Annotated in this window: 99 protein-coding genes, 3 tRNA genes and 1 riboswitch (2 of these 103 cut by a window edge); of the genes, 58 read left to right on the top strand and 44 right to left on the bottom strand. The window is 64.7% G+C overall.

All coding sequences use genetic code 11. The features are described from left to right. The 9 genes from thrS to AB3X95_RS05335 form a co-directional block, all read left to right on the top strand. Positions 1-1259: the 3' portion of a threonine--tRNA ligase gene (gene thrS, locus AB3X95_RS05375; RefSeq protein WP_176368087.1), read on the top strand. 649 nt of this gene lie to the left of the window's left edge; only the last 1259 of its 1908 coding nucleotides appear in the window; the start codon falls outside the window, past its left edge; its stop codon occupies positions 1257-1259. Between the two features lie 48 nt (positions 1260-1307). Continuing rightward, entirely contained in the window at positions 1308-1832 is a 525-nt protein-coding gene (gene infC, locus AB3X95_RS05370) for a translation initiation factor IF-3 (RefSeq protein WP_075643713.1), read from the top strand. Between the two features lie 258 nt (positions 1833-2090). Beyond that, entirely contained in the window at positions 2091-2288 is a 198-nt protein-coding gene (rpmI, locus tag AB3X95_RS05365) for a 50S ribosomal protein L35 (protein ID WP_006052501.1), read from the top strand. 29 nt (positions 2289-2317) lie between these two features. Continuing rightward, positions 2318-2677, top strand: coding sequence for a 50S ribosomal protein L20 (gene rplT, locus AB3X95_RS05360; RefSeq protein WP_006052502.1), 360 nt, complete (start codon positions 2318-2320; stop codon positions 2675-2677). 158 nt (positions 2678-2835) lie between these two features. Further along, positions 2836-3849 (top strand): phenylalanine--tRNA ligase subunit alpha, encoded by a 1014-nt coding sequence (gene pheS / locus AB3X95_RS05355; protein WP_176368086.1) that lies wholly within the window; start codon positions 2836-2838, stop codon positions 3847-3849. A 159-nt stretch (positions 3850-4008) separates the two neighbouring features. Next, the gene (gene pheT, locus AB3X95_RS05350; protein WP_368620850.1) at positions 4009-6444 is read left to right on the top strand and encodes a phenylalanine--tRNA ligase subunit beta; all 2436 of its coding nucleotides are present in this window, start codon (positions 4009-4011) and stop codon (positions 6442-6444) included. A gap of 69 nt (positions 6445-6513) precedes the next feature. Continuing rightward, positions 6514-6924, top strand: coding sequence for an integration host factor subunit alpha (locus AB3X95_RS05345; protein WP_176108086.1), 411 nt, complete (start codon positions 6514-6516; stop codon positions 6922-6924). A gap of 43 nt (positions 6925-6967) precedes the next feature. Continuing rightward, a complete protein-coding gene (locus tag AB3X95_RS05340) occupies positions 6968-7384 on the top strand; it encodes a MerR family transcriptional regulator (protein WP_368620849.1) in 417 nt (138 codons plus the stop codon). Between the two features lie 76 nt (positions 7385-7460). After that, positions 7461-7537, top strand: a tRNA-Pro gene (locus AB3X95_RS05335). A 100-nt stretch (positions 7538-7637) separates the two neighbouring features. Here AB3X95_RS05335 and AB3X95_RS05330 read toward each other — a convergent pair. The 3 genes from AB3X95_RS05330 to AB3X95_RS05320 are packed head-to-tail and all read right to left on the bottom strand — an operon-like array spanning position 7638 to position 12173. Further along, on the bottom strand, positions 7638-8801 hold the full coding sequence (locus AB3X95_RS05330; protein ID WP_368620848.1) for an acyl-CoA dehydrogenase family protein: 1164 nt from the start codon (positions 8799-8801) through the stop codon (positions 7638-7640). A 12-nt stretch (positions 8802-8813) separates the two neighbouring features. Next, a complete protein-coding gene (locus AB3X95_RS05325) occupies positions 8814-10022 on the bottom strand; it encodes an acyl-CoA dehydrogenase family protein (RefSeq protein WP_184226605.1) in 1209 nt (402 codons plus the stop codon). Between the two features lie 30 nt (positions 10023-10052). After that, entirely contained in the window at positions 10053-12173 is a 2121-nt protein-coding gene (locus AB3X95_RS05320; RefSeq protein ID WP_368620847.1) for a 3-hydroxyacyl-CoA dehydrogenase NAD-binding domain-containing protein, read from the bottom strand. Between the two features lie 126 nt (positions 12174-12299). Here AB3X95_RS05320 and AB3X95_RS05315 point away from each other — a divergent pair, with 126 nt between their 5' ends. Then, on the top strand, positions 12300-13208 hold the full coding sequence (locus tag AB3X95_RS05315; protein ID WP_368620846.1) for a LysR family transcriptional regulator: 909 nt from the start codon (positions 12300-12302) through the stop codon (positions 13206-13208). A gap of 10 nt (positions 13209-13218) precedes the next feature. On the opposite strand, the gene AB3X95_RS05310 is transcribed toward AB3X95_RS05315, so the two are convergent. Continuing rightward, positions 13219-14085, bottom strand: coding sequence for a hypothetical protein (locus tag AB3X95_RS05310; RefSeq protein WP_368620845.1), 867 nt, complete (start codon positions 14083-14085; stop codon positions 13219-13221). Positions 14086-14410: 325 nt separating this feature from the next. Here AB3X95_RS05310 and AB3X95_RS05305 point away from each other — a divergent pair, with 325 nt between their 5' ends. Further along, positions 14411-16087 (top strand): acyl-CoA synthetase, encoded by a 1677-nt coding sequence (locus AB3X95_RS05305; RefSeq protein ID WP_368620844.1) that lies wholly within the window; start codon positions 14411-14413, stop codon positions 16085-16087. Between the two features lie 49 nt (positions 16088-16136). Then, the gene (locus tag AB3X95_RS05300; RefSeq protein WP_176124039.1) at positions 16137-16517 is read left to right on the top strand and encodes a DUF5594 family protein; all 381 of its coding nucleotides are present in this window, start codon (positions 16137-16139) and stop codon (positions 16515-16517) included. A 110-nt stretch (positions 16518-16627) separates the two neighbouring features. Here the strand turns inward: AB3X95_RS05300 and AB3X95_RS05295 are convergent, their stop codons facing one another. From AB3X95_RS05295 to AB3X95_RS05275, 5 genes are all read right to left on the bottom strand, one after another. After that, a complete protein-coding gene (locus AB3X95_RS05295) occupies positions 16628-18745 on the bottom strand; it encodes a phosphocholine-specific phospholipase C (protein ID WP_368620843.1) in 2118 nt (705 codons plus the stop codon). A 119-nt stretch (positions 18746-18864) separates the two neighbouring features. Continuing rightward, on the bottom strand, positions 18865-19176 hold the full coding sequence (locus tag AB3X95_RS05290) for a hypothetical protein (protein WP_184226611.1): 312 nt from the start codon (positions 19174-19176) through the stop codon (positions 18865-18867). Between the two features lie 121 nt (positions 19177-19297). After that, positions 19298-20161, bottom strand: coding sequence for an alpha/beta fold hydrolase (locus AB3X95_RS05285; protein WP_184226612.1), 864 nt, complete (start codon positions 20159-20161; stop codon positions 19298-19300). An 8-nt stretch (positions 20162-20169) separates the two neighbouring features. After that, a complete protein-coding gene (locus AB3X95_RS05280; protein WP_368620842.1) occupies positions 20170-21759 on the bottom strand; it encodes a benzoate-CoA ligase family protein in 1590 nt (529 codons plus the stop codon). 73 nt (positions 21760-21832) lie between these two features. Continuing rightward, positions 21833-22300, bottom strand: a complete 468-nt coding sequence (locus AB3X95_RS05275) for a DUF4863 family protein (RefSeq protein WP_176368073.1) — start codon at positions 22298-22300, stop codon at positions 21833-21835. 231 nt (positions 22301-22531) lie between these two features. On the opposite strand from AB3X95_RS05275, the gene AB3X95_RS05270 reads away from it, so the two are divergent. The 5 genes from AB3X95_RS05270 to AB3X95_RS05250 all read left to right on the top strand — a co-directional run bounded on the left by AB3X95_RS05270 (position 22532) and on the right by AB3X95_RS05250 (position 29078). Further along, on the top strand, positions 22532-23533 hold the full coding sequence (locus tag AB3X95_RS05270; RefSeq protein WP_368620841.1) for a helix-turn-helix transcriptional regulator: 1002 nt from the start codon (positions 22532-22534) through the stop codon (positions 23531-23533). A 114-nt stretch (positions 23534-23647) separates the two neighbouring features. Next, the gene (gene boxC / locus AB3X95_RS05265; RefSeq protein WP_368620840.1) at positions 23648-25327 is read left to right on the top strand and encodes a 2,3-epoxybenzoyl-CoA dihydrolase; all 1680 of its coding nucleotides are present in this window, start codon (positions 23648-23650) and stop codon (positions 25325-25327) included. A gap of 98 nt (positions 25328-25425) precedes the next feature. Further along, the gene (gene boxB / locus AB3X95_RS05260) at positions 25426-26853 is read left to right on the top strand and encodes a benzoyl-CoA 2,3-epoxidase subunit BoxB (RefSeq protein WP_368620839.1); all 1428 of its coding nucleotides are present in this window, start codon (positions 25426-25428) and stop codon (positions 26851-26853) included. A gap of 59 nt (positions 26854-26912) precedes the next feature. Next, positions 26913-28151, top strand: coding sequence for a benzoyl-CoA 2,3-epoxidase subunit BoxA (gene boxA, locus AB3X95_RS05255; RefSeq protein ID WP_368620838.1), 1239 nt, complete (start codon positions 26913-26915; stop codon positions 28149-28151). 147 nt (positions 28152-28298) lie between these two features. Next, positions 28299-29078, top strand: a complete 780-nt coding sequence (locus AB3X95_RS05250; RefSeq protein ID WP_176124049.1) for an amino acid ABC transporter substrate-binding protein — start codon at positions 28299-28301, stop codon at positions 29076-29078. Positions 29079-29209: 131 nt separating this feature from the next. Here the strand turns inward: AB3X95_RS05250 and leuA are convergent, their stop codons facing one another. After that, on the bottom strand, positions 29210-30916 hold the full coding sequence (gene leuA, locus AB3X95_RS05245) for a 2-isopropylmalate synthase (protein ID WP_368620836.1): 1707 nt from the start codon (positions 30914-30916) through the stop codon (positions 29210-29212). 330 nt (positions 30917-31246) lie between these two features. Here leuA and AB3X95_RS05240 point away from each other — a divergent pair, with 330 nt between their 5' ends. Beyond that, a complete protein-coding gene (locus AB3X95_RS05240) occupies positions 31247-31579 on the top strand; it encodes a hypothetical protein (RefSeq protein WP_176368067.1) in 333 nt (110 codons plus the stop codon). Between the two features lie 44 nt (positions 31580-31623). On the opposite strand, the gene AB3X95_RS05235 is transcribed toward AB3X95_RS05240, so the two are convergent. Next, positions 31624-32241 (bottom strand): cadmium resistance transporter, encoded by a 618-nt coding sequence (locus AB3X95_RS05235; protein WP_368620835.1) that lies wholly within the window; start codon positions 32239-32241, stop codon positions 31624-31626. Between the two features lie 145 nt (positions 32242-32386). Between AB3X95_RS05235 and AB3X95_RS05230 the strand changes: the two genes are divergently transcribed. Then, positions 32387-32830 carry a hypothetical protein gene (locus tag AB3X95_RS05230; protein ID WP_368621096.1) on the top strand — a complete coding sequence of 148 codons (444 nt, stop codon included), beginning with the start codon at positions 32387-32389 and terminating at the stop codon, positions 32828-32830. 72 nt (positions 32831-32902) lie between these two features. Here the strand turns inward: AB3X95_RS05230 and AB3X95_RS05225 are convergent, their stop codons facing one another. Continuing rightward, positions 32903-34159 carry a DUF3443 domain-containing protein gene (locus AB3X95_RS05225; RefSeq protein ID WP_368620834.1) on the bottom strand — a complete coding sequence of 419 codons (1257 nt, stop codon included), beginning with the start codon at positions 34157-34159 and terminating at the stop codon, positions 32903-32905. Positions 34160-34229: 70 nt separating this feature from the next. Then, a complete protein-coding gene (locus AB3X95_RS05220; RefSeq protein WP_176124055.1) occupies positions 34230-34691 on the bottom strand; it encodes a DUF2844 domain-containing protein in 462 nt (153 codons plus the stop codon). A 400-nt stretch (positions 34692-35091) separates the two neighbouring features. Between AB3X95_RS05220 and bamC the strand changes: the two genes are divergently transcribed. Next, entirely contained in the window at positions 35092-36321 is a 1230-nt protein-coding gene (bamC, locus tag AB3X95_RS05215; RefSeq protein ID WP_184226621.1) for an outer membrane protein assembly factor BamC, read from the top strand. Positions 36322-36403: 82 nt separating this feature from the next. On the opposite strand, the gene AB3X95_RS05210 is transcribed toward bamC, so the two are convergent. From AB3X95_RS05210 to AB3X95_RS05185, 6 genes are all read right to left on the bottom strand, one after another. Beyond that, complete coding sequence (locus tag AB3X95_RS05210; protein WP_368620833.1) at positions 36404-37333, bottom strand: DMT family transporter; 930 nt, start codon at positions 37331-37333, stop codon at positions 36404-36406. Between the two features lie 290 nt (positions 37334-37623). Next, the gene (locus AB3X95_RS05205) at positions 37624-39222 is read right to left on the bottom strand and encodes an L-lactate permease (protein ID WP_368621095.1); all 1599 of its coding nucleotides are present in this window, start codon (positions 39220-39222) and stop codon (positions 37624-37626) included. Positions 39223-39440: 218 nt separating this feature from the next. Continuing rightward, positions 39441-39908: a hypothetical protein gene (locus tag AB3X95_RS05200; RefSeq protein ID WP_368620832.1), complete on the bottom strand. Its 468-nt coding sequence runs from the start codon at positions 39906-39908 to the stop codon at positions 39441-39443. Positions 39909-40152: 244 nt separating this feature from the next. Next, the gene (locus AB3X95_RS05195; RefSeq protein WP_176368061.1) at positions 40153-40377 is read right to left on the bottom strand and encodes a glycine zipper 2TM domain-containing protein; all 225 of its coding nucleotides are present in this window, start codon (positions 40375-40377) and stop codon (positions 40153-40155) included. 150 nt (positions 40378-40527) lie between these two features. After that, the gene (gene thiC, locus AB3X95_RS05190) at positions 40528-42459 is read right to left on the bottom strand and encodes a phosphomethylpyrimidine synthase ThiC (RefSeq protein ID WP_368620831.1); all 1932 of its coding nucleotides are present in this window, start codon (positions 42457-42459) and stop codon (positions 40528-40530) included. Positions 42460-42547: 88 nt separating this feature from the next. After that, positions 42548-42665: riboswitch (TPP riboswitch) on the bottom strand. A gap of 141 nt (positions 42666-42806) precedes the next feature. Beyond that, the gene (locus AB3X95_RS05185) at positions 42807-43211 is read right to left on the bottom strand and encodes a GreA/GreB family elongation factor (protein WP_176124061.1); all 405 of its coding nucleotides are present in this window, start codon (positions 43209-43211) and stop codon (positions 42807-42809) included. Between the two features lie 589 nt (positions 43212-43800). On the opposite strand from AB3X95_RS05185, the gene AB3X95_RS05180 reads away from it, so the two are divergent. The 6 genes from AB3X95_RS05180 to AB3X95_RS05155 all read left to right on the top strand — a co-directional run bounded on the left by AB3X95_RS05180 (position 43801) and on the right by AB3X95_RS05155 (position 48523). Next, a complete protein-coding gene (locus AB3X95_RS05180; RefSeq protein ID WP_176124062.1) occupies positions 43801-44259 on the top strand; it encodes a hypothetical protein in 459 nt (152 codons plus the stop codon). A gap of 108 nt (positions 44260-44367) precedes the next feature. After that, positions 44368-45237, top strand: a complete 870-nt coding sequence (locus AB3X95_RS05175; RefSeq protein ID WP_368620830.1) for a DUF1223 domain-containing protein — start codon at positions 44368-44370, stop codon at positions 45235-45237. Between the two features lie 49 nt (positions 45238-45286). Continuing rightward, positions 45287-45937, top strand: a complete 651-nt coding sequence (locus tag AB3X95_RS05170) for a cytochrome b/b6 domain-containing protein (RefSeq protein ID WP_368620829.1) — start codon at positions 45287-45289, stop codon at positions 45935-45937. Between the two features lie 75 nt (positions 45938-46012). Further along, positions 46013-46816, top strand: a complete 804-nt coding sequence (locus AB3X95_RS05165) for a molybdopterin-dependent oxidoreductase (protein WP_368620828.1) — start codon at positions 46013-46015, stop codon at positions 46814-46816. A gap of 93 nt (positions 46817-46909) precedes the next feature. Then, the gene (locus AB3X95_RS05160) at positions 46910-47158 is read left to right on the top strand and encodes a pentapeptide MXKDX repeat protein (RefSeq protein WP_176368057.1); all 249 of its coding nucleotides are present in this window, start codon (positions 46910-46912) and stop codon (positions 47156-47158) included. Between the two features lie 435 nt (positions 47159-47593). Continuing rightward, on the top strand, positions 47594-48523 hold the full coding sequence (locus tag AB3X95_RS05155) for an EamA family transporter (RefSeq protein ID WP_176368056.1): 930 nt from the start codon (positions 47594-47596) through the stop codon (positions 48521-48523). Positions 48524-48558: 35 nt separating this feature from the next. On the opposite strand, the gene AB3X95_RS05150 is transcribed toward AB3X95_RS05155, so the two are convergent. After that, the gene (locus tag AB3X95_RS05150; RefSeq protein ID WP_368620827.1) at positions 48559-50601 is read right to left on the bottom strand and encodes an FAD-dependent oxidoreductase; all 2043 of its coding nucleotides are present in this window, start codon (positions 50599-50601) and stop codon (positions 48559-48561) included. Positions 50602-50910: 309 nt separating this feature from the next. Between AB3X95_RS05150 and AB3X95_RS05145 the strand changes: the two genes are divergently transcribed. Further along, on the top strand, positions 50911-51711 hold the full coding sequence (locus tag AB3X95_RS05145) for a DUF4397 domain-containing protein (protein ID WP_176108125.1): 801 nt from the start codon (positions 50911-50913) through the stop codon (positions 51709-51711). Positions 51712-51964: 253 nt separating this feature from the next. Here AB3X95_RS05145 and AB3X95_RS05140 read toward each other — a convergent pair whose 3' ends face one another. Together AB3X95_RS05140 and AB3X95_RS05135 are read right to left on the bottom strand one after the other, a co-directional pair. After that, positions 51965-52102 (bottom strand): entericidin A/B family lipoprotein, encoded by a 138-nt coding sequence (locus AB3X95_RS05140; protein ID WP_013089876.1) that lies wholly within the window; start codon positions 52100-52102, stop codon positions 51965-51967. Positions 52103-52320: 218 nt separating this feature from the next. Beyond that, complete coding sequence (locus AB3X95_RS05135; protein ID WP_368620826.1) at positions 52321-53958, bottom strand: sensor histidine kinase; 1638 nt, start codon at positions 53956-53958, stop codon at positions 52321-52323. Between the two features lie 40 nt (positions 53959-53998). On the opposite strand from AB3X95_RS05135, the gene AB3X95_RS05130 reads away from it, so the two are divergent. The 5 genes from AB3X95_RS05130 (at position 53999) to AB3X95_RS05110 (ending at position 56461) form a co-directional block, all read left to right on the top strand. Next, entirely contained in the window at positions 53999-54175 is a 177-nt protein-coding gene (locus AB3X95_RS05130; protein ID WP_026225929.1) for a DUF1328 family protein, read from the top strand. A 93-nt stretch (positions 54176-54268) separates the two neighbouring features. Further along, complete coding sequence (locus tag AB3X95_RS05125) at positions 54269-54430, top strand: DUF1328 domain-containing protein (protein ID WP_006052455.1); 162 nt, start codon at positions 54269-54271, stop codon at positions 54428-54430. A 219-nt stretch (positions 54431-54649) separates the two neighbouring features. After that, a complete protein-coding gene (locus AB3X95_RS05120) occupies positions 54650-55195 on the top strand; it encodes a bacterioferritin (protein WP_176382084.1) in 546 nt (181 codons plus the stop codon). 181 nt (positions 55196-55376) lie between these two features. Next, complete coding sequence (locus AB3X95_RS05115) at positions 55377-56009, top strand: response regulator transcription factor (protein ID WP_013089872.1); 633 nt, start codon at positions 55377-55379, stop codon at positions 56007-56009. Positions 56010-56029: 20 nt separating this feature from the next. Beyond that, positions 56030-56461, top strand: coding sequence for a response regulator (locus AB3X95_RS05110; protein ID WP_176124071.1), 432 nt, complete (start codon positions 56030-56032; stop codon positions 56459-56461). Between the two features lie 22 nt (positions 56462-56483). Here AB3X95_RS05110 and AB3X95_RS05105 read toward each other — a convergent pair whose 3' ends face one another. From AB3X95_RS05105 to AB3X95_RS05065, 9 genes are all read right to left on the bottom strand, one after another. Further along, positions 56484-56837 carry a DUF1493 family protein gene (locus AB3X95_RS05105; protein WP_176124072.1) on the bottom strand — a complete coding sequence of 118 codons (354 nt, stop codon included), beginning with the start codon at positions 56835-56837 and terminating at the stop codon, positions 56484-56486. Beyond that, the gene (locus tag AB3X95_RS05100; RefSeq protein WP_176108130.1) at positions 56837-57268 is read right to left on the bottom strand and encodes an STM2901 family protein; all 432 of its coding nucleotides are present in this window, start codon (positions 57266-57268) and stop codon (positions 56837-56839) included. Before AB3X95_RS05100 ends, AB3X95_RS05105 begins: the two co-directional genes overlap by 1 nt. Positions 57269-57497: 229 nt before the next feature. Continuing rightward, positions 57498-58697 carry an MFS transporter gene (locus AB3X95_RS05095; RefSeq protein WP_368620825.1) on the bottom strand — a complete coding sequence of 400 codons (1200 nt, stop codon included), beginning with the start codon at positions 58695-58697 and terminating at the stop codon, positions 57498-57500. Between the two features lie 142 nt (positions 58698-58839). Continuing rightward, positions 58840-59664 (bottom strand): phosphodiesterase, encoded by an 825-nt coding sequence (locus AB3X95_RS05090; RefSeq protein ID WP_368620824.1) that lies wholly within the window; start codon positions 59662-59664, stop codon positions 58840-58842. Between the two features lie 55 nt (positions 59665-59719). Continuing rightward, positions 59720-60766 carry an ABC transporter ATP-binding protein gene (locus tag AB3X95_RS05085; RefSeq protein WP_368620823.1) on the bottom strand — a complete coding sequence of 349 codons (1047 nt, stop codon included), beginning with the start codon at positions 60764-60766 and terminating at the stop codon, positions 59720-59722. Then, a complete protein-coding gene (locus AB3X95_RS05080; protein WP_176368092.1) occupies positions 60763-61674 on the bottom strand; it encodes an ABC transporter permease in 912 nt (303 codons plus the stop codon). The genes AB3X95_RS05085 and AB3X95_RS05080 overlap by 4 nt, the downstream gene beginning before the upstream one ends. Before the next feature lie 14 nt (positions 61675-61688). After that, positions 61689-62513 (bottom strand): ABC transporter permease, encoded by an 825-nt coding sequence (locus AB3X95_RS05075; protein WP_013089865.1) that lies wholly within the window; start codon positions 62511-62513, stop codon positions 61689-61691. Beyond that, positions 62510-63592 (bottom strand): ABC transporter substrate-binding protein, encoded by a 1083-nt coding sequence (locus tag AB3X95_RS05070; RefSeq protein WP_368620822.1) that lies wholly within the window; start codon positions 63590-63592, stop codon positions 62510-62512. The genes AB3X95_RS05075 and AB3X95_RS05070 overlap by 4 nt, the downstream gene beginning before the upstream one ends. Before the next feature lie 97 nt (positions 63593-63689). Further along, positions 63690-64757, bottom strand: coding sequence for a LacI family DNA-binding transcriptional regulator (locus AB3X95_RS05065; protein WP_368620821.1), 1068 nt, complete (start codon positions 64755-64757; stop codon positions 63690-63692). A 141-nt stretch (positions 64758-64898) separates the two neighbouring features. Here AB3X95_RS05065 and AB3X95_RS05060 point away from each other — a divergent pair. The 3 genes from AB3X95_RS05060 to AB3X95_RS05050 all read left to right on the top strand — a co-directional run bounded on the left by AB3X95_RS05060 (position 64899) and on the right by AB3X95_RS05050 (position 65835). Then, positions 64899-64983, top strand: a tRNA-Leu gene (locus tag AB3X95_RS05060). A gap of 35 nt (positions 64984-65018) precedes the next feature. Then, entirely contained in the window at positions 65019-65228 is a 210-nt protein-coding gene (locus AB3X95_RS05055) for a hypothetical protein (protein ID WP_368620820.1), read from the top strand. A 103-nt stretch (positions 65229-65331) separates the two neighbouring features. Further along, positions 65332-65835, top strand: a complete 504-nt coding sequence (locus AB3X95_RS05050) for a M48 family metallopeptidase (RefSeq protein WP_013089862.1) — start codon at positions 65332-65334, stop codon at positions 65833-65835. A 38-nt stretch (positions 65836-65873) separates the two neighbouring features. Here the strand turns inward: AB3X95_RS05050 and AB3X95_RS05045 are convergent, their stop codons facing one another. Continuing rightward, on the bottom strand, positions 65874-68210 hold the full coding sequence (locus AB3X95_RS05045; protein WP_368620819.1) for an FdhF/YdeP family oxidoreductase: 2337 nt from the start codon (positions 68208-68210) through the stop codon (positions 65874-65876). Between the two features lie 140 nt (positions 68211-68350). Here AB3X95_RS05045 and AB3X95_RS05040 point away from each other — a divergent pair, with 140 nt between their 5' ends. Both AB3X95_RS05040 and AB3X95_RS05035 read left to right on the top strand, forming a co-directional pair. Further along, positions 68351-69784: a PLP-dependent aminotransferase family protein gene (locus AB3X95_RS05040; protein WP_368620818.1), complete on the top strand. Its 1434-nt coding sequence runs from the start codon at positions 68351-68353 to the stop codon at positions 69782-69784. A gap of 47 nt (positions 69785-69831) precedes the next feature. Next, positions 69832-70122 carry a helix-turn-helix domain-containing protein gene (locus AB3X95_RS05035; protein ID WP_176108142.1) on the top strand — a complete coding sequence of 97 codons (291 nt, stop codon included), beginning with the start codon at positions 69832-69834 and terminating at the stop codon, positions 70120-70122. 66 nt (positions 70123-70188) lie between these two features. Here AB3X95_RS05035 and AB3X95_RS05030 read toward each other — a convergent pair whose 3' ends face one another. Next, on the bottom strand, positions 70189-70782 hold the full coding sequence (locus tag AB3X95_RS05030; protein ID WP_368620817.1) for a lysozyme inhibitor LprI family protein: 594 nt from the start codon (positions 70780-70782) through the stop codon (positions 70189-70191). Between the two features lie 260 nt (positions 70783-71042). Here AB3X95_RS05030 and AB3X95_RS05025 point away from each other — a divergent pair, with 260 nt between their 5' ends. From AB3X95_RS05025 to AB3X95_RS04990, 8 genes are all read left to right on the top strand, one after another. Continuing rightward, positions 71043-71924 carry an SH3 domain-containing protein gene (locus AB3X95_RS05025; protein WP_176124083.1) on the top strand — a complete coding sequence of 294 codons (882 nt, stop codon included), beginning with the start codon at positions 71043-71045 and terminating at the stop codon, positions 71922-71924. 284 nt (positions 71925-72208) lie between these two features. Further along, complete coding sequence (locus tag AB3X95_RS05020) at positions 72209-74524, top strand: bifunctional diguanylate cyclase/phosphodiesterase (RefSeq protein ID WP_176368043.1); 2316 nt, start codon at positions 72209-72211, stop codon at positions 74522-74524. Positions 74525-74659: 135 nt separating this feature from the next. Continuing rightward, positions 74660-74848 carry a hypothetical protein gene (locus AB3X95_RS05015; RefSeq protein ID WP_008922008.1) on the top strand — a complete coding sequence of 63 codons (189 nt, stop codon included), beginning with the start codon at positions 74660-74662 and terminating at the stop codon, positions 74846-74848. Between the two features lie 168 nt (positions 74849-75016). Further along, positions 75017-76414 carry an FAD-containing oxidoreductase gene (locus AB3X95_RS05010; protein ID WP_368620816.1) on the top strand — a complete coding sequence of 466 codons (1398 nt, stop codon included), beginning with the start codon at positions 75017-75019 and terminating at the stop codon, positions 76412-76414. Between the two features lie 28 nt (positions 76415-76442). Further along, entirely contained in the window at positions 76443-76796 is a 354-nt protein-coding gene (locus tag AB3X95_RS05005) for a cupin domain-containing protein (RefSeq protein WP_368620815.1), read from the top strand. Between the two features lie 147 nt (positions 76797-76943). Continuing rightward, entirely contained in the window at positions 76944-77519 is a 576-nt protein-coding gene (locus tag AB3X95_RS05000) for a TMEM175 family protein (RefSeq protein WP_176124087.1), read from the top strand. A gap of 2 nt (positions 77520-77521) precedes the next feature. Next, positions 77522-78340 (top strand): hypothetical protein, encoded by an 819-nt coding sequence (locus AB3X95_RS04995; protein ID WP_176368040.1) that lies wholly within the window; start codon positions 77522-77524, stop codon positions 78338-78340. Further along, entirely contained in the window at positions 78337-78825 is a 489-nt protein-coding gene (locus AB3X95_RS04990; RefSeq protein ID WP_184226637.1) for a metallophosphoesterase family protein, read from the top strand. The genes AB3X95_RS04995 and AB3X95_RS04990 overlap by 4 nt, the downstream gene beginning before the upstream one ends. 67 nt (positions 78826-78892) lie before the next feature. Here AB3X95_RS04990 and proP read toward each other — a convergent pair whose 3' ends face one another. The 3 genes from proP to argA form a co-directional block, all read right to left on the bottom strand. Then, complete coding sequence (proP, locus tag AB3X95_RS04985; protein WP_368620814.1) at positions 78893-80362, bottom strand: glycine betaine/L-proline transporter ProP; 1470 nt, start codon at positions 80360-80362, stop codon at positions 78893-78895. 736 nt (positions 80363-81098) lie between these two features. Next, positions 81099-81371, bottom strand: a complete 273-nt coding sequence (locus AB3X95_RS04980) for an oxidative damage protection protein (RefSeq protein WP_026228676.1) — start codon at positions 81369-81371, stop codon at positions 81099-81101. Positions 81372-81502: 131 nt separating this feature from the next. Further along, positions 81503-82891, bottom strand: a complete 1389-nt coding sequence (argA, locus tag AB3X95_RS04975; protein WP_176108152.1) for an amino-acid N-acetyltransferase — start codon at positions 82889-82891, stop codon at positions 81503-81505. Positions 82892-83101: 210 nt separating this feature from the next. Between argA and AB3X95_RS04970 the strand changes: the two genes are divergently transcribed. Then, the gene (locus tag AB3X95_RS04970; protein ID WP_176124091.1) at positions 83102-83242 is read left to right on the top strand and encodes a hypothetical protein; all 141 of its coding nucleotides are present in this window, start codon (positions 83102-83104) and stop codon (positions 83240-83242) included. Further along, positions 83239-87576: an ATP-dependent RNA helicase HrpA gene (gene hrpA / locus AB3X95_RS04965; protein WP_368620813.1), complete on the top strand. Its 4338-nt coding sequence runs from the start codon at positions 83239-83241 to the stop codon at positions 87574-87576. Before AB3X95_RS04970 ends, hrpA begins: the two co-directional genes overlap by 4 nt. Before the next feature lie 83 nt (positions 87577-87659). Here hrpA and AB3X95_RS04960 read toward each other — a convergent pair whose 3' ends face one another. Further along, the gene (locus tag AB3X95_RS04960) at positions 87660-90083 is read right to left on the bottom strand and encodes a YadA family autotransporter adhesin (protein WP_368620812.1); all 2424 of its coding nucleotides are present in this window, start codon (positions 90081-90083) and stop codon (positions 87660-87662) included. A 577-nt stretch (positions 90084-90660) separates the two neighbouring features. On the opposite strand from AB3X95_RS04960, the gene AB3X95_RS04955 reads away from it, so the two are divergent. The 4 genes from AB3X95_RS04955 (at position 90661) to AB3X95_RS04940 (ending at position 94662) form a co-directional block, all read left to right on the top strand. Then, positions 90661-91680 (top strand): beta-propeller fold lactonase family protein, encoded by a 1020-nt coding sequence (locus AB3X95_RS04955; protein ID WP_368620811.1) that lies wholly within the window; start codon positions 90661-90663, stop codon positions 91678-91680. An 82-nt stretch (positions 91681-91762) separates the two neighbouring features. Beyond that, positions 91763-92761, top strand: coding sequence for a sterol desaturase family protein (locus AB3X95_RS04950; RefSeq protein WP_368620810.1), 999 nt, complete (start codon positions 91763-91765; stop codon positions 92759-92761). 199 nt (positions 92762-92960) lie between these two features. Continuing rightward, positions 92961-93794: an EI24 domain-containing protein gene (locus AB3X95_RS04945; RefSeq protein ID WP_368620809.1), complete on the top strand. Its 834-nt coding sequence runs from the start codon at positions 92961-92963 to the stop codon at positions 93792-93794. 19 nt (positions 93795-93813) lie between these two features. Then, positions 93814-94662: a competence/damage-inducible protein A gene (locus tag AB3X95_RS04940; RefSeq protein WP_368620808.1), complete on the top strand. Its 849-nt coding sequence runs from the start codon at positions 93814-93816 to the stop codon at positions 94660-94662. 175 nt (positions 94663-94837) lie between these two features. Here AB3X95_RS04940 and AB3X95_RS04935 read toward each other — a convergent pair whose 3' ends face one another. Then, a complete protein-coding gene (locus AB3X95_RS04935; RefSeq protein WP_013089841.1) occupies positions 94838-95302 on the bottom strand; it encodes a rhodanese-like domain-containing protein in 465 nt (154 codons plus the stop codon). A gap of 455 nt (positions 95303-95757) precedes the next feature. On the opposite strand from AB3X95_RS04935, the gene glnA reads away from it, so the two are divergent. The 4 genes from glnA to AB3X95_RS04915 all read left to right on the top strand — a co-directional run bounded on the left by glnA (position 95758) and on the right by AB3X95_RS04915 (position 102348). Continuing rightward, on the top strand, positions 95758-97173 hold the full coding sequence (glnA, locus tag AB3X95_RS04930; protein ID WP_176124097.1) for a type I glutamate--ammonia ligase: 1416 nt from the start codon (positions 95758-95760) through the stop codon (positions 97171-97173). A 199-nt stretch (positions 97174-97372) separates the two neighbouring features. Then, entirely contained in the window at positions 97373-98515 is a 1143-nt protein-coding gene (gene glnL / locus AB3X95_RS04925) for a nitrogen regulation protein NR(II) (protein WP_176124098.1), read from the top strand. 36 nt (positions 98516-98551) lie between these two features. Continuing rightward, on the top strand, positions 98552-100090 hold the full coding sequence (gene ntrC, locus AB3X95_RS04920; protein ID WP_368620807.1) for a nitrogen regulation protein NR(I): 1539 nt from the start codon (positions 98552-98554) through the stop codon (positions 100088-100090). A gap of 140 nt (positions 100091-100230) precedes the next feature. Beyond that, positions 100231-102348: a prolyl oligopeptidase family protein gene (locus tag AB3X95_RS04915; protein ID WP_368621094.1), complete on the top strand. Its 2118-nt coding sequence runs from the start codon at positions 100231-100233 to the stop codon at positions 102346-102348. A 51-nt stretch (positions 102349-102399) separates the two neighbouring features. Here the strand turns inward: AB3X95_RS04915 and xth are convergent, their stop codons facing one another. After that, positions 102400-103176, bottom strand: a complete 777-nt coding sequence (gene xth, locus AB3X95_RS04910) for an exodeoxyribonuclease III (protein WP_176124101.1) — start codon at positions 103174-103176, stop codon at positions 102400-102402. A 260-nt stretch (positions 103177-103436) separates the two neighbouring features. On the opposite strand from xth, the gene AB3X95_RS04905 reads away from it, so the two are divergent. Continuing rightward, positions 103437-103513, top strand: a tRNA-Met gene (locus AB3X95_RS04905). A 149-nt stretch (positions 103514-103662) separates the two neighbouring features. Here AB3X95_RS04905 and AB3X95_RS04900 read toward each other — a convergent pair. Continuing rightward, positions 103663-104364 carry an aspartate/glutamate racemase family protein gene (locus AB3X95_RS04900; protein ID WP_368620806.1) on the bottom strand — a complete coding sequence of 234 codons (702 nt, stop codon included), beginning with the start codon at positions 104362-104364 and terminating at the stop codon, positions 103663-103665. Positions 104365-104527: 163 nt separating this feature from the next. Between AB3X95_RS04900 and AB3X95_RS04895 the strand changes: the two genes are divergently transcribed. Beyond that, entirely contained in the window at positions 104528-105829 is a 1302-nt protein-coding gene (locus AB3X95_RS04895) for an amidohydrolase family protein (protein ID WP_368620805.1), read from the top strand. 74 nt (positions 105830-105903) lie between these two features. On the opposite strand, the gene AB3X95_RS04890 is transcribed toward AB3X95_RS04895, so the two are convergent. The 4 genes from AB3X95_RS04890 to fixL all read right to left on the bottom strand — a co-directional run bounded on the left by AB3X95_RS04890 (position 105904) and on the right by fixL (position 112795). Beyond that, complete coding sequence (locus AB3X95_RS04890) at positions 105904-108009, bottom strand: M3 family metallopeptidase (RefSeq protein WP_368620804.1); 2106 nt, start codon at positions 108007-108009, stop codon at positions 105904-105906. Positions 108010-108335: 326 nt separating this feature from the next. Beyond that, the gene (folD, locus tag AB3X95_RS04885; protein WP_368620803.1) at positions 108336-109199 is read right to left on the bottom strand and encodes a bifunctional methylenetetrahydrofolate dehydrogenase/methenyltetrahydrofolate cyclohydrolase FolD; all 864 of its coding nucleotides are present in this window, start codon (positions 109197-109199) and stop codon (positions 108336-108338) included. A 438-nt stretch (positions 109200-109637) separates the two neighbouring features. Then, positions 109638-110282 (bottom strand): oxygen response regulator transcription factor FixJ, encoded by a 645-nt coding sequence (gene fixJ, locus AB3X95_RS04880; protein WP_008922736.1) that lies wholly within the window; start codon positions 110280-110282, stop codon positions 109638-109640. Further along, positions 110279-112795 carry an oxygen sensor histidine kinase FixL gene (fixL, locus tag AB3X95_RS04875; protein WP_221314006.1) on the bottom strand — a complete coding sequence of 839 codons (2517 nt, stop codon included), beginning with the start codon at positions 112793-112795 and terminating at the stop codon, positions 110279-110281. The genes fixJ and fixL overlap by 4 nt, the downstream gene beginning before the upstream one ends. A 275-nt stretch (positions 112796-113070) precedes the next feature. On the opposite strand from fixL, the gene aceE reads away from it, so the two are divergent. Continuing rightward, a protein-coding gene (aceE, locus tag AB3X95_RS04870) for a pyruvate dehydrogenase (acetyl-transferring), homodimeric type (RefSeq protein WP_368620802.1) crosses the window boundary here: on the top strand, positions 113071-114275 show its beginning. The gene runs 1501 nt beyond the window's last position; 1205 of the gene's 2706 nt are visible here — the first part of the coding sequence; the start codon lies at positions 113071-113073; its stop codon lies off the right edge, out of view.

The raw sequence follows: 114275 nt of genomic DNA, 5'->3' as shown, positions 1-114275 counted from the left end.
TTTACGGCACGGCCTGGACGAAGAAGGAAGACCAGGAAGCATATCTGCACATGCTCGAAGAGGCCGAGAAGCGCGATCATCGGAAGCTGGGCAAGCAGCTCGACCTGTTCCACATGCAGGACGAGTCGCCGGGCATGGTGTTCTGGCATCCGCGCGGCTGGACGCTGTGGCAGCAGGTCGAGCAGTACATGCGCCGTCGCGTGAATGACGCCGGCTACCTTGAAATCAAGACGCCGTTGATCATGGACCGCTCGCTGTGGGAAGCGTCGGGACACTGGCAGAACTATCGTGAAAATATGTTCACGACCGAATCGGAAAAGCGCGACTACGCGATCAAGCCGATGAACTGCCCCGGTCACGTGCAGGTGTTCAACCACGGTCTGCGCTCGTATCGCGATCTGCCGCTGCGTTACGCTGAGTTCGGTTCGTGCCATCGCAACGAATCGTCGGGCGCGCTGCATGGACTGATGCGCGTGCGCGGCTTCGTGCAGGACGACGCCCATATTTTTTGTACCGAAGACCAGTTCATCAGCGAATCGATCGCGTTCAACACGCTGGCGATGAGCGTCTACCGCGACTTCGGCTTCGACAACGTTGAGATCAAGCTGTCGCTGCGTCCGGATGCGCGCGCCGGCACCGACGAAACGTGGGATCGCGCGGAGCAGGGGCTGCGCGAGGCGCTGACGGCCTGCGGCGTCACGTGGGAAGAACTGCCCGGCGAGGGTGCGTTCTATGGCCCGAAGGTCGAGTATCACATCAAGGACGCGCTCGGCCGCTCATGGCAGTGCGGTACGCTGCAACTCGACATGGTGCTGCCGGAGCGTCTGGGTGCCGAATACGTCGCCGAAGACAATAGTCGTCGTCGCCCGATCATGCTCCACCGGGCAATCGTCGGATCGATGGAACGCTTCCTCGGGATTCTCATCGAGCACCATGCTGGTGCAATGCCCGCCTGGCTTGCGCCGATCCAGGTCGTCGTGATGAATATCGCGGAAAGCCAGGCCGAATATGCGCAGTCGCTAGCCCAATCGTTGCAAAAACAAGGGGTTAGAGTCGAGGCCGATTTGCGCAACGAGAAGATTAGCTATAAAATACGCGAGCACACGCTGGAAAAGGTGCCGTACCTGCTGGTGGTCGGCGACAAGGAGCGTGAAGCGCAAACGGTAGCCGTGCGTGCCCGTGGTGGTGTCGATATGGGTGTGATGCCTGTTGACGCCTTCATTGAGCGTCTGCGCCAGGACGTGCAGTCGTTCAACTAACCACTCGGTACCCGGCTCGTTTTTTTTAATTTTTAGAGGAAACGTAACATCGCTACTGATAAGTCTGCGCACCGCATCAACGGTGAAATTACAGCACCCGAGGTGCGACTGGTCGGCGTCGAGAACGAACCGCTCGGCATCGTGAAACTCGCTGATGCGTTCCGCATGTCGGAACAGCAGGACGTGGATCTGGTCGAAATCGCCCCGCAAGCGGTTCCGCCGGTTTGCCGCTTGATGGACTACGGCAAGTTCAAGTACCAGGAAGCGAAGAAGCAACACGAGGCCAAGCTCAAGCAGAAGGTCATTCAGGTCAAGGAAGTCAAATTCCGCCCGGGTACCGACGACGGCGATTACAACGTCAAACTGCGCAACCTCGTCCGCTTCCTCGAAGACGGCGACAAGACGAAAATCACGTTGCGTTTCCGTGGCCGCGAAATGGCTCACCAGGAAATCGGCATGCGCATGCTCGAACGCCTGCGCACCGACCTCGACGAAGTCGGTCAGGTCGAGCAGATGCCGAAAATGGAAGGGCGCCAGATGATCATGGTGCTCGCTCCGAAGAAAAAGAAGTAAGCGCGAAGCAGTTGGCCGGAGCGGCGGCGTGCCATACGGCCCGCTCTCCGGTAGCGCAAGGTTGTTTGATGCTGTGCTGGGTGTCTGGCGCGGTGTTGGAAAATTTCGGAACGTCGCGCATGCAAGCGCGCAGTCGTTCCCGAAAAGCGGCCGCTGGCGGTATCGGCGGTCTGCATACCAAGTGGAATGGGTTTCGAAGGGCGGGAAATGGCCATTTGGCCGACCGCACACCCATGTCCATCTAATAATGGAGTTGTCATGCCGAAGATGAAGACCAAGAAGAGCGCTGCAAAGCGCTTCGTGGTGCGTCCGGGCGGTACCGTTAAGCGCGGTCAGGCCTTCAAGCGTCACATTCTTACCAAGAAGACCACCAAGAACAAACGCCATCTGCGCGGCTCCACGGCAGTTCACGATTCCGATCTGAACTCCGTTCGCGCAATGCTGCCGTTCGCTTAACCCTTAACCGACACTCATAGGAGCGAAACATGCCTCGAGTAAAACGTGGGGTTACCGCACGGGCCCGTCACAAGAAGATCATCAAGCTGGCCAAGGGTTACCGCGGCCGTCGCAATAACGTCTATCGCATCGCCAAGCAGGCGGTCATGCGCGCAGGCCAGTACGCCTACCGCGATCGCCGCAACAAGAAGCGTGTGTTCCGCGCACTGTGGATCACGCGTATCAACGCGGCGGTGCGTCAGCACGACATGACGTACAGCGTGTTCATCAACGGCCTGAAGAAGGCGTCGATTGAACTGGACCGCAAGGTGCTGGCCGACATGGCTGTATTCGACAAGGCTGCTTTTGCTGCGATCGTTCAGCAGGTGAAAGCCGCCGTTGCAGCCTGATTGCGCTTCTGGCAATTAAAACTGCGTGGTTCGTTGCAGCGAACATCCGGTAGTCACGGTGACGCTGCAACAAAAACGGGGCTCCTCACCGAGCCCCGTTTTTGTTGGTAGAACCAGTTTTGTTTCGATAGAACACTGACGTTGAAATGATGGGATCAATGGATCTGGACCAGATTGTCGCCGACGCGCAAAAAGCCTTCGCAGAAGCCCCCGACGTCACCACCCTCGAGAACGAGAAAGCGCGCTTTCTCGGTAAGGCGGGTGCGCTGACCGAGATGTTGAAAGGCCTTGGCAAACTCGATCCCGAAACGCGCAAGACAGAAGGCGCTCGGATCAACCTCGTCAAGCAACAGGTCGAAGCCGCGCTGACGGCACGTCGTCAGTCGCTCGCCGATGCGCTTCTGAACCAGCGCCTCGCCGCTGAAGCGATCGACGTCACGCTGCCGGGCCGCGGCGCCAATGCTGGCAGCCTGCACCCGGTGATGCGCACCTGGGAGCGCGTCGAGCAAATTTTTCGTACGATCGGATTCGACGTGGCAGACGGCCCCGAGATCGAAACCGACTGGTACAACTTCACTTCGCTGAACAGCCCGGAAAACCATCCGGCGCGTTCGATGCAGGATACCTTCTACGTCGACGGCAAGGACGCCGACGGCCGCCCGCTGCTGCTGCGTACGCATACGAGTCCGATGCAGGTACGCTACGCGCGTACCAACACGCCGCCGATCAAGGTGATAGTGCCCGGCCGCACGTATCGCGTGGATAGCGACGCCACGCATTCGCCGATGTTCAACCAGGTCGAAGGCCTGTGGATCGACGAGAACATCAGCTTCGCGGACCTGAAGGGTGTCTATACCGACTTCCTGAAAAAATTCTTCGAGCGCGACGACATTCTCGTGCGCTTCCGTCCGTCGTATTTCCCGTTCACCGAACCGTCGGCCGAGATCGACATGCAGTTCGAAACAGGCAAGAACGCGGGCAGGTGGCTCGAAATTTCGGGCTCGGGCCAGGTGCATCCGACCGTGATCCGTAACATGGGTCTGGACCCGGAGCGCTACATCGGCTTCGCTTTCGGCAGCGGCCTCGAGCGTCTCACGATGCTGCGTTACGGCGTGCAGGACCTGCGCCTGTTCTTCGAAAACGACCTGCGTTTCCTGCGTCAATTCGCGTGAACCGGCGCGCGCGAGCGCTACAAAGCAAAGAACGCGGTAGCGCACCCGGTGCGCGCCGCGAGCGTCCCCGGCGGAGCTCGCTGAACCGGCGCAAGACCACCGGCTTTACGAAGCACCTGCCGGACGTGGACCTAACCTGATCAGAACGTACACAGAACCATGCAATTTCCGGAATCCTGGCTCAGAACCTTTGTCGATCCCCGACTGACCACCGACGAGCTGTCGCACGCGTTGACGATGGCGGGTCTCGAAGTCGAAGACCTGCGGCCAGCCGCGCCGCCGACCTCGAAGATCGTCGTCGGCCAGGTGCTGGAAGTCGTCAAGCACCCGGATGCGGACAAGCTCAACGTGTGTCAGGTCAACGCCGGCACCGGCGCGACGCTGAACATCGTATGCGGCGCGCCGAACGTGGCGCCGGGCATCAAGGTGCCGGTCGCGCTGGTCGGCGCGCAACTGCCGCCGGCCGAGGAGGGCGGCGCGCCGTTCGCGATCAAGCTGTCGAAGCTGCGCGGCGTCGAAAGCCAGGGCATGCTGTGTTCGGCGCGCGAGCTGAAGCTCTCCGAAGATCACAGTGGACTGATGATCCTGCCGGAAGATACCCCGATCGGCCAGGACATCCGCGAGACCCTCAACCTCGACGACACCGTTTTTGAAATCAAGCTGACGCCGAACAAGGCCGACTGTTTGTCGGTATTCGGCGTCGCGCGCGAAACTTCGGCGATTACCGGGGCACGGCTGCGCTCGCTCGACATCAAGCCGGCTCCGGTGAAGCTGAATGAAACGCTGCCCGTGAAAATCTCGGCGCCCGATCTGTGCGGCCGTTTCTCGGGCCGCGTGATCCGCGGCGTCAATGCGCGCGCGAAGTCGCCGCAATGGATGGTCGAGCGTCTCGAGCGCTCCGGCCAGCGTAGCATCTCCGCGCTCGTCGACATCTCGAACTATGTGATGCTCGAGCTGGGGCGTCCGTCACACGTGTTCGATCTCGACAAGATCCACGGCGGCATGGACGTGCGCTGGGGACGCAAGGGCGAAACGCTGAAACTGCTGAACGGCAACACGGTCGAGCTCGATGAAACGGTCGGCGTGATCGCCGACGAGCAGCATATCGAAAGCCTCGCGGGCATCATGGGCGGCGACAGCACCGCGGTCACGCTCGACACCACCAACATCTATCTCGAAGCCGCGTTCTGGTGGCCCGATAGCATTCGTGGCCGCTCGCGCAAGTACAACTTTTCGACCGATGCAGGCCATCGCTTCGAGCGCGGCGTGGATTACGCAACGACCGTCGATCATATCGAACGCATCACGCAGTTGATCCTCGACATCTGCGGCGGCGAAGCGGGTCCGGTCGACGATCAGATCGTCAACGTGCCAAAGCGCGCGCCCGTGAAGATGCGCGTTTCGCGCGCGAACCGCATCATCGGCGTCGCGATCGGCGCCGATGAAATCGGGCAGATCTTCACGCGCCTCGGCCTGTCGTTCGAGCGTGACGGCGATACGTTCTCGGTGATGCCGCCGTCGTACCGCTTCGATATCGAAATCGAAGAGGACCTGATCGAAGAAGTCGCACGTATCTACGGCTTCGAAAAAATTCCGGCGCGCCCGCCGGTCGCGACCAGCGAAATGCGCGCGACCAACGAGACGCAACGCTCGATCCACGCGATCCGGCATGCACTCGCCGCGCGCGACTACGCGGAAACGGTGAACTTCAGCTTCGTCGACGCCGAGTGGGAGCAGGACTTCGCGGGCAATAACAACCCGGTGCGTCTAATTAACCCGATCGCAAGCCAGCTGTCGGTGATGCGCACGACGCTGTTCGGCAGCCTGATTCATGTGCTGCGCACGAACCTGAACCGTCGCGCGGCGGACCGCGTGCGCGTGTTCGAAGCGGGCCGCGTGTTCCTGCATGATCCGTCGATCAAGGCCGGCGAGCTGACGGTCGAAGGTTTCGCGCAGCCGAAGATGATCGGCGCGCTCGCCTACGGTCCCGCGCTCGACGAGCAGTGGGGGGCACCGACGCGTGCCGTCGACTTCTTCGACATGAAGGGCGACATCGAAGCGCTGGTCGCACCGGCGCTCGCGCGGTTCGTAAAGGCCGAGCATCCGGCGCTGCATCCGGGACGCAGCGCGCGTATCGAATTGAATGGTCGCGCAGTGGGCTGGATTGGCGAATTGCATCCGCGCTGGATGCAAAAATATGATTTGCCGCATGCGCCGATTCTGTTTGAAATCGAAGCGGAAGCATTAATGCAACGGGTATTGCCGGTTCCGTCGGAAGTTTCAAAATTCCCGCCGGTACGACGTGATATTGCGGTGGTCGTCGATCAGAAAATCGAGGTTCAGGCGCTGCTCGACGAGCTCCAGAAGGCCCAGTCCGAACCGGCCTGCAAGGCTGTCCAGAAGGTTGCGCTTTTCGACGAATTTCGTCCAAAATCAAACACTTCCGGTGGTCTGGCCGCGCACGAGAAAAGCCTTGCGTTCCGGGTGACCTTGCAAGATACTGGCGGAACCCTTCAGGATGAAACGGTCGATCTGGCTATTCAAACTCTGGTGGAACGTCTGGCTCGAGTATATGGCGCACGGTTGCGCGGATAACCCGCATTTAACATTTGCACGGCTGTTTCCGCATCCATTGTTTTACGCTTGGCGCGCCATTTGATAGATATGAATGAAATGAACTCGAGTGATTTCGAAGCCCTTCTTACGGCGCAACGCAGCGCCATGATTCGAGAAATTCCGACATCACCCGCCGTCGTTTCCAATGAGACGCCGACGCTCACCAAGGCGGAACTTGCCGAGTTGCTGTTCGACAATGTCGGGCTCAACAAGCGGGAAGCGAAGGACATGGTCGAGGCGTTCTTCGAGGTGATCCGCGATGCGCTCGAGAGCGGCGACAGCGTCAAGCTGTCGGGCTTCGGCAACTTCCAGTTGCGCGACAAGCCGCAGCGTCCCGGCAGAAATCCGAAGACGGGCGAGGCGATTCCGATCGCCGCGCGTCGCGTGGTGACGTTTCATGCAAGTCAAAAGTTGAAGGCGCTCGTCGAAAACGGCGCCGAAGCGAGCTTCGCGCGCTGATCGACTGGCGCGCTTTCGGGCAACCCATCACGGCTAACTGACGATGACTGCGACGATCGAAAAAGTCGTCTTGCCTCCGATTCCGGCGAAGCGATACTTCACGATTGGTGAGGTCAGCGAACTTTGCGGCGTGAAGCCCCACGTGCTGCGTTACTGGGAGCAAGAGTTCACCCAGTTGAGGCCGGTCAAGCGGCGCGGCAATCGTCGGTATTATCAGCATCACGAGGTGCTGCTGATCAGGCGGATTCGAGAGTTGCTGTACGAGCAGGGTTTTACGATCAACGGCGCCCGCAACCGGCTCGATTCGCATGGCGGCGGTGGGCCGGATGCCGTCATCGAAGCGGGTGAAGCTGCCGCCGGAGCCGCGGGGCAGGTCCAGGCATCGGCGGCAACGGTTGCTGTCGATGTCGAGAAGTTGCGCGAGGAACTGCAGAGCGTAATCGATCTGCTGGGCCACTAGTTAATGGGCTCGTTCGCTTTGTTCGTGTCGGGCGGTTCTAATCGAATGAAGTGTCTGTTATAATTTTTCTTCTGTTCGGGGCGTAGCGCAGCCTGGTAGCGTACCTGCATGGGGTGCAGGTGGTCGGAGGTTCAAATCCTCTCGCCCCGACCAAGATCAAAAAGGACTTACGGTGAAAGCCGTAGGTCCTTTTTTCTTGCCCGTCGCGGATAACTGCGACGCCCCGCGTCTCCGACAAGCAGGCGCCTGATGATCAGGCCTGCGCGAGCGACGCCGCAGCTCCCAGCGCCACAAACCGCTCCAAATGATGATCCTCATCCCCAAGCTGATGATCGATCATCACGAGCCGCTTCGCGTAATGCGCAAGCGGCAACTCCCATGTCATGCCAATCCCGCCGTGCATCTGGATGCATTCCTCTGCTACCCGGGTGCCGATCCGGCCGATGCTGTACTTCGCCGCCGACACCGCGCGCTCGCGCGCACTGCGTTCACCATCGAGAACCGCCGCCGCATTGATCACCGCCGAGCGCGCCTGCTCGATTTCGAGCAGCAAATCGGCCATGCGATGCTGCAACGCCTGGAAGCTGCCGATCGGCACGCCGAACTGCCTGCGCGTGCGCAGATAGTCGAGCGTGTAGTCTTTCGCGACGTCCATGGCGCCGACCGCTTCCGCGCACAGCGCGAGCACGCCGCAGCTCATTGCATATTCGAGCGTCGCAAAGCCCTGGCCGACTGAGCCGAGCACGGAGTCGTCGTCGAGCGTGACATTGTCGAACGTCACTTCGGCCGCGCGTCCCCCGTCGATCTTCCGATAGCCGCGCACGCTCACGCCCGCCGCGTCCCTCGGCGCCAGAAACAGCGTGATGCCGGCTTCGGCATCGTCTTCGCCGCTCGTGCGTGCCGAGACGAGGAACACCTGAGCATGCTCGCCATGCTGAACGACGGCCTTCGCGCCATACAAAGTCCACGCGCCGCTGTTGCCCTTAACGCTGCGCCGCGCGCGCGTCGCTGCGACACGAGCCAGTTCGTAATGACTGTCCGGTTCGCCATGCGCGAGCGCAACGATTCGCGAGCCGTCGATCAACGAATCCAGTGCCGATTTTTGCGCGTCACTGCCGCTGCGAGCGATCGCCCGGCCGACGATCAGGGTATCGAGAAACGGCTCGACGACGAGTCCCCGGCCGATACTCTCGAACACCACGGAAATATCGAACCCGCCGCCGCCAAAACCGCCGCTCGCTTCGTCGAACAGTGCGCCGATCACGCCAAGCTCCGCGAAGCGCGCCCACAATTCGGTGCTGAAGCCTTGCGTCGAGCGCGCGATCTGGTCGCGCGTCGCGAAGCCGTACTGCTCGCTGATAAACCGGTTCAGCGTATCCGCCAGCATGCGGCGGTCTTCGGTGTGCTGGAAATTCATGACGCGCGCCTCTTACAGTCCGAGGATCGTTTTGGAAATGATGTTCTTCTGGATTTCGTTCGAGCCGCCGAAGATCGACAGCTTGCGATTATTGAAGTACTGCGACGCGGCACTCGCGGCTTCGTCGGGGCCGACCGGCACGCCGTCGAAGCCTTCGTGCAGCGCTTCCTCGACGAATGGCTGCGCATAAGCGCCCATCGCGCGCCGCGTCAGCGACGAGATTTCCTGACGGATTTCGGTACCGCGAATCTTCAGCATCGAACTCTCGGCACCGGGCACGCCGCCGCCCGCCACTGCCGCGATCACGCGCAGGTTGGTCGTCTTCATGTTCTCGAGATCGATCTCGACGCGCGCCATGCGTGCCGCGAACGCGGGATCCTCGGCGAGCGGCCGGCCATTGCGCAGCTGTTTCGCGGCGATCTTGCGCAGACGGTTGAACGCGGCGACCGAAAAGCCGACGCCCGCGATATTGGTGCGCTCGTACGTGAGCAGATATTTCGCGTAGGTCCAGCCCTTGTTCTCTTCGCCGACGAGATTTGCGGCAGGCACGCGCACGTCGGTGAAAAACACTTCATTGACTTCGTGCTCGCCGTCGAGCGTGATGATCGGCCGCACTTCGACGCCCGGCGTCTGCATGTCGATCAGCAGAAAGCTGATGCCTTCCTGTTTGCGCACGTCGGTCGCGGTGCGCACGAGGCAGAAGATCATGTTCGCGTAGTGCGCGAGCGTGGTCCACGTCTTCTGGCCAGTGACGATGTAGTGTTCGCCCTGCGCATCCTTGCCGCGCACCGCCGTCGTCTTGACCGACGCGAGATCGGAGCCCGCGCCCGGCTCCGAATAGCCCTGGCACCACCAGTCGGAACCATCGAGAATGCGCGGCAGCCAGTGACGCTTCTGCGCGTCGCTGCCGTACCTGATCAGCACCGGCCCGAGCATGTTGACGCCGAACGGCACGACGCGCGGCGCGCCGGCTAGCGCGCATTCGTTCTCGAAGATGAACTTCTGCACCGCGTTCCAGCCTGGGCCGCCGTATTCCTTCGGCCAGTGATTCGCGAGCCAGCCCTGCGCGTTCAGAATAGCGTGCCACTCGGCAATGTCGTCGCGCGTCAGACGCCGGCCGGCGTGCACCTTGCCGGCGAGGCGTTGCGGCAGCTTGTCGCGCAGAAACGCCAGCACGCTGGCGCGAAACGCTTCTTCTTCAGGGGTGAAGTTCAGATCCATCGCAGTCGTTCCGTCCGGGTTCGTGGCGGCTCAGGCCGTCGTGTTCAGGCTCGCGAAATCCGCTCCGCGCTCGACCAGCTCAACGAGCAGCGGCGACGGCCGCCAGAACAGCGGGTCTTCCTTCGCGTACTCGCGGATGTCGGCGAGAATCGTCGCCAGGCCGACGCTGTCCGCGTATTTCATCGGACCGCCGCGGTAGCGCGGAAAGCCGTAGCCGCACAGCAGCGTCACGTCGACGTCGAGCGGGCGCAGCGCGATGCCTTCGTGCACGACATTCGCGCCTTCGTTGATCATCGCGGCCATATAGCGGCGCATGATCTGCTCGTCGGTGAAGCTGCGCGGCGTGACGCCCGCGCGCTTACGCTCGGCGTCGATGACCGCCTCGACTTCGGGATCGGGCATGCCGCCGCGTGATCCTTCGGGGTACAGATAGAATCCGCGGCCCGTCTTCTGGCCGAACCAGCCACGCTCGCACAGGCGGTCGGCGATCTGCACGTAGCGTGCGTTCGGGTCGCGCGTGGCCGCGCGGCGTTTGCGCGCCGCCCAGCCGATGTCGCCGCCCGCGAGGTCGACCACCTGGAACGGGCCCATCGGCAAGCCGAACGCGCGCACGGCCGCGTCGATCTGATACGGCGATGCACCGTCTTCCATCAGCGCGTCCGCGGCGGCGCGATAAACGGCGAGCAGGCGATTGCCGATGAAACCGTCGCACACGCCCGCGCGCACCGGCGTCTTGCGCAGCTTCTTCGCGAGCTCGAACGCGGTCGCGACGACGTCGGCGCTGACCTGCTTCGGCACCACGACTTCGAGCAGCTTCATGATGTTGGCGGGCGAGAAGAAGTGCAGGCCGATCACATCGGCGGGGCGCGAGATGCTGGCCGCGATCGCTTCGATGTCCAGATACGACGTGTTGGTCGCGAGCACCGCGCCGGGCTTGCAGACGCGATCGAGCTCGGCGAACACGGCCTTTTTGACGTCGAGATCTTCGAACACGGCTTCGATCACGAGGTCGACGTGAGCAAGCGCATCGTACGACGTGCTGCCGCTCCAGCGCGCCATGGTCGCGGCTTTCTTTTCGGCGGTGAGGCGGCCTTTGGCGATCAGCCCGTCGTAGACCTTGTCGATGTGCGCGCGGCCGCGCGCGAGCGACGCTTCGTCGCGTTCGATCATCGTGACGGGCAGACCCGCGTCGAGCACCGCGACCGTAATGCCGGCGCCCATCGTGCCGCCGCCGATCACGCCGATCGCCTCGAGCGCGCGCGGTTTCGCGTCGCGCGTTTCAGGCGCTTTCAGCACTTCGCGCTCGGCAAAGAACGCGTGCACGAGACCTGCGCGCTGCGGGCTGTCGAGGCATTGCAGGAACAGCGTGCGTTCGAACTTCAGGCCTTCGTCGAAGGGCTTTTCGATCGCGGCTTCGACGGCGTCGACGATTTTCAGCGGCGAGAACAGGCCGCGCGCTTTCTTCGCGGTTTCTTCACGCGCTTTCGCGATGGCGGCGAGGCTCGCGGCGCGATCGTTCAATGCGGCGGCGTCGCGCGTGCGGCGCACCGGCGCGTGCGCGGCGAGCAGTTCATGCGCGTAAGCGAGCCCTTCGGCGAGGATGTCGTCGCTGTCGCCGAGACGGTCGATCAAGCCCAGCGCGAACGCTTCCTTCGCGCTCGCATGACGGCCGCTCAGGACCAGATCGAGCGCGGCCGGCGCGCCGATCAGGCGCGGCGTGCGTTGCGTGCCGCCCGCGCCGGGCAGCAGGCCGAGCTGCACTTCGGGCAGGCCGAGCTTCGCGCCCTCGACGGCGATCCGGTAATGCGCGGCGAGCGCCACTTCGAGCCCGCCGCCGAGCGCGGCGCCATGCAACGCGGCAATCACGGGTTTCCCGCAGGCCTCGATGCGATTGCACACGTCCGGCAGCGAAGGCGGCAGCGGCGGCTTGCCGAACTCGCGAATATCGGCACCGGCGATGAAATTTCGCCCCGCGCCGACGATCAGCACGGCTTCGACGGCGCGATCGGCGTCGGCGGCTTCGATCGCGGCCAGCAGGCCGCGCCGCACGTCGGCAGAGAGCGCGTTGACCGGCGCGTGGTCGATCGTGACGAGCAGGACCTTGCCGCGCAATTCGCGCATGACGACGTCTGCTGTGGGGGAATGGTTCATCGTGGGTGTCTCCGTATGAGGGTGGCGAAGTGCGCCGGATCGCCCCATTCTGGAGTGGTCAATGTTCATTGACAATCACATGGCCGATTGACAGACTGTCAAAATTATTTTGACAACGACATGCCAATGGACGTCAACTCGCTGACCCTGCTCGTCGACATCCTCGATGCCGGCAATCTGAGCGAAGCGGCGCGCCGGCTCAAGATGAGCCGCGCGAACGTTAGCTATCATTTGAACCAGCTCGAGCGTTCGGTGGGCCTGCAATTGGTGCGGCGCACCACGCGCCGCGTCGAGCCGACCGAGATCGGTCTGCGGCTCTACGAGCACGGCCGTACTATTCGCAACGCATTGCTGGCCGCGCGCGAGTCGGTGACGACGCTGGGCCAAAGCCTGCAAGGGCGAGTGCGGCTGAGCGTGCCGAGCGGCTATGGCCAGCTCGTGATGTCCGACTGGCTGATCGCGTTCAAGCGGCTGTATCCGGGCATCGTGCTCGACGTAATGTTCGAGAACCGCGTCGAGGATCTGATGCGCGACGAGATCGACATCGCCGTGCGCGTGATGTCGGAGCCGCCGCAAAACCTCGTCGCTCGGGACATGGGGCCGGTCCGGTACGTGGCCTGCGCATCCCCCGAATTCGCGCGGACGCACGGCATGCCCGCGACGCTCGACGACCTGCGCAGCGCGCCGTTGATTACCGCGGCCGTGATCGGCAAGCAATTGCGGCTCGCCGCGTATCTGCGCGACGAGCGTCATGAAGTGCTGCTCGAACCGACGATTATTTCGGAAAACTTTCTATTTTTGCGGCAGGCGGTGCTGGCCGGTCTGGGCGTCGGACTCGTGCCGGACTACGTGGTGCAGGACGATCTGAAGCGCGGCGCCGTGCTGAGCGCGCTCGATGCCTGGCGGCTCAGCATCTTCGGCACCCACATGTACATGCTGTACATGCCGAACCGGCACCACACGCGCGCGGCCGGGACGTTCATCGACTTCGTGCTGGAGCAGGCGCAGGGCTCGGGCAGGGGCGGCGCGAACTGAAGCGGCGAACTCAGGCGCCGAGTCTGCGCGCAATGGCCGTCGTGACCATCGGCACGCCGACGCGCAGCAGCTTGCGCACGCCTTCGTCGCTGCCGACTTTCTCCACCGCGTTGTCGATCATCGCCTGCATCACGCTCGCCGGATAAAACTCGCGAAACAGCTCGTTGGCGCCGGTTTGCTCGAAGACGTGATGCAGGAACGACCCAACGGGCGGGCCGATGCGCTTGAAGAGCCCCATCTTGACGACACGGTTGTTGCACAGATGCAGCGTGTACGCGTCGGAACAGAGCTCCGCGCACTCTTCGAAATAGCGCGGCAGGAACACCTTGTAGTAGTCGTTGAAATGCACCGGATAGAACAGGCTTTCGGGAAGACCGGCCTTCACGCCATAGACGGCGGTCAATAGACGCGGGCCGGTGTCGCCCCACTTCAGTGCGGTGCCTTTCATCGCTTCGACCCGTTCGATCGCCTCATGCAAGCGCGGCTGATCCGGATCGAGCCTCAGAATCGCATTGCAGATGCTCGTCTGGGTTTCCCGCCCGATCAGGTCGCCCTTGGCGTTCAGATCGAAATCGCGCAACAGCAGCATATCGGTGTCGACCCAGATCTCGTCGGTCTTCGTGAACATCACGAAGCGGAAATAGTCGGTGAAATGCTGCATCGACGGCACCCCGTGAATCGGGAAGTCGTTCAGCGAATCGCGCGGCAGTATCGTGGTCGCGTCTTTCGCGATCACACCGGGCGGCAATCCGGCGATCGGCTCGTAGCTATAAAGCGCGACCTCGCTGCCGTACCGCGTGAACGAATTCAGACAGGCGACTTCATAGGGAGAAAGTTCCGGTCCGTGCCAGAACGATGCAAATCTTGCCTTGCGCATATGTCATCCGGGGTGACGATCATGCGGCGCAACATAGGCGCCGAACCTGTGTAACGATCCTAGACGGGGACGGCACAGGTCAGACTTAAAGGGCTTGAATCACACAGGAGTTGTCGCAAAACGTTGAGTTCAGCGCGACGGGCCGGCGATTATTGGCGGGACTATGTCGTATTTGGCAAAGCCAATTGCGCAAGGCGACGCGGCGAACGGGACCGGCAAGATCGTGGGCTAAACTGCGCAACACCGGCCATGCGCGCGCAGAAGGAGCAAGCAATGGGCCATGCATTACTCCATGCAGCGATAGCGACGATATTCAGGAGACGCGATGAACCTCGACGGCGAGACTTACGATTCGCTCACGGCCAATTTCACGTGGCGCATTCCACCGCGCTACAACATCGGCGTCGATGCATGCGACAAGTGGGCCGATGGCTCGGGGCGTCTCGCGCTGATCTACGAAGATGCCGACGGCCGCGCGACCCGCTATACGTTCGACGAACTGAAAGCCCTGTCCGACCGCTTCGCCAATGCGCTGCTCGCGGCGGGCGCACGGCGCGGCGAGCGCGTCGGCATCTTCCTGTCGCAATCGATCGAAACGGCCATCGCGCATCTCGCGGCCTACAAGGCCGGCATGGTCGCGGTGCCGTTGTTCGCGCTGTTCGGCGTCGACGCGATCGAGCATCGGCTCGGCGATAGCGGTGCGGTCGCACTTATCACCGATCACGCCGGCGTGCAAAAGATCGACGAAATCCGCGGCGCGCTGCCGGAGTTGCGACACGTGTTCAGCGTCGATATCGAGCAGGACGACGAAGCATCGGACGCGCCCGTGAGGTCGTTCTGGCAGGCGTTGCATAGCGCTTCGCCTGAGTTCACGCCGGCCGATACCGCCGCGGACGATCCGGCGATCATCATCTATACGTCGGGCACGACCGGAAAACCGAAGGGCGCGCTGCACGGGCATCGCGTGTTGCTCGGCCATCTGCCCGGCGTCGAGATGTCGCAGCAGGGCTTTCCCGCGCACGCGACGCTGATGTGGACGCCCGCGGACTGGGCGTGGATCGGCGGTCTGTTCGATGTGCTGCTGCCGTCGTGGCATCACGGCGTCGCGGTGCTCGCGCGCCGTTTTGCAAAATTCGACGGCCACGCCGCGTTCGATCTGCTCGCGCGTCACGCGGTCTCCCATGCGTTTTTGCCGCCGACCGCGCTGAAGATGATGCGCGGCGTCGAGCGGCCCGCTCATCTGCGGCTCGCGTTGCGATCGGTCGCGAGCGGCGGCGAATCCCTTGGCGAGGAACTGATCGGCTGGGGGCGCGATGCGCTCGGCGTGACGATCAACGAGTTCTACGGGCAGACCGAGTGCAACGTCGTGGTGTCGTCGTGCGCGGCGCTGTTCGAGCCGCGCTTCGGCGCGATCGGGCGCGCGGTGCCGGGGCACCATGTCGCGATCGTCGATGCCGCCGGCAACGAACTGCCGCCTGGCGCGATCGGCGATATCGCGGTGGCCGCGCCCGATCCGGTGATGTTTGTCGGCTACTGGCGCAACGAGGCGGCGACGCGCGAGAAATTCCGCGGCAAGTTTCTGCTGACCGGCGATCTCGGCACGCGCGACGCGGACGGCTTCATCCGCTTCGTCGGCCGCGGCGACGACGTGATCATGAGCGCCGGCTACCGGATCGGGCCCGCGTCGATCGAGGATTCGCTGCTGCGTCATCCGGCCGTCGCGATGGCCGCCGTGGTCGGCGCGCCCGATCGCGACCGCACCGAAATCGTGATGGCGTTCGTCGTGCTGAAAGCGGGCTTCGTCGGCGACGATGCGCTGGTGCGCGAGATCCAGCTGCACGTAAAGACGCGACTGGCTGCGCACGAATATCCGCGCGAGATTCGCTTTGTCGAAAGTCTGCCGATGACGGCCACCGGCAAGGTGATCCGCAAGGCGCTGCGCGAGGCGCTGGGGCAGAGCGGCGCGCACGACCCGGACGCGATCCCGCCGGCGAAAAACTGAGTCTGCTACGATGACCCACCCACGATGAGAATCACAGCGGAGACATGGAATGCGCCCCGAGAGTGCGATTCGTTTCGACCAGGAGTTCGCGCCGCGCATTGCCGAGGCGATCGCCGCGTGTGTCGCGAAGACCGTTCACACCGACGTGCTGCCGCATGGCGAGCTTGGGCAGCCCACCCGCGTGCGGATTCACGCCACGCCGCTCGATGAACTCGGTCATTACCCGCATCCATTGAATCTGTATCTGACCTGGGACAGCGATGAAATAGAAAGACTGATGGGCGAGCAAGGCGCGACGCGTTTCGCCAGATATCTGGCCGCGTTGCCGCGCAAGCTCAACGCGTGGACCCAGGCGCGCGAACTCGATTTCTCCACGCACACGCAGGGTGAGCCGGTTACGTTGATCGGCGGGCTCGATTTCGAAGCGTAGACGCTCGCGCGCGATTGCGGGTTTGCGCTGGAAATAGCTGGATAAAAAACGGCCGCTGTGCTCGAAGAGCCAGCGGCCGTTGCTTTTACAGCGTTGGGTGACAGCGACGCTCAGCCGCCCAGCGCCGGATCGCTGATGCTGTCATTGCCCGTCTCGACGTGACCGGCGATGCGGCGGGCAAACGTCGGGTCCGTATCGACGGTGATCGCGAGATCGTACCAGCCGTATGCTTTGCGCAGATCGAGGTACAGATTGTCGGTGTCGCCGCCGCGCACCGAATGCTTGATCACATGGTCCTTGTCGTACGCGTTGACGATCGTGAACTGGCACCGCGCGCTGCCGACGTTCTCGAGCCGCAGTTGCAGATTGCCGTTCGCGACATCGTAGCCTTCGACGACGGCCGGCCGTGCGGTGTCCGAACCATTCCACCCGTTACGCGCGACCACTTTGCCCGCGAAGCGGCGCAGAAACCCATTCGGTCCGTGCACGCTGAAGTCGTAGCTGCCATCGGCGTTGAGCATCAGCGTGTCCTGCAGATGCTTGCCCGCTTCGACGGTATAGCTGCGCGGCGCGTCGGCGCTATTGGCCGCGTACACGAGGAACACCGCGCCCGCGCGGCCGGTGTTGACGAAGCGCATCGTCAGCTGGCCGTTCGAGCCTTCGTCGACGCGCACGAACAGTTCATACGGCAGCGCGCGTGCCGGGCGCACGCCCGCTTCCTGCTTCGGCACCGTCTGCACCGTCGGCGTTTGCGGCACGTAGTCCGGGTGACGGTTCCGGTCGGGCGGCACGTAGCCGCTCGTGCTCGGCAGCGACGGCACCGACGCGTTCGGATTCGCGAAGTTGAACGCGGAGGTCAGATCGCCGCACACCGCGCGACGCCACGGCGTGATGTTCGATTCGCCGAGATTGTGCCGGTGGCCGAAGCGCTTTTCGATGAAGCGAATCACCGACGAGTGGTCGAACACTTCGGAGCACACGTAGCCGCCTTTGGACCACGGCGACACCACCAGCATCGGCACGCGTGGTCCGAGCCCGTACGGCCCGGCGACGTTCTTCGGATCGCCCGGATAGATCTCATTCGCGATATCGACGGTCGACAGACCGTTCGCGCTCGACACGGCCGCGAACGGCGCGGCGATGTGATCGAAGAAGCCGTCGTTTTCGTCGTAGTTGATCAGCAGCACGGTCTTGCTCCACACGTCCGGGTTCGACGTGAGGATCTGCAGCACCTGATCGATGTACCACGCGCCGTAGTTGGTCGGCCAGTTCGGGTGTTCGCTGTACGCTTCGGGCGCGACGATCCACGACACCTGCGGCAGCGTGCCGTTCTGCACGTCGCGCTTCAGGATGTCGAAGTAGCCGTCGCCGTTCGCCGCGTTGGTGCCGGTACGCGCGTTGTCATACAGAGGGTTGCCCGGCTGCGCGTTGCGATACTGGTTGAAATAGAGCAGCGAGTTGTCGCCGTAGTTGCCGATGTACGCGTTCTGCGTCCAGCCCCAGGAGCCGTTCGCGTCGAGCCCGGTGCCGATGTCCTGATAGATCTTCCACGAGATGCCCGCGTTCTGCAGCACTTCGGGGAAGGTCGACCAGCCGTAGCCGAGCTCCGAATTGTCGATCACCGGACCGCCGCCGCTGCCGTCGTTGCCGACCCAGCCGCTCCACATGTAATAGCGGTTCGGATCGGTCGGACCCATCAGCGAGCAGTGGTACGCGTCGCAGATCGTGAATGCGTCGGCGAGCTGATAGTGGAACGGGATGTCGTCGCGCGTCAGGTAGGCCATCGTGGTCGCGCCTTTCGACGGTACCCACTGATCGTTGCGGCCGCCGTTCCATGCGGCGTGTGTGGTGCCCCAGTCGTGCGCCAGATCCTGCAGGAATTGCAGGCCGAGGTTCGGCGCGCTCGGACGGAACGGCAGCACGTAGCTGGCGCCGGTGGTATCGGTTGTGAGCGGCTGATACCACACCGGCTGGCCATTCGCGAGGTTGATTGCACGCGTGTCGCCGAAGCCCCGCACGCCCTTGAGCGTGCCGAAGTAGTGGTCGAACGAGCGGTTCTCCTGCATCAGCACGACGATATGCTCGACGTCGCGGATCGTGCCGGTCCGGTTGTTGGCCGGAAGCGCGAGCGCATTGCGGATGCCGGGCGGCAGCATGCTCAACGCGGTAAAGGAACCGGCGGCTTGCGCGGCCGAGCGCAGAAAATCACGGCGATTTGTTGAGGTCATGGTTGTGGCTTTGATCTTCGGTGGAGGAAAAGGCACGGGGAAGACGAATTGCGGTGCTGAAACGGCAATGCTGTGCCGGACGCGCGAAGTCAGGCTCGTCTCCGCGCGCGGCGCAATGCTCAATCGACGGTATGGATGACGGGGCGGGCAAGCGGCGGCGCAGCGGCGGACAGCGCCGTGCCGGCTTCTGATGCCGGTGCCGCTGGTGTCTGGATCGTCAGTGTCGGCGGCGCGGAGTCGGCCGGCGGAGGGGCGATCGATGGGTCGCCGGGATTAGCGGCGGAATGTTCCGTTGAACTGATCGTATTCGTGCTCGCGGGCGGGTCGTCGTTGCTGCATGCTCCCGCTAGCGCGCACAGCGCGATGACCGCCACGGCGCCGCTCAAACGTTTGCGGCGCGGCGCACGAATCGGCTTCGACACGAAAGGCATGGCACAGTCTCCGGGCGAGGAAGGGATGCCTCGCCATCGATGTGCCGAGGTCAGCGATGCGCAAGCATAATCGCCGATCCGTGTAATTTTTATGAAGTATCGGTAACAGCCAGGGCGCCGCTTATCGCTGCGCGCGAACGAACGCAGCGATCGCGTCGTTGAGCGCCGCGGGCGCATCGCGATGCGGCGAGTGTCCGCATGCGTCGAGCTTCACGAGTTGCGCGTGTGGCACGCGGGCGGCGATCGTGTCGATCTGCGCCATCGTGCCGTAGTTGTCGTCGTGGCCCTGGATCGCGAGCAGCGGTCGGCGGATCCGCGCGAGCGCCTCGACGATCGACCACTGCCTGAACCCGGGATCGAGCCAGATATCGTTCCAGCCGTAGAACGCGGAATCGACGTCGGCATGGTAGCGGGCGAGCTTCGCGCGCAGATCGGTGCTTTCGTAAAGTTGCTTCGTCTGCGCGATGCTTTGCACCGAGATGTCTTCGACGAAGACGTGCGGTGCGACTGCGATCGCGCCCGCCAGGGCATCCGGATACAGCGCCGCGTACAGCAGCGCGATCGAGCCGCCGTCGCTATGGCCGATCACCCACATGCGCTGGCGTTGCCGCAAGTCGATATCGAGCGCGTCGAGCAAGTCCGGGAGAATGGCGCGCGCTTGCGCAGTCATGAAATCGACCGGCCATTTCTCGTCAGGCGCACGCGGGGTCGAGAGTCCGTAGCCGGGCCGCGAATAGACGAGCCCGCGCATGCCGAGCCGCTCGCACAACGTCTGTGGCCAGTCGCGCCACATCGCGATCGAGCCGAGACCTTCGTGCAGGAAGACCGCGATCGGCGGATCGTCCTGTTGAGCATTCGCCTGCTCGTTGACCCACCGGTACTCGATCCGCAGCGGCTCATGCGACGCGGTTGCCGGCAGTTCGGCGAAGCCGCTGGCGGCATTCACGAAGGAGGTGGCAGGGGCGGTACCTCGGTTCTGCGTCAATGAATCACCTATGACAGTTCGCGTAGTTTGAAGCGTTGAATCTTGCCGGTTGCGGTTTTCGGCAGATCGTCGGTAAACACGATATCGCGCGGGTACTTGTGCGGCGCGAGCCGTTCCTTGACGAAGGTCTTCAGTTCGTCGGCGAGCATCTCGGACGGCATGAAGTCGCGCTTGAGCACGACGAACGCGCGCGTCTTCACGAGTCCGCCATGATCGACGCCGACCACCGCCGCTTCGAGCACCGCCGGATGCGCGACGAGCACCATCTCGACCTCGATTGGCGACACATACTGGCCGCTTACTTTCAGCATGTCGTCGCTGCGGCCCGCGTACACATAACAGCCGTTCGCGAGACGCCGATACTTGTCGCCGCTTCTGATCCATTCGCCGAGAAACGTCGCGCGCGTTTTCTCGCGATTGCTCCAGTACATCAGCGCCGCGCTCGGCCCTTTGATGAACAGATCGCCGACTTCGCCATCGGGCACCGGCCGCCCGGCCTCGTCGCGCAACTCGACTTCGTAGCCCGGCACGGGGCGTCCGGTCGTGCCGTATTCGACTTCGCCCGCGCGATTCGACAGGAAGATGTGCAGCATTTCCGTCGAGCCGATGCCATCGAGAATCTCGGCACCGAAGTGCGCGGTGAAGCGTTCGCCGACATCGCGCGGCAACGCCTCGCCGGCCGACGCGCACACGCGGATCGCGACGTCGGCGCGCGCGGGCAGATTGGGCGACACCAGCATGTTCGCGTACAAGGTCGGCACGCCGCAGAACACGGTCGGGCGCTGCTTGACGAGGCGCGTGAAAATCGCGTCGGCGGTCGGGCGCTCGGCCATCAGGATCGCGGTCGCGCCGACCGACAGCGGAAACGTCAGCGCGTTGCCGAGCCCATACGCAAAGAACAGCTTCGCCGCCGAAAACACCACGTCGCTCTCGACGATGCCGAGCACCGGCTTCGCATACAGCTCGGCGGTCCAGTACAGATTCGCGTGCGTGTGGACGGTGCCTTTCGGCTTGCCGGTCGAGCCCGACGAATAGAGCCAGAACGCGATGTCGTCCGCGTTGCTCGCGCAGCCTTTGACGGCCGGTGTGGCGGTATCGACCAGCGTTTCGAAGTGGGGCGCCCCGGGCGGCTTTCCGGTGGAAGCGTCTGGCTGCGAGACGATCAGCTGGCAGCCGTCGTCGTCGATGCTGCTCAGCGCCTGCGTCACGTTGGGTAGCAACGGTTCCGACACGATCACCGCGCGCGCATGGCTGTGCGTCAGCATGTACGTATAGTCGGCGGCGGTCAGCAGCGTGTTCGCGACGACCGGCACGATGCCGGCGTATAGCGCGCCGAGAAACGCGACCGGCAACGATACGGTGTCGAGCATCACGAGCAGCACGCGCTCCTCGGGATGCACGCCGAGCGCACGCAGTGCGCTGGCGCAGCGCCGCGCGCGCTGTTCGAGTTCGCCGTAGGTCGTCGCGCCGTGGTCGTCGATATAAGCGACCTTGCTCGCGCGCGCTTCGTTCAACTGGAACAGATGCCTCGCGAAGTTGAACAGCGGGGGCGGCGGCGCAACCGGCTCGCGCGCGCCCGTTTCCAGCAGGGCTTCCATATGTCTCCTCCGTCCGTGGATGCGGTCCGGCTTTTGTCTGCTCGTGATCCGCTCGATGCTGGCCGCTCGCGGCTCACGCGCGCGTGAATTCGATCGCCCCTTGCGGCAGCAGATACAGCACCAGCGCCTGGCCGTTCGCGACGGTCGGCCGATGCGCGGAGCCGGGGCCATACACGCACCAGCCGGCCGGATGCCCGTCGAACGTCGCGCCTTCGGTGAGCGGCATGATCAGATCGATCTCGCCGTGCGGATGGACGTGGTGCGGACCGGCAATGTCCTGCATGTCGACGACGTCGACGGAAAAGCCGTGCGTGTCGGGCAGCGCCTTGAAGATGCGGCCGTAGCGGATGCCGCCGGCCTCGCGGTTGCACAGCCAGCCTTCGGCGGCGCCTGTGCGGCATGCGTTCGCGAGTTCGTGAAAGGTGGGACTGTCGGCGGGCCAGGTGTCGTTCAGCCAGTCGGCGAGCGCGGCGTCGAGCGGCCGCCCGGCGAGTTGCCCAGTGACGCCTGCGATCAGGCGCTGGAATTCCTGTGCGGACATGCGAGCCTCCAGAAGCGCGCTCACGCAGGCCGGACGGCCGGCCCCGGGATGGCCGGCCCCCGGAACTTTGGTGCATGCGTGGTGCCGCGCCGTCTCCATGACGCGGCCGGAATACAAGGGCGGCGCGCGACTGTGTTTGTGATTGGATCAGCTTTTGGCGAAAATTAAACCGTTCACCCGGTGCGTGTCAAGCACTATAGTACATATATCGTAGTCAAGAGGTTGCAAAACATGAACCAAAAGTACCCGCCCGCACCGTTGAATGAAGCCGATGACGACGCGGCCCGCATCGAACGCCTCGAGCGCGCAGGTGACCGCACGGCCGAACGCGGCGGCGAGCGCGAAGAACGCGACCCGTTCCTGACCGCGATGGGCGAGCGCGTGCGTTTGCTGCGCGCGCGCCGTGGCATGACACGCAAGACGCTGGCGGCCGAAACCGGTTTGTCGGAGCGGCATCTGGCGAACCTCGAATCGGGCGTCGGCAATGCGTCGGTGCTGGTGCTGCGGCAGCTCGCGGCCGCGCTGAACTGTCCGCTCGCCGAGGTGATCGGCGACGAAACCACTGCGTCCGCCGAATGGCTGCTGATCCGCGAACTGCTGCAGGGGCGCGACCAGGCGGCGCTGCAGCGCGCGCGCATCGCGCTCGCGGAAATGTTCGCGCAGGCGCCGCGCGACCCGCACCGCAAGGACCGTATTGCGCTGATCGGTCTGCGCGGCGCGGGCAAGTCGACGCTCGGACGCATGCTCGCGCAGGAGCGCAAGGTGCCGTTCATCGAACTCACGCGCGTGATCGAACAGCTCGCGGGTTGTCCGCCGTCGGAGATTCATTCGCTATACGGCGCGAGCGCGTATCGACGCTACGAGCAGCGCGCGCTAGAGGCGGTGATCCACGAACATTCGCGCGCGGTGATCGCGTCCCCGGGCGGGCTCGTGTCGGAATCGGGCACGTTCAACGTGCTGCTGTCGCACTGCTTCACCGTATGGTTGCAGGCGACGCCCGAAGAACATATGCGCCGCGTCGTCGCGCAAGGCGATCTGCGGCCGATGTCCGGCAACCGCGAGGCGATGGACGACCTGAAACGCATCCTTGCCGGGCGCGCGGAGCTGTACGGGCGGGCCGACATGACGTTCGACACCAGCGAAAAGACGCTCGCCGATGCGTACCTGCAGTTGCGCGACCGTCTCGCCGCGCGTCTCGCGGCGGAAGCGCCCGACGAAGCGCGCGTGAACTGACCGATCGGGAGCGCCAGGGTTTCCCCGTAAAAGTGCACTAAAGTGCTTTACGCTGGTATGTTGATGCACTATTGTTCAAAAAACAGATTGCATCGTCCAGTCAGGAGACGCCCTATGTCCACAGCACCTACCGTCGTTGCCGAGGCCGCGCCGGTCGACTACCGCACCGAGCCGTCACAGTACAAGCACTGGAAGCTGAGCTTCAACGGCCCGGTTGCGACGCTCGGCATCGACATCGCCGAGGACGGCGGCATTCGCGGCGGCTACAAGCTGAAGCTCAATTCGTACGACCTCGGCGTCGACATCGAGCTGCACGATGCGATCCAGCGGATTCGCTTCGAGCATCCGGAAGTCCGCACGGTGGTGGTGACGAGCCTGAAGGACCGGGTATTCTGCTCGGGCGCGAATATCTTCATGCTGGGGCTGTCGTCGCACGCTTGGAAGGTCAACTTCTGCAAGTTCACGAACGAAACGCGCAACGGGCTCGAAGATTCGTCGCGCCATTCGGGGTTGAAGTTTCTGGCCGCGGTGAACGGCGCGTGCGCGGGTGGCGGTTATGAACTCGCGCTCGCCTGCGACGAAATCTATCTGATCGACGATCGTTCCTCTTCGGTGTCACTGCCGGAAGTGCCGCTGCTCGGCGTGCTGCCCGGCACCGGCGGTCTCACGCGCGTGACCGACAAACGCAAGGTGCGCCACGATCGCGCTGATATTTTCTGCACGGTGGTCGAGGGTGTGCGTGGCGAGCGTGCGAAGGCATGGCGTCTCGTCGACGAAGTCGTGAAGCCCAACCAGTTCGAGCAGGCCATTCAGGCGCGCGCGCTCGAACTCGGCGCGCACAGCGATCGTCCGGCCGATGCCAAGGGCGTCGCGCTCACGCGCATCGAACGCACGGATCGCGAAGACGGCCTCGGCTATCAAACCGTGGACGTGACCATCGATCGCGCGAAACGTGTGGCGACCTTCACCGCGCGCGCGCCGCGCACCGAGCAACCGACCGACCTCGCCGCGATCGTCGCGGCCGGCGCCAACTGGTGGCCGCTGCAATTCGCCCGTGAACTCGACGACGCGATCCTGTCTATGCGCACCAACGCGCTCGACATCGGCACCTGGGTGTTCAAGACCGAAGGCGACGCGCGCCATCTGCTCGCCGTCGATGCGACGCTGCTGCGGCACAAGGATCACTGGTTCGTGCGCGAAACGATCGGCATGCTGCGCCGCACGCTCGCGCGCCTCGACGTGTCGTCGCGTTCCATCTTCACGCTGATCGAGCCGGGCTCGTGCTTCGCCGGCACGTTCGCCGAACTGGCGTTCGCTGCCGATCGCACCTACATGGCGGCGCTGCCCGACAACGAGGACGAGGAGCCGTCGATCACGCTGTCGGAAGTCAACTTCGGTCTGTATCCGATGGTCACGCATCAATCGCGGCTCGCGCGGCGCTTCTACGAGGAAGCCGAGCCCCTCGACGCGGTGCGCGCGCTTATCGGCCAGCCGGTCAAGGCGCTCGACGCCGAGCGCCTCGGTCTCGTCACCGCGTCGCCGGACGATATCGATTGGGCCGACGAAATCCGCATCGCGCTCGAAGAGCGCGCGGCGATGTCGCCCGATGCGTTGACCGGCCTCGAAGCGAATCTGCGCTTCAATGGGCCGGAGACGATGGAGACGCGCATCTTCGGCCGTCTCACCGCCTGGCAGAACTGGATCTTCAACCGGCCGAACGCAGTGGGCGACAAGGGTGCGCTCAAGGTGTACGGCAAGGGCAGCAAGGCGCAATTCGATGTGTCGCGCGTGTAATCGGCATCGCGCTCACACCGACTAAACGACGCCGCCTGCCGATACGCGCCTCTCGCCACTGCAGCTTCCGAACACGGAATTGACCCAGGGAACCGACCATGTCCTCGATCAACTACAGCGAAAAGATTCCGAACAACGTCAACCTCGCCGACGACCGCGCGCTGCAGCGCGCGCTCGAACAATGGCAGCCGAACTTTCTGTCGTGGTGGGGCGATATGGGCCCGGAAGGCTCGCACAGCTACGACGTGTATCTGCGCACCGCGGTCAGCGTCGACGCGGGCGGCTGGGCGCATTTCGATTACGTGAAAATGCCGGAGTACCGCTGGGGTATTTTCCTCACGCCGGGCGAGCAGGATCGCAAGATCCACTTCGGCGAGCACAAGGGCGAGGCCGCGTGGCAGGACGTGCCCGGCGAGCATCGCGCGAACCTGCGCCGCATCATCGTCACACAGGGCGATACGGAGCCGGCTTCGGTCGAGCAGCAGCGTCACCTCGGCTTGACCGCGCCGTCGCTGTACGATCTGCGCAACCTGTTCCAGGTCAACGTCGAGGAAGGCCGGCATCTGTGGGCGATGGTGTATCTGCTGCATCGCTATTTCGGCCGCGACGGTCGCGAGGAAGCCGAAGCCTTGCTCGGCCGCCGCTCGGGCGACGAAGACAATCCGCGCATTCTCGGCGCGTTCAACGAGAAAACGCCGGACTGGCTTGCGTTCTACATGTTCACGTACTTCACCGACCGCGACGGCAAGTTCCAGTTGTCGGCGCTCGCGGAGTCGGGCTTCGATCCGCTCGCGCGCACGACGAAGTTCATGCTGACCGAGGAAGCGCATCATATGTTCGTCGGCGAGTCGGGCGTGTCGCGCGTGATCCAGCGCACCGCGCAGGTGATGAACGAGCTCGGCACCGACGACGTCGCGAAGATCCGTGCGGCCGGCGTGATCGATCTGCCGACCATCCAGCGCTATCTGAACTTCCATTACTCGGTCACGATCGACCTGTTCGGCGCCGATCATTCGTCGAACGCGGCGACGTTCTATAGCTCGGGCCTGAAGGGGCGCTACGAGGAAGGCAAGCGCGACGACGATCATCGCCTGAACGAGCATAGCTACAAGCTGCTCGACGTGCAGGACGGCAAGCTCGTCGAGCGCGAAGTGCCGATGCTCAACGCGATGAACGAAGTGCTGCGCGACGATTACATCAAGGACTCGGTCGCGGGCGTCGGCCGCTGGAACAAGGTGCTCGAGAAGGCCGGCATCGACTTTCGGATGACGGTGCCGCACAAGGCGTTCAACCGGCAGATCGGCACGTTCGCGGGCACGCGGGTGTCGCCCGATGGGCGCGTCATCAGCGAAGCCGAATGGGCCGCCAACGAAGCGAAGTGGCTCGCCACGCCGGAAGATCGCGCGTTCGTCGCTTCGCTGATGGGGCGCGTTGCCGAACCGGGCAAGTTCGCGAACTGGATCGCGCCGCCCGCGATGGGCGTGAACCGTCAGCCGGTCGATTTCGAATACGTGCGCTTCAACTGAAGCAGGCGAAGCACGAAAGGCGCGCCACGCAAGCGCCGTATTGCCAGGTGGAGGAAGTCATGAACGGCCCAGTATCGGTCGAAGTCTTGCGGCAACATCTGATCGATCCGGAGATCTGCATTCGCTGCAACACCTGCGAAGAGACCTGTCCGATCGATGCGATCACGCATGACGACAACAACTACGTCGTGAAGGCCGATGTCTGCAACGGCTGCATGGCCTGCGTGCCGCCGTGTCCGACCGGCGCGATCGACAACTGGCGCACGGTGCTAAAGGCCGACGCGTATTCGATCGACGAGCAGTTTACATGGGACGTGCTGCCGGAGCAGAACACGATGGCGGTGCCGGCTGAAGAAAAGGCGGCCGCGTCCGCCGCGGGCGACAGTTCCGACGAAGCGGACGGCCTCGAAGTCGATACCGTGCGCGGCGCGGTCGTGCCGCCGTGGTCGGCTGCGAAGCCGTACGTGAATCTGTACACGCACAAGGCGCCGACGACCGCGACGGTGGTCGGCAACTACCGGCTCACCGACAGCGCGACGTCGAGCGACATCCATCACATCGTGCTCGACTTCGGCTCGATGCCGTTTCCGGTGCTCGAAGGCCAGTCGATCGGCATTCTGCCACCGGGCACCGCCGCCGACGGCCGCGTGCACCACGCGCGCCAGTACTCGATCGCGAGTCCGCGCGATGGCGAGCGGCCCGGCTATAACAACGTGTCGCTGACTGTGAAGCGCGTGTCGCAGCAGCACGGCGACGCGATCGACGGCGTCTGTTCGAACTATCTGTGCGATCTGAAGAAGGGCGACGTCGTCAACGTGATCGGTCCGTTCGGCAGCACCTTCCTGATGCCGAATCATCCGAACTCGCATCTGCTGATGATCTGCACGGGCACCGGTTCCGCGCCGATGCGCGCGATGACCGAGTACCGCCGGCGCAAGCGCCTCAAAGGCGCGACCGGCAAGCTGATGCTGTTCTTCGGCGCGCGCACCAAGGAGGAGCTGCCGTACTTTGGACCGCTGACGAATCTGCCAAAGGACTTCATCGACACCACGCTCGCGTTTTCGCGCACGCCGGGACAGCCGAAGCGCTACGTGCAGGATGCGATGCGCGAACGTTCGGCCGACGTCGCGAACCTGCTGAAGGACGACAACACCTATATCTACGTGTGCGGCCTCAAAGGCATGGAGGACGGCGTGCTGCAGGCGCTCAAAGACATCGGCGAGCAGCATCAGCTCGATTGGGAAGCGTTGTGGGCGAAGCTGAAGCGGGAAGGGCGGCTGCATCTGGAGACGTACTGACGTACTGACGCACTGATCGCGCGCGAATCATTTTGAAAATCGCGGACGGTTTGCTACAGTCGGCCCACGCAGTCGGCCGCGCGCCGGCGTCCCCTCGCCGAACGCGGCAGGCCGCCACCTGCGCAGCCACTCAGACGGAGCCGTCCGATGAAGCCGATTCGTTCACTCGCGATGCTCGCGCTATTGCAGGCCGTGCTGGCGCATCCGGCGAGCGCCGACGATCTCGCGCAGATCAAGGCAGCGGGCGTGTTCCGGATTGGCACCGAAGGCACGTACGCACCGTTCACTTATCACGACGACACGGGCAAGCTGACCGGCTTCGACGTCGAACTCGCCCGCGCGATCGCGCAGCGTCTCGGGGTCAAGCCGCTATTCATCGAAGCCAGATGGGATGGGTTGATCGCCGGTCTCGACGTCGATCGCTACGACGCGGTGATCAACGAGGTCGCGATCACCGACGAGCGCAAGCTCAAATACGATTACTCGGACCCGTACATCACGTCGCACGCGGTGCTGATCGTCGCCTCGGACAACACGACGATCAAATCTTTCGATGACCTGAAGGGCCGCAAGTCGGCCAATACGCTGAGCAGCAACGTCGGCAGGATCGCGGCCGCGCACGGCGCGCAGGTGATTCCGGCGCAGGGCTTCGACGAATCGATCGATCTGCTCGTCACGGGCCGCGTCGATGCGACCGTCAACGATTCATTGTCGTTTCTCGACTATAAGAAGCGCGTGCCCGACGCGAGGATCAAGGTCGTCGCGGTCGATACGTCGCCCGATAGCAGCGACAAGTCGGCGGTACTGATCCGCAAGGGCAATCCGAAGCTGCGCGTCGCGATCGACGACGCGCTCGCCCGCATGAGAAAAGACGGTACCTATCAGCGGATTTCGCTGAAGTACTTCGGCCGCGACGTGTTTCATTGAATCTCGGCCTGCGGTGACGCGGATAAATTCACGCAAAAAAAGAAGGGGTGTCGTCGAGACACCCCTTCTTCATTGCCATCAGCCCGTTGAACATGCGGCGGGACGCGCGTTCAACGCGGCAGACTCAGGCCTTACACCGTCGCGTCGCTCAGCGCGGCGTCGAAGAAACGCTCCTGTGCATCCGCGTTCACGCGTGCATACGCGCGGTTCACGCCGCTGATCACCGCACGAATCGACGCGGTAATCAGGTTCGCATCGACACCGACGCCGAACGCGCTGCCGGCCACATCGGCGCCGGCCATTTCGGCGATCGCGATCGCACGCGCATCGGCGCCCTGCGTGAGCGCGCGTTCCTCGTAGTGCTGGATGCGCACGGGCACGTCGATCGCGTGCATCAGCGCGTCGAGCGGGCCGTTGCCGGCGCCCGTCAGCACGCGCGGCGTGCCGTGAATTTCGACGTTGAGCTTGATGTGCTCGCGGCCGTCATGCTCGGACAGGCTGTGGCTGACATAGCGGACCGGCTCGGCCGTGCGCACGTATTCCTGCTGGAACAGTTCCCAGATCTGCGCGGGCGTGACTTCCTGGCCGCTGTCGTCGGTGAAGCGCTGCACGGCCGAGCTGAAGTCCACCTGCAGGCGGCGCGGCAACACGACGCCGTAGCTCTGCTCGAGCAAATAGGCGATGCCGCCCTTGCCCGACTGGCTGTTCACGCGAATCACGGAGTCGTAGGTGCGGCCGAGGTCGCTCGGATCGATCGGCATGTACGGCACTTCCCAGATCGCGTCCGGCTTCTGCGCGGCGAAGCCCTTCTTGATCGCGTCCTGGTGCGAGCCCGAGAACGCGGTGAAGACGAGATCGCCGACATACGGGTGACGCGGATGGATCGGCAACTGCGTGCATTCCTCGGCCGTGCGCGCGACTTCGTTGATGTTCGAGAAATCGAGCTCGGGATCGACGCCTTGCGTGTACAAATTCAACGCGAGCGTGACGAGATCGACGTTGCCGGTGCGCTCGCCGTTGCCGAACAGGCAGCCTTCGACGCGATCCGCGCCCGCCATCACGGCGAGCTCCGCGGCGGCGACGGCCGTACCACGGTCGTTATGCGGATGGACGGAGACGATCAGCGAATCGCGGCGTGCGAGATTGCGGTGCATCCATTCGATCTGGTCCGCGTAGACGTTCGGCGTGGCCATTTCGACGGTGGCCGGCAGATTGACGATCGCCTTGTGCTCGGGCGTCGGTTGCCAGATGTCGAACACCGCGTCGCAGACTTCCTTCGCGAATTCGAGTTCGGTGCCGCTGAACACTTCCGGGCTGTATTGCAGCGTGAAGTGCGTTTCCGGCTGCGCGTCGGCGAGGCGCTTCACCGTGCGCGCGGCCTTCTGCGCGAGTTCGATCACGCCGCTCTTTTCGAGGCCGAACACGATCTTGCGGAAGTCCGGCGCGGTCGCATTGTACAGGTGGACGATCGCGCGCGGGGCGCCGCGCAACGATTCGAACGTACGCTCGATCAGATCGTCGCGCGCCTGCGTGAGCACTTCGATCGTCACGTCGTCGGGAATATGGCTACCCGCGATCAGCTCGCGCACGAAGTCGAAATCGGTCTGCGACGCCGACGGAAACCCGACTTCGATTTCCTTGAAGCCGATCTGCACCAGCGTCTTGAACATGCGCATCTTGCGCTCGGCGTTCATCGGCTCGAACAGCGCCTGGTTGCCGTCACGCAGGTCGGTGCTCATCCAGATCGGCGCGCGCGTGATGGTGCGCGACGGCCACTGGCGATCCGTCAAATTGATCGGCTTGAACGAACGGTACTTGGTAGCGGGGTTTTTCAACATTTTCATCATCCGAGGGAGAGACCGTGGAACGGGTGTCGACCGGACGACGAAAACGCGATACTGGGCCGCCGGTCGGAAACCGGGGCTGGGTCAGTTACTGGGGATTCAAGCGATGCTTCGGTGTATCAGAGAGAAGCGGACGCGCGCAGCAGCAGACCTAGCCCGGTAGAGCGGGCTAGTAGTAGCGATAGGGTGGTCTGGGCGCGGTACATAGTGCGCAATGGGAACATATTATTGAGATTGCGTCAAGGGCACGCAGTGTGCTCGTGCCGCGCTCGATTCACGGGTGAGCTCACAAGGCATCGTCAATTCACTGAGCAGGAGGCGAACATGAAACGAGTAGCGTGGATATCCGCTGTCGCAAGGATCGGCGCGTGCGCGGCGCTGGCGTGCGGGTTCGTCGGGCAGGCCGGCGCGCAGGGGCTCAGCGCGCAGAACGACATGAACGCACCGCAGAACAGCACGCGCCTGATGCCACATGCGGCGCTCGGCAGCGAGTATCCGACGCACGGCAACCAGCAGGCGGGCGAGTTGAATCTGAATCCGACCGATCCGCGCGCGCAACTGGTCAACGGCTTGCCGAACAACCCGAGCGCGGGCGGCTATGGCGCGCCCCTGGCCGGCGTGCGTACTTACGTGCAACCGCTGCGGCCGGCAAATTGACTTCCTCGACGCCTGGGCAGTGTTTCGACCGAGCCCCGCGTTGCTCACCCGCCGGACAAAAGCCGCAGCGTATCGCTGTTCAACAACACCGATACGCCTATCGCGAGCAGGATCAGCGGCAGCACCGCCGAGCCGTACCGCCGGATCGGCCCGCCGAGCAACGGATGGTCGACGAGCCATGCCGCGCCCGCGCACCACAGCCCGATCATCACGATGAATACGAGCGAAACCAGCGCGTTCTCGGCGGGTGTATGACTGGCGTACAGCGGCACGTAGACGGCGAGGTTGTCCGAGCCGTTGGCGATGGCGACGCTCGCGACGGTCCAGCTCGATGAACCGCGAATGGATGGCGGAGCGCGTGTGCGGCCATCCTCGCTATCCCTATTCAATGCGTGGCCAGAACCGAAGCGCTGCCACGCCTTGTGCAGTCCCACGACGATCGGCAGCAAGCCGAGCAGGCCCACATAACCGGCCGGCAGGCGCGTGAGCAAGGCCGCGAGCCCGAGCGCTGCGGCGACGAGGATCAATGATCCCGCGTACTGTCCCGCGACCACGCGACGCCGTTTTGCGCCCGCTTCGGCCAGAAAGCCGAGCAGAACGAACAGGTTGTCGATATTGGTCGCGGCATAGGCGACGATTGCGAGCAGGACGAGGCTGAGCATGAAGAAGCCGGAATCGTTACCGGGGGGAGTCGCTTGGAATTCGCCGCGCCATGTGGGCAACCGGGCGGCCGGCCAACACGATGCCGATGCGCCGCGTCAAGGTCAAGCGGCTACAATGGCCGGGACCTCGAACAACGGAATATCGATGAAGATTCGCCTTCTCACTGTCGCCTGTCTCGCGAGCGCCGCGGCGCTGCTGGCGGCCTGCACCATCGCCACCCGCAACTCGAGCGCCTGTGAACAATTGATGCGCAGCAAGCTGGCCGAGCCGTCGTCGGGGATGTCGTCGGATCGGCTGCGGGTCACGCATCGCGGGGCCGCGATTCGCGGCTCGCGGGTCGTGGTGGAGGGGACCATCGAGCATGCGGTGAGCGCGTCCGCGACCGCGGCTTCCGCGCCGCTCACGGCATCGGCGTCGCAAGCGGCCTCCGAGGCCAAGATGGACGCGAAGCCGGCCCAGCCGTCGAGGGTCCGCACGCCGGCCGCCGCCGAGTGCACATTCCACGGCGAACAGCTCGACGTATTCCGCTGGCTCGCGCCGCCGCAGCTGGCCACACCGGCAGCACAACCGGCCAGCGCGGCGGGCTGAGTTCGCAGCCGCGCGCGCCGCACCGTCGCTGCGCATTGAGGCTCCTCTATTTACACTATCAAAAAGTACTTATTAGAACGCGTAATACGGTCCCTGCCCGGCCGACGTATTGCGCGTCGCAATCGCCGTGTAAATGCGTTTGCCGTAAAAGAACGGCAAGCCCCAGCCGAAACCCAGACTCGAATTGCCGGCGAGATTGTCGAACGCGTTGTTCGACGACGAGAACAGCGTGTTCGAATTGGCGATGTCGAACGAAACCGTGCTCGACACGCCATCGATGCCGGTGATCGACGCGCTTGCCGACTGCGTCGAAGTCGGGCAGTACCAGAAGCCGCACAACGGGAACTGCGTCGAGTGGAAGAAGAGGCCGTTCGAGCCGCTGTCGAGATAGCTCACCGCATAGGTCAGGCCGCCCGTGTTCGTCGTCACGTAACCGGTCGCCGAGTTCGCCCTCAGAACGTTCGTGCCCGTAAGCGTATTGTTCGACTGGGTGCCGATGCCGAAGATCAGCGAGCCTGACACGCTCGCCGCGCCCGCATCGGCGACGGCTGGCAGGTCGATCACTACGCCGTTGTTATCGAGCGGGAAGCTGCTGACCGGATTGGTCACCTGCTGCGCGAGCGGCTGCGCGGTCGGGCTGCAGCCGCTCGTCGTGCAACTGTAGTACCAGCGCGGCAACGCGGAGTTCGCGCAGCCGTTGCCGCAGTCGACCGGGAATAGGCCCACGCCGAGGATGCCATTCGCGTGCAGGCTCGATACGGTCAGCAGCGACGCGCCGCCGGAGTTCGCGCAGTCGGCGGGTGCGCCGGGCAGCGCGCTGTCGGCGATCAGTTGGATCGGAATCGATGACGCCTGTTGGCCAGCCATGCGTACGTCCGCGGTGTGAATCGAGCCCCACGCGTAGCCGCTGCCGAACACCGCACATTCGGCGCTAACGCCGCTGCCCGCGGCGATGGTCGGCAGCGACAGGGTGGTCGGCAGCGCCGATGCGAGGATGCGCAGGCCGTTCGAGCCGGTGTCCACCTGGATGTCGTCGATCGTCGCGCAGTTGCCGGTGCCGACCTGGCAGACGGTGACGCTCGTCATCAGCATGTTGCGCGTATTGCCGGGCGATACGCCGACCGTGACCGGCTGCACGTTGGGCGTGGTCGATTGCGGCACGTTCGCGCTCGGAGTCGGCGCGGTCGCGGAACTGGTCGGCGCGCTCGCGGACGGCGTCGAGCCGGAGCCGGACGAGCCGGACGAGGAACTGCCGCCTCCGCCGCCGCAGCCGACGAGGGCCGCGCAGACGATCATAAGCAGGGCATGGTAACGCAAGGCGGATTTCATGGCGTGGCGGTCCGTCTGGTGGAACTCAGGCGTGAAAGGGGGCGCGAGCGACGCGTGCGGGGCGCGCGCGTCACTGGATGTCGTCGGAGGTGACGCCGGCGGGCAAAGCCGCCGGCAGCCACGCGCGGCCGACGTAGCCACGCATCGGTCCGCCGGACTCGACGATCACGTCGGAGCGCGCGACCCGCGACGAATGCAAATTGCCGCTGCCGGCCGCCGCCGCGCCGGTCTTGTACGAGTCGCCGTATTTGCCGAGCAGCGCGTGCAGATCCGGCATCGTCGGGCCTTGCCATGCGTAGGCGACGATCAGGCCGGTGCTGGTCGCGTATTCGTTGATGGTGGTATTGCCGGCGTCGGTCCACGTGCGCTCGCGCAGTGCGCCATTGAGCAGCGTGCGCGGCGCGCTCGCGCCCGCCATCGCTTGGCTCGGCATCGTGCCGCCCAATTCGGCATGCGCGCCGAAGCTCGCGCAGCACGCGACGACGGCGATCACCGAGGCGATCGCGGATGGATGGAGATTGAACCTGGACATGAGGCCTTCCTCGTTTGGCGCTGGATTTTTATTGAGATAACTCGATTAACGTAGCACCGGTTTTCTTCTGGTCTTTGCACACCTGCGGCGGACAGGACCGCACGCCATGTGGAAAACAAGCCGCATGCAAAACCGGAAGCCCTTATGCGGCGGGCCTCCGGCGAAGACTTTGCGAATACTCCCAAGGTCAACTCGAAAGTGTCATTGAGTGTTAAATTTACCTCATAAGAGGGCAAATAGCGTGACGGGCACGGCCTTTTTTCCCGTGGCCGTTGCGTCGCCGTGGCATGCGGCGAGTCCCGGGCAAACCCCAGTTTTTGCACACGCCTCGCCGGGACCGGTAAAATGTTGGGTTGATCCACGGAAACTTGCCGTGGCGTAGCGGAAGGATTCCCCGAACATGACTGATTTTCGTCTCACCAAGCGGTTTGCAGTAATGCTCATGGCAGGCGGGCTGGTCGCCGGCTGCGGTACCTCGTCGCCGACCAAAATCGACTATAGGAGCGACTCCCGTTCGAAGCAGGTATCGCTTGCCGTACCGCCGAACATGATCGACGAGACGGCCGATCAGCGTTCGCTGCCGCCGCAGGGCGGCGAAACCTCGCTGTCCACGCTCAAACAGGTGCAGGCGCAGGCGCCGGCCGGCGATGCGGTTGCGGTCGTGCCGCCCGTCCAGGGCATCCACATCCAGCGCGACGGCACCGAAAGCTGGCTCGTGATCGACAACAAAACGCCCGATCAGGCCTGGCCGCAAATCCGCCGCTTCTGGCAGGAGCAGGGCTTCCTGCTCGTCGTCGACCAGCGCGACAAGGGCGTGATGGAAACCGACTGGAACGAAACCCACGCGCAGATCAACGACGGCTTTATCCGCAACACGCTGTCGAAGGCAATGGGCAACAGCTACGTGAGCTCGGAGCGCAACAAGTTCCGCACGCGTCTCGAAGCCGCGCCGAAGGGCGGCACCTACGTGTTCGTCAGCCAGAAAGGCATGCGTGAGGCGATCACCGGTACGAACAACGAGTCGACCCAATGGCAACCCAAGCCGAACGACCCGGCGCTCGAGCAGGAATATCTGAAGCGCCTGATGGCCTCGCTCGCGCGGGCTGAATCGGGTGCGGGTGGCACGCAGAACGCCGAGCTGTCGCCTGCAGGCGCGCAGATCGCGCCGAACGCGGCGACGGCGGGTGCCAAGTCGGCGACGGCCGCCGTTGTCGCGCAGAACGTCGCGCTGGCGGCCCAGCCGTCGACGCCGGACGTGGATTCGGCCAACAACACGTCGGCGCAGCTCTCATCGACCGAGCTCACGCTCGGCGAGCCGTATGACCGTGCGTGGCTGCGCGTGGGCCTCGCGCTCGATCGCAGCAATTTCACGGTCGACGACCGCGACGTGAGCCGCGGCCTGTATTTCGTGCGCTACGTCGATCCGAAGGATATGTCGTCGGCCGAGCAGGGCTTCTGGAGCCAGGTCTTCCACGGCCGGAAGGAGAAGGTCGCCAAGGAGTATCGCGTGAACGTGCGCGCGGTGACGCCGAACCAGACCCGCGTGGCCGTGGTCGACGACAAGGGGCAAGTCGACGAAAGCTCGCAGGCCAAGCAGATCATGAGCCTGATGGCTTACCAGCTGCACTGATACGAGAACGTCGCGGCCAACGCCGCCGGTTCGACGAAAAAAACGCCCGGAACAATCCGGGCGTTTTTTTTCGACCGCTTACTCAGGTATCCGCGCGCCGCCGCGAGCCGACCCACGGCAAGCGCTTGATCACGCCGGTCGCCAACGCGGTGCCGACCAGAATCACCGCGCACCCTTCGAGCATGCCGGGCGACACCGTCTCGCCCAGAAACAGCGCGCCCCACAGAATGCCGAAGATCGGAATCACGAAGGTCACGGTGATCGCGCGCGTCGGCCCGGCGACCGCGATCAGATGGAAGAACAGCATGTACGCGATGCCGGTGCAGGCGACGCCGAGCGCGATCACCGCGCCCCACGCGCGCAGCGAGATCGGCGCGGCGGGCCAGTAGATCACCGCGAGCGGCAGCAATACGATCGTCGCGCCGATCATCGTGCCGGTCGCGACGCTGAGCGCGTCGACGCCAGTCAGGTGACGCTTCGTGTAATTGGCGGCGATGCCATAGAGCAGCGTGGCGCCGAGCGCCGCGCCGGCCGCGAGGGCGACGGTGAGCGGCGAGGCGGCCGAGCCGTCCGGCGCCGCGATCTGGTCCCACACGAGCATCAGCACGCCGAGAAAGCCGACCACGAGGCCGAGCGTGCGCAGCGCGCTGAGCCGGTCGCGCAGCCACAGAAAGCCGACCAGCGCGCCCCACAGCGGCGCGCACGCATTGATCACCGACGTGACGCCCGCCGACAGCGTCAGCTCGGCATACGCGAACAGGCAGAATGGCGCCGCCGAATTGAGGATGCCGACCACGAGCAGCGGCAACGCATGCGTGCGCAACAGCGTGGCGGACTGTTGCAGCGGCCGTCGCGCGATCAGCACGATCGCGAGAAAGAGGGCGCCGATGCCGACGCGCAGCGCCATCAGCGGCGCGACGCCGAAGTCGGTCACGCCGACGCGGATGAACAGGAACGATGCGCCCCACAGGGCGGCGAGGATCAGCAGTTGCAGAAGGTTTCTGGCTTTCATTGGAATGGCGCCGCGCGCAGTTGAGTCGAGACGCCAGCTCATCCTAACAGTGCGATCGCGCGATTCGTTTCAATGCGGGATGAAACGGCAAGATCCGGGAGACGGCCGCGTCCGGGTAGGTCGATGCTAAGCGCTGCGAAGGCGCAGGCCAAACGAGCAATTCTCACCGATATGTGAGAAAAATTGCGATGCGGCGGAGCGGGAGCGGGGACGGAATTGCAAACGCGCCCGCGATGCGCGGGCGCCGTCCGAAACAATGTGAATTGCGTTGCGCCGTCAGCGGCGCGAGTTCAGTGCGGAATCATCCATTGCAGGAAGTTCTGCTGCGCCCACACGAGCACGCCGAGCAGCACCGTGAGCAGAATCGAATGCTTGAAGGTCTTGGCGAACACGTCGCCTTCCTTGCCCTTCAAGTCGGTGGTCGCGACGCCGGTCGAAATGTTCTGCGGCGAGATCATTTTGCCCATCACGCCGCCCGACGAGTTGGTCGCCGCCATCAGCACCGGATTCAGATTGAGCTGCTTGGCCGCCACCACCTGCAGATTGCCGAACAGCGCATTGCCCGACGTATCGCTGCCCGACAGGAACACCGCGACCCAGCCGAGGAACGCCGACACGAGCGGAAACACCGGCCCGACCGACGCGACCCCGAGGCCGAGCGTGTAGTTGAGGCCCGAGTAGTTCATCAGATATGCGAGGCCGACGATCGTCGCCACGGTCAGAATCGCGATGCGCGTTTGCACCCACGTGTCGGAGATCGCCTTGCCGAACTCGGCGGGGGAGAGCCGCACGACGAACGCGGTGATGAGCGCCGCGACGAGGATCGCGGTGCCGGTCGCAAGCGGTTGGAAGTCCCAGATCGCGCCGTACGGCGTGTTGTACAGCGTGATGAACACGGCCTTGTCGAGACCCGGCCACGATACCTTGACGTCGCCGATCGTGAAGATCCTCGCGACCGTCCAGACGATCACGACAACCGACACGATGATCCACGGATACCAGCCCTGCACGCCGCTGATTTTGCCGCGCACCTCGTTGATGCGATCGACGTTGATCGCGAATTTCGGATCGGCGACGGGCTTCCAGACCCGCAGGAACGCCACGGTCAGGATCAACGAAACCAGCGAAGACAACACGTCGGTCAGGCTGTAGTTCACGAAGTTCGAGACGACGAACTGGGTCAGCGCGAAGCTCAGGCCCGACACCAGCAGCACCGGCCAGATCCGCAGCATGTTGCGAAAGCCCGCGTACACGCCGATCACATAGAAGGGCAGCAGGACCGCAAAGAACGGCAATTGCCGCCCGACCATCTTGCCGAGCACATCGGACGGCAAATGCGTGACCGCGCCGAGGACCGTGATCGGCACGCCGAGCGCGCCGAACGCGACCGGCGCGGTATTGAAGATCAGCGTGAAGACCAGCGCTTCGAGCGTTGGAAAGCCGAGCATGATCAAGAGTGAGCTCGTGATCGCGACCGGAGTGCCGAAGCCCGAAATGCCCTCGAGCAGCGCGCCGAACGAAAAGCCGACCACGACGAGCACGATGCGCCGGTCGTTCGGCAGGTTGTCGATCATCCACAGGCGGAAGGCCTCGAAGCGTCCCGAGCGCTGCGCGATGTTGTACAGCAGGATCGCGGTGAACACGATCCACATCACTGGCCAGATCGCAAAGACGACGCCGGCCGCGACCGAGTTCAACGCGAGCCCGACCGGAAACTGCCAGACGAAAATCGCTACGATCAAACCGACGATCAATCCCGCGAGCGACGCCTGCCACGCTGGCCTGCGCGCCCAGCCGAGCAGCGCGAGCACGACGATGATCGGCAGCGCGGCGACGATAAACGACGCAAAAAGCGAATTACCGACTGGAGTGAGCAGTTGATGAAACATCATCTCTCCTTCGTTGTTGTGTAATTCGACGCGGGAGATTGCGCATGACGGCGCGTCGCTCTGGCATGGCGGACGCTCGCGAGTGGCCTCGACCAAGCGGCGGCGCCTGATTTAAGCGGGTGCTGCGTGCAACCTTTCAAGAATAGAGCGCCATATCGGCGAGTCAAGCCGGGAAAGTACGGGCGGGTGTGCGCGGTGGCGGGCGAACGAAAGACAGGTCAATGCCAGTGGCCGCCCCAATGGCCCCCCCAGTAGCCACCAATGCCGATCGCAATCGACGGTCCATAGTAGGCGGGATAGCCGTAATAGGCGGGATAAGGATAAGCGGGCGGCGGATAGTAGGCGGGATACACCGGCGGCGCCACATACACGGGTGCGGCGGCTGCATAACCGGGCGGCATGTCCTGCGGCGCGACCTGCATTTGCGCCTGGGCTTGAGGCGTCTGCTGTGGATCGGTGGCCGGTGCGGTTTGGTCCACTGTGGTCGCGGGCGCGGTCGAATAGTACGACGTGTAATAGCCCGCGGGATAGTAGCCGGCGGGGTAATAGCAGCCGGCTAAAAACAGACTGGAGGCGAGCGCGGAAATCGCGGCGGCGGGCCGCGCGAACCTTGCGGAAAAACTGGATGCCTCGCGTGGCGTCGAGAGGCGCACCGCGCGAAGATGGGTGACGACGCGGGACTTCATAACGCGCTCCTCGATGAACCGATGCCGCCTCGCGCGACGTCGTTATGAGGAGCTTACGCTTCTGCCGCGGCAGCGCTGTGGCAAAACCGCAACCGCATATTTCAGTCTATTTCCACGCGCGCCGTCGGGACGAGGGCGCACCGCATTCGCGGCCCTCGTCAGTCCGGTGCGTGGTCGGAATAAATGGTTGGCTGTCCTGTATGAATCGTCAGACGCATCATCGGACGCAACGCTCGCCTGCCGCTCACTTGCCGATCTGGTTACCGATGACACCGCCCACGGCCGCGCCGCCCAACGTCGACAAGCCGCTGCCGCCGATCGCCGCGCCGGCCGCGCCGCCGACACCCGCGCCGATCGCGGTATCGCGTGTGCGTGGGGACATGTCGCCGCATGCCGCGACACCCGCGACGAGCGAAAGCGCGACTGCGACCGTGCCAAGACGAGTACCGAGTTGACGGATCGATTTCATGATGCTGACTCCCTTCGTTGTTGGAAGTAGTTGTTTCTTTCTGTCAGCACACAACGTGCCTGGTCGACGCGGCGGAATAAAAAAAGCCCGCCATGCCGGCGGGCTTCGATACTGCAGGGCGCTACTTCGCGCGCGCGTCGCGCAAGCCGCCTATTGCCGCTGATAAATCTCCGCGCCTTGCTTCATGAATTCGATCGACTTGACTTCCATGCCTTTCTGCAGCGCTTCGTTATCGCTGACGCCCTGTTGCGCGGCGAACTCGCGCACGTCCTGGGTGATCTTCATCGAGCAGAAGTGCGGGCCGCACATCGAGCAGAAATGCGCGACCTTGGCCGAATCCTTCGGCAGCGTCTCGTCGTGGAATTCGCGCGCCTTGTCCGGGTCGAGACCGAGATTGAACTGGTCTTCCCAGCGGAATTCGAAGCGTGCCTTCGACAGCGCGTTGTCGCGTACCTGCGCGCCCGGATGACCCTTCGCGAGGTCCGCTGCGTGCGCCGCGAGCTTGTACGTGATGATGCCGGTCTTCACGTCGTCCTTGTTCGGCAGACCGAGGTGTTCCTTCGGCGTCACGTAGCACAGCATCGCGGTGCCGAACCAGCCGATCATCGCGGCGCCGATGCCCGACGTGATGTGGTCGTAGCCCGGCGCGATGTCGGTGGTCAGCGGCCCGAGCGTGTAGAACGGCGCTTCGTCGCACCAGTCGAGCTGCAGGTCCATGTTCTCCTTGATCAGCTGCATCGGCACATGGCCCGGACCTTCGATCATCACCTGCACGTCGTGCTTCCACGCGATCTGCGTGAGCTCGCCGAGCGTCTTCAGCTCGCCCAGTTGCGCTTCGTCGTTCGCGTCGTAGATCGAGCCGGGACGCAGGCCGTCGCCGAGCGAGAAGGCTACGTCGTAGGCCTTCATGATTTCGCAGATCTCTTCGAAGTGCTCGTACAGGAAGCTTTCCTTGTGATGCGCGAGACACCACTTCGCCATGATCGAGCCGCCGCGCGACACGATGCCGGTCATCCGGTTCGCGGTGAGCGGCACGTATTGCAGACGCACGCCCGCGTGGATCGTGAAGTAGTCGACGCCCTGCTCAGCCTGTTCAATGAGCGTGTCGCGGAAGATTTCCCACGTCAGATCTTCAGCCTTGCCGTTGACCTTTTCGAGCGCCTGGTAGATCGGCACCGTGCCGATCGGCACCGGGCTGTTGCGGATGATCCATTCGCGCGTTTCATGAATGTGCTTGCCGGTCGACAGATCCATCACCGTGTCGCCGCCCCAGCGGATCGCCCACGTCATCTTGTCGACTTCCTCGCCGATGGAGGAGGTCACCGCCGAGTTGCCGATGTTCGCATTGACCTTCACGAGGAAGTTGCGGCCGATGATCATCGGCTCGCTCTCCGGGTGATTGATGTTGTTCGGGATGATCGCGCGGCCGCGCGCGATTTCCTCGCGCACGAATTCCGCGGTGATTTCGGTGAGGCCATTCGGACCGAACGCGCTCGCGCCGAATGCCTGGCCGGGGTGCTGGCGGCCCATCATCGCGGCGAGCTTCGCGCCGTTCGGGCCGCTCGCCTTCAAGGTCTCCAGATACTCGGCACGACGCTGGTTCTCGCGAATCGCGATGTATTCCATTTCCGGCGTGATGATGCCTTGCTTCGCGTAGTGCATCTGCGTCACGTTCTTGCCGGCGATCGCGCGGCGCGGCGTGCGATGCAGACCCGGGAAACGCAGCTGCGCGGTGGCCGGATCGGCGGCGCGCTCGCGGCTGAAGCTGCTCGACAGACCGGTCAGCGGCTCGGTGTCGCCGCGCTCCTCGATCCACGCCTGACGCAGCGCGGGCAGACCCGCGCGGATGTCGATCTTCGCGTCCGGGTCGGAGTAGGGGCCCGACGTGTCGTACACGTAGATCGGCGGATTCTTTTCGCCGCCGAAGCTGTCGGGCGTGTCTGCCTGCGAGATTTCGCGCATCGGCACGCGGATGTCGGGGCGTGAGCCGGTCACGTAGACCTTGCGCGAATTCGGCAGCGGCGCGACGGCGGCCTCGTCCACATGGGCTTCGGCGGAAATAAACTTCGGATTGGCGTTCATGTAAGTCTCCGTACAAAGTGGGGCGGCTAAGCAGGAGACTGAGATGGAAGTGGTCGGAAATCGCTAAGAGGTGAGGCTGTTGAGGCTGGTGCGAGATCCGTACGCTTCCCTGCGCTGGCATTATCCAGATCAGGTTCAAAGGGTATTTCTCACCCACGCAACACGGACCTCCAGCTCCGCGCTACGCAGGACCCCCGCGTTAGCAGCGCACACGATACACCGCCCGCCCGCGGTTTGGCAACCTGTCTGAGTGATTCAAAAAACTGGTCCAGATGAATCCAGACATCTCCTATGCTTATTCCGAGACCGCATCAGACAGGGCAACTTATAGCAATGGAACAGCCGGCTTACAGCGAAAAATCGTCGGCGGCTTCGGGCTGATACAGAATTTTGTCGATCTTGAGCACTTGCTGATCGCCGCTGGGTGGCGTAAAGCTGATGCTCTCGCCGCGGCGCGCGCCGAGCAGCGCGAGGCCAGCCGGCGAGAATACGTTCAGCCGCCCTTGCGCGAAATCGGCGTTGGGCGGATAGACGACGGTCCACGTCATTTGTTCGCCGCTCGCCGAATCGATCAGCGTTGCTTGCGAGTTCATCGTGACGACGTCGGCTGGGATGTCGTGCGAGTCGACGATTACCGCGCGTTCGAGCACATCGTCGAGCATGTGCTGCAGCTTGGGGTTGGCGGCCGCATATTTCTCAAGGCGGGCCACGTCGAGTTCGGTCAGATAGCAGGTTTTGATCTTCTTCATCATCAGGACTCCGATAAGGCGGTGAAGGATGGCCGCGTGCGACGATCCGATGCGGGTGGTCGGCGGATGAGTGCGAATGGGAAAGCCCGGAGCCCGGCGACGCGGCCCCCGGGTATCGGCAGGCTACGTCAGCGAGGGCGCCGGGCGGCGTGAAGCGGGAGCATTCGGGACGTCTCGCCGGTGCCGTGCGGCGCGACGCCCGCGCGCGCGCAGCCGCCTGCGCGGCATGGGCGCAAGCGGGCGAGAGCACGGAAAGTCGGACGACGCAGCGAAGTCACGGGCAAAACGACCAGGTGATGGGAATAGCGAACGGCAGGTTGCCGCGCAGCAAAACGTGAAGCCCGCGACACCAGCGACGAAAGCTTGATGTTAGCACGCTGTCTCGGGCACTTCCGTTGGCGACATCGCGCTCCGTCGATCGGCCGTCTTTGTGCGGTGCCAGAAGAAAGCGACCTGATCCGCATTGCGTTCAAGCCAGTCAAAGGATTGCCGTTAAACAAAGTGCAGCGAAGGCCGCACTCCAGCGAAGCGATTCGCGGGATGGCGCGTGAATGGCGCGACGCGACTCGCGCCGATTGACAGAGAGGTGCACATGAAAGCGGAAACAATGCGGTGGCGAACGTTCGGTCGCACAGCCGCGGTGGTGGCATTGCTTGCCGCGCCGCTGGCGGCGCCGGCGGCATCGACGGTGACGGGCGGCGTGATCCGGTTCGTGGGGATGATCGTCGCACCGCCGCTGCAGATCAGCGCGGATACGGCGCCCACTGGCGTCGCCGTCGATAGCGCGAGCGTGGCCGGTCAGCGCTTCTCGCGCACGGTGACGTTCAGCGCGCCGCCGGGCGTCGTCAGCGGGGCCGATGTCGCGCTCGAAGTGAACGGCGGCACGCAGTCGCGCGATCTGGTAGCAGCGAGTTTCGTCGATGGCACGGGGCACGGCGTGCTGGCCCGCGACGGCCACTACGCGGTCGATCGCGCGGGCGGCGTGCTCTCGCTGAACGCGCGGCGCACCGATACGGACACGCGCGTGACGGTAGTGGTCAGTTACGACTGAGTCGCGGCGAGCCTTGGCTCGCTACCCATGCCGGAAAAAAATTAAAAGAGGCTTGTCATAACCGGCCGCGCGGTTCGACAAACGTGCAGATTACGATCGGAGCACGTCATGTCGACCGCGCACAATCGCTCGCTAGTTCAGCGCTTTACGAGTTTTTCCAAGCCCGCCGCCGGCCTCGCGCTCGTTGTGCTGAGCGCTTCGGGCATCCGCGCGGCCGATGCGGTCGCGGCCGGGCCCCAATGCGCGACGCACAGCCCCGCGCACCGCCTCGCGCTCGTCGAGCTGTACAGCAGCGAGGGCTGCGATAGCTGCCCGCCCGCCGACCGCTGGCTCGGTCAATGGAAAAGCAACGGCGCCGCCCACGGCATCGTGCCGCTCGCACTGCACGTCGACTACTGGAACAGCCTCGGCTGGAGCGACCGGTTTTCCCAGCATCGCTTCACCGAACGTCAGGAGACGCTGATGCATCTCGCGGGCGGACACACGATCTATACGCCGGAAGTGTTCGTCGCGGGCCGCGAGCTGCGCGACTGGTCGCAACGCGACAGTTTCGAGCGCCGCCTCGATGAGCTCGTCGCGGAACCCGCGCAGGCCAATGTCGCGCTCGAGCTGAGTCCGCGTGCGCCCGGTGCGTTCGATGTCGATGCGCAGTTCAGCACGATGGCCGCGGCCGCCACGGGTCCGTTGAGCGCTTATCTCGCGGTCTACGAGAACGCGCTGACGACGCAGGTCGGCGCGGGCGAAAACCGCGGCGCGACGCTGCATCACGAACGGGTCGTGCGCGCGTGGTTCGGGCCCGTGCCACTCGTCGCCGGTCACGCGCGGATTCGTCAGGACATCGATCTACGCGAAGCGAGCGTCGACGCGAAAGCCGATCCGATCGACAACGCCGCCGACCGCTTCGGCGTGGTCGCGTTCGTCGAAAGCGACGCGAGCGGCGACGTGCTGCAAGCGGCCGATCTTCCCGCGTGCCGTTGATCGACATCGCACGCGCCGCATTCTCTACCACAGCCCGAGGAGAGCCGCCATGTCCACACCCACACCGCACGTGTTGCGCCCCGGCGCACCCTCCGCGCCAGCCGCACCCAAGCGCGGCGTCATTCACCCGCTGTGGCTGCGCATCACGCATTGGCTGAATGCGTTCGCCGCGATCGTGATGATGCTGTCGGGCTGGCGCATCTACGACGCGTCGCCGATCTTTCCGGCGTTCAGCTTTCCGACCGCGATCACACTGGGCGGCTGGCTCGGCGGCGCGCTGCAATGGCACTTCGCCGCGATGTGGCTGCTGGCGTTCAACGGCCTCGTGTATATCGCGCTGAATCTCGCAAGCGGGCGGTTCGTGCGCAAGTTCCTGCCGCTGACGCCGCGCGCGGTGCTGCGCGATTTCATCGCCGCGTTGCGCGGGAAGCTGTCGCACGACGATCTGCGCGTCTACAACGCGGTGCAGAAGTTCGCCTACCTGTTCGCGATCGCCGATCTGATCGTGCTGGTGCTCTCGGGGCTCGCGATCTGGAAGTCGGTGCAGTTTCCACTGCTGCGTGAACTGATGGGCGGCTACGACAACGCGCGCGTCGTGCACTTCACCGCGATGTCGCTGCTGGCCGCGTTTCTTGCGGTGCATCTGGCGATGGTCGCGCTCGTGCCGCGGTCGTTGCTCGCGATGCTGCGCGGACGTTGAGCCGCGGCTGCTGACAGCCACGCTGATTTTCACTCTCATCGACGCGCAACGCGAACCCCCTACGGATACCGAATCATGAACAAGCCGATCGACAAACCAGCAGACCAACCCACGCAGCGTGTTGGCCACACGCTCGACCGCGCATCGATCCTGCTCGATGCGAGGCGCGAACTGGCGATGCCGTCGCGACGTCTGTTCGGCAAGCAGCTATTGACGCTCGGCGGTCTATCGATGCTGACCGGCTGCTCGCTGACCGACGACGCTTCCGTGAACCGCTTCCTCACCGCCGTGTCGCGGCTGAACGATCGCGCGCAGGCCGCGCTGTTCGATCCGAAGCAGCTAGCGCCGACCTACACGGAAGCGCAGATCACGCGACCGTTTCCCTTCAACGCGTACTACGGCATCGACGACGTGCCGCACGTCGACGGCTCCGATTATCAGCTGACGCTGAGCGGGCTCGTGACCGGCAAGCGCGTGTGGACGCTGCCCGAACTGTACGCGCTGCCGCATGCCGAGCAGATCACGCGGCATATCTGCGTCGAAGGCTGGAGCGCGATCGGCCGCTGGGGCGGCACGCCATTCGGGGATTTTCTGCGGCGTGTCGGCGCGGATACGACGGCGAAGTACGTCGGCTTCAAATGCGCGGACGACTACTACGAAAGCATCGACATGCCGACCGCATTGCATCCGCAAACGCTGCTGACGTTTTCTTACGACGGCGAGCGACTACCCGCGAAATACGGCTACCCGATGAAGCTGCGCATGCCGACCAAGCTCGGCTACAAGAATCCGAAGCACATCGTCGAGATATTCGTCACCAACACGTATCCCGGCGGCTATTGGGTCGACCAGGGCTACAACTGGTTCGGAGGCTCCTGACGCATGCGGGCGCACGCGCGCTTGCGGCAGCGGCTTCGGAAGCACGCCGGCACGGGCCGGTTTCGATTCATCCACCACCAACGGAGTCATCCCATGAAGAAGATTGCAGTCACCACGATCGCACTGCTGATGCTGGCAAGCGGCGGCGCCGCATTCGCGCAGGCGAGCGGCGCGATGTCGAACGATGCAATGTCGAAAGACGCGATGTCGAAAGATTCGATGTCCAAAGACAGCATGTCGAAGGACGGCATGAAAAAGGACGCGTCGAAACACGATTCGATGAAAAAGGGCGGCGGCGCGATGGGCATGAAGCACGAGGCGTCGGGCGCGATGGGCAACTGAGTCCGCGTGCGGGGTGCTTAGCGATCCTGCCGATGCGTGGAGCATCGAACGGATTCGACGCTGAATGGAAGCCGGGGATGCGTCCCCGGCTTTTCTGTTGCAGGAAACCAAAAAGTTACGATTCTGTCGCGCGGCGCACTCGGCGCTTACTGCATAATGCGTTGCGCGCCGCGGCTTGCGCCCGCGGCGTCGCCGCGCATCGCGGCCGCGTTGCATCGCGTCGTTTTGACCGATTCCGCAGCCACAGCCGTTTCTGGCGCTTCCTGCGCCGCCCATCGTCTTACTGTTCCACCGACATGTCCGCCAGCCTCACCCGTCAGACCGCATCGCCGATGCGGTGTCCGCCATCCCGCCCGAAAGGCATCGACGCAGGCGCGGCGCCTCGCGGGCATCGAGCGCAGCGCGCGGGTCGAGTGGCGACGGCGGGCTGAACGCATGTCGCTGCAACGCTCGGTTTTTTCTCCGTCTGGCTGGCCGCTGCGTCTGCCGCAGTCGCGCAAAGGGCGGGTCGCGCTCGCGCTTGCCGTCGTTTATCTGGTGTGGGGCTCGACCTATCTCGCCGTGCACGTCGCGCTCGGCTCGTTCCCGCCGCTGCTGATGTCGGGCTTGCGCAACCTGTTCGCCGGCATCGGTCTGTTCGTGTTCGCCGCGCGCCGCAAGCCGGTCTGGCCGAGCGTCGCCGAAATTCGCAACGCGGGCCTCGTCGGCACGATGCTGGTGGGTCTGTCGAGCGGCATGCTCGCGTACGGCATGCGCACGGTCGGCACCGGCACCGCGGCCGTGATGGTCGCGACCGTGCCGCTGTTCGCGACCGTGATCGCGGCCGTCGCCGGACAGAAGATCGGCCGCGGCGAATGGTTCGCGGTCGGGCTCGGGCTCGCCGGCATCGTAATTCTGAGTCACGGCGACAGCACGCCGGGCTCGGTGGGAGGCAGTCTCGCGATTCTGTGCGGCGCGCTGTTCTGGGCCGGCGGCGCGCATCTGGCCGGGGTGTTGAAGCTGCCGTCGGACCTGTTTCTATCGACCTCGCTGCAGATCGGCCTCGGCGGCGCGATCTCGACGCTGGTCGCGTGGGCGGCGGGCGAGCGGATGCTCGAGCTGCATTTCCTGCCGCTCGTCGCGTTCCTGTATCTGATGCTGATCGGCACGATGGCCGCGTTCGTCGCGTACGGTTATCTGATTCGCCACACGAGCCCGATCATCGCGAGCAGCTGCATGTACGTGAATCCGATCGTCGCGGTTGCATTGGGTGCGCTGCTGCTCGGCGAGCCGGTCACACGCTCGACGGTGATCGCGACGATCGTGATCCTGAGCAGCGTCGGCTTGTCGTTCTGGTTCGATTACCAGAAGAAGGGCAGCGCCTGAGCGCGGTCGGTTCTCGTCGAACCGCGCCGCCGTTGTCAAAGCGCCGCCGCCAGCTCCGCGCCCTCGCGGATCGCGCGCTTCGCATCGAGCTCGGTGGCGAGCTTCGCGCCGCCGATTACATGAAAACGCGGGCCGCCGCTGCCGTGCTTGCCATCGACGGTCGACGGCAACAGCTCGCGCAACGACTCCTGCCCCGCGCACACGACGATCGTATCGACGTCGAGCCATTCGTCGGCACCGTCTCGCGCGATCCTCAGACCGCGCGCGCTGATCTCCCGATACTCGACGCCGCCTAGCATCTGCACGCCGTTCCTCGCGAGCGCCGCGCGATGCACCCAGCCCGACGTCTTGCCGAGCCCCGCGCCGAGCTTGCCGGCCTTGCGCTGCAATAGCCAGATCTGCCGCGCCGGTTGCGCGGCAACGGGCGGCTTCAGGCCGCCGCGCTCGCGCACCGCGAGGTCGACGCCCCATTCGTCGAGCCACGTATCGCGCGGCACCGGCAGCGGCTCGCCCGCGCGATGCAGCAGAAACTCGCTGACGTCGAAGCCGATCCCGCCCGCGCCTATCACCGCGACGCGCGCGCCGACCGGCGCACCGTGCAGCACGTCCACATACGACAGCACGTTGGACCCGTCGATGCCGGCAATCGCCGGCCGCCGCGGCACGATGCCGGTCGCGACGATCACGTCGTCGTAGGCGCCCGCGGCGAGCAGCGCGGCATCGACGCGCGTGCCGAGCCGCACCTCGACGCGATGGCGTTGCAACTGGCTGCGGAAGTAGCGGATGGTTTCGCTGAACTCTTCCTTGCCCGGCACGCGCATCGCGAGATTGAACTGGCCGCCGAGCGTGTCGCTGGCCTCGAACAGCGTCACGCGATGCCCGCGCGAGGCCGCCACCGTCGCGGCCGACAGCCCGGCCGGCCCGGCGCCGACCACGGCGATCGAGCGCGCCTGTCGCGCGCTCGCTAGCGGCCGGTAGACGAGCTCGGTTTCGCGTCCCGCGCGCGGATTGACGAGGCAGCTCGCGCGCTGATTCCTGAACGTGTGATCGAGGCAGGCCTGATTGCACGCGATGCAGGTGTTGATTTCGTGCGCGCGGTTCTCGGCGGTCTTCAGCACGAAGTCGGGATCGGCGAGCAGCGGCCGCGCCATCGACACGAGATCCGCGGAGCCGTCGGCGATCAGCGCTTCAGCCACCTCGGGGGTGTTGATACGATTCGACGCGATCACCGGCACGTTGACGGATGCCTTCAGGCGCGCGGTCAGCGAGGCGAACGCCGCGCGCGGCACCGAGGTCACGATGGTCGGCACGCGCGCCTCGTGCCAGCCGATGCCGGTGTTGAAGATCGTCACGCCGGCCGCTTCGAGCGCCTGCGCGACCTGCACGGTTTCCTCCCACGTATTGCCGCCCTCGACCAGATCGATCAGCGACAGCCGGTACACGACGATGAAGCGCTCGCCGCATTCGGCACGCACCCGCTCGACGATCTCACAGGCGAGCCGCATGCGATTCTCGATGCTGCCGCCGTATCGATCGGTGCGCCGGTTCGTGCGCGGGCACAGGAACTGGTTCAGCAGATAGCCTTCGCTGCCCATGATCTCGACGCCGTCGTAGCCCGCGCGTTGCGCGAGCCGCGCGCAGCGCGCGTAGTCGCGCACGGTTCGGTCGATGCCGGCGAGCGTCAGCGCGCGCGGCTTGAACTTCGAGATCGGCGATTTCAACGCCGACGCCGACACCGCGAACGGCTGATAGCCATAACGGCCCGCATGCAGGATCTGCAGCGCGATCTTGCCGCCCTCCGCGTGCACGGCCTCGGTCACGAGCCGGTGATTGCGCAGATCGAACACCGAGTTGAGCGTGCCGCCGAACGGCAGCAGCCAGCCCTCGCGATTCGGCGAAATGCCGCCCGTGATGATCAGGCCGACGCCGCCTTTCGCGCGCTCCCGGAAGTACGCGGCCAGTTGCGGGTAATGCCAGAAGCGGTCTTCCATGCCCGTGTGCATCGAGCCCATCACGACGCGGTTGGACAGGCGTGTGAAGCCCAGGTCGAGATCGGCGAGTAAGTGTTGGTAAGACATGCAGGGACCGTGTAAGTGGGGGGGCCGCACGAACGATACACCGCGCGCCGGACCAGACCGCCGAGGAAAAATTCTAAATCGCGGCAATCCATTGATTCGCAAGACCTGGGTCGGTTGTCTCATGCCAGCTATTTGGGGCACGGCACACCCATTGCTGATTTTGAGCGTCCATCGACACGGACGCGCCACCGACAAAACCAGCGCGCCGTGCGGCACGGATGGGAGGAGGGCGACCGCGAGGCTTGCCGCGGCCGCCCGCGTATCAATGGGCGATGAGCGTCAAGCCCTATATCGAGACAGGTGAACACAATGAAAATTATCCGAATCATGGTGGCGGTCGTTGCGGCCGCGGCGGTACTGAGCGCGTGCGGCGGCGGTGGTGATGGCAGCGATGCGGGCAAGACGCTGGGGTTGACCAATCCCGAGATCCATTTCGTTCACGCGCTTCCGGGTGGCCCCGCGGTCGACTTCCTTGTCAATGGCAGCGCGCCTTCCGGACAGACCAACATCTCGTATAAAGGCGTGACCAACCTCACTAATATCGACACGGGCCCGACGACCGTCGCGTATGCGGCGACCGGCACGAAGAACGCGCTCGCGAGCGGCAGCTTCCCCGATGTCGCGAAGGGCCACGTGTACACGGTGCTCGCGTTGCCGGGGCTGTCGGCGCCCGACATCGGCCTGATCGACGATCCGTTCGACAAGGGCCTGCTGACCAACGACGCGCGCGTGCGCGGCTTCAATGCGTCGGCGAACGCGCCGGACCTCGACCTCTACCTCGTGCAGGCCACCGCCACCAGCATCACCAACGTGTCGCCGACGCTCGCCGGCGTGTCGTTCAAGAACGCGGTGCCGGCGAGCGGGCAGGATTCGATCTACGTGTCGGGTGGCCAGTACGTGCTGATCGCGACGGTGGCCGGCAGCAAGACGCCGATCTTCCAGTCGAACTCGTTCTCGCTGGCGAACAACGCCGACTGGCTGATCACCTCGGTGCCGATCGCGGGCGTGTTGAGCCAACTGGCGCCTGGGCAGATTCATCTGCTGATCGTACAGAACGGCAATACGAGCACGCCGAGCGTGGAGCTGTCGAATACGTTGACCGGGCAATGACGAGGGCCGCCGATCACCGGATGAGCCTCGCTCGGCGCGAGCGTCGATGAACCGCTTGCGCCAGCCGGACAATCAAGGACTCCGGATGGTCGGAAAGTGGGGAGGACGGCACGGCGATCCACGACAGTGGGTCGCCGTTCTGTTTGATGACGCTCTGAAAACGCGTCGCGCCGCGTAGCAAACCAACATGCACAAAAAAGCCCGCCGCGGCATCCCGCGACGGGCTCTGCAAAACCTGCTGCCATGTGCCGGCTTATTTTGCCTTTTCCGCCTCGTTCGTGATGGCGTGGCCGCCCTTCGAAATGTCCTGGCCGGCGCCCGCCATCGTGTTGCAACCCGTGACGAGCATGGCGGTTCCTGCGAGCACAAGCAAAGCGATCAGTCGAGTCATGAAACTTCTCCTTGTCGAGAATGCATCGGTTGATGTCGTCCGACCGGGGCCATGCCAGTCGATCAGGTTTCGATCCGGTTTCGAACCGGCCTGATTGCATGGTAAAAAAAGGGTGGGGGCGGCGCTGTCGGCCGTGCCGCGATTTTGTTGTAGGCGTGCTCCGGTGTTTGCGTCGGCGCACTCCTACAACGGCTTTGCGGTGCCACGGCCAGCACGCGTCAGACGGGGCTTTGCGACGAAGTGGTCGGTGTGGCCGGCGACGCCGGCGGCTGATCGATCGAAGGCGTCGCCGTGCTTGCGCTCGGCATCACGACGTCGATTTCGGTGCCGTTTTGCGCGCCACGGCGGATGTCGAAGCGTCCGCCATGCGCGGCCACGCGCTGGCGCATGCCGAGCAGGCCATGCGTATGCGTGCGTTTCAGATCGGCCGGCATGATGCCGACGCCGTTGTCCGCGATATGCAGCGCGACCTCGCCATCGCCGACCCGCAGCGCGATGCCGACCTTCGAGGCCCGCGCGTACTTGGCGGCGTTCGTCAGCGACTCCTGCGCGACCCGAAAGAGCGCGATCTCGGTCTGTTCGTCGAGCTGGACATCGTCGGCGGGCAGGTGCAGTTCGAGCGTCCAGTTGTTGCGCTGCGCGGCTTCGTCGGCGAGCGTGCGCAGCGCGGTGACGAGCCCGAAATTGGCGAGTACGGTCGGCCGCATGTCCTCGATGATGCGCCGCTTCAACGCGATACCCTGGTCGAGATTGGCGAGCGCGCGCTGCAGCTTGTCGGCGATGTCCGGCTCGCTATCCTTCAGCTTGCGGCGCGCCCACGCGACGTCCATCCGGCATGCGGTCAGAATCGCGCCGAGCTCGTCGTGCAGCTCGCGTGCGAGCTGGGTCTTTTCGTTTTCGCTGACCGCCTGCAGATGCCAGCCGAGCGCTTCGAGCTGGCGCGTGCGCTCGCCCACCAGCTGGTCGAGTTCCTCCTGCTGCGTAATCAGCTGACGCTGCGCGCGCGCCTGCCGGTCGATCTGGATGCCGAGATTGCGAAACAGCAGAATGAACAGCACGATGTTCAGCGCCGACAGCCCCGCCGCGCACAGCGTCGACAGCCGCTGATCGGCGCGGCTAGCGGCCAGCGCGTGCTGCGCGCGGCGCTCCTCGTTGTCGCGCAGCAGCGTGAGCGTGCTGTCGATCAACGACGCGTCCGCCGGACTGACGTCGCTCGCGGGCCCGCATCCGCCGAGTTCGAGCGGATGCGGCGCCGCGTGCTGCATCGCGGCGGCGCCCGCGCCGATGCGCGCGTCGATCAGCGCGAGAATCTGCGTAAAGCTCGCGAGCTCCGCGCTGTCCGCGCGGCCGCCGCGATAGAAGTGGTCCAACTGCCGGGTGGTCTCGCGAATGCGCGCGGCGCTCGCGCAGAACGCTTGGGCGGATGCGTCGTCCTTCGTCAGAAGAAACTGGTTTTGTTGTGCGCTGAGGCGCGACAGGTCGCTCGCGAGCGTGCTCAGTTGCACGGTGACGTCGCGCGCTTCGAGCGCGGTCTCGTACTCGGCGGCGATGCGCTGACGCGCGCTCTCCAGAATCACGAGGCCGCCCACCGTGATCACGATCGCGACCGTCATCGCGATCGCCCAGCTGCGCCTGCGCATCCAGTCGGCGAGCCGCGCCGTGGCGCGCGCGCCAGGCTGTTCCGGCGGGTTCTGCAGATTCGACACTTGCTGCTCCGGAAAGAGGGCATCGACTCGGGCGTCGACTTCGGCATCGAGCGAAGCCGCGCGTAACGTCGTCGTAATCCAATGTAAGCGGATTCTCACACGAAAAACGGCGAGCGTCGGAATGCGCGCGGCGCCGCGCATCGATAGCATGGACCCGATCGTTCATTCAATGTTTCGGGAGAAAACCATCATGCTGAAGTGGGCGCTGTTCTTCGCGATCGTCGCGGTGATCGCGGGTCTTCTCGGCTTCACCGGCATTGCGGCCGGCGCGGCGGCGATCGCGAAGTTCCTGTTCTTCGTGTTTGTCGTGCTGTGCGTGGTGTTCCTCGTGCTCGGCTTCGTCGTGACGAAGAAAACGATCGATTAGCGCGGCCATCGCAGTGGCGGCAAGCCGCGCCTTCATAGCAGGCGAGGGGTTTGCTGGTAGTCGATTGCAGGGCCAACAAAAGGGAGAAATGCCATGCTTCACTATGCCATCGTCTTCTTCGTGATCGCGATCATCGCGGCGGTGTTCGGCTTTACCGGCATCGCGGCCGGCGCGGCCGAAATCGCGAAGATCCTGTTCTACATCTTCCTCGTCGTGTTCGTGGTCACGTTGCTGCTCGGCGTGTTTCGAACCTAGCCACGCGAGCCCTGGATGAACGTAACACGAGATCGGCAGCGAAGTACGCAATACGTATACGTAGGTACAGGTAGTCAACAAGGCGCGGGAACGCGCGGCGTTCGAATCCTAGATCGAGGCGCCCGCGTTCGAAGCGCGCCGTCATTCCACCGTCGGCGCATCAGGCGCGATTCGTGCTGATGCGCGATTCCCCCAAATACCGGATAAAGGAGAAGTTCGATGACGAAGCAATCTGGCGACACGTTCGTGATGGACATCAAAAAGATCCGCGAGGACGCGCGCAAGCATATGTCGGATGGTCCGGTCACGCCGAGCTACGGCGCGAATCGCGACACGGTGCTCAAGCTGCTCAACGACGCGCTCGCCACCGAGCTCGTCTGCACGCTGCGTTACAAGCGTCACTATTTCATGGCGAAGGGCATCAACTCCGAAGCGGTCGCGACGGAATTCGCCGAGCACGCGAGCGAGGAGCAGGAACACGCCGATCGCATCGCCGAGCGCATCGTGCAGCTTGGCGGCGAACCCGATTTCGCGCCGGACGGCATCAAGGCGCGCGCGCACTCGGAATACAAGGAAGGCACCGATCTGACCGACATGATTCGCGAGAACCTGATCGCGGAGCGCATCGCGATCGACACGTACCGCGAGATCGTCCGCTATCTCGGCGAGAAGGACGTGACCACGCGCCGGCTGTTCGAGGAGATTCTCGCGGTCGAGGAAGAGCACGCCGACGATATGGCGGATCTGCTCGCGGGGCGTGAGTAGCGCGCCAAAGTGACGGGGAAGCGACGAAGACGCGGCGCAATAGTGTTGACCGGGCGACAGCGAACTCGGGAATGCCGGCGGCTGCGGTGCGAAGCCGCCGTCGCAGTCCACGTTCTGCCGTGGCCGCGGATCATTACAATGTCGGCTTAGGAGCGACTCCCTTTGCACGGACACCCAACCGATGATTCGAGTGCTGATAGCTGACGATCATGCGATCGTTCGAGGTGGTTTCAGACAGTTCGTCGCCGACGAGCCGGATATGTGCGTCGCCGCCGAGGCCGCGACCGGCGAGGAAGCGATCGGCCTCGTGCGCGAGCAGGCATTCGACGTGGTGCTGCTCGACATCGCGATGCCGGACAAGAACGGCATCGATACGTTGCGGGTGATCAAGCAGGTGCGTCCGGAGCAGGGCGTGCTGATCCTGTCGGGCTACCCCGAGAGCCAGTACGCGATCAATCTGCTGCGCGCGGGCGCGAACGGCTATCTGAACAAAGACTGCGAGCCGGAGGAAATCGTGCGCGCGATCCGCTCGGTTGCGCGCGGTCACCGCTATCTGTCGGAGGCGGTCGCCGATACGCTTGCCGACAATCTCGACAAGCCCGCCGCCGGGCGTCCCCATGAAGCGCTATCGGAGCGCGAATTCCAGATCTTCTGCAAGCTCGCGGCAGGGCAGTTGCCGACCGAGATCGCGGAAGAACTGCATCTGTCGGTCAAAACGGTCAGCACGTATCGCGCGCGGGTGCTCGAGAAGATGCGACTCGCGAACAACGCGGACCTCACGTATTACGCGATCAAGAATGGTCTGATCGAATGACGGACGATCGAGACATCCGGATGAACAGCGAATCGAACCCTGCTACCGATCCAGCCAGCCGCGCGCCGTTGCGCGTGCTGCTGATCGAGGATTCGCCGCTGATCCGCCGCAGCCTCGTCGAGGCGATCGATGCTTCGGGCTTGCTTCGCGTGGCCGCTTATGCCGATTCCGCCGACCAGGCGATTGCGTTGCTCGGCGACGAAGCGTTCGACGCGGTGATCGTCGATTTGCAGCTGAAGCGGGGCTCGGGTGTGCCGGTGCTCGCGTATCTGCAGCGCGAGGGGCTGATCGATTCGATGTTCGCGGCGGTGCTGACCAATCATGCGTTGCCCGCGTATCGAGCGCGCTGCGAGCAGTACGGCGTGCGGCACTTTTACGACAAATCGTTCGAGTTCGATCGTGTGCTCGACGCGCTGCAGGAGTATGCGTTGGGGCGGGGGGGTGGCGAGTAAGAGCCTGCGCGGGAGGACGTTTCTAGTCAGTTTTCCATGATCCGCATTTCATGGCTTCTTCGAGCATCCCAAGGGTAAGCGAACGTCCACCGAGTAATTCTCGCGCGCTGGCACTGAACGGGGACTTCAACGCGGCCGCGACGATGTCGAGTTTTCGCATATTGGCGGACGGAACGTAATAGGCGACGTCGAAATCGCGCAGGTCCACCTGGAAGCGTTGAGCCCATGCCTGCATCACGTCGAGGATTCTCGCCGGCTCCCACTCCAGATCGTGATACAGATCCATGTCGCGGGTCAGCTCGTCGTCGAGGGGCAGCCCGGCGGGCGTGCGCATTTCGCGGATGAACCGAGTGAGATCGAGCCAAGTGTCGTTCATTACAGGCGATCCTCCGGTTTGACCAGGCGGTTATAGGCATTGACGGTTTTGTAGCCGATTATTGCCACGTCGGATGCGGTGATTATCCACCCGACTCCGGGAATTGCTCGACCGACGAATACGCCCAGATGGCTCGTCAACTTCACGCGCAGTAGCACGACGCTCGTCCATGACGTGAATGTAGGCAGAATTCGATGCTTTAACTCGAAGGGCAATAGCGAGCGGGACAGCTTCGACGCCACTGACGTGCCTTTTACCGCGCCGCCAAATTTGCCTCGCGTCGGAATGAAGCGCGAGCCTGCGACGATCATGGAGGCGCCCACGGCATCGCTGATACCGATTTGGGCCATGGTTTCATCCACGGAGATTAGAAGGAACAGTTGCGTCGCGGTTAGATTGCTGTGTATTCCGTAGTTATATTTATTCGACATACCGGCGTGTGGACTTGATCGGGCAGGGGACAACGCATAACGCGTCGATGAACAATGGCGCGAGTCTTCGACTCGTGCCACATCAGTCCGTTAAGCTATCAAGTAACGACGAGTAATGAAATGGGCGAAGGATGATTCCGCGCGACGGATTGCGACAGGCGTTACCAGGCTCCGCCAGCGGTGGCAAATCGACAAGACGATTCTTATCCGGCCCTGGTCAGCATTGATATCAATGCCCCGCCCGCGCCGGCAAGCGCAGATGATTCCACGCGCCGAGCCCGGCAAACCCGATCCCCGCGATAGTGACGCCGATCCACCCGAACGCCGGCCACACGATCGCGCCGACACCCGAGCCCACCGCACCGCCGATGAAATACGCGACCATGTACACGGTATTCACGCGGCTGCGCGCATCGGGCTTCAACGCGTAGATGCGCGACTGATTGGAAATCTGCGCGGCCTGCACGCCGATGTCGAGAATGATCACGCCGACCACGAGTCCCGCGATGCTCTTCGCCGATGCCCCGAAGATCGCGAACGCGATCACGACCAGCACGAGCGACACGGTGATGATCGCGCGCGGGCCACGCCGGTCGGCGAACTTGCCGGCCAGCGGCGCGGCCAGCGCGCCAGCCGCGCCGACGATACCGAACAGCCCCGCCGCCTGCGGCCCGAGATGAAACGGCGCACCCGCGAGCAACAGCGCGAGCACCGACCAGAAAAGGCTGAACGCGCCGAACAACGCCGCTCCGGTCAGCGACGCCTCGCGCAGCGCGCGATGCTCGGTCACCAGATGCCACATCGACACGAGCAGCTTGCCGTACGGCAGCGTCGAGGTCGGCTGGCTCTTCGGCAGACGCAAAATGATGACGACCGCGAGCGCGAGCAGCGCGACGACCGATGCGCCAAACACCGCGCGCCAGCCGAAGTATTCACCGACGATGCCCGCCGCGGTCCGCGCGAGCAGGATGCCGAGCAACAGGCCGCTCATCACGGTGCCGACCGCGTGGCCGCGCTCGGACGGCAACGCGAGTTCGGCCGCGAACGGCACCGCCTGTTGCGCGATCGTCGCGAGCACGCCGATCGCTAGACTCGTGACGATCAGCACCGCGAGCGTCGGCGCCGACGCCGCGACGATGAGCGCGACGCACATGCCGGCGATCTGCAGCAGGATCAGTAAACGCCGGTCGAAGCGGTCGCCGAGCGGCGCGAGCAGCAGCATGCCGGCGGCGTAGCCGAGCTGTGTGACGGCAGGCACCGCGCCGACCCAGGACGCGCTGTCCGGAAACGACTGGCGCAAATTGTCGAGAAGTGGCTGATTGAAGTAGATGTTCGCCACAGAGACACCGGCGATCGTCGCGAGCAGCAGCAACACGCCGCGCAACGACCGGGCGGAGGAAGCGGAAGTGGAAGCGTCGGAAGTGGACATGACGGAGGCGGATCGACGGACCGGCCCATGCGCGGTCCTCAAGCGTGCCGATCATACCGGAGCGGCGGGGTTCCTGCTGACGGTCGAGCGAGCGCTCGCCCGCGCGGCCGCCATCCGGTTGCAGAGAGCTCTACCGCTCCTGTCAGTCGATCAACGCGCCAGCATCGTAGAACGGATACGGGCCGTCGGCCGGATCGACATACGCGTGATGCGTGACGATGCCCGTCGCCGGCGCGTAGTAATGCAGCGCGTAAGCGGGCGGCTCCATCACGAACGCCGACGGTCCTTCCTCGCGAAAATCGAGCGCCACCTGGTGCGCGGGCGCGGGAATCGCGCTCGCGATCGTGCCGCCGAAGCGCACGAACATCGAGCGATGCACGTGCCCGCAGAGCACGCGCTCGACGTTGGGATAGCGGGCGATCAACGCGGCGAGCTTGTCCGATGCCGCCGGGTCGAGCCGGATCTCGTCCATATGTCCGATGCCGCACGCGAACGGCGGATGATGCAGCGCGACCACGACCGGGTTGCCGCGCGCCGCATCGAGCTGCTGCGCGAGCCACGCGAGCCGCTTGTCACACAGCATGCCGGCGCTCGAACCGGGCACCAGCGAATCGAGCGCGATCACGCGCAGCGGGCCGACGTCGGCCGCGTACTGAACGAACTCGCCGCCGCTTTGCAATTCCTCGCGCTCGGGAAACGCCGCGCGCAACGCGTCGCGTTCGTCGTGATTTCCGACCATCAGGAAGTAGGGGATCTCGAGCGGTGCGAGCAATGTCTTCAGGTGCGCGTACTGCTCTGGGTCGCCCTGATCGACGAGGTCGCCGGTCATCAGCACCGCGTCGGGGCGCGGTGTGAGCGCGTTCAGCGCGTCGATGCAGCGCGCGAGGTAGGGAGCAGTATCGACGCGGCGATACGCGAGTGCGCCGGGTTGCTTGATATGCAGGTCGCTAATTTGAGCCAGCAGCATGAGAGGTCCTTCGGGTTGCTTCGTGTTGAGCGCCAGGCTGCGGCGCTGTTTGTACCTACGATAGCGCAATCAGTGCGTCCCGCTCGATCGAAATGCCGACCGGCGTGCCACGCGCAAGCTCGATACGGCCCGCGACGTCGACGAAGAGCGGCTCGGGCGCGGCGCCACCAATCGTCAGGCGCGTGCGTTCGCCGAGGAACGCGGTGCTTTCGATCAGGCCGCGCAGCTGCGCGAGCGCGGGGTCGGTGAGCCGCGCGTCCTCGGGGCGAAAGAAGATTTCGTGCGGGCCGGTCGCATTCGATGCATGCGCGGGCACCGGCACGGCGCCGCCGCTCGTCGTCAGCATGCCGTCGCGCGGCTCGCCCGCGATACGGTTGATCGTGCCGACGAACTGCGCGACCGTGCGATTGGCCGGACGATAGTAGATGTCGCGCGGCGAACCGATCTGCTCGATGCGTCCCGCGCTCATCACGACGATCCGATCGCCGAGCTCCATCGCCTCGGCCTGATCGTGCGTCACGTAGACGGTGGTGATGCCGAGCTCGCGCAACAGCGCGTTCATTTCCGTGCGCAATGCGTCGCGCAGACGCGCGTCGAGCGCGGTCAGCGGTTCGTCGAGCAGCAGCACGCGCGGCTGCACCGCGAGCGCGCGAGCGAGCGCCACACGTTGACGCTGGCCGCCCGACAGTTGATCGATCGGTTTGTCCGCGTGCGCGGCAAGCCGCATCATGCCGAGCAGTTCGTCGACGCGTTGGCGGGCAGTTGCCGCCGGCATGCGCCTGATCTTCAGACCGTAGCCGATGTTGCCGCGCACGGTCAGGTTCGGAAACAGCGCGTAGCTCTGGAACACCATGCCGACCGCGCGTTTTTCGATCGGCAGCGTGGTCACGTCGTCGTCGCCGAATGCGATGCGACCGCCCGCGTCCGGGGTTTCGAGGCCCGCGATCAGGCGCAGCGTCGTCGTCTTGCCGCAGCCCGACGGTCCGAGCAGCACGAGGGTTTCGCCCGCGCCGATCGACAGGTCGAGCGGTTCGAGCACGCGCGTGCCGCGAAACGTCTTGGCGCACTGCGTGAGCGTGATGGGAACCGAGGTGAGTTTCATGGCGTGTCGATGGGTTTCGCGAAAGAGGCGGCGCCGTGCCTGTTCGACGCGCTGCGCTGGCCGGTCGCATCGACGCCGAGCCATTGCATCGCGACGAGCAGCGGCATCGTCATGATGAAGAACAGGATCGTGTACGCGCTGCCGATCTCGATGCGCATCGACGCGTAGGTATCGGCGAGGCCGACCGGCAGCGTCTTCGTATCGGGCGTGTGCAGCATCCACGTGAGGTTGAATTCGCCGATCGACAGCGTCAGCACCGCGAGCGCGCCCGCGACGATGCCGGGCCGCGCGTTCGGCAGCACGATCGTCACGAAGCGCGTGAAGAAGCCCGCGCCGAGGCTTGCCGCGCCTTCTTCTAGCGTGCGCAGATCGCTGCTCGCGCAGACCGCCGCCACCGCGCGCACCATGAACGGCAGCGTGAATACCACATGCCCGACCACGATGAACGCCGCGCTCATCCGGAACGCCGTGAAGCCGCCGTAGATCACCAGCAGCGCGAGTGCCGATGCGAGGCCGGGCAGCGCGATCGGCAGCACCAGAAACTCCTCGACGATGCGGGCGAAGCGTGTCTTGCTGCGCGCGAGCACGTAGCCCGCGGGTACGCCGGTCAACAGCGTGACGACGAGCGTCGCGGCGGCCACTTCGAGCGACAGCCACACCGAGCCGTGATACTGGCTCCACACTTCGACGAGCCAGCGCAGCGTGAGTCCGCTCGACACGCCCTTGAAGTAGTTGACCGTCAGCCCCGCGACGATCGACATGACGACCGGCACGATCAGGAACGCGCACAGCAGCAGGGTGACGAACCATTGACCCGCGGCGAGCCAGGTTCGCGAGGAAGGCCACGCGCGTCGCGTGCGCGGTCCCGCTGCCGGTTGCGACGGCGAGGAGGCCGTGACTGAGTTCATGGATGGGTTGTCGTTCATGCGCTCGCCGCCACGCCCGAACCGCTCGCGCTGCGCGCGATCGCCAGCACCGCCCACGTGACGATGCCCAGCACGATCGACAGACCCGCGGCGGTCACCATGTTCGCGTTCAGCGTGAACTCGGTATAGATGGTCATCGGCAGCACGTCGATGTCGGTGGCGAGCGTGAACGCCGTGCCGAACGCGCCCATCGCGGTCGCGAAGCACACGGCGCCTGCCGCGATCAGACCGGGCGACAGCGCCGGCAGCACGATGTCGCGCATGATGCGCCACGGCGATGCGCCGAGCGAGCGCGCGGCCTCTTCGAGCGAGGCATCGAGCTTGGTCGCGGAGGCCATCACGGTGACGATCACACGCGGAATCGAGAAGTACAGATAGCCGAGAAACAGGCCGCTCATCGAATACGCGAATACCCAGCGATCGCCCGCGAGTTTCAGCGAGAGCGCGCCGATCAGCCCCTGACGCCCGGCGAGCATGATGACCATGAAGCCCACGACGACACCGGGAAATGCGAGCGGAAACGTCAGCAGCGCGAGCAGCGTGCGCTTGCCGGCGAACTCGCGGCGCGCGAGCAGCAGCCCTGCGATCACCGACAGCACCAGGGTGGCCGCCGTGACCGCCGCCGACAGCACGACGGTCGCGCCGAGGCTCGACATATAACGCGGATTGGTCAGCATCGCGCGATAGGTCGCGAACGCGTGGCCGCCGCCGGAGAGCTGCGCGAGCGCGCCCATCGGCAGCAGCCAGAACGCGATGAACACCGCGAGCGCCGGCGCGAGCAACGCGATGCGCCAGCGCAGCGGGAACGTGACGTCGTTCAATGCATCACCTGCAGATAGCGCTCGCCGAAGCCCGACTGCTTCTCGGCCATCTTCGCGAAGTCGACCGGCTTCGCGCGCGCGTATTCGCTCGCGGGCAGGAACTGCGCGGCGGTCTCGGCATTCATCGCGCTCGCGCGCACCGGCCGCAGATACGCCTGCGCCCACAGCTTCTGGCCTTCGTCGGACAGCACGAAATCGAGCACCTTCTTGCCGTTCGCTTCATGCGGCGCGCCCTTCACGAGGCTCATCACGTACGGCACCGAGATCGTGCCTTCCTGCGGAATCACGAACTCGACGTTCGCATGATCCTTGTACTTCGCGCGATACGCGTCGAAGTCGTAGTCGAGCAGGATGGGAATTTCGCCGGACAGCACGCGGGCGTACGCGGTTTGTTTCGGCACGATCGGCGCGTTCGCCTTGAGCTTCCTGAACCAGTCGAGGCCCGGCTCGAAGTTGTCGAGCGTGCCGCCGAGCGCCTGGTTCACCGCGACCGCGCCCGCATAGCCGACGAACGCGCTCGACGGATCGAGGTAGCCGATCATCCCTTTGTACTGGGGCTTCAGCAGATCGGCCCACGAGCGCGGCACCGGCTTGCCTTCGAGCGCGTCCTTGTTGACGAAGAAGCCGAGCGTGCCCGAGTGGATCGTGAACCAGTAGCCTTGCGGGTCTTTCAGGCTGGCGGGAATGTCGTCCCAGTGCGCGGGCTTGTACGTCTGGATCACGCCCTTGTCCTTGGCCTGGAACGCGGACGACACGCCGAGATACACGACGTCGGCGACCGGGCTTTTCTGCTCGGCCATCAGCTGTGCGATCGATTGGCCCGAGTTCTTGTTGTCGAACGGCACGCGAATGCCGGTCTTTTGCTGGATCGCCTTGATCTGGCTCGCCCAGTCGGCCCATTCGGGCGGGCAGTTGTAGCAGATCGCGGTTTCATCGGCGCGCGCGGTTTGCGGCGCGAGCGTGACGAGCGCCGCGCCGGCGACGAGCAGGCTCGCCGGCAGTACGGTCGCGGCGGCGTGCGAGAGTTTCCGCCAGAGCGGTTTGAGCGAAGATGCGAAGCGTGAGGTCGAGCGGGTCACTGCAGGTCTCCTGTGTCGATCGGTGCAAGTGCTTCAGCACTCACGCCGGGCCCGTAAAAGGTGGTGGTTGCAAGCGGTTGTAGTGCGCGACGGCTGCCTAGGCGGTCAGCCCTTGTGTTGGTGATGCGCTGTCGAAATCTGCGTGGGACCCGAGCGCCGCGATCGTCGCGCCTTCGCGCACGCTGTGCGGCAGGGTCAACGCGAGCGAGGTGGCGGGGAATGCGCGATCGTCGCGCGCGCCGCCGATGCGGGCGAGCAAGCGCCGCCACGCCGCGCAGCCGATCTCGCGATTCGGCGCGCAGATGCTCGCGAGCGCTGGCGACAGCAGTTCGCCCATCGCGAGGCCGTCGAAGCCTAGAATCGACATGTCCTGCGGGATCTTCAGACGCGCGCGACGCAGGCCGCGCATCACCACCATCGCGAGCAGATCGTTGCTGCAGAAAAGGGCGGTAGGACGGTTTGCGCCGTGCGTCAGGTGCGCGAGCACGGACGGCGCGAGTTCGTCGGCGTTGAAATCGACTTCGAGCGCGGGCGCGGCGGTGAGGCCGGCTTGCTGCATCGCCTGCGTGTAGCCGAGATGCCGCTGACGCGCGCGATCCGACGCGGCGAACGAGCCGGCCAGCATCAGGATGCGGCGATGGCCGTTGGCGATGAGCCGGCGCACGCCGTCGTAGGCGGCGAGGCGATTGTCGACCGACACCGACGGGCGGCGCACCGTGTCGTTGTGCATCAGCACGTACAGCAGGCCGTCGCGGTCGAGTTCGTCGAGCAGCGGATGGGTGTCGGCATCGGCGACGGTCAGGATCAGGCCTTCGACGCGATGCTCGCGCAGCGTTTCGATTGCGTGGCGTTCGCGATCCACGTCGTACTGCGTGGTCATCAGCATCAGCCGGTAGCCTTGCGCCGACGCGAGATCGTCGATGCCTTGCAGGCATTCGGCGAACACCGGGTTCGCGAGCGTCGGCAGAACGACGCCGATCAGGCGCGTGCGCTCGCCGCGCAATTGCCGGCCGAGCGGGCTCGGGCGGAAGTTCAGCGCGTCGATCGACTGACGTACCTTGTCGAGCGTGATGGGGTTCACGGTGTGCGGCGCGTTGATCGCGCGCGATACCGTGGCGATGGAAAAGCCCGCGTGGGCGGCGACATCTTTGATCGTCGGCGTCATCGGTTTGCGGCCCGCTGTAATCGTTTTCGTGAGCGGATTATCGGCAAGGTTTGTGACTTGGGGATGAACGTGGTGTCGGGCGTTCTTGGGGCTGCGGCGAGGCGATGGTAGAATTCGCGTCCACGCGCGATTGCGACCCTTGCCGGGGTGATGAAATTGGTAAACATAGCGGACTTAAAATCCGCCGCCTTCGGGCTTGCCGGTTCAAGTCCGGTCCCCGGCACCAGAGTTCCAAATCACAGGCACGATGCGCGCACGCCGATGACCGCCGTGCCGATCTCGCTCTCCAGTTTTCCCGATCAGAAATCCAGTTGCTTCGCGCTGATACCGAGCTCGAAAGTACAGGTCAATATTTTTTTACGTATCACTGGCGGCAGCGTGCTGCTCGAATCTGCGGCGCATCGCACGGAAGCGGTGAATCTCGTTGGCCTATGCGGACAAAATCGAGTGAGAAACTGTCACGCCGCATAACGCGATGAGCCCCCAGAACTCGGCGTAAATCCGGACAAGCGCCCAACCTTGTCGATCGGCGCGACCCTGCGTAATATCACCTCGCCAACCTCGATCCACCTTCATGTCTTCGCTCAAATACCTGACCGGCTACCCCGCGCCTCTGCAAGACAAGGTGAGAACGCTGATCGCCGACGATCAGCTCGGCTCCTATCTCGCGCAGAAGTACCCGAACACGCACGAGGTGCAAACCGACCGCGCGCTCTACGAGTACTGCGCGGAACTCAAACGCGAGCACCTGCGCAACGCGGAGCAGATCGACAAGGTCACTTACGACAGCAAGCTCGACGTGATGCGCCACGCGCTCGGCCTGCATACGAGCATTTCGCGCGTGCAGGGCAGCAAGCTGAAAGCGAAGAAGGAAATCCGCATCGCGTCGCTATTCAAGGGCGCGGCGCCGGAGTTTCTGAAGATGATCGTCGTGCACGAACTCGCTCATCTGAAAGAGAGCGATCACAACAAGGCTTTCTATCGTCTGTGCGAGTTCATGCAGCCGGGTTACCACCAGATCGAGTTCGATCTACGTCTGTATCTGACGCATCGCGATCTGGCGAAGAAGCCCGTGTGAGGGACGCCGCGCGCAAGGCGCGGAAAATAGAGCCGACTTCAGGCCGCCAGAACGGCGGCATCCTCCACCACCGACGCCGTCAACAACACCGGAATCGACTTCGACGTCGGCGTACCCGCGCCATCCGCGACCGAGGAGAGCGGCACCAGCGGATTCGTCTCCGGATAGTAAGCGCCGAGGCAGCCGCGCGGAATGTCGTACTCGACGAGCAGAAAACCGTCCACTCGTCGCTCGATGCCATCGGCCCACACGCTCGTGATATCGACACGCTGACCGGCCGCGAACCCGAGCATCGCCAGATCGTCCTTGTTGGCGAACAGCACGCGCCGCTGTCCGTACACGCCGCGATAGCGATCGTCGAGACCGTAAATCGTCGTGTTGTACTGATCGTGTGAGCGGGTGGTCATCAGGGTCATCAGGCGTTCGCCGTGACGCTTCTTCGCCTGATGAATCGGCGTGTCGAGCGCGATCGCGTGGACGATGAAGTGGGCCTTGCCGCTCGGCGTTTTCCAGATGCGATCGCGCGACGCGACGCCGAGATGGAAACCGCCCGGTTTCTTCAGACGCTCGTTGTAGTCGTCGAAACCGTCGATCACCTTCGCGATGCCATCGCGAATCAGCGCATAGTCGGCCGCATGCGCGAGCCAGTCCACCTTGCCGCTGCCCAAAGTCGCATGCGCCATGCGCGCGACGATCGCCACTTCGGATAGCAGATTGTCCGACGCCGGCTTGTTCATCCCGTATGAGATGTGCACCATGCTCATCGAATCCTCGACGCTGACGCCTTGCGCCACGCCGTTCTGAATATCGATCTCGGTGCGCCCGAGCGTCGGCAGGATGAGGGCGTCGCGGCCATGCACGAGGTGGCTGCGGTTGAGCTTCGTCGTCACGTGCACGGTCAGCTCGCATGCGCGCATCGCGTCCCACGTGCGCGGCGTATCCGGCGTCGCGATCGAGAAATTGCCGCCGAGGCCGATGAACACTTTCACCTTGCCATCGAGCATCGCCTGAATCGTGTTGACGACGTCGAGACCGTGCTCACGCGGCGGCGCGAAATCGTAGGCTGCACCAAGCTTGTCGAGAAACGCTTCGGTCGGCTTTTCCTCGATGCCGACCGTGCGGTCGCCCTGCACGTTCGAGTGGCCGCGCACCGGGCACAGCCCCGCGCCGCGCCGGCCGATATTGCCGCGCATCATCATCAGATTCGACAGCAGCTGCACCGTCGCGACAGAGTTCTTGTGCTGCGTGAGACCCATGCCCCAGGTGGAAATCACCGCGCGGCCCTTCACGTAGATATCGGCGAGCTTCAGCACCTCGTCGAGCGGCACGCCGGCCTCGGCGACGATCGTGTCCCAGCGCTCGGCGCGCAGATCATCGGCGAATGCGGCGAAGCCGACCGTGTGCTGGGCGATGAAGTCGACGTCGAGGACGCGCTCGAGGCCTGACACGAGCGCTTCGTCGTCGAGTTCGAGCACGCGTTTGGCGACGCCCTTGATCAGCGCGAAATCGCCGCCGACCTTCGGACGGATGAACACGGAGCTGATTTTCGTGCTGCCCATCGTCAGCATTTCGACCGGATGCTGCGGGCTCGCGAAACGTTCGAGGCCGCGCTCCTTCAGCGGATTGATCGACACGATCGTGGCGCCGCGCTTCGCGCATTCGCGCAGCTCGCCGAGCATGCGCGGATGGTTGGTGGCCGGGTTCTGGCCGAAGATCAGCAGCGTATCCGCGTGTTCGAAGTCGTCGAGCGTGACCGTGCCCTTGCCGACGCCGACCGTGTGCGGCAGGCCACGGCTCGTCGCCTCGTGGCACATGTTCGAGCAATCGGGAAAATTGTTGGTGCCGTACATGCGCACGAACAGCTGGTACAGGAACGCGGCTTCGTTGCTCGCGCGGCCCGACGTATAGAACGCGGCGCGGTTCGGATCGTCGAGGCGCTTCAGATGGCTTGCGATGAGCTCGAACGCGCCGTCCCAGCCGATCGGCACGTAGCGGTCGCGCGCGGCGTCGTAGACGAGCGGATCGGTCAGACGGCCGTGCTGCTCGAGCTCGAAGTCGGATTGCGTCATCAGCTCGGCGACGCTGTGCTGCTCGAAGAACGCCGGCGTCACGCGCTTGCCGGTGGCCTCGGCGGCCACCGCCTTCACGCCGTTTTCGCAGAACTCGAACGTCGACGCGTGCTCGCGATCCGGCCACGCGCAGCCGGGGCAGTCGAAGCCGTCAGGCTGGTTCTGCTTGAGCAGCGTGCGGTAGTTGCCGCCCGCGACCTTTTCCTTGAGCAGGTTGATGGCGACATACTTCAGCGCGCCCCAGCCGGCGGCGGGGTGCTTGTACGGCTCGATGCGGGGTTCGGCTTGTGCTTCGTTCTTCTTCATGACGTGACGATGGACAGATTCGACGGATTTTGCAGACCAATGTCCGCAAGCGTACTGTGTTCCACAATCCCCGTCGGATACAGAAAATCGGAAAGAATAGGAGTACAGTTGCGCGACGATCCCTAGACCGCCCGAATCGCATGAAGCTCTACGAAAAACTCGCCGACGAAATCACCGAAGCCGTGCGCCGCGGCGTATTCGCGGCCGGCGAGCGGATTGCGTCGGTGCGGCAGGCGAGCCAGCAGCACGGCGTCAGCATCAAGACGGTGCTGCATGCGTATGCGCTGCTGGAGAGCCACGGCATCATCGAGAGCCGGCCGCAGTCGGGCTATTTCGTGCGCGACGCGGCCGCGCGGGCGCTCGCGCCGGTGCCTGCCGCGGCACGCGCGGGGCGCAAGTCCGCGCCGCCGCCGATGCCCGCGACGGTCGACGTGAGCCGGCTCGTGCTGTCGACCCTGCGCAGCATCCGCGCGCACGACGCCGTGCCGTTCGGCTCGCCGTATCCCGATCCGTCGCTGTTCCCGTGGCGGCGCATCAACCAGTACGCGAACGCGGTTGCGCGGCGGCACGCGAGCTGGAATCTGATCGACGATCTGCCGCCAGGCAACCCCGAGCTGATCCGCCAGATCGCACGGCGCTACGCGGAAAACGGTCTGCCGGTCGATCCGGGCGAAATCATGATCACGCTCGGTGCGACCGAGGCGATCAACCTGAGCCTGCAGGCGGTCGCGAAGCCGGGCGACACCGTCGCGGTCGAATCGCCGACCTTCTACGCGATGCTGCACGCGATCGAGCGCCTCGGCATGCGCGCAATCGAGGTGGCGACGCATCCGGTCGACGGCATCGACATCGACGCGCTCGCGAAGGTGATCGCGCGGCAGAAGATCGCCGCGTGCATGGTGATGCCGAACTTCCAGAATCCGCTCGGTTTCTGCATGTCCGACGAGCGCAAGCGGCAGCTGGTCGAACTGCTGGCCGCGCATGAGATTCCGGCGATCGAAAACGACGTCTACCAGGAGCTGTATTTCGGCGACGCGCGGCCATCGACGCTAAAGACGTTCGACACCAAAGGGCTCGTGCTGCACTGTGCGTCGTTTTCGAAAAGCCTGAGCGCGTCGTACCGGCTCGGCTGGGCGCTGCCGGGGCGTTATCGCGCGCAGGTCGAGAAGCTCAAGTTCCTGAATACGCTGACGACGCCGTCGGTGCCGCAGGTCGCGGTCGCCGATTATCTGCGTCAGGACGGCTACGACCGGCATTTGCGGCATCTGCGCCGCGTGTACCGTCAGCAGGCGAGCATCATGAGTGCGCTGGTGCTGCGCTTCTTCCCGGTTGGCACGCGCGTGTCGACGCCGCGCGGCGGCTACGTGCTGTGGGTCGAGCTGCCGGTTGCGATCGACTCGATGCGGCTTTATCAGGCCGCGCTCGAACGCGGGATCACGGTCGGGCCGGGGATGATGTTTTCGACGCGCAACGATTATCGGCACTTCATCCGGCTCAACTACAGCTATCCGTGGACCGCGCAGGCCGAGGCGGCGCTGAAGACGCTCGGCGAGCTGGCTACGGGGATGGCGTGAAGGGCGCAACCGCGATACGACCGACACCTCACAACTGCGAGACCGATATGAACGACGACGACATCGACCCGCAACTCGCCGCGATACTCGCGCAGCTATGGCGCGCGCATCGCGAGACACCCCGGCGCGCATGGTCGCTAGCGAAGCTGTCGAAGCAGGCCGGCGTGCCGATGAGCAGCTTGCGGCGGCAATTGACGGCGCTATCGGGCGGCGGTCTCGTCGATACGATGTTCCATGACGATGGCACCGGAGCCGCGTCGCTGAGCGAAATCGGCGCGCAGCTTTGCGCGGAGCTGTTCGGCACAGGCGAGGGCGGTGAGCCGTCGGCCGCTGACTGAGCTTTGCGCGCGCAATTCACTCGGCGCGCAGGTTGATCGCCGTCGTGGCCAGTGTGTTTCGCCGTCTCATTGCCCAACGCTCGCCTGCACCTGCGGTTGCATCGGCATCGGCGCTTGTGCTTGCGGCGGCGCCATGTCCACAGGCTCGAGCGTGGCCACGCCGCAAAACCAGTCGCCATCGTGCGGCTGATACTTCCAACGCTTGCCCGACTGTCCGATCACGCTCGCACATTGCTCGTTGACGACGAGGCCGGGCTTCGCCGCCGTGCATTGCAGCGTCGACGGGTCCGGGTGCGCGTCCACATCCGCACCCTCGGACGCCGCGTGCCGCGAGCCGCCCGGCAAGCTCGCCAGCAGCCGCTGCAATTCGTCGATGCGCGTCGCGTACCACGTCCGCAGACACGCGGCGTCACGGCAGTTCGCTTCGCGCCAGGCCCACTTGCTGTCGCTGGCGTCGATGAACGCGCGGCGCTGGGCGACTCGTCGACGCGCTTGCCAGTAGAGTTGGCCCAACGTGTCGTCGAGCGCCGACAGCGCGGAGTCGCCGCAAATCATGCGCTCGGCCGGCGAGCGGCCGCGCTGGCAGTCGAAGCTGGTGGCGTTGGCATACGGATGCGCGAGCAGCAGTCCGGCGATCAGGAGGGGGCGGAAAAGGGTCATCAGGGTCCCGGCGGTGCATCGATTGATCATGCCGCCGATGATCGACCGGTCGCGCGCCTCGCGCACGTCCGAACAACGCGGGAGTTCGGGCGGGTCGTTACCAGATGTTGCCGCACGGGCTTGCCGGCTGGCATGTGCCGTGCGCGAGTACGGCGCGCGCACGTTCGCGTGTCATGAAGAAGGCGCAATGTCTATATATTGGAAGTGGGGGCCCATAGGCCGGCGTGGTCAAAAGGTGACCATCGAGATAGGAAGAACGAATGCAACGACAACTCGTGATCGGTCTTTACATGGCAGCGGGCCTGCTGATTTTGCCCGGCGTGGCCAGCGCGCAGTCGCAGGCCTATACGAATAGCGGCACAAACCTGCGCGCGGGCCCGGCGTCCGACTACCCGATCGTCGCGCAGCTACCGGGCGGCGTTCCGGTGACGGTGATGGGGTGCCTGAGCAACTACCAGTGGTGCGACGTCGCCACACCGAATCTGCGCGGCTGGGTGTATGCGTCTCGGCTCAGTTCGCCGTACCAGGGCTACAACATGCCGCTGAACTACGGCGCCGCGCTCGGCCTGCCGATCCTCGCGTTCTCGATCAACGATTACTGGGGCAACTACTACCGCGGCCAGCCGTGGTACGGCCAGCGGTCGCGCTGGGCGCGTCATGCGCCGCCCCCGCCGCCGCGACCGGGCGCCGGGCATCCGCCGCCGAACTGGCGGCCGTTGCCGGGGCATGTCGGCGGGCGTCCTCCGGGTGGCTCGCCGCCGGGCAACGCGGGCGGCCGTCCTCCGGGTGGGTCGCCGCCGGGCAATGCAGGCGGACGGCCTCCAGGTAACGAGGGCGGCCGACCACCGGGCAACGCGGGCGGCCGACCACCGGGTGGCCCGCCTCCGGGCAGCGCGGGCGGCCGTCCTCCTGGCGCGCAGCAGGGCGGTGGGGGTGGCCGGCCACCGGGCGGCGGACCGCAAGGCGGCGGAGGCGGTCGCCCGCCGGGCGGCGCTCAACAGGGCGGCGGCAATCGTCCCCCAGGTGGTCAAGGCGGACCCCAAGGCGGTCATCAAGACGGACCCCAAGGCGGACCCCAAGGCGGACCCCAAGGCGGCGGTGGCGGCGGAACACGGCCTCCAGGAGGCGGCGGCAACAATTGACAATTGAGATATTGACGCCGCCACAGCACTGAAGACAGTGGTGCCGATCGGGCCGCCGCAACCTGCCGCAGCGGCCCGGCATCGAGCCGCTGCGGCGCCTGCGGGCCACGAACCGACGGCCTCAGACCTGCCGTCGCCCGTCGTACCCGCGTCAACCGATGCTTGCACACCACACCGGTAGCCGTCCGCACGCGATGCGTGGCAGATTTTCACGCCGTGCTTAGCGTAAACCCCGGTGTGCCGCGTACACTAACTTGCCGATGTTGGGTTGGGGGGGCGCAACTATGATTTGCGAAGCGACATCACGTGGCACGACGACAGCCGCGCCGGAGGGCGCCCGCTATCGCCCGGAACGGGCCGAGGAAGTACTCGCATCCGAGCGCAGCGTGTTGCGGCTGATCACGCGCAACACGCCGCTGCCCGAGCTGCTCGACGAAGTCTGCCGTCGCGCCGAGGCGCTGCTCGGCGACGGCGCGTGCTGCTCGATCCTGCTGCTCGACCCCGACGGCTTGCACGTGCGCGTCGGCGGCGCGCCGTCGCTGCCGCCCCCGTTCAGCGCCGCGATCGAGGGCGCCGCGATCGGACCGCGCGCCGGCTCGTGCGGCACGGCGATGTTCGAGCGCCGTTTGGTGATCGTCGACGACATCGAATCCGATCCGCTGTGGGAAAACTTCCGCGCTTTCGCATTGCCGCACGGCTTGCGCGCCTGCTGGTCCGTGCCCTTCGAAAACGATGCCGGCAACGTGCTCGGCGCGTTCGCGGTCTACTACCGCACCACGCGCCGTCCGACCCCCGAGGAAGAGGCGATGCTGCGCGACATCGGCAGCAGCGTCGGCCTCGCGGTCCATCAGGACGCGATGGCGCAGCGCCTCGCGCATAGCGAGGAGCGTCACCGGCTGGTCGTCGATCATCTGAGCGAAGGCATCGTCGTGCAGTCGCGCACCGGCATCGTGCTCGCCTGCAATCCGAGTGCGCAGCGCATGCTGAACGTGACACCGCAGGTCGTCGGCCGCAGCATGCAGACCGTGATGACACGCGCGTTCGGCGAGGACGGCTCGGTGATCGGCGACGCCAACCGTCCGGTCACCGAGGTCTTCGCGACCGGCAAGCCGATGCTCGGCGTGACGATCGGCCTCGAGCTGATGAGCGGCGAAGTCGTGTGGATCACGGAAAACGTCGTGCCGATCCTGCGCCCGGGCGACAGCGAACCGGACTCCGTGCTGATTTCGTTTTCCGACATCGGGCCGGTACGCGAGGCGCAGCGCCAGCTGAAGTACCTCGCCACGCGCGATTCGCTGACGGGCCTCTACAACCGCGCCTACCTGACCGAGCGGATGCGCGACCTGTTCGCGCCGCGCGCCGGCGGCGAGCATGGCGGCGAACTCGCCAGCGTCGCCGTGCTATTCGTCGATCTCGACGGCTTCAAGAAGGTCAACGACACCGCCGGTCACGAAGCCGGCGATGCCCTGCTGTGCAGCGTCGCCGAGCGATTGTCGGCCTGCGTCGGGCGCAGCGACACGCTGGCGCGGGTGGGCGGCGACGAGTTCGTGATCGTCTCCAGTGCGTGCGGTAATACCAGCGAACTGATCGGCCTCGCGCATCGTGTTCTCGACATGATCGCGGTGCCGTTCGCAGTGGCGGGCAACGAGTACTACCTGGGCGCGTCGATCGGCATTAGCCTCTTTCCCGAAGACGGCCGGGACGTCGCGACGCTGATGCGCAACGCCGACTCGGCGATGTATCACGCGAAGCAGCGCGGCCGCAATAACTTCCAGTTCTTCACCGCCGAGCTGAACCAGCATCTGCAGCGGCGTTTCACGATCGAGCAGTCGTTGCGGCGCGCGCTCGCGGGCAACGAGCTGAGCCTCGTGTACCAGCCGATCGTCGATAGCCAGAGCGGCCGCACGATCGGCGCGGAAGCGCTGCTGCGCTGGTACAACAGCGAACTGGGCAACGTGTCGCCGGGCGAATTCATTCCGGTCGCCGAGGACGCCGGGCTGATCGTCGAGATCGGCGACTGGGTGCTCGAACACGCCTGCCAGCAGGTCGCGCAGTGGCGGCGCACGTTGGCGCCGCATCTGGTCGTCGCGGTGAATCTGTCGCCGCGGCAGTTCAACGACGGGCTGCTCGAGCGCATCGAGCGCTGTCTCGCGCAGTCCGCGCTCGAACCGGCCGCGCTCGAACTCGAAATCACCGAGCGGCTGCTGATGAGCGACAGCGACACCGTGCTGCCGATGCTGAGCGCGCTGAGCGCAATGGGCGTGCGCGTGTCGGTCGACGATTTCGGCACCGGCTATTCGTCGCTGTCGTACCTGAAGCGCTTTCCGCTGCACAACCTGAAGATCGACCGGTCGTTCGTCGCGGGGCTGCCGGATCATCGCGATTCGATCGCGATCACGCAGGCGGTCGTCGCGATGGCGCACTCGCTCGGCATGAACGTGACCGCCGAGGGCGTCGAGACCGCCGAGCAGGCGGCGTTTCTGCGCGCGATCGATTGCGACAAGCAGCAGGGCTACCTGTACAGCCGGCCGGTCGGGGCCAGCGCCTATGCGCGTACGCTGTACGACGCGCAATTGATCGGCATGGCGAAGGCGTCCTGATGCGATTGTTCAGTTTGCCGAACAAGTGACTTCGCGTTGCCGCTATTTATCGGCGGCGACGCGCTCCCTAGAATTCCCCCATCGAAACGTTATTGGTGCGCAGTGCCGAAGCGGCGCTCCGCAATGGGGGTCGTGATGTCAGAGTTGATCAGAAACCAGCTTTACCGGCCATCGGTCGTGTTGCCGATGGTCGCCTTGATGCAGGTGATGGTGTCGCAAGACTTCAATCTCGGCCAGGTCGGCTGGGTGTTCGCGGCGCGCGGCGCGCAGGCCGCATTGCAGCGTTCGCGCGAGCTGATTTGCGCGGTTCATTGCCACGCCTGAGAAGTCCCGCGGAGTATTCACAGTAATCCCGACGGATTAGCGCCACCTCGCGCGGCGCGTGGCAAAACGGGCCATCGCCAAAGCGCCCGCACAATCCGACATCGCATGGCAGCCCGTGGCACTAAGCGTAAGATGCAACGACCTGCACCCAGACCCGGGAGAGTTGCCATGCCACAGCACTTCGACGCAGTCGTGATCGGTACGGGACAAGGCGGCTCGCCGCTCGCCGTGCGGCTCGCTCAAAGCGGGCGCCGTACCGCGGTGATCGAACGCGCGGACTTCGGCGGCACCTGCGTCAACGTTGGCTGCACGCCGACCAAATCTTATGTGGCGAGCGCCCGCGCGGCGCACGTGGCGCGCCATGCAGCGGACCTCGGTGTGCAGGTGGGCTCGGTCAGCGTCGATATGGCGGCCGTCAAGGCGCGCAAGGACCGGATCATCGGACAGTCGCGCAGCGGCGTCGAAAAATGGCTGCGCGGCACGGAAAACATCACGGTGTTCAATGGCCACGCGCGCTTCACCGGCGCGCGCACGCTCTCGATCATCGGGCGCGACGGCCAACTGCTGGACGAGCTCAGCGCGTTCGAAATCTTCATCAACACCGGCACGCGCGCGGTCGTGCCGCCGCTCGAAGGCATCCAGCGGATTCCGTACTACACGAACTCGACGCTGCTCGAACTGACCACGTTGCCGAATCATCTGGTGATCGTCGGCGGCAGTTATATCGCGCTCGAATTCGCGCAGGTGTTTCGCCGCCTCGGCAGCCGCGTCAGCGTGCTGGTGCGTGGCGAGCGCGTGCTCAACCGCGAGGATGCCGATTTCGCGGAATCGGTGCAGAAGGTGCTCGCGCGCGAGGGCGTCGAGTTTCATTTCGGCGTGCAGCCGACGCGCGTCGAGCCGCATCCGCATCGCGCAAACGACGTGTGCATCGGCTTCGAGCAGAACATTCCGGCGATGGAGGCATCGCATCTGCTGATCGCGACCGGCCGCACGCCGAATACCGACGACCTCGGTCTCGACGTCGCGGGCATCGAGACCGACCGGCACGGCACGATCATCGTCGACGGCCAGCTGCGCACCAGCGTGCCGGGCGTGTGGGCGATCGGCGACGTGAACGGCCGCGGCGCGTTCACGCATACGTCTTACGACGACTACCAGATCGTCGCGGCGAACCTGCTCGACGGCGGCGCGCGCAGCGTCGACACGCGGATCATGACGTACGCGGTGTTCGTCGATCCGCCGCTCGCGCGTGTCGGCATGTCGGAAGAGGAGGTGCGCAAGAGCGGCCGCAAAGCGCTGATCGCCACGATGCCGATGTCGCGCGTGGGCCGTGCGCGCGAGCGTGGCGAAACCGACGGCTTCATGAAGGCGCTCGTCGATGCCAACAGCAAACAGATACTCGGCGCGGCGATTCACGGCGTCGAGGGCGACGAGGCGATCCATACGTTCGTCGACATCATGACGGCGGGGGCGCCATATCCCACTTTGCAATACGCTATGCACGTGCATCCGACCATCAGCGAACTCGTGCCGACGCTGCTCGATGGACTCAAACCGATGCAATGAGCTGCGTTGACGCCGGCGCGACACGCCCATGAGAAGCTCGCTCAAACCCGCACGTAGCAGCGGCAACCTGTTCGACGCCGTCGCGCGGTCGAGGACGACGGCCGATGAGCAGGTCGACGCGCTCGTCGAGCGGGGCGGCGTGACGATAGAGCGGATCGTCTCGACGGGGCAGGCGAGTCCGCCCGGCTTCTGGTACGACAGCCCGCGCGCCGAATGGGTCGTGCTGCTCAGCGGCGCGGCGGTGCTCGAATTCGACGGCGACCCCGAGCCGCATCCGATGAAGCCAGGCGACCACGTGCTGATCGAAGCGCATTGCCGGCACCGCGTCGCATTTACGAGCGACACCGAGCCAAGCGTGTGGCTCGCCGTCTACTACCCGTGAACCCCGGCGCATAGAGCCATTCGCGCGGCCGGCTCCGCGCATCGACAAATCCTCGCGCCATCGCGGATAATCGGCAGCGGCGCGGCCCGGGCGCAACGCGCGGGCGGGCTGTGCGCCCCACCGCATTCATCTTCGGGACAACGCAGCATGGGCAAGGGACGCGTCGAAGCCTTCAGCGATGGCGTAATCGCCATCATCATCACGATCATGGTGCTCGAGCTGAAGGTGCCCGAGGGCTCCGACCTCGCGGCGCTGCGCCCGGTCGTACCGGTGTTCTGCGCTTACGTGCTGAGCTTCATCTACGTCGGCATCTACTGGAACAATCACCATCACGTGTTCCATGCGGTGCAGAAGGTCAACGGCAAGGTGCTGTGGGCGAACCTGCATCTGCTGTTCTGGCTGTCGCTGCTGCCGGTCGTCACGCACTGGGTCGGCCGAAACCATCTGGCCGCGTGGCCGACCGCGATGTACGGCATCGTGCTGTTCATGTCGGCGATCGCGTATTTCATCCTGACGCGTGCGCTGATTTCTCAGCATGGACGCGATTCGGCACTGGCCAAAGCGCTCGGCAACGACTTCAAGGGTAAGGTCTCGGTCGTCATTTACCTGACCGGCATCGGGCTCGCGTTCGTCGTGCCGTGGGCGTCGGCGGCGCTGTACGCGCTCGCGGCCGTGTGGTGGTTCGTGCCGGACCGGCGCATCGAACACGTGCTGGAGGCCTGAGCATGCTGCTCGCGCTGAAGCTCGTGCTGGTGCCGGCCTTTCTCGCCGCGCTGACGGTGGCCGCGCGCGTCTGGGGACCATCGGTCGCGGGATGGCTCGCGGGGCTGCCGGTCGTCGCCGGACCGATCATGCTGCTGCTCGCGCTCGAGCGCGGGCCGGCGTTCGCGGCGCAGGCGTCGGCGGCGTCGATTGCGGCGATCGCCGCGTCGGAGGCGTTCAATCTTGCTTATGGTTGGACCTGCCGGCGGTTCGACTGGCCGCTTGCACTGGTCGTGGGGGTGGTCGGCTGGCTCGGCGCGGCGCTGCTGATCGTGCGGCTGCCCGGTTCGGCCGGGTGGGCGCTGGCGGCGGCGTGCGTGGGCGTCGCGGTGTCGCAGAGCAGCTTGCCGCGCGCGACCGGTCATGTACCGGCGGCGCGCGTCGGGCGCGCGGATCTGGCGGTACGCATGCTCGCGGGCGCGCTGCTGACGCTCGCGGTGACGACGGCCTCGGCATCGATGGGCGCGGCGTGGAGTGGCGTGCTGTCGGTGTTTCCGCTGCTCGGTATCGTGCTCGCGGTATCGGCGCAGCGTGCGCATGGCGCGGACTTCGTCGCGCTGCTGATGCGCGGCATGGTGGTCGGGCGCGGCTCGTTCGCGGCGTTCTTCGCGGTGACGGCGTTGCTGTTGCCACAGTACGGTGTGGCGACGGGCTTTGCGTGCGCGGCGGTGGTGTCGGTCGTCGTGCAGGGGTTGACGCGGCGCATGCTGGCTGGGCAGCGGCGCGCCCCAGCGGCGGCGCGTGAGTTTGCGCAGCCGCAGACTGAGCAGGACTGCGCATGACTTCACGTCGCCCACCATCGACTGCTGCCCGCATCGGGCTCGTCTCCGATACGCACAACCTCGTGCGTCCCGAAGCGTTGCACTATCTCGACGGCTGCGACGCGATCATTCACGCGGGCGATATCTGCAAGCCGGACGTGCTCGACGCGCTCGCGCGGATCGCGCCGCTGACCGCGGTGCGCGGCAACAACGATACCGGTGAATGGGCGGCGTCTTTACCGACGCATGCTCGGCTGACCGTCCAGCAGGTGACGATTCTGGTCGTGCACGATATCGCCGAGCTGGGCTGCGTACCGCACGACGAAGGCATTCGCGTCGTGGTGAGCGGCCACTCGCACAAGCCATCGATCGCCGAGCGCGACGGCGTGCTGTACGTCAATCCGGGCAGCGCGGGGCCACGGCGCTTCAAGCTGCCGGTGTGCGCGGGCAGACTGATCGTCGAAGGCGCGCAGGTCAGCGCGACGTTCGATGCGCTGCTGACGTAAAAAAAGCGGGCCGGCGAAAATCGCCGGCCCGCTTCGAGACTACTCTAGCGAGGGATGACTGCGCCGATCAGGCACGCGCGGTCGCAGCCGCCGCGAACCGTTCATCCATCTCCTCGGCCTCGCGTTCGCCGCGCAACACCGCGTGCGCTTCGGCGCGCGTCGCGACGCACGGGCCCGAACCGAGCAGCGGCTTGCGCGCGGTTTCGCGCAGCGCAAGCACCGATACGATGCCGATCAGCGATGCGCCCATCAGGTAGTACGCGGGCATCATCAGATTGCCGGTGCGGTCGACCAGCCATGCGGTCACGAGCGGCGTCGTACCGCCGAACAGCGACACCGAGACATTGAAGCCGATCGCGAGGGCGCCGTAGCGGATCCGGGTCGGGAACAGCGCCGGCAGTGCCGACGGCATCACGCCGGTGAAACACGACAGCAGCACGCCGAGAATCATCAGACCGGCGAACACCGGCAGCACCGTGCCCATGCGAATCAGCAGCAGCGCGGGAATCGACAGCGCGAACAGACCGACGCAGCCGAGCAGCATCACCGGCTTGCGGCCGATCGCATCGGACAGACGGCCGGCGGCGAGCGTCATCGGCATCATCAGGATCATCACGAGCAGCACGAGGAACAGGCCGTGCGTTTCGTTGAAGTGCAGCGTCGCCGACAGATAGCTCGGCAGATACGACAGCGCCATGTAGTCGGTCACGTTGAAGATCAGCACGAGGCCGACGCACAGCAGCAGCGGCTTCCATTGCTGCGCGAGCAGCTGGCCGAACGACTGCTTAGGCAGCGCGCGGTCCTCAGCTTCACGCTGTTCGGCCTGCTTCTTGAACGCGGGCGTTTCCTCGAGCTTCATACGGATGTAGAGACCCACGAGGCCGAGCGGACCGGCGATCAGGAACGGCACGCGCCAGCCCCAGGACAGCAGTGCGTCGGTCGACAGCGTCGCCGTCAACAGCGCGACCGTGCCCGCGCCGAGCACATAGCCGATCAGCGTGCCGAACTCGAGGAAGCTGCCCATGAAGCCGCGGCGCTTGTCGGTCGAGAATTCGGCAATGAAGGTCGCGGCGCCGCCGTACTCGCCGCCGGTCGAGAAGCCCTGCACGAGGCGCGCGAGCAGCAACAGCGCCGGCGCGAGAATGCCGATCGTCGCGTAGTTGGGGATCAGGCCGATCGCGAAGGTGCCCGCGGCCATCATGATCATCGTCATCGCCAGCACGCGCTGACGGCCGATACGGTCACCGAGCGGCCCGAACACCATGCCGCCGATCGGCCGCACGAGAAACGCCGCGGCAAACGTGCCGAAGGTCGCGATGAGCTGCGCCGACGGGCTCGACGAGGGGAAGAACACCTTGCCGAGCGTCACCGCGATATAGCTGTACACGCCGAAATCGAACCATTCCATCGCGTTGCCGAGCGCCATTGCGCCGACGGCCCGTTTCAGGAGGGAGTGATCGACGACGGCGATGTCGTCGAGGGTAAGGCGTTGTTCTTGTTTGTGATGTCGCCAGAAGCCGTTGCTGGAAGCGGTCAAGGTTAAAAACTCCAATGACTGCGACGAAACTCGTGATGCGTTCCGCCTCGGTTGCTGGAAGTGCAATTTCGTGAGCGTGGCGAGGGTATCCGCGGTGCCGGTTATGCGGCGGCGGAACAGTTGGCGAAATGAAGCAAACGCCAGTGCCTCGCGATGAGTTCGCGAAAAAACACTCGTCTAGATTGTGCTGACAGTTGCACCTGCGTGGCCGTGGAAGGGGGGCAGGTGCATGAAGGACGCGGGGCTGCGGAAGCCGACCCATGCGCCACTGAAGGCTTGAAACGAAAAAGGCCGGTCTTGAATTTATCCGCGTTAGGCGGGGAAACGACCGACGAGCCTTCTTGTTTAAAAACAGCTCGATTCAGGATGACGCAGGCGCGGAAAACGCACGACGAGCCAATCTGAAAAGAACACGAATGAAGGTGAATTGCAGCTGAAACGGGCCACATGTTAGCACGATGACAGAGGATCGTGCAAACAGGGGGTGCGGGCGAGGTCCGCCGATGAGGCTCAATCCATTGCGGGGCGGGGACTCTGGCGGGGTCTGAACGGGTTTGAAAACGGACCGCTTAGAACAATCGCGCGGCGATCTTTTGACGTGCAGACGAGGTGAATGGAGACACGATGCGAGGCCGATGTCGGGGCGAAAAAAATCCGCGCTTGCGGCGCGGATTTTTAGGCGTGTGTTCGCCCGGTTCGGGCGACGCGTGCTGGCGTCGCTCTCGACGTGGCAAGCTCAAGCCGACGGCGGCACATAGCCCGATGCGGTATCCGCGCCTTCGCCGAAGAAGAACTTTTCGGTCTGCTTCATCAGATACTGACGCGCGCGCGGATCGGCCATGTTCAGGCGGTTTTCGTTGATCAGCATGGTCTGCTGCTTCAACCAGGCCTGCCAGGCTTCCTTCGAGATACTTTCGTAGATCCGCTTGCCGAGTTCGCCCGGCAGCGGCGGGAAATCGAGGCCTTCGGCTTCCTTGCCGAGCTTCGCGCATTGAACCATACGAGTCATGCTGTGCTTCTCCTGTGTCGACCGGAGTTAGTGCTTTAGCACTGACTCCAGTCCCATGAAAAATAATTACTGTATCAACGTGGGGCGGGCAAACGCCAGTTCGGATCAGATGGGGACGATCACGCGGCTACTCAAAGCTGTTTCATCAGCACGAGCGACTTACGCTGCCAGTTATAGAGTCGGCGGCGGTCTTCGGGCAGGTCGTCGACCGTAGCCTTGACGAAGCCGCGTTTCAGGAACCAGTGTTCAGTGCGCGTGGTGAGCACGAAAATGCGCGTGAGGCCGCGTGCCCGCGCGCGCTGCTCGATCCGCTTGAGCAGACGCTCGCCGTCGCCGGTGCCTTGCGCTTCGGGCGCGACCGTCAGGCACGCCATTTCGCCGATGCGCTCCTGCGAATACGGATACAGCGCCGCGCAGCCGAACAGCACGCCGTCGTGCTCGATCACCGAGAAATGGTCGATGTCACGCTCGATCTGGTGACGGCCGCGCCGTACCAGCGTGCCGTCGGCTTCGAGCGGCTCGATCAGCGCGAGAATGCCGCCGACGTCGTCCGGCGTCGCTTCGCGCAGGCTTTCGAGGTTCTCGTACGAGATCATCGTGCCGACGCCATCGTGCAGGAACAGTTCGAGCAGCAGGCTGCCGTCGAGCGCATACGGGATGATGTGCGCGCGCGGCACGCCACCGCGGCAGGCGCGGATCGAATGCTTCAGGTAGAAGCCGGCGTCGCCGGTGACTTCGCCGCTTTCGTGCAGCTTGTAGGCGTCGTCGAGCGACAGTTCGCGGATCAGCTCCGTACCGCTTTCGCTGGTCTCCATCAGACCCGCGGTTTCGGTCAGGAACACGATCTTGTCGGCGCGCAGCGCGATGGCCGCGGCCGAAGCCACGTCTTCCATCGACAGATTGAACGCTTCGCCGGTGGGCGAGAAGCCGAGCGGCGACAGCAGCACGAGCTTGCGGCTCGCGAGCGAATGTCGGATCGAATCCGCGTCGATCTTGCGCACGAGACCCGTGTGCTGGAAGTCGACGCCGTCCAGAATGCCGACTGGGCGCGCCGTTACGAAGTTGCCCGACACGACGCTGATGTGCGCGTGCGCCATCGGCGTGTTCGGCAGACCCTGGCTGATTGCGGCTTCGATGTCGAGACGCACTTCGCCGGCCGCTTCCTTCGCGGACTCGAGCGCGCGCGCGTCGGTAATGCGCATGCCGTGCGAAAACTCCGATTCGACGCCGTGGAGACTCATCTGCTCCTCGACCTGCGGGCGCGAGCCATGCACCAAAACGATCTGGATGCCCATTGCCTGTAGCAGCGCGATGTCGGACACGAGCGCATTGAGCAGCCCCTGATGCACCACTTCGCCGCCGAAACCGACGACGAATGTCTTGTTCCGGAACGCGTGGATATACGGAGCGACTGAACGCATCCAGTCGACGAATTGCGCGTGCTGGGCGAGGGTTTCCGGCGAGTCGGCGGGGGCCGGAACGCTCGCGGGCGCGGGGACGAGGTCGGTTTGGGAATTCATGCCGGGGATTATAATGCGCCCCCATGTCGAATGTACCCAAAAGTCCCGCTGGGGCGAACGAGAAACCGGCGTCGGCCGGTGAGCCGGCCAGGCCCGGCGACACGATGCGCCGCCCAGCGCAGGATGCGAGACCAGAGCAGGCGCGTGACGCGCGTCGGGAGGCGGGCGCGCCTGCGCAAACAGTGTCGCCGGAAGGTGGCGGTGCGGGTCGTGAAGATCGCGAAAAGCACGCTCGCGCGCGAGACGCGGCGCGTGATGAACGGCGCGGCGAATCTCGCGCTGAATCGGGTGAAGCGTCCGGTGCCAAGCGGGGCGGTGGGGCTCGTGGCGAGCCACGTGGCGCTTCGTTGAGCGAGCAGCTTGGCCAATTCCGTTCCGCGCTTCAAAACGCGGCCCGTGAGCAGCAGAGCGGTGGGCCGCAAAGCGAGCAACAGGACGGGCCGCAAAGCGAGCACCGCAGTACGCCTTCGACCGCGCCTCGCGGTGCGCATGGCCGCCAGGCTCGTGATGAGCGAGTTGGTGCGCGGCAAAGCGGGCAGCGTGGCGAAGTTCGCGACGCGCGCTCGGACACGCCGCGCGTTGAACGGCATCGTGCGCCTCGCAACGAACAGGACGAGCGCGGGCCACGTGACGAGCAACGTCACGGTCCGCGCGCCACGCACTCGCACGACAAACAATCGGGCGAGCCGCGCAAGGAGTCTCGCGCGCCGCGCGAACCGCGGTCGCCGCGGATCGTCGAGCCGAATCCGATTCCACCGATCACGTTCCCCGAAGCACTTCCCGTTTCCGGTCGTCGCGACGAGATCGCGCGGGCGATCGCGGAGAATCAGGTCGTGATCGTGTCGGGCGAAACCGGTTCGGGCAAGACCACGCAGTTGCCGAAAATCTGCCTCACGCTCGGCCGTGGTCTGGGCGCAGGCGGCAATGGTCTGATCGGCCATACGCAGCCGCGCCGGATCGCCGCGTCGGCGACCGGGCGCCGTATCGCCGAGGAACTCGGCACGCCGTTCGGTGAAGTGGTCGGCTACAAGGTGCGCTTCAACGACAACCTCGCGCCGGGCGCATCGGTCAAGCTGATGACCGACGGCATTCTGCTTGCCGAAACGCAGACCGATCCGCTGCTGAAAGCCTACGACACGCTGATCATCGACGAAGCGCACGAGCGCAGCCTGAACATCGATTTTCTGCTCGGCTACCTGAAGGAGATTCTTCCGAAGCGTCCCGACCTGAAGCTGATCGTGACCTCGGCGACGATCGACGCGGACCGTTTCGCGCGCCACTTCGGCAGCGACGATAAGCCCGCACCGGTGATCGAAGTAAGCGGGCGGCTTTATCCGGTCGAGGTGCGTTACCGACCGGTGGTCGAGGACAGCCCGGCGGTGAAGGCGGCGCAAGGGACCTCGGGTGTGGCGTCGTCTGGCCGCGAGCGCCCGAAGACGCAGCGCGAGACCGATCGCGATCTGATGGAGGCGATCGTCGAGGCCGTCGACGAACTGTGCCGCGAGGGTCACGGCGATGTGCTGGTGTTCCTGCCCGGCGAGCGTGAGATTCGGGACGCCGCCGAGGCGCTGCGCAAACATCACCCGCCCCATACGGAGATTCTGCCGCTGTTCGCGCGGCTCTCGGCCGCCGAGCAGGAGCGCGTGTTCCGCGCGTCGAACGCGCGTCGCATCGTGCTCGCGACCAACGTCGCCGAAACTTCGCTGACGGTACCCGGCATCCGCTACGTGGTCGACACGGGCCTCGCCCGCGTGAAGCGCTACTCGTATCGCAACAAGGTCGAGCAGCTGCAGGTCGAGTCAATTTCTCAAGCCGCCGCGAATCAACGGGCGGGGCGTTGCGGACGGGTTGCCGATGGCATCTGCATTCGTCTGTACGAGGAAAGCGACTTCCAGGGCCGCGCGCGCTTCACCGATCCGGAAATTCTGCGCTCCTCGCTCGCTTCGGTGATTCTGCGCATGAAGTCGCTGCACCTGACGGCGATCGAAACGTTCCCGTTTATCGAGCCGCCGCCGGGCCGTGCGATTTCCGACGGCTACCAGTTGCTCAACGAGCTCGGCGCCGTCGACGACGACAATCACCTGACGCCGCTCGGCCGTGAGCTCGCGCGACTGCCGCTCGATCCGCGCGTCGGCCGTATGATCCTCGCCGCGCGCGACCAGCAGGCGCTGAAGGAAGTGCTGATCATCGCGAGCGCGCTGTCCGTGCAGGACCCGCGCGATCGGCCGATCGACGCGCAGGAGCAGGCCGACCAGGCGCATCGCCGGTTCGCTGACGAGCGCTCCGAATTCCTGCAGTGGCTGAAGATCTGGAACTGGTTCGACGAAGCGATCGCGCACAAGAAATCGAACCGGCAGTTGCAGGACGAGTGCCGCAAGAACTTCCTGTCGCAGTTGCGGCTGCGCGAGTGGCGCGATGTCCATTCGCAACTGCTGACGGTCGTGCGGGAGCACGGCTGGCGCCTGAACGAAGCGGAGGCTACGTTCGAGCAGATCCATCTTGCGCTGCTGACCGGCCTTCTCGGCAACATCGGCCTGAAAGCCGACGATGAGCCGTACTATCTCGGCGCGCGCGGCATCAAGTTCTATTTGTGGCCGGGCTCTGCGCTCGTGAAAAAAGCAGGCAAGTGGGTGATGGCTGCCGAACTGGTCGAAACGAGCCGGCTTTACGCGCGCTGTATCGCGAAAATCGAGCCGGAGTGGGTCGAGAAGGTCGGCGCGCATCTGCTGAAAAAGTCGCTGTCGGAACCACATTGGGAAAAGCGCGCGGCGCAGGTGTCCGCGTTCGAGCGCGCGATGCTGTACGGCCTGCCGATTTATCACCGGCGGCGCGTCGCATTCGGCAAGCAGGACCCGGCGCGGGCGCGCGAGCTGTTTATTCGCGGTGCGCTTGTTGAAGGGGAGTTCGACACGAAGCTTGCGTTCTTCGCGCACAACCGCAAGCTGCTTGCCGACATCGAACAGCTCGAGCACAAGTCGCGCCGCCAGGACGTGCTGGTCGACGACGAATTGATCTACGCGTTCTACGATCAGGCGCTGCCGGATGGCGTCTATACCGGCGCGTCGTTCGAGCGCTGGTATCGCGACGAAGTCAAAAAGAGCGGCCAGGCGGAGGACAAGCTGCGGCTGTTGTATTTGTCCCGCGACGATCTGATGCGGCACGAAGCGGCGGGTGTCACGACGGATCTGTTCCCGAAGCGGTTGACGATGGCGGGCATCGAGATGGCGCTGACCTATCACTTCGAGCCGGGCACGCCTCGCGACGGCGTAACGCTCGCGGTACCGCTGTATGCGCTGAACCAGGTCGACGCGCGCCGTTGTGAGTGGCTCGTGCCCGGCATGCTGAAAGAGAAGGCGCAGTTGCTGCTGAAGTCGCTGCCGCAGAAGCTGCGTCGGCATTGCGTGCCGCTCCCTGAATACGCGGCAGGTTTCGCCGAACGGCACAGCGCCCAGCGCTTCGGAGCAGGCGGCCTGCTCGAGGCGCTTATCGCCGACGTGCGCGAGCAGACCCAGGTCGCGATGAAGCAGTCCGACTTCAAGCTCGAGACGCTGCCCGCGCATCTGTTCATGAACTTCAAGGTCATCGACGAACATGGCCGGCAGCTCGCGATGGGACGCAATCTGTCGCAACTGCGCGCAGAACTCGGCGGTCAGGCGCAGCAGCATTTCCAGAAGCTCGTTTCGGGCGCGGCAGGCGCCGCCCTGGCCGATGCAGGCGGCGGCGGTGTCGCGACACCTGCGCGGTCTCCCGATCTGGCTGCGAGCGGCCCGGCGCGCGGCAAGGGCGTGGCCGCGCCACAACCCGCGACGCCGGATGGCGCACCAGCCACCGCGCTGTACGAAAACCTGACCACGTGGAATTTCGGCAAGCTGCCCGAGTTGCTCGAAATTCGCCGTGGTGGCCAGACGTTGTTTGGCTACCCGGCGCTCGTGGACCGTGGCACCCACTGCGACGTCGAGGTGTTCGATTCGCCCGAAGAAGCCGCGCGGATTCATCGGGCGGGCCTGCGTCGGCTTTTCGCGCTGCAGTTGAAGGAGCCGATCAAGTATCTGGAGAAGAATCTGCCGGGCCTGCGCGAAATGGCCATGCAGTTCATGCCGCGCGGCACGCAGGAAGAACTGCGCGATCAGCTGATCGACACAGCACTCGACCGCGCGTGTCTGCAGGACCCGCTGCCCGACGACGATGCGAGCTTCCATACCCGACGTGACGAAGGGCGTAGCCGCCTCACGTTGCTCGCGCAGGAAATCTCGCGGCTGGTCGGCCAGATCCTCGGCGAGTACGCGAGCCTGACGAAGAAGCTGCTGCAGGCGAAGCCATTCGCGGCCGCGTACACCGATCTGCAGAATCAACTCGATGCGCTGATCGGCAAGCGTTTTGTCGTCGATACGCCGTATGCCCAACTCGCACATTTCCCGCGTTATCTGAAGGGGATGGCCCTGCGTATCGACAAGCTGCGCGCGGACGCCACCCGCGACGCGCGGCAGTTCGCCGAATTCCAGCCGCTGTTGCAGCACTATCAGCGGGCGGTGTCGCAGCGCGGCGGCGTCACGGATCCGCGGCTTGCGGAATTCCGCTGGCTGCTCGAGGAGTTGCGCATCTCGCTGTTTGCGCAGGAGCTGCGCACCCCAATGCCGGTTTCGGTGAAGCGCTTGTACAAGGTGTGGGAGTCGATGCAGCGGTAAAGTCAGGCCGCTCGCACGCGGACGCTGGACACTGGGTGTGCACGGCGGCCGGGCTTTGCCCGACACGATCTCCCGAGCTGATTTCACCAATGCATCCCCGCGCCGATCGATGCGCCGAACTGCCCGCGTGAGTCGGCGCTGCCTTGGGCCTTGTAGATCCATTTGCCGGTGTCCGACAACTGCGACACGCTAATTGCGAGCGCGGATTGACCGCCGTACGTACCGGCCGCCATCGCGACCATGCCGTGTCCGGGCAGGACGGCTTGCGGCAAGCCTGCCATCGCGAGCGCCGATGCCGTGCCCCCGTAGCTGTCCCGGCGGGCGGAACGGATCTGATCGTCCGTATAGCGATTCGCCGCGCTGATCGCGCCGCTCATGCTTTGCTGCAACTGATTGACGTTGACCGCGTCGCTGCCTCGCACGCCGGCTGCGACGTTGGCGATCTGGCGCTCCTGGCCCACCGAGCCAACCGATACTGAGTTCGCTCGGTCTGCGATGGAGCCCTGGCCCAAGGCCACCGAGTTGTCGGCGCTCGCGCTGGCCGCGGCGCCGACCGCCGTCGCGTTGTTGCCGCTGGCGATGGCGTTCGCTCCGATGCTTGTCGCGTTGGCGCCGCTTGCCCGCGCATTCGCCCCGGCCGCAATCGCGTGTGCACCTGATGCTTGCGCGGTTTCAGTCGCGCTTTCACTCGCAGCACTGAATAACGCGCCGACCGAACCGCTCGCCGCGTTATTGATCGCCCCTTCGAGCGCCGCGTTCAGCTGACCGAGGTTGACCGCGTCGGACGCCAGCACGCCGTTCGCGAGGTTGTGGATGGCGGTGCCCTCCGTGGTATCCCCGCCGAGCGTAATGCTGTTCCGATTGATGCTGCCGTCGGCGTTCGTGTCGTACATGACCGCGCCGTCGAGTTTCGCCGCGCTCGCGCTGCTCTGATCGCTCACCGCTTTCAGCTGGGCGACGTTGACCGCATCGGTGGCCGCGGTGCCGGCCGCGACGTTGGTGATCTGACGCTCGTTGCCCGCTGACCCGACCGATACGGTCCCCGCGCGATCGGCGATCGAGCCCTGACCGAGCGCGACGGCGTTTGCGGCCAGCGCGCTCGACTGATAGCCGAGCGAAAGTGCGTTGTCGGCGGCTGCACTGGCACCGGAGCCGATCGCGAGCGCGCCGTCGCCGTTTGCCGTCGCGCTGGCCCCGAGCGCCGTGGCCCCTGAGCCGTAGGCCGACGCTGACGCGCCCAGCGAGGTCGCGCCGGCCGTGCCGGCGACGGCGCCCGCGCCTATCGCGGTCGAGTCCGTTGCGCTCGCGCTGGCGCTCGTGCCGAATGCGCTTGCGTTGGCGCCGACGGCGCTGGCGTTGCTGCCCACGGCGAGCGCGTGCGTGCCTTCTGCGAGCGCGTTGTTGGAGCCGTCGGCCGGGTCGGCAGCGCTGAGGTAGTGCAGCGCGCTGCTTTTAGCGAGTGCATCGACCTTGTTGTCGACCGCGTTCAACTGGCTCACGTTGACCGCGTCAGTGGGCGCAGCGCCCGCGGCGACGTTGGTCAGGCGACGCTCATTATTCGCCGAGCCAAATGAGACTTCGCCTGTCGCGATGGGGGCCGCGACCGGGGTAGCGCCCGCTCCCCCGGGCACAAATGCGCTTTGCGACAGATCCGTCGTGGTGCTGGCATTGGCGCCCAGCGCGACGCTATTGTCGGCGCTCGCGTTTGCGTTGCTGCCGAGCGCGATCGCGCCGGCTCCCGCTGCCGTTGCGCCGAAGCCGATTGCGCTGGCGTAGGCGCCGCTCGCCTGCGCAGCGACGCCGAGGGCGATGGCGCCGACACCGCTGACGAGGGTATTACTACCAAGCGCGACGCTCGAGTCCGCCAGTGCCGAGGCCCATGCTCCGGCCGCGAGCGAGTTGGTGCCTCCGGCCTGCGCGACATAGCCGAGCGCGGTCGATCCGACGCTGGTTGCCGTGGATTGGGAGCCAAACGCGGAGGCGGCCGAATTCGCCGCCATTGAACCGGAGCCCGTTGCGACCGAGTCGACACCGAGTGCCGACGCGTCCAGACCGACCGCGGTCGCGCGTTCCGCCTGCGCATTCGCATAGGGCCCAAAGGCGCTTGCGCCTTCGCCTTTTGCGGAAGAGGAGAGACCCACGGCGACTGCGCTGTCGCCCTGCGCCGTGGCGCCTGCCCCTACCGCGAGCGCGCCGTCGTTTTGCGCGTTCGCCTGCGAGCCGATTGCCAGCGATGAGTTGCCGCTTGCGATGGCCTGTGCGCCTATCGCGACCGCGGCGTCGCCGGGCGCGCTGGCCGTGCCTACCTCGACGGAATCGACGCCGGCGCCGTTCGCTTCCGTGACGCACAGGGCCGCCGCTATGGCAACACCCGCAGTACGTCGAACTGCTCGGGCGATGCTTTTCTGGCGCGCGGAAGCACGGTGTGTTTGCAGGCAGGCAGTTTGCGCCGCTGCGACTTTTCTTTGAGATGTGGTACGGCCAATTATCGAAATATTCTTGTTCATCAATTTAAAATCCTCCGCATTATTTTAGTTCGTGGCGTGTAGTGCGTAATTCGAGATTGGTGTGACGTTATTGCTCAGGTAAATTTGAAAATCTCGAAAATAAAAACGCTGGCCATTGGTGAAGCTTGCGCTATTTGGTCGAGCGCGCGTCGTCCCCGCGTTGTACGCGTGGTTCGCACGGATGAGGCGCTGGCGGGACAACGCGCAGGAAGAATTCTCCGATGCCCGCGCGCAATTCAGATATCAGCGAACTCCGAAATTCAATTGGGCTAAAAAATATATTAATAAAGGTAGATTTATTGACGCGAAAAAAGAATATGCCTATTGTTTTGGTTATTGCTTTGGGCGATATTGGCGTGTGGCTGATGCATGATTGATTCTGGCAAGGAGAGCGCATTGATTCCTCACTCGAAAACCCGCGGCGCGAGCATCAAACGGGACGTGGCAGACGAACTTTCCCGCGCGCGGCCGCACTTCATCGCATCCGTCATTTTTCGCTCGTCGCCCGGTGACTTACGTCAACCGCTCGGACCGGCAAACGTTCTACAATGACCGTTGTTCTCCGAAGCGAGTTTTCATGCGTAAATTTCTTCTTCCCGGCTTGACTGCCACGTTCGCCGCAACTGCGGTGCTGGTCGCCGCCGCAGGCTTTTTTTCTCCGGCGGCGCACGCCAATAACGTGATCGTGCTCAATTCCGGTGAGGCCACGCTGAGCCTGATCGACGAGAACAGCCGCCAGGTCATCGGCACCGTGCCCACGGGCAAGGAACCGCATCACCTGATGGCCACGCCGGACAATTCCTCGCTGATCGTCGCCAATTCGGTGTCGAACAGCCTGATGTTCGTCGATCCGAAAACGGGGCAGTTGCAGCGCTGGGTCGAGAACATCGAAGATCCCTATCAAATCGGTTTTTCGCCGGATCGCAAGTGGCTCGTCACTACGGGCTTGCGGCTCGACCGCCTCGACATCTACCACTACGACAACCAGAAAAACCAGATGACGCTGGCTTCACGGCTGCCGCTCGCGGTGATGCCCAGCCATATGGCGTTCACGAATGACAGCAGGACGGTGTTCGTTTCGCTGCAGATCTCGGGCGAACTCGCCGCCATCGACCTGCCCACGCAAACCGTCAAATGGAAGATGAAGGTCGGCAAGGTGCCCGCGGGCCTGTGGATGACGCCGGGCGAAAAGTACCTGCTCGTCGGCATGACCGGCGAGGACTACGTCGCCGTCGTGGATTGGCGCAACCAGAAAGTCGTCAAGACGATTCAAACGGGCAAGGGCGCTCACAACTTCCGCTCGCTCGCCGACGGCAAGCATGTCGCGGTGTCGAACCGCGTCGCAAGCACGATCAGCATCATCGACGAAGACACGCTCACCAACGTCGGCGATATCACCGGCCTGATGCCGGGACCGGACGACATGGAGCTTTCCGCCGACAAGCGCTATCTGTGGGTAACCTTCCGCTTCGCGAAGCACATTGGCATCATCGATCTCAACACGCGCAAGCTGATCCAGACGATTGCGGTCGGCCGCTCGCCGCATGGCATCTATTTCTTCAACCGCGCGCCGGTCACGGCGCCGAACGGTGCTTGAGGGGTCTCAGGGGGTGCCTGGGAGCAACGCAGCAGAGCCCCGGCGCCACGAGCCACCAGGGATGAAGTAACAGGCCAGCATCATGTTCCATCTGATTTTCTCGACACTCGACAGCTTCGTTTCAGCCACGCAGACGTGGCTGTACGTCGACGTGGTACAGCCGCTGCTGTTTCGGTTCAATCTGATGGACTACGACGAGGACACCTACGACAGCCTGTACTGGGTCATCGTCGGTGTGCTCGAGGTGCTCGCGATGTACGCGATCCTGCGTCCGCTCGAGGCGCTGCGTCCGGTCGAGCAATGGGAGAACCGCAAGGCAGTGCGGGTCGACGTGCTGTACACGTGGATCGCCAAGCTCGGCATTCTGAATCTTTTCTTTTTCTTCGCACTGCAGCCGTTCTTCGACAACGTGCAAGGCTGGCTCAGGCTTCACGGCATCGCGAACCTGAACTTCGACAACCTGTGGCCCGGCGTGACCACGCAGCCGCTCGTCACGTTCGTCATGTATCTGTTCGTGCTCGATTTCGCCGGCTACTGGTATCACCGCGGGCAGCACCGCTTCGGCGTGTGGTGGGAACTGCATGCGGTACACCATAGTCAGCGGCAGATGTCGCTTTGGTCCGACGATCGTAACCATCTGCTCGATGATTTGCTCCAGGCGTCGTTCTTCGCGGTGATCTCGCTCGCGATCGGTGTGCCGCCGTCGCAGTTCGTCGTGCTGGTCGCGATCACGAACCTCGCGCAGAGCGTGCAGCACGCGAACATCCGGCTGTATTACGGCTGGCTCGGCGAGCGGCTGCTCGTCAGTCCGGCATTCCATCGCCGTCACCACGCAATCGGCTTAGGTCATGAAGGGCTCAAGTACGGCTGCAATTTCGGCGTGCTGTTCCCATGGTGGGACATGCTGTTCCGCAGCGCGTCGTGGAGCCGCGACGTGGAGCCGACCGGTATCAGCGATCAGCTCGAAGGCCGCCGCTATGGCGATGGCTTCTGGGCGCAGCACTGGTTCGCCTTCGTGCGCATCGCGCAGCGCCTGGTATCGAAGCGCCGCGCAACCGGCAACGACACCGCTGCCGTTTGAGTCCTTTCAGAGTCCATTCTGAGTCCATTGCGGATCCTCTCGAGCACGCGCTCCGCCGAGCCGCCCACTTCCGCCGGCGGCGTGTCGCTTGGTTTATGCTGTGCACGTTCGTGCGCACCTCCAATGCCCCACCAGCATGCCAGGCCGGCGCGCGGCGCGTTTTTCCTGTCCATCGTTTCGTTCGCAGGCATTGGCTCGCATGAATGATCTGTTGCGCTCGTTTGGGCGTGCACTCGCAAGCGCGTTGCATCCGCGCATGCTCTGGCTGACCTTCAAACCGTTTATCGTCGCGACGGTCGGCTGGGGCTTACTCCTGTGGTTCTTCTGGCAGACGTTGACCGGCGCGACCCGCATCTGGCTCGACGACTGGTCTTTCACCGCCACGCTTTATCATCTGTTCGACGTGCTCGGTTTCTCGACGCTGCACGCGGTCATCGCGCCGTTCATCGTAATTGCAATGGCGATCCCGTTGATCGTCGTCACGGTGCTGCTGCTGATCGCCATGCTGTCGATGCCGGCCGTGATCCGCTTTCTCGCGGCGCGCCAATTCGCCGGGCTGGAGATACGCCGCGGCGGAACATGGTACGGTAGCCTCGGTCAGGCGCTCTGGACCACGCTGCTGTGTCTCGTGCTGCTGATCGTCACCTTGCCGCTGTGGCTCGTACCGCCGTTCTTCGCGCTGATTCCTCCGCTGCTGTGGGGCTGGCTCACGTATCGGGTGATGACCTACGACGCGCTCGCGTTGCATGCGACGCGCGACGAGCGGCGCGAACTCGTGCGGCGCCACCGCTTGCCGCTACTGCTGATCGGGGTCGTGAGCGGCCTGCTAGGCTCGCTGCCGACGCTGCTGTGGGCGTCGTCGGTCTGGCTGGTCGTGCTGTTCCCGGTGATTACCACGGTGACGATCTGGATTTACGCGTTCATCCTGGTGTTCTCGGCGCTATGGTTCGGCAACTACTGCCTGCGCGCGCTGCAGCGTATGCGGGCGGAAGCGTCTGGCGGCGCGCGCGAGGTCGCGCCGGTTCCCTATTGATCAAACGAAAGAGGCGGCAATGGCATTTGGCGTCATCATCATCGGCGATGAAATCCTGTCGGGCAGGCGCGTCGACAAGCATCTACCGAAGGTCATCGAGTTGCTCCGGGCGCGCGGGCTGTCGCTCGGCTGGGCTGAGTACATCGGCGACGATCCGGAGCGCATCACGACGACGCTGCGTCGGACGTTCGCGTCGGGCGACATCGTTTTCTCGACGGGCGGCATCGGCGCGACACCTGACGACCACACGCGCCAGTGCGCGGCGGCCGCGCTCGGCGTGCCGCTCGAGCTGCATCCGCAGGCCGCGAAGCTGATCCAGGAGCGCATCCGCGACATGTATCCGGCGACTTCAACGACGCCGCTGGATCTGAACTCGCCCGAGAACCGGCATCGCCTGAACATGGGCACGTATCCGCAGGGCGCCGACATCATTCCGAACGGCTACAACAAGATTCCGGGTTTTTCGATCCGCCAGCACCATTTCGTGCCGGGTTTCCCGGTGATGGCCTGGCCGATGATCGAGTGGGTGCTGGACACGCAGTACGCGCATCTGCATCACACCACGCCGCACGCCGAAAAGTCGCTGCTGGTGTTCGAGCTGCCGGAGTCGCGCGTGACGCCGCTGATGGAGAAAATCGAGCGGGATTTTCCGGGCGTGCGGGTGTTCAGCCTGCCGAGCGTCGGGGATGCGGAGCGCGGCGGCGTGTATGCGCGGCATCACATCGATCTCGGGGTGAAGGGTGAGCCGGAAGCCGTCGCCGCGGCGTTCGTGAAGCTGCGCGAAGGGGTGCATCTGCTCGGTGGCGACATCGTCGAGCCTGAAGTCGCGGCAGCGGCGGCGGCCGCCACGGGTAAGCCGCGAAGCTGAGAAGGGGACAGCGGTTCGCGCCGGAGGGTTGGGTTGGCGCGAGCCGCGACATCGCAGTGTCACAACCCGCGCCGACGATGCAATCAGTGCATGGTCGGCGCGTCCTGTTTCGATTAGCCTGCCTCAGCCCCGCTGACAGGACTTGCGCATGTGAGGGCAGTGCGCCAGTCCGCCATCAGGCGCCGATCCACGGCAAGCCGCGAAAACACCATCCCGACACCGTCTTGCGATGCCCCTGGCCGTCCTTGTCGCCTTCGAAGCCTTCCAGCAGGTCGTACGCCTTCGTGAAGCCGGCCTGGGTCGCGGCGATCGCGGCGAGCTTCGAGCGCGCCGCGCTGCGGCACAGGAACAGTACCGGCGTGTCGGGCGAGGCGACCTGCGCGAGTTGCTGCATGAACTCCTGATTGGGCACCGCGCCCGGATAGCGCGTCCATTCGACATGCGCGTATTGGCCATCACCGATCACCGGCCGGCCGACCCAGTCGAGTTCGGCGCGGGTACGCACGTCGACGAGACGCGTGCGCGGATCGAGTTCCAGCAATTCGAACGCCTCGGCCGGCGATACGGCGCCCGCGTAGGGCAGCTGGTTCTCGGCGCGACGGGCGTCCGCCTTCGCGTAAAGCTGTTCGAGCGTGCTCATGAGCGTCAATCTCCTTCGGACCAAATGGTCATTCTAGCGCGCGGCAGGCACCGCGCAGACCTGGGTAGACTGGGCGTCGTGGGGCAATCGGCGGGCGCTGCCCCAAACTCGATGCGCAAATATGGTGCACTTCCGTCGAAATGCACCAAAATGGAAGATAACGCGATTTCCAAAGCGGTGAATGCACGAAACTGGTGCGTGAGGATGCTAAGGCGTTTCTTCGTGCCGCTACTGGCGCTCCACGCGTAGCCCGCAAACGCAAGCGCAGTAACGATGTGCGCCGAATTGGCTCATACTGGGCTGAAGGGTGGCACGCTATCTGCTTTATTGGTGCCGATCGATTTGTCCCGCAGAATTTTCCGACCGCGACGCCGTATAAGTGGACGTTCCGGGACGGGTCAGCTAGATTGGGCGGCGGCTGAAATCCGCCGAAATTGTTAATCAGGAGATAGGTTATGAGTAAATCCGTGGCCGACGTCGTTCAACTCGTCAAAGACGAAGACGTCAAGTTTGTCGACTTCCGCTTCACCGACACGCGCGGCAAAGAGCAACACGTTTCGGTGCCGGTGTCGGCATTCGATGAAGACAAGTTCGAAAGCGGCCATGCGTTTGACGGTTCGTCGATTGCCGGCTGGAAGGGCATCGAAGCATCGGACATGTTGTTGGTCCCGGACGCGAACACGGCCTTCATCGACCCGTTCTACGAAGAATCGACCCTCGTGCTGACCTGCGACGTCGTCGAACCGGCTGACGGCAAGGGCTACGAGCGCGACCCGCGCTCGCTCGCGAAGCGCGCCGAAGCGTACCTGAAGAGCTCGGGCCTCGGGGACACCGCGTACTTCGGTCCGGAACCGGAATTCTTCATTTTCGACTCGGTCCAGTGGAACACGGACCAGTCGGGCTGCTTCATCAAGATCGGTTCGGAAGAAGCACCGTGGTCGTCGGCGAAGGAATTCGAAGGCGGCAACACCGGCCACCGTCCGGGCACCAAGGGCGGCTACTTCCCGGTCGCGCCGGTCGACACGTTCCAGGACATCCGCTCGGAAATGTGTCTGCTGCTCGAACAGATCGGCATTCCGGTCGAAGTGCACCACCACGAAGTGGCGGGCCAGGGCCAGAACGAAATCGGCACCAAGTTCTCGACGCTCGTGCAGCGCGCGGACTGGCTGCAGCAGATGAAGTACATCGTCCACAACGTCGCGCACACGTACGGCAAGACGGCGACGTTCATGCCGAAGCCGGTCGTCGGCGATAACGGTTCGGGCATGCACGTTCACCAGTCGATCTGGAAGGACGGCCAGAACCTGTTCGCGGGCAATGGTTACGCAGGTCTGTCGGAATTCGCGCTGTTCTACATCGGCGGCATCATCAAGCACGCTCGCGCGCTGAACGCGATCACCAACCCGGGTACGAACTCGTACAAGCGTCTCGTGCCGCACTTCGAAGCGCCGGTCAAGCTGGCTTACTCGGCTCGCAACCGTTCGGCATCGATCCGTATTCCGCACGTGTCGAACCCGAAGGGCCGCCGTATCGAAACGCGCTTCCCGGATCCGCTGGCGAATCCGTACCTGTGCTTCTCCGCGCTGATGATGGCGGGTCTCGACGGCGTACAGAACAAGATTCACCCGGGCGAAGCTGCCGACAAGAACCTGTACGACCTGCCGCCGGAAGAGGATGCAAAGATCCCGACCGTGTGCGCCGGCCTCGACCAGGCTCTCGACGCACTCGACGCGGACCGCGAGTTCCTGACGCGCGGTGGCGTGTTCACGGATTCGATGCTCGACGCGTACATCGAACTGAAGACGGGCGAGCTGCAACGCTATCGTCAGTCGGTGCACCCGATCGAATTCGAAATGTACTACTCGCTGTAAGCGGCGATGGCGCTTCGCCCTTCACGCGGCGAAGCGCTTTGCCCGACGCTCGCGATCGGTCACGAAGGGACGGCGGCGCCGTCCCTTTTTCGTTAGGCCGTACGCACGGCCGGCCGCGCGCGGGCGCCATGCATTGCGACGAATCACCAACAGGCCGCACTCCTGATTTATCACCATCTCCTACCGGCCACACTGCAAGATGGTTCTCAAGAATCTGATCAAGGCAAGGAAAGGACACGAACAGACGCTGTCGGATGACGCGCAGCTCGTGAGCTCTGGCTTGCTGCCAGGCTTCGAGGCGTTGCCCACCGTCGTGCTGGTGCTCGAGAAGCGCACGCTGCGCGTCGCGTTCGCGAATCCGTCGGCGGAGTCGATGCTGGAGATGTCGCGCAAGCAGCTCACGCAGATGGCGTGGCCGGACATCTTCTCGAATGCGGACGAACTGGTCGCGACGATCACCGCGATCGCCGCGCACCGCTTTCACGCGACGCATCTGGACGCCGTGCTCGAGCGTCCCGGCCACGAGCCGCTGCACGTGCATGCGATCGTCGGCTTTCTGGAAAGCGCGCAGGACTACGTGTTGCTCGAACTGTTCGAGAACGAGCGGCATCTGCGCACCGACCGCGAAGAGCGCATCAACGACCTGACGGCCGTCAACAAGCATCTGATCCGCAATCTCGCGCACGAAATCAAGAATCCGCTCGGCGGCATTCGCGGCGCCGCGCAGTTGCTCGAGTTCGAACTCGGGGAGCGTCAACGCGACGAGTTGCGCGAGTACACCCAGGTCATCATCAAGGAATCGGACCGGCTGCAGACGCTGGTCGACCGCCTGCTCGAACCGCACCGGCATCCGCATATCGTCGGCGACGTGAATATTCACGAGGTGTGCGAGCGTGTGCGTCAGGTGATTCTCGCGGAATTTCCGCGCGGCCTGACGATCGAGCGCGACTACGACGTCAGCGTGCCGGATCTGCGCGGCGACAAGGAGCAGCTGATCCAGGCGCTGCTGAACATCGTGCGCAATGCGGCCGAGGCGTTGCGCGAGCGGATCTCGCAGGGCGATGCGCGCATCGAGTTGCGTACGCGCATCGCGCGCAAGGTCACGATTTCAAAACGCCTGTGCAAGCTGGCATTGGACTTGCATATCGTTGACAACGGCCCAGGCATTCCGGAAGAGATTCGCGACCGCATTTTCTATCCGCTCGTATCGGGGCGCGAGGACGGCAGCGGTCTCGGTCTAACGCTTGCGCAGACCTTCGTGCAGCAGCACGAAGGTCTGATCGAGGTGGACAGCCGGCCGGGCCATACCGAGTTTCAGATTCTGCTGCCGCTCGACCTCTAGATACCACAAGCACCTCAAGACTTCTGACCGAACCATATGAAGCCGATCTGGATAGTAGACGACGATCAATCAATTCGCTGGGTGCTCGAGAAAGCGCTGGCGCGCGAGAACTTCGCGACGCGCAGCTTCGCCAACGTGCGCGAAGCGTCGGCCGCGCTCGATCACGACAGCCCGCAGGTGCTGGTCTCCGATATCCGCATGCCCGGCGGCTCCGGGCTGGAGCTGCTGCAAACCGTCCGCGACAAGGTGCCCGGCTTGCCGGTCATCATCATGACCGCGTTCTCGGATCTCGATAGCGCGGTGGCCGCATTCCAGGGCGGTGCGTTCGAATATCTGGCGAAGCCGTTCGATGTCGACAAGGCCGTCGAGCTGATTCGCCGCGCGGTCGACGAAAGCATGCGTGGCGAGCAGACGTGGGACGAGCGCGTCGCCGAAGCGCCCGAGATGCTCGGCCAGGCACCCGCGATGCAGGACATGTTTCGCGCGATCGGTCGCCTGTCGCATTCGGCGGCCACCGTGCTCATTACCGGCGAATCAGGCACCGGGAAGGAACTGGTCGCGCGTGCGCTGCACCGACATAGCCCACGCGCGAACGGCCCCTTCATCGCGTTGAACACGGCCGCGATTCCGAAGGATCTGCTGGAGTCCGAACTGTTCGGTCATGAGCGTGGGGCGTTCACCGGCGCGCAGGCGATGCGCCAGGGACGCTTCGAACAGGCCGAGAACGGCACGCTGTTTCTCGACGAAATCGGCGACATGCCGTTCGATCTGCAGACGCGCCTGTTGCGCGTGCTGTCGGACGGACAGTTCTATCGCGTGGGCGGCCACAATCCGCTGCGCGCGAATGTGCGCGTGATCGCGGCGACACACCAGAATCTCGAAGCGCGCGTGCGGCAGGGGCTGTTTCGCGAGGACCTGTATCACCGTCTGAACGTAATCCGCTTGCGCTTGCCCGCGTTGCGCGAGCGCAGCGAGGACATTCCTCTGCTGACGCGACATTTCCTGCAGAAGAGCGCGCGTGATCTCGGCGTCGAACCGAAGCGCGTGTCCGACGAGGCGCTCGCGTATCTGGCGTCGCTGCCGTTTCCGGGCAACGTGCGGCAACTCGAGAATCTCGCGAACTGGCTCACGGTGATGGCTCCCGCGCAGACGATCGAAATCAAGGATCTGCCGCCCGATCTCGGTCCCGCGCACGGCGGCGGGAGCGAGCCCGGTGCGGGCGCCGCCGCGGGCGCGACGACGGATGGCGCCGTGACGGCCAATGCGGGATTCACGGTCGGTGCGCCGCTCGCTGGCGCGAACGCCAGCACGTTCGTGCATCCGGTCGGTGCGGGCGGTGCGTCGGTCGCCGCCGCGCTGAGCGCATGGGAAGGCGGCCTGCGCACCGAAGTCGCGCGCATGCTGCGCGAGAACGCGGCCGACGTGATGGACGAACTCGCGCGCCGCTTCGAAGCGGCCGTGATCCGCGAGGCGCTCGACTTCACGCGCGGCCGCAAGGTCGAGGCGGCCGAGCGGCTCGGTATCGGGCGCAATACGATTACGCGCAAGATTCAGGAGCTCAATCTCGAGCCTTGATGCGGTCGTATTGAGCGATCCTGCATCGCAGGCGAGGGCGGCTCAGGCCGCCTTCGTCGTTTTTGCATCGCGCGTTGCGGCAAACCGGCAACTGTCGTGCACGAGGCATAATCAACGCTGTTCCGATCCGACAGCCGATGATGCCAGCTTCTCCCGCTTCTCCCGCCCCGTTCGAGTGGCCGCTTTCCCCCGATCCTTTCCTGTCGCTCGAAGAGCTGTACGACACCGACGCACTCGCATGGGTCGACGCGCAGAATGCGCGCACCCGTGCGGCGTGGTGCAGCGGCGCGTCGTTCGACGCGCTCAGACGCCGGCTCGCCGATGCCTATCTGCCGCGCGAGCGCCCGGTGATTCCGGATCGCTGGAAGGACTGGGCCTACGATCTGTGGCAGGACGCGAGCAATCCGCGCGGCATCTGGCGACGCACCGCGTGGGCCGCATGGCGCGCCGGCGCGCCGGTGTGGCAGAACCTGCTCGATTTCGACGCGCTCGGCGCGGCCGAAGGCACACCGTGGGTGTGCGTCGATCTCGACATCCTTTATCCGGACGGCGACCGCGCGCTGATCACGATGTCGCCGGGCGGCTCGGACGCGCTCGTCGTGCGCGAGTTCGATCTCGACGCGCGGCGTTTCATTGACGATGGTTTCGCGATAGCAAAGGCGGGCAAGCACACGGTGTCGTGGATCGATCGCGATACGCTGTACGTCGGCTGGGACAACGGGCGCAAGACGCTGACGCGTTCCGGTTATCCACGCGACGTGCGGCGCTGGACCCGTGGCACCGCGCTCGCCGACGCGCCCGTCGTGTTTCGCGGCGAGTTTGACGACATCGGCGTGGAGGCGAATTACGATCCGCTCGATCGCCGGCATACGGTGACGAGCAGCGTCGACTTTTTCGATTCGCACACCTATTACCTCGACCAAGTCAGCGATGCCTGGCATCGTTACGAGGTGCCGTCGCATGTCGCGGTGGGGGCGTGGCAGGGCTGGCTGCTGCTAGAGCCACGGCTCGACTGGGACTGCGAGTGGGACGGCAATCGCGCGCGCTATCCTGGCGGCGCGCTGCTCGCGATTCGCGAGGACGCGTTTTTGCGCGGCGAGCGCGACGTGACGCCGCTTTTCACGCCGACACCGCTGACCTCGGCCTGCGACTGGTCGCATACGCGCCATCATCTGATCGTGTCGTATCTCGACGACGTACGCGCCAAGACGCTGATCTGGACGCCTTCGCAGCGCGAGGACGGCACGTGGCACTGGCGCGAGCGCGTGTTTGCGGCGCGCGGCGATGCACAGGTCGATGTGTCGCCGGTCGAGTCGACGCTGAACGACGAAGTGTTCGTCGACACCGACGATTATCTGCAACCGCCTGCCTACTGGCTCTCCGATCTCGCGCGCGACGAGCCCGGCGAATGGGAGTTGCTCGACCGTTGGCCGACGCAGTTCGACGCGACGAGCGTTGCCGTGACGCGCGGCCATGCGGTATCGGCCGATGGCACGCGCATACCGTACACGGTGATTGGGCCGAAGGAAGCACTGTCATCGCCGGGCGATCGACAACCGACGCATCCGTGTCTGCTGAGCGGCTACGGCGGCTTCGCGATTCCGCTGTTGCCGAGCTATCTGACGGGGCAGGGCATCGGTTGGCTCGAACGCGGCGGCGTGTACGTGGTCGCACATATTCGCGGCGGCGGCGAGTTCGGCACGCGCTGGCACACGGCGGCGCAGGGAGAAAATCGCCAGCGCGCGTTCGATGATTTCATCGCGGTCGCCGAAGCGCTGATCGCGAGCGGCGTGACGAGCGCCGCGCAGCTCGGCATTCAGGGCGGCAGCAACGGCGGTCTGCTGGTGGCCGCTTGCATGGTGCAGCGGCCGGAGCTATTCGGCGCGGTCGTGTGCGAGGTGCCGTTGCTCGATATGAGCCGATATCACCTGCTGCACGCGGGCGCATCCTGGATCGACGAGTACGGCGACCCGGACGAACCCGATGAAGCGCGCACGCTCGCCGCGTATTCGCCGTATCACAACCTCGCGGCGGGCGTCGCGTATCCGCCGGTGCTATTCATGACGTCGACCGCCGACGATCGCGTGCATCCCGGCCACGCGCGCAAGATGGCCGCGCGCATGCAGGCGCTGGGCGCGCAGAACGTGTGGTACCGGGAGAATACGGAAGGCGGACACGGCGGCTCCGATGAGCTGGAGCAGGCCGAGCATGATGCGATGGTGTTCGAGTTCTTGTGGGGTGTGCTGGGCGACGCTTGAAGCAATAGGGGAGCGAGGCCGCACTGCCTCGCTTCGTGGCTGTGTTCCGGATCAACCGAGCTGCGCGAACACCGGCGCGTGATCCGACGGCTGATCCCATTTGCGCGGCACCTTGTCGATGTCGCACGCCTTGCAGATGTCGGACAGCGCCTTCGACAGCAGGATGTGATCGATGCGCAACCCCGCGTTGCGACGGAACGCCATCATCCGGTAGTCCCACCACGAATAGATCTTTTCCTGCTGCTCGAACTGGCGGAAGGCGTCGAGCAGACCGAGGCCGATCAGCCGCACGAACGCGGCGCGCTCTTCGGGCGACACCAGATTCTGACCTTCCCATGCCTTCGGGTCGTGCACATCGCGATCTTCGGGCGCAATGTTGTAGTCGCCGAGCAGCGCGAGCTTCGGATGCAGTGTCATCTCGGTTGCGAGCCAGTCGTGCAGCGCGTCGAGCCAGCGTAGCTTGTACGCGAACTTGTCGGTGCCGGGCGCCTGGCCGTTGGGGAAATACGCGGAGATGATGCGCACGCCGTCGACGGTCGCCGCGATCACGCGCTGCTGCGGGTCCTCGAAACCGGGGATGTTGCGCACGATGCTGGTTTCGTCGACGTTCAAACCTTCGCGCACCAGAATGCCGACACCGTTATACGTTTTCTGACCCGCGTACCAGCTTCGATAGCCGACCGCCTCGAGTTCGGCGCGCGGAAACTTTTCGTCGGGGAGCTTCAGTTCCTGCAGGCACAGCACGTCGGTGCCGCTGCTCGCGAGCCAGTCGATGACGTGCTGCTGGCGGACTTTGAGGGAGTTGACGTTCCAGGTGGCGATTTTCACGAAAATATCCGGTGCGTGCGTGATGAGAGCGAGGCCGATTATAGCGGGGGCCTCGCCGGTCAAAGTCGGCGACATTCTACTTGCTGTGTGCGTCGCGCCATGCGTGGAATACGAGGCTGCGCCGCATGTCTTGCGCTCACGGCGCATGCTCATGCGTGTTCATCGGGGCTCGAATCTCATCGCGACGACGTCGTTCGATAAATGTTCTGCGCATAGGTTTGACGTTTTGCCAGCGAGCTTATATAATCTTTTTTCTCTGACGCGGGGTGGAGCAGTCTGGCAGCTCGTCGGGCTCATAACCCGAAGGTCGTAGGTTCAAATCCTACCCCCGCAACCAAAGCATTGTTGAAAAAGCCCGCATCGCGCAAGCCATGCGGGCTTTTTGACTTTCAGCGCTTCGTTTCGCTTGCGGCGCTCGCTGCGTGTGCCGCACGCGCGCGTGAACCGACGCAACAGGATTCGCGCGCGATCGAAGCCTCTAACCCATCAGCGCTCCGCTCCAATCGCCCACTCCACCGCGGCCTGCGCATGCAGCGCAGTAGTATCGAACACAGGCAGCACCGAATCTTCCGGCTTGATCAGCAGTGTGATCTCCGTGCACCCGAGTATTACCGTCTGCGCGCCACGCGCGGCCAGATGTTCGATCACGCGTTGATAGACCTTGCGCGACGCGTCGTCCACGTTACCGTGGCATAGCTCGTCGTAAATGATGCGGTGCACGTCCGCGCGTTCATCGTCATCAGGCACGAGCGTGTCGAGTCCATAGCGTTCGCGCAGCCGGCCCGTATAGAACGTCTGCTCCATCGTGTAGCGCGTGCCGAGCAGGCCCACGCGCTCGATGCCCGCCGCGCGCAACGCGGCGCCGGTCGGATCGGCGATGTGCAGGAATGGCACCGTGATCGCCCGCTCGATCGATTCGTACACGCGATGCATCGTGTTCGTCGCAAGAATCACGAGATCGGCGCCACCGCGTTCGAGCTGGCGCGCGGCTTCGGCCATCTGTTCGCCGAGCGCTTGCCAGTCGCCGGCGCGCTGATTCGCCTCGATCGACGCGAAATCCACGGTCAGCAGCAGACTGCGTGCGTTGTGATGACCGCCGAGCCGCACCTTCGCGTGGCGATTCAGCAGCCGGTAATACTCGCTGGACGACTCCCAGCTCATTCCGCCGATCACGCCGATCGTTTTCATCTGGACGCTCCGTCAATGCATGGCCGAAACGGCGAGTATAGGCGCGTCGCATCGCACGCAGCCGATACGGATTGCGGCGCGTGCGCCGGTACGCATCGGCGCCCGCATTATTCTGGCGCCGATAGAATCGTAGCGAGTCCAAACGCGATCAACCGGAGCGAACATGGATCTGATCATCCGCCGCGCGGCGCTGCCGCGCAGTGCCGCACAGCTGTCCCCGCATCACCCGTCGCCAGTCGACATCGGCATCGCCGCGGGTCGCATCGTCGCGGTCGAACCGCACCTGGCCGCGAGCGCGCGCGACGAAATCGACGCGGCCGGTTCGCTCGTCACGCCGCCTTTCGTCGATCCGCATTTCCATATGGATGCGACGCTGTCGTACGGTTTGCCGCGCGTGAACGCGTCGGGCACGCTGCTCGAAGGCATCGCGCTATGGGGCGAGTTGAAGCCAGAGCTCACGCAGCAAGCGTTGATCGAACGCGCGATGCAGTATTGCGACTGGGCCGTCGCGCGCGGCCTGCTCGCGATCCGCAGCCACGTCGACGTATGCGATCCGCGTCTGCTCGCGGTCGAAGCACTGCTCGAAGTGAAGCGCCGCGTCGCGCCGTATCTCGATCTGCAACTGGTCGCTTTCCCGCAGGACGGTCTGCTGCGCAGCGCCGGCGCGTTCGACAACCTGAAGCGCGCGATCGGCATGGGCGTCGACGTGGTCGGCGGCATTCCGCATTTCGAGCGCACGATGGCCGACGGCGCGCAGTCGGTGCGCATGCTGTGCGAGTACGCGGCCGGGCAGGGTCTGCGCGTCGACATGCATTGCGACGAATCGGACGATCCGCTGTCGCGCCACATCGAAACGCTCGCGGCCGAAACCCATCGGCTCGGCTTGCACGGACGCGTCACCGGTTCGCACCTTACGTCGATGCATTCGATGGACAACTACTACGTGAGCAAGCTGTTGCCGCTGATGCGCGAGTCGGGCGTCGCGGCGATCGCCAATCCGCTCATCAACATCACGCTGCAAGGCCGCAGCGACACGTACCCGAAACGGCGCGGTATGATGCGAGTGCCGGAAATGTTGGCAGCGGGCATCACGGTCGCATTCGGCCACGACTGCGTGATGGACCCGTGGTACAGCCTCGGCTCGGCCGACATGCTCGAAGTCGCGCAGATGGGCCTGCATGTTGCGCAGATGACCAGCGTCGACGGCATGCACGCCTGTTTCGACGCGGTGACCGTGAACGCCGCGCGCATTCTCGGTCTGCAAGACTACGGCATCGCGCCCGGATGCGCGGCCAATCTCGTCGTGCTCGATGCGCGCGACGAGATCGAGGCGATCCGCCTGCGCGCCGCGCGGCTCGCGGTGGTGAGCCGGGGCAGGGTGGTGAGCCGCGCGCCGGCCGCGCGCGCGTCGTTATCGCTCGAAGGGCGGCCTGAACAGGTCGATTTCAGGCTGCATCGCGCGTAGCGCGGTGTTTCGCGGATGAATGAAAAAACCGGCGGCCTGCTCGCGCAGACTGCCGGTTTTTCTATTGGCATCGCTCAGTGTGCGGCACCCGGCGCCATGCCGTTATGCCGCAGCAGCGCATCGATATTCGGTTCGCGGCCGCGGAACGCCTTGAACGATTCCATCGCCGGACGGCTGCCGCCCACTTCGAGAATCTCGCGACGATAGCGCATGCCGGTCGACTGATCGAGCACGCTGCCCGCGGCTTGCGCGGCTTCTTCGAATGCCGCGTACGCATCGGCCGACAGCACTTCCGCCCACTTGTAGCTGTAGTAGCCGGCCGCGTAACCGCCCGCGAAAATATGGCTGAACGTATTCGGCCAGCGCGAGAACGGCGCTTGCGGCACGACGTGGAAGCGTTCGTTGATTTCGCGCGCGAGGTCGTTGGCGCTCTTCGCACCGTTCGCATCGAAGCCGGTATGCAGTTGCATGTCGAACATCGAGAACACGATCTGCCGCAGCGTGCCGAGACCGCTCTGGAAGTTCTTCGCGGCTAGCATCTTGTCGAACAGATCACGCGGCAGCGACTTTCCGGTATCGACGTGCGAGGTCATGTCGGACAGCACGTCCCATTCCCAGCAGAAGTTCTCCATGAACTGCGACGGCAGTTCGACCGCATCCCATTCGACGCCGTTGATTCCCGACACGCCGAGCTCATCGACGCGCGTAAGCATGTGATGCAAGCCGTGGCCGAACTCGTGGAACAGCGTGATCACTTCGTCGTGCGTGAAGCAGGCGGGCTTGCCGCCGACCGGCGCTGAAAAATTGCACGTCAGGTACGCGACCGGCGTTTGCACCGCGCCGTGCGCGAGCTTATGACGGCCGCGCGCGTCGTCCATCCAGGCGCCGCCGCGCTTGCCTTCGCGTGCATACAGGTCGAGATAGAACTGCGCGACGAGGCCGCCGTCCTGATTCTCGACGCGGAAAAAGCGCACGTCGGGATGCCAGACCGCTGCCTCGTCGCGGCGGATGCGCACGCCGAACAGCGTCTCAGTCACCTTGAACAGACCCTTGAACACCGCGTCTTCCGGGAAGTACTGCTTCACTTCGTTTTCCGAGAACGAATAGCGCTTCTGGCGCAGACGCTCGGCGGCGAACGTCATGTCCCACGGCTGCAGATCGGTCATGCCGAGTTCGCTCGCGGCGAATTCGCGCAGCTCCTTCCAGTCCTGCTCCGCATGCGGACGCGCGCGCGTCGCGAGGTCTTCGAGGAAGGCCATCACCTGAGCCGGCGATTCGGCCATCTTCGGCGCGAGCGACACTTCGGCGAAGTTGCCGTAGCCGAGCATCTGCGCTTCTTCGGCGCGCAGTTTCAGTTCGTCGGCGAGCACCTGGGTGTTGTCCCACTCGGTCTTGCCGTTGCCGTATTGCGCGCCGAGCTCGGACGCGCGGGTCACGTACGCCCGATACATCGCTTCGCGCATCGGACGGTTTTCCGAGTACTGCATGACCGGGAAATACGACGGGAAGTGCAGCGTGAACTTGTAGCCGGTCTTGCCGTCGCGCTCGGCGGCTTCCTTCGCGGCTTCGATCACGTCTTCGGGAAGGCCCGCCAGTTGCGCCTCGTTGCCCGCATCGACGATGTACGCATACGCGTTGGTCGCATCGAGCACGTGATCCGAAAACGCCTTCGACAGCGCCGCCTGGCGCTCCTGCAATTCCGCGAAACGCGGCTTCTGGTCTTCCGGCAGCTCGGCGCCGGACAGGCGGAAGTCGCGCAGCGCGTTGCTGAGGATCTTCTTGCGTTCGCCGTTCAGCGATGCAAACTCGTCGCTCGCGTTCAATGCCTTGTACTTCTCGTAGAGCGCGAGATTCTGGCCGACGCTCGACCAGAACTCGGTCACGCGCGGCAGGTTGTCGCCGTACACGGCGCGCAGCTCGGGCGTATCGGCGACGGCATTCAGATGGCCGATCACGCTCCACGCGCGCGACAGCGGCTCGGTGGCGCGCTCGACCGGTTCGACGACGTCGGCCCACGACGCGGGCGTGACCGGCAGCGCTGCGCGCTCGACGGCGGCCGCCGCGTCGGCGAGCAGCACGTCGAGGGCGGGCGTCACATGCTCGGGTCGGATGGAGCCAAAGCGCGGCAGATCGGAAAAATCGAGGAGCGGGTTGTCTTGAGGCGTGGTGGTGGTGGACATAGGGCTTCCTGTCTGACGCGGGTGAAGGGGCGGTGCGGCGGCGTTCGCGCGAGCCGTCTCGTGGCGTGTCGCTCGACGATCGGCGCACGGCGCAAGGCGCGCGGCGGCACCGGCAAAGGACAGTATTGGGGCGGGAGGCGCCGATTCCAATCCATCGGCTGACAAATTAACAGATGTTGCGGTGCGCTGGCGCGCGTTGGGGCGGGGTGTCGGCCGCGGGATCTGGCGGCGCGGTGATGAGCGGGGCTGCGAGAGAGAGAGGGGGATGAGCCCGTGGACGAGGCGGAAGAGTCACCTCACTCCGCCTCGCACTGATCGCCCGGCGCTCACGCCTTGGCCGCGTCCGCCTCGCGCTCGGCCGCTTCGAGCGTGTTGACGAGCAGCATCGTGATCGTCATCGGGCCGACGCCGCCCGGCACCGGCGTGATATGGCCGGCCACTTCCTTGACACCCGCGAAGTCGACGTCGCCGCACAGCTTGCCGGCGTCGTCGCGATTCATGCCGACGTCGATCACGGTCGCGCCCGGCTTCACCATGTCCGCGGTCAGGATGTTGCGCAGACCAGTCGCGGCGACCACGACATCGGCGTTGCGCGTGTGCGCGGCCAGATCGCGCGTCTTGCTATGGCAGATCGTGACGGTCGCGCCCGCTTCGAGCAGCAGCAGCGCCATCGGCTTGCCGACGATGTTCGAGCGGCCGATTACCACCGCGTTGGCGCCCTTCAGCTCGATGCCATAGGCCTCGAACATTTTCATCACGCCGTACGGCGTGCACGGACGGAACAGCGGCTGGCCGGTCAGGAGCGCGCCCGCGTTGGCGACGTGGAAACCGTCGACGTCCTTCTCGGGCGCGATCGCCTCGATCACCTTGTGGCTGTCGATGTGCTTCGGCAGCGGCAACTGCACGAGGATGCCGTGGATGGCTGGGTCGCGGTTCAGCTCGTCGATGCGCGCGAGCAGGTCGGCTTCGGGCAGGTCGGCCGGATAGCGGTCGAACGACGAGCCGAGGCCGTTGTCGTGGCAGGCTTTCACCTTGTTGCGCACATACACTTCGCTGGCCGGATTGTCGCCGACCAGAATCACGGCGAGGCCCGGCTGATGGCCGCGGGCGGTCAGGGCTGCGGCGCGCGCCGCGACGTCGGCGCGCAGGGTCTTGGAGAGGGCGAGGCCGTCGATCAGTTTGGCAGTCATGGTCGGTCGAACGTTGAGTCGAGGTTGGGATCGGGAATCGATTCGGGGCAGGCGGTTTTGGCTGGCGGGGCGAAGCGCTCGCGTGGAGGGGGCGCGCGACGGCGTGCTTCGGCTGCTTGACGAAGCCGGGTCGCCCTGCGACAGGCGCGTTACCGGTTCGGGCAAGGCGCCGCTGCAAAGTCCGACATTATACCGGCGCGGAAGGCGCGCTTCCGCAGTGGATTCGGGGCCCGTGTCGCGCGTGGAAGCGTACGGGAGAGGAGGGGCGGGACATGTGACGGCAAGAAAGCGCAACGCGGGCGGCGGGGCAGGCCGCTCGCACGCCACGCGCACGCCGGACCCAGCGACGCTCACGCCGTCACGAACGGGCGACGCAACTGCCACTCATGGCGGTCACGCAGAAACGGCCCTCCGGGCGAAGGGCCGTCCATACCGATGTTACTGCGCCGTTTGCGGCTTGTTCGACAGCGCGAGTCGCAGCAGATCGGCGACCGTGTTGACGTTCAGCTTTTCCATGATGTTCGCGCGATGCGCTTCGACCGTCTTGATGCTGATGCCGAGGTCGTCGGCGATCTGCTTGTTCAGGCGGCCCGCGATGATCCGCTCGAGCACCTGATGCTCACGCGCGGTGAGCTTGCCGAGGCGCTCGGCCGCGGCACGCTGCTGCTGGACGCTGGTGCTTTCGCTGCGCGCCTTGTCGAGCATGCGCTCGACGAGCTTGCGCAGTTCGGCTTCGTCGAACGGCTTTTCGATGAAGTCCATCGCGCCTTTTTTCATCGTCGACACGGCCATCGGCACGTCGCCGTGACCCGTCACGAAGATGATCGGCAGCGAAGCGTTGTCGGCGATCAGGCGTTCCTGCAACTCGAGCCCGCTCATGCCGGACATCCGCACGTCGAGGATCAGGCACGCGATCTGACCCGGATGCTGATGCGGCTGCCATGCGTCGAGGAACTGTTCGGCGCTCAGGAAGCATTGAACGCGGTAGCCGTTCGCCTCCAGCAGCCAGCGCAGCGAATCTCGCACGGCCTCGTCGTCGTCGACGACAAAGACGGTTTCCTGGGTGGTGACTGGGCTGTTCATAGCTCTCCCGTAACGGTTTGTGGTGTCGGCGCCTCGGACCCGCCGTTGCTCGGGCCGTCAGGCTCCCCAATAGGCAGACTGCAATGGAACGTGGCGCCCGTGACGTGGCCGTCGGATTCGACATTATTGACCACCCACAGACGCCCGCGATGCGATTCGATAATCGAACGGCAAATGTTCAGCCCCATGCCCATGCCATCGGACTTGGTGCTGTAAAACGGTTCGAACAGACGCTCGGCGGTCGTTTCGTCGACGCCCGGCCCCTGATCGACGACGCTGATGCAAACGAAGCCGCTCTCCAGCCGCACGACCACCCGGATCACTGGATCGACCGCATTCGGGCGCGCTTCGGCCATCGCCTCGACGCCGTTCTTCAGCAGGTTTACCAGCACCTGCTCGATCAGCACCGGATCAACGTAGATCACCGGCAGCCGCGAGCGCAGATCGGTGACGATGCGAATCCGCCGCTTCCTTGCCTCGATTTCGGCGAGACCCACCGCGTCGGCGACGATATCCGCGACCCGCGTGGCCTGACGCTTCGGCTCGCTGCGCTTCACGAACTCGCGGATGCGCTTGATGATCATGCCGGCGCGCACCGCCTGCTGGGCGGTCTTTTCGAGCACCGGCAGCAGATTGTCGGGCGTCGTTCGACCGGATTTAACCAGCGCGACGGTCCCGGAGCAATAGTTATTGATCGCGGCGAGCGGCTGATTCAGTTCATGCGCGAGCGACGAGGCCATTTCGCCCATTGTCATCAGGCGGCTCGTGAACTGCAGCTTCTCGTCCTGCTGGCGCGCCAGCTCCTGCGCGCGCTTGCGGGTCGTGATGTCGGTCGCGATCTGCATCTGCGCGAGATGGCCATCGACCCACTGGATGTACTGGCGCCGCACCTCGAACCATTTCTGGATGCCGGGGATGTAGATTTCCTGCGCGTCGGCGGTGCTTTCCGTCAGCGCTGCGGCGGGCAGGCCGACGAAGGTGTCGACCATGTCGATCGAATCGGACGACGCCTGCGAGCTGTCGAAGCCGCCGCCCGCGAGTTCGAGGTGGCCGTCCGGGCGGATCCCGAACAGATGCCGGTAGTAGCGGTTCGCGAACAGCAGCTCGGCTTCGTCGGCGGCGAGCACCGACACCGCGGCATCGAGGCTTTCGAGCACGGTCGTGAAGCGTTCGTGGGCAGCGGCGAGTTCTTCGCGCGCGCGCTTCGGCTCGGTGATGTCGGTCATCGACGACATCCAGCCGGTCTGGCGGCCCGAGCTGTCGATCAGCGGCGACACGTAGAGCCGTGCGTGGAACGTCGAGCCGTCCTTGCGCCGCACGCGCAGCTCGAAGCCGGACGAGGGCGCCTTGCCGCGCAGCGTCATGTCGAGTTGGCGCTGCATCTCGGGGTAAGCGTCGCGCGGCCAGTAGGCGAACGGCGCGCTCTTGCCGACGAGGTCGCTTTCGTCCCAGCCGGTCATGCGGCAGAACGCGGGGTTCACGTGCGTGATGCGGCCGTGCATGTCGAGCACGCGCATGCCGATCAGCACCGAATTTTCCATTGCGCGGCGGAAAAACGCTTCCGCGTACAGCGCCTGCTGCGCCTCGAAGCGCTGCCGGGTGTGCTTCCACAGACTCCACAGGCTCCACAGCACGAAGCAGGACAGGCCGGCCACCAGCCACACCAGCGTGTTGTTCGTGAAGTTGGTGATCTGCGGGAACGCGTACACGCGCACCGAGATGCCCTGGCCCGGCGGGTCGAGCGGCAGGTCGTAGAACATGTCGCGCGGCAGGCGCGGGCGGGTCGACGTGGTGGTCAACTCGCGGTTGTTCACGTCGATGATCGAGATCTTGTATTTGGCCGACAGCTCGGGCGGGATGTCGCGCTTCAGAATGCCTTCCACCGAGAACACCGCGGCGATCGTGCCGAGGAAATCGCGGTCGCGGAAGATCGGCGTTTGCAGCGTGATGAAGCCGTTGCCGAGGTCGTCGTAGATGAGCGGCGAGTACACTTGGCGGCGCGTGTTGCGCGCCTCGGCGAAACCGGCTTTGACCGCTTCGTCCATTTGCGCGTCGTTCGGGCGCGCGAGCCGCTGGCCGAGCACCGGCGGTGCGGCATTGGGCCAGCGCGGCTGCTGCTGAGCGGTGTACCAGTTCATGTAGAGGATCTCGGGATGCCCCTGCATGATGTCCGTGGTGTTCACCTGAAACGAATGCTCGTCGGCGTGGCCGGCGGCGAGGTCGCGCGCGAGCGCCTGGATCTGTTCCTGCGCGCTTGTCATTGACAGCCGGATCTGCTGCTGCGCCCACGCGACGTTGCGGTACAGCGTGTCTTCCTGCTGCTGCTGTTCGCGCCGGTTCAGACTCCAGAGAATCAGGCTCATGACGACCAGGAATACCAGGATCGACAGCAGCGGCGTCAGCAAATAGGAATTGGACCACCAGGGTCCGTGGTGCCAGCGCGGGGACGGCGACGAATCCGCCGGCGAACCCGCGGTGCGCGCCGAGCGAGAGAAAAGCCGTTCGGTCAACATGCGTGGCATTGTAGCTCAGCACGTCCCCGACAAATGGCGCAAAAAAGCGCGGAAAGTGCAGTTAATCGGCGCAAACTAGCCGACGGATGAGTCTAACGGCAGTCAAACCAGGTTGCGTTGCAGCAATTTTCCGCATTGTGAGAATTGATCTCGTAATTTGAAAATTTGATTGCGTTCACGTCGGGACCCTTATTACAATCGGCCGGTGCTGCCGCGGCCTATCCTACGTCCGCGTGATCTGTTCAAAGTGCGTTCCCCATATCCAGGAGACGAGCATGTCCGCTGTACCCGACGAAGTCATGAAATATGTCGCCGCCGAGAAAGACGACGATCCCCAGGAAACCGGCGAATGGCTGGAAGCGCTGGATGGCGTGATTTCTGCTGTAGGCCCTGATCGTGCCCACTACCTGATCGAAAAGCAGATCGAGTTTGCACGCGTGCACGGCGAACATCTGCCGTTCTCCGCCAATACGCCTTACATCAACACGATCCCGGTCGCGCGTCAGGCCAAGAATCCCGGCGACCAGGACATCGAACACCGCATCCGCTCGTACACCCGCTGGAACGCAATGGCGATGGTGCTGCGCGCCGGCAAGGAAACCAACGTCGGTGGTCACATCGCGTCGTTCGCGTCGGCCGCCACGCTGTACGACGTCGGCTACAACCACTTCTGGCACGCGCCGTCGGCCGAGCACGGCGGTGACCTCGTGTTCGTGCAGGGCCACTCGTCGCCGGGCGTCTACTCGCGCGCGTTCCTGCTCGGCCGCCTGACCGAGAAGCAGCTCGACAACTTCCGCCAGGAAGTCGGCGGCGAGGGCATCTCGTCGTATCCGCATCCGTGGCTGATGCCGGACTTCTGGCAATTCCCGACCGTCTCGATGGGCTTGGGCCCGATCATGGCGATCTACCAGGCGCGCTTCATGAAGTACCTGCAGGCGCGCGGCATCGCGAAGACCGACGGCCGCAAGGTCTGGGCCTTCCTCGGCGACGGCGAAACGGACGAGCCGGAATCGCTCGGCGCGATCGGCATGGCCGGCCGCGAGCGGCTGGACAACCTCGTGTTCGTGATCAACTGCAACCTGCAGCGTCTCGACGGTCCGGTGCGCGGCAACGGCAAGATCATCCAGGAACTCGAAAGCGAATTCCGCGGCGCCGGCTGGAACGTGATCAAGGTCATCTGGGGCAGCCGCTGGGATGCCCTCTTCGCGCGCGACAAGTCGGGCGTGCTGATGCGCCGCATGATGGAAGTCGTCGACGGCGAGTACCAGACGTACAAGTCGGAGTCGGGCGCGTTCGTGCGCGAGCACTTCTTCAACACGCCGGAACTGAAGGCGCTGGTCGCCGACTGGTCCGACGACGACATCTGGAATCTGAACCGCGGCGGCCATGATCCGCACAAGATCTACGCGGCGTTCACGGAAGCGACCAATTCGAAGGGCCAGCCGACCGTCATCCTCGCGAAGACGATCAAGGGCTACGG

It is taken from the genome of Paraburkholderia sp. BR13444, from assembly GCF_040948755.1.
Classification (GTDB): domain Bacteria; phylum Pseudomonadota; class Gammaproteobacteria; order Burkholderiales; family Burkholderiaceae; genus Paraburkholderia; species Paraburkholderia youngii.
The sequence above is the reverse complement of the archived record's forward strand: the minus strand, read 5'-3'. Positions and strand labels throughout refer to the sequence as shown.

Excerpts from the sequence above, each read along its gene's own strand:
- AB3X95_RS05340 (WP_368620849.1), top strand. The coding sequence starts at position 6,968 with ATGACTGCGACGATCGAAAAAGTCGTCTTGCCTCCGATTCCGGCGAAG.
- AB3X95_RS05035 (WP_176108142.1), top strand. The coding sequence starts at position 69,832 with ATGAACGACGACGACATCGACCCGCAACTCGCCGCGATACTCGCGCAG.
- AB3X95_RS05195 (WP_176368061.1), bottom strand. The coding sequence starts at position 40,377 with ATGAAATCGATCCGTCAACTCGGTACTCGTCTTGGCACGGTCGCAGTC.
- AB3X95_RS05220 (WP_176124055.1), bottom strand. The coding sequence starts at position 34,691 with ATGTCCAGGTTCAATCTCCATCCATCCGCGATCGCCTCGGTGATCGCC.
- AB3X95_RS05250 (WP_176124049.1), top strand. The coding sequence starts at position 28,299 with ATGAAGCCGATTCGTTCACTCGCGATGCTCGCGCTATTGCAGGCCGTG.
- AB3X95_RS05025 (WP_176124083.1), top strand. The coding sequence starts at position 71,043 with ATGCAACGACAACTCGTGATCGGTCTTTACATGGCAGCGGGCCTGCTG.
- AB3X95_RS05225 (WP_368620834.1), bottom strand. The coding sequence starts at position 34,159 with ATGAAATCCGCCTTGCGTTACCATGCCCTGCTTATGATCGTCTGCGCG.
- AB3X95_RS05280 (WP_368620842.1), bottom strand. The coding sequence starts at position 21,759 with ATGGAAGCCCTGCTGGAAACGGGCGCGCGCGAGCCGGTTGCGCCGCCG.
- AB3X95_RS04995 (WP_176368040.1), top strand. The coding sequence starts at position 77,522 with ATGCTGCTCGCGCTGAAGCTCGTGCTGGTGCCGGCCTTTCTCGCCGCG.
- AB3X95_RS05000 (WP_176124087.1), top strand. The coding sequence starts at position 76,944 with ATGGGCAAGGGACGCGTCGAAGCCTTCAGCGATGGCGTAATCGCCATC.
- AB3X95_RS04890 (WP_368620804.1), bottom strand. The coding sequence starts at position 108,009 with ATGTCCACCACCACCACGCCTCAAGACAACCCGCTCCTCGATTTTTCC.
- AB3X95_RS04915 (WP_368621094.1), top strand. The coding sequence starts at position 100,231 with ATGCCAGCTTCTCCCGCTTCTCCCGCCCCGTTCGAGTGGCCGCTTTCC.
- AB3X95_RS05325 (WP_184226605.1), bottom strand. The coding sequence starts at position 10,022 with ATGGATCTGAACTTCACCCCTGAAGAAGAAGCGTTTCGCGCCAGCGTG.
- AB3X95_RS04900 (WP_368620806.1), bottom strand. The coding sequence starts at position 104,364 with ATGAAAACGATCGGCGTGATCGGCGGAATGAGCTGGGAGTCGTCCAGC.
- AB3X95_RS05185 (WP_176124061.1), bottom strand. The coding sequence starts at position 43,211 with ATGATGAAGAAGATCAAAACCTGCTATCTGACCGAACTCGACGTGGCC.
- AB3X95_RS05095 (WP_368620825.1), bottom strand. The coding sequence starts at position 58,697 with ATGTCCACTTCCGACGCTTCCACTTCCGCTTCCTCCGCCCGGTCGTTG.
- AB3X95_RS04950 (WP_368620810.1), top strand. The coding sequence starts at position 91,763 with ATGTTCCATCTGATTTTCTCGACACTCGACAGCTTCGTTTCAGCCACG.
- boxA (WP_368620838.1), top strand. The coding sequence starts at position 26,913 with ATGAACGGCCCAGTATCGGTCGAAGTCTTGCGGCAACATCTGATCGAT.
- fixL (WP_221314006.1), bottom strand. The coding sequence starts at position 112,795 with ATGTTGACCGAACGGCTTTTCTCTCGCTCGGCGCGCACCGCGGGTTCG.
- AB3X95_RS05100 (WP_176108130.1), bottom strand. The coding sequence starts at position 57,268 with ATGTCGAATAAATATAACTACGGAATACACAGCAATCTAACCGCGACG.
- AB3X95_RS05205 (WP_368621095.1), bottom strand. The coding sequence starts at position 39,222 with ATGTTTCATCAACTGCTCACTCCAGTCGGTAATTCGCTTTTTGCGTCG.
- glnA (WP_176124097.1), top strand. The coding sequence starts at position 95,758 with ATGAGTAAATCCGTGGCCGACGTCGTTCAACTCGTCAAAGACGAAGAC.
- AB3X95_RS04935 (WP_013089841.1), bottom strand. The coding sequence starts at position 95,302 with ATGAGCACGCTCGAACAGCTTTACGCGAAGGCGGACGCCCGTCGCGCC.
- AB3X95_RS05040 (WP_368620818.1), top strand. The coding sequence starts at position 68,351 with ATGAAGCTCTACGAAAAACTCGCCGACGAAATCACCGAAGCCGTGCGC.
- AB3X95_RS05140 (WP_013089876.1), bottom strand. The coding sequence starts at position 52,102 with ATGACTCGACTGATCGCTTTGCTTGTGCTCGCAGGAACCGCCATGCTC.
- AB3X95_RS05295 (WP_368620843.1), bottom strand. The coding sequence starts at position 18,745 with ATGACCTCAACAAATCGCCGTGATTTTCTGCGCTCGGCCGCGCAAGCC.
- AB3X95_RS05110 (WP_176124071.1), top strand. The coding sequence starts at position 56,030 with ATGAACAGCGAATCGAACCCTGCTACCGATCCAGCCAGCCGCGCGCCG.
- AB3X95_RS05330 (WP_368620848.1), bottom strand. The coding sequence starts at position 8,801 with ATGAATTTCCAGCACACCGAAGACCGCCGCATGCTGGCGGATACGCTG.
- rpmI (WP_006052501.1), top strand. The coding sequence starts at position 2,091 with ATGCCGAAGATGAAGACCAAGAAGAGCGCTGCAAAGCGCTTCGTGGTG.
- AB3X95_RS05165 (WP_368620828.1), top strand. The coding sequence starts at position 46,013 with ATGAACAAGCCGATCGACAAACCAGCAGACCAACCCACGCAGCGTGTT.
- AB3X95_RS05130 (WP_026225929.1), top strand. The coding sequence starts at position 53,999 with ATGCTGAAGTGGGCGCTGTTCTTCGCGATCGTCGCGGTGATCGCGGGT.
- AB3X95_RS05240 (WP_176368067.1), top strand. The coding sequence starts at position 31,247 with ATGAAACGAGTAGCGTGGATATCCGCTGTCGCAAGGATCGGCGCGTGC.
- AB3X95_RS05020 (WP_176368043.1), top strand. The coding sequence starts at position 72,209 with ATGATTTGCGAAGCGACATCACGTGGCACGACGACAGCCGCGCCGGAG.
- pheS (WP_176368086.1), top strand. The coding sequence starts at position 2,836 with ATGGATCTGGACCAGATTGTCGCCGACGCGCAAAAAGCCTTCGCAGAA.
- AB3X95_RS04895 (WP_368620805.1), top strand. The coding sequence starts at position 104,528 with ATGGATCTGATCATCCGCCGCGCGGCGCTGCCGCGCAGTGCCGCACAG.
- AB3X95_RS04955 (WP_368620811.1), top strand. The coding sequence starts at position 90,661 with ATGCGTAAATTTCTTCTTCCCGGCTTGACTGCCACGTTCGCCGCAACT.
- AB3X95_RS04945 (WP_368620809.1), top strand. The coding sequence starts at position 92,961 with ATGAATGATCTGTTGCGCTCGTTTGGGCGTGCACTCGCAAGCGCGTTG.
- AB3X95_RS05150 (WP_368620827.1), bottom strand. The coding sequence starts at position 50,601 with ATGTCTTACCAACACTTACTCGCCGATCTCGACCTGGGCTTCACACGC.
- AB3X95_RS05045 (WP_368620819.1), bottom strand. The coding sequence starts at position 68,210 with ATGAAGAAGAACGAAGCACAAGCCGAACCCCGCATCGAGCCGTACAAG.
- AB3X95_RS05320 (WP_368620847.1), bottom strand. The coding sequence starts at position 12,173 with ATGAACCATTCCCCCACAGCAGACGTCGTCATGCGCGAATTGCGCGGC.
- AB3X95_RS05105 (WP_176124072.1), bottom strand. The coding sequence starts at position 56,837 with ATGAACGACACTTGGCTCGATCTCACTCGGTTCATCCGCGAAATGCGC.
- bamC (WP_184226621.1), top strand. The coding sequence starts at position 35,092 with ATGACTGATTTTCGTCTCACCAAGCGGTTTGCAGTAATGCTCATGGCA.
- AB3X95_RS04980 (WP_026228676.1), bottom strand. The coding sequence starts at position 81,371 with ATGACTCGTATGGTTCAATGCGCGAAGCTCGGCAAGGAAGCCGAAGGC.
- AB3X95_RS04940 (WP_368620808.1), top strand. The coding sequence starts at position 93,814 with ATGGCATTTGGCGTCATCATCATCGGCGATGAAATCCTGTCGGGCAGG.
- AB3X95_RS05210 (WP_368620833.1), bottom strand. The coding sequence starts at position 37,333 with ATGAAAGCCAGAAACCTTCTGCAACTGCTGATCCTCGCCGCCCTGTGG.
- AB3X95_RS05090 (WP_368620824.1), bottom strand. The coding sequence starts at position 59,664 with ATGCTGCTGGCTCAAATTAGCGACCTGCATATCAAGCAACCCGGCGCA.
- AB3X95_RS05050 (WP_013089862.1), top strand. The coding sequence starts at position 65,332 with ATGTCTTCGCTCAAATACCTGACCGGCTACCCCGCGCCTCTGCAAGAC.
- AB3X95_RS05170 (WP_368620829.1), top strand. The coding sequence starts at position 45,287 with ATGTCCACACCCACACCGCACGTGTTGCGCCCCGGCGCACCCTCCGCG.
- glnL (WP_176124098.1), top strand. The coding sequence starts at position 97,373 with ATGGTTCTCAAGAATCTGATCAAGGCAAGGAAAGGACACGAACAGACG.
- AB3X95_RS05030 (WP_368620817.1), bottom strand. The coding sequence starts at position 70,782 with ATGACCCTTTTCCGCCCCCTCCTGATCGCCGGACTGCTGCTCGCGCAT.
- AB3X95_RS05290 (WP_184226611.1), bottom strand. The coding sequence starts at position 19,176 with ATGCCTTTCGTGTCGAAGCCGATTCGTGCGCCGCGCCGCAAACGTTTG.
- AB3X95_RS05135 (WP_368620826.1), bottom strand. The coding sequence starts at position 53,958 with ATGCTATCGATGCGCGGCGCCGCGCGCATTCCGACGCTCGCCGTTTTT.
- fixJ (WP_008922736.1), bottom strand. The coding sequence starts at position 110,282 with ATGAACAGCCCAGTCACCACCCAGGAAACCGTCTTTGTCGTCGACGAC.
- AB3X95_RS05180 (WP_176124062.1), top strand. The coding sequence starts at position 43,801 with ATGAAAGCGGAAACAATGCGGTGGCGAACGTTCGGTCGCACAGCCGCG.
- AB3X95_RS05010 (WP_368620816.1), top strand. The coding sequence starts at position 75,017 with ATGCCACAGCACTTCGACGCAGTCGTGATCGGTACGGGACAAGGCGGC.
- boxB (WP_368620839.1), top strand. The coding sequence starts at position 25,426 with ATGTCCTCGATCAACTACAGCGAAAAGATTCCGAACAACGTCAACCTC.
- ntrC (WP_368620807.1), top strand. The coding sequence starts at position 98,552 with ATGAAGCCGATCTGGATAGTAGACGACGATCAATCAATTCGCTGGGTG.
- AB3X95_RS05200 (WP_368620832.1), bottom strand. The coding sequence starts at position 39,908 with ATGAAGTCCCGCGTCGTCACCCATCTTCGCGCGGTGCGCCTCTCGACG.
- AB3X95_RS05270 (WP_368620841.1), top strand. The coding sequence starts at position 22,532 with ATGAACCAAAAGTACCCGCCCGCACCGTTGAATGAAGCCGATGACGAC.
- AB3X95_RS05315 (WP_368620846.1), top strand. The coding sequence starts at position 12,300 with ATGGACGTCAACTCGCTGACCCTGCTCGTCGACATCCTCGATGCCGGC.
- AB3X95_RS04990 (WP_184226637.1), top strand. The coding sequence starts at position 78,337 with ATGACTTCACGTCGCCCACCATCGACTGCTGCCCGCATCGGGCTCGTC.
- thiC (WP_368620831.1), bottom strand. The coding sequence starts at position 42,459 with ATGAACGCCAATCCGAAGTTTATTTCCGCCGAAGCCCATGTGGACGAG.
- AB3X95_RS05305 (WP_368620844.1), top strand. The coding sequence starts at position 14,411 with ATGAACCTCGACGGCGAGACTTACGATTCGCTCACGGCCAATTTCACG.
- AB3X95_RS04960 (WP_368620812.1), bottom strand. The coding sequence starts at position 90,083 with ATGAACAAGAATATTTCGATAATTGGCCGTACCACATCTCAAAGAAAA.
- AB3X95_RS05080 (WP_176368092.1), bottom strand. The coding sequence starts at position 61,674 with ATGAACTCAGTCACGGCCTCCTCGCCGTCGCAACCGGCAGCGGGACCG.
- AB3X95_RS05160 (WP_176368057.1), top strand. The coding sequence starts at position 46,910 with ATGAAGAAGATTGCAGTCACCACGATCGCACTGCTGATGCTGGCAAGC.
- AB3X95_RS05230 (WP_368621096.1), top strand. The coding sequence starts at position 32,387 with ATGAAGATTCGCCTTCTCACTGTCGCCTGTCTCGCGAGCGCCGCGGCG.
- AB3X95_RS05125 (WP_006052455.1), top strand. The coding sequence starts at position 54,269 with ATGCTTCACTATGCCATCGTCTTCTTCGTGATCGCGATCATCGCGGCG.
- AB3X95_RS05055 (WP_368620820.1), top strand. The coding sequence starts at position 65,019 with ATGACCGCCGTGCCGATCTCGCTCTCCAGTTTTCCCGATCAGAAATCC.
- AB3X95_RS05345 (WP_176108086.1), top strand. The coding sequence starts at position 6,514 with ATGAATGAAATGAACTCGAGTGATTTCGAAGCCCTTCTTACGGCGCAA.
- boxC (WP_368620840.1), top strand. The coding sequence starts at position 23,648 with ATGTCCACAGCACCTACCGTCGTTGCCGAGGCCGCGCCGGTCGACTAC.
- AB3X95_RS05235 (WP_368620835.1), bottom strand. The coding sequence starts at position 32,241 with ATGCTCAGCCTCGTCCTGCTCGCAATCGTCGCCTATGCCGCGACCAAT.
- AB3X95_RS05300 (WP_176124039.1), top strand. The coding sequence starts at position 16,137 with ATGCGCCCCGAGAGTGCGATTCGTTTCGACCAGGAGTTCGCGCCGCGC.
- AB3X95_RS05175 (WP_368620830.1), top strand. The coding sequence starts at position 44,368 with ATGTCGACCGCGCACAATCGCTCGCTAGTTCAGCGCTTTACGAGTTTT.
- AB3X95_RS05115 (WP_013089872.1), top strand. The coding sequence starts at position 55,377 with ATGATTCGAGTGCTGATAGCTGACGATCATGCGATCGTTCGAGGTGGT.
- rplT (WP_006052502.1), top strand. The coding sequence starts at position 2,318 with ATGCCTCGAGTAAAACGTGGGGTTACCGCACGGGCCCGTCACAAGAAG.
- AB3X95_RS05310 (WP_368620845.1), bottom strand. The coding sequence starts at position 14,085 with ATGCGCAAGGCAAGATTTGCATCGTTCTGGCACGGACCGGAACTTTCT.
- AB3X95_RS05005 (WP_368620815.1), top strand. The coding sequence starts at position 76,443 with ATGAGAAGCTCGCTCAAACCCGCACGTAGCAGCGGCAACCTGTTCGAC.
- leuA (WP_368620836.1), bottom strand. The coding sequence starts at position 30,916 with ATGTTGAAAAACCCCGCTACCAAGTACCGTTCGTTCAAGCCGATCAAT.
- AB3X95_RS05015 (WP_008922008.1), top strand. The coding sequence starts at position 74,660 with ATGTCAGAGTTGATCAGAAACCAGCTTTACCGGCCATCGGTCGTGTTG.
- AB3X95_RS05065 (WP_368620821.1), bottom strand. The coding sequence starts at position 64,757 with ATGACGCCGACGATCAAAGATGTCGCCGCCCACGCGGGCTTTTCCATC.
- argA (WP_176108152.1), bottom strand. The coding sequence starts at position 82,891 with ATGAATTCCCAAACCGACCTCGTCCCCGCGCCCGCGAGCGTTCCGGCC.
- AB3X95_RS05275 (WP_176368073.1), bottom strand. The coding sequence starts at position 22,300 with ATGTCCGCACAGGAATTCCAGCGCCTGATCGCAGGCGTCACTGGGCAA.
- AB3X95_RS05145 (WP_176108125.1), top strand. The coding sequence starts at position 50,911 with ATGAAAATTATCCGAATCATGGTGGCGGTCGTTGCGGCCGCGGCGGTA.
- AB3X95_RS05120 (WP_176382084.1), top strand. The coding sequence starts at position 54,650 with ATGACGAAGCAATCTGGCGACACGTTCGTGATGGACATCAAAAAGATC.
- folD (WP_368620803.1), bottom strand. The coding sequence starts at position 109,199 with ATGACTGCCAAACTGATCGACGGCCTCGCCCTCTCCAAGACCCTGCGC.
- AB3X95_RS05155 (WP_176368056.1), top strand. The coding sequence starts at position 47,594 with ATGTCGCTGCAACGCTCGGTTTTTTCTCCGTCTGGCTGGCCGCTGCGT.
- pheT (WP_368620850.1), top strand. The coding sequence starts at position 4,009 with ATGCAATTTCCGGAATCCTGGCTCAGAACCTTTGTCGATCCCCGACTG.
- AB3X95_RS05085 (WP_368620823.1), bottom strand. The coding sequence starts at position 60,766 with ATGAAACTCACCTCGGTTCCCATCACGCTCACGCAGTGCGCCAAGACG.